At 36.4% G+C, this 85063-nt stretch carries 65 protein-coding genes and 2 riboswitches (1 of these 67 only partly in view); of the genes, 32 read left to right on the top strand and 33 right to left on the bottom strand.

Annotation, left to right across the window (positions count from 1 at the left end):
- Positions 1-353: 353 nt before the first annotated feature.
- Both ACODR7_RS06970 and ACODR7_RS06965 read left to right on the top strand, forming a co-directional pair.
- Positions 354-1127, top strand: a complete 774-nt coding sequence (locus tag ACODR7_RS06970) for a T9SS type A sorting domain-containing protein (RefSeq protein ID WP_488838323.1) — start codon at positions 354-356, stop codon at positions 1125-1127.
- Between the two features lie 258 nt (positions 1128-1385).
- A complete protein-coding gene (locus tag ACODR7_RS06965) occupies positions 1386-2141 on the top strand; it encodes a T9SS type A sorting domain-containing protein (protein WP_488838321.1) in 756 nt (251 codons plus the stop codon).
- Positions 2142-2306: 165 nt separating this feature from the next.
- Here the strand turns inward: ACODR7_RS06965 and ACODR7_RS06960 are convergent, their stop codons facing one another.
- The 18 genes from ACODR7_RS06960 to ACODR7_RS06875 all read right to left on the bottom strand — a co-directional run bounded on the left by ACODR7_RS06960 (position 2307) and on the right by ACODR7_RS06875 (position 25303).
- A complete protein-coding gene (locus ACODR7_RS06960) occupies positions 2307-4565 on the bottom strand; it encodes a DUF5074 domain-containing protein (RefSeq protein WP_488838320.1) in 2259 nt (752 codons plus the stop codon).
- A gap of 36 nt (positions 4566-4601) precedes the next feature.
- Positions 4602-5795, bottom strand: coding sequence for a cell surface protein (locus ACODR7_RS06955; RefSeq protein ID WP_488838318.1), 1194 nt, complete (start codon positions 5793-5795; stop codon positions 4602-4604).
- A gap of 14 nt (positions 5796-5809) precedes the next feature.
- Positions 5810-6943, bottom strand: coding sequence for a YncE family protein (locus tag ACODR7_RS06950; protein ID WP_488838317.1), 1134 nt, complete (start codon positions 6941-6943; stop codon positions 5810-5812).
- Positions 6940-8973 carry a TonB-dependent receptor plug domain-containing protein gene (locus ACODR7_RS06945; protein WP_488838315.1) on the bottom strand — a complete coding sequence of 678 codons (2034 nt, stop codon included), beginning with the start codon at positions 8971-8973 and terminating at the stop codon, positions 6940-6942. Before ACODR7_RS06945 ends, ACODR7_RS06950 begins: the two co-directional genes overlap by 4 nt.
- A 109-nt stretch (positions 8974-9082) precedes the next feature.
- A riboswitch (cobalamin riboswitch) is annotated at positions 9083-9269 on the bottom strand.
- Positions 9270-9362: 93 nt separating this feature from the next.
- The gene (locus tag ACODR7_RS06940) at positions 9363-10310 is read right to left on the bottom strand and encodes a transporter (RefSeq protein ID WP_488838313.1); all 948 of its coding nucleotides are present in this window, start codon (positions 10308-10310) and stop codon (positions 9363-9365) included.
- A 12-nt stretch (positions 10311-10322) separates the two neighbouring features.
- Positions 10323-11396 carry a cytochrome-c peroxidase gene (locus ACODR7_RS06935; protein WP_488838311.1) on the bottom strand — a complete coding sequence of 358 codons (1074 nt, stop codon included), beginning with the start codon at positions 11394-11396 and terminating at the stop codon, positions 10323-10325.
- Positions 11389-12210 (bottom strand): MbnP family protein, encoded by an 822-nt coding sequence (locus ACODR7_RS06930; protein ID WP_488838309.1) that lies wholly within the window; start codon positions 12208-12210, stop codon positions 11389-11391. The genes ACODR7_RS06935 and ACODR7_RS06930 overlap by 8 nt, the downstream gene beginning before the upstream one ends.
- Positions 12211-12428: 218 nt before the next feature.
- Positions 12429-12797, bottom strand: a complete 369-nt coding sequence (locus ACODR7_RS06925) for a hypothetical protein (protein ID WP_488838307.1) — start codon at positions 12795-12797, stop codon at positions 12429-12431.
- Between the two features lie 4 nt (positions 12798-12801).
- Entirely contained in the window at positions 12802-13476 is a 675-nt protein-coding gene (locus tag ACODR7_RS06920; protein ID WP_488838305.1) for a superoxide dismutase, read from the bottom strand.
- A gap of 175 nt (positions 13477-13651) precedes the next feature.
- Positions 13652-14329, bottom strand: a complete 678-nt coding sequence (locus ACODR7_RS06915; protein WP_488838303.1) for an SCO family protein — start codon at positions 14327-14329, stop codon at positions 13652-13654.
- Positions 14316-14591 (bottom strand): YHS domain-containing protein, encoded by a 276-nt coding sequence (locus ACODR7_RS06910; protein ID WP_488838301.1) that lies wholly within the window; start codon positions 14589-14591, stop codon positions 14316-14318. The genes ACODR7_RS06915 and ACODR7_RS06910 overlap by 14 nt, the downstream gene beginning before the upstream one ends.
- Before the next feature lie 208 nt (positions 14592-14799).
- Positions 14800-15162, bottom strand: coding sequence for a hypothetical protein (locus ACODR7_RS06905; protein ID WP_488838299.1), 363 nt, complete (start codon positions 15160-15162; stop codon positions 14800-14802).
- 572 nt (positions 15163-15734) lie between these two features.
- Positions 15735-17702 carry a heavy metal translocating P-type ATPase gene (locus ACODR7_RS06900; RefSeq protein ID WP_488838298.1) on the bottom strand — a complete coding sequence of 656 codons (1968 nt, stop codon included), beginning with the start codon at positions 17700-17702 and terminating at the stop codon, positions 15735-15737.
- 45 nt (positions 17703-17747) lie between these two features.
- Positions 17748-18167, bottom strand: a complete 420-nt coding sequence (locus tag ACODR7_RS06895; protein ID WP_488838296.1) for a Fur family transcriptional regulator — start codon at positions 18165-18167, stop codon at positions 17748-17750.
- Between the two features lie 12 nt (positions 18168-18179).
- The gene (locus ACODR7_RS06890; RefSeq protein ID WP_488838295.1) at positions 18180-19061 is read right to left on the bottom strand and encodes a bestrophin family protein; all 882 of its coding nucleotides are present in this window, start codon (positions 19059-19061) and stop codon (positions 18180-18182) included.
- Between the two features lie 132 nt (positions 19062-19193).
- A complete protein-coding gene (locus ACODR7_RS06885) occupies positions 19194-20423 on the bottom strand; it encodes an efflux RND transporter periplasmic adaptor subunit (RefSeq protein ID WP_488838294.1) in 1230 nt (409 codons plus the stop codon).
- A 46-nt stretch (positions 20424-20469) separates the two neighbouring features.
- Positions 20470-24831 carry a CusA/CzcA family heavy metal efflux RND transporter gene (locus tag ACODR7_RS06880; RefSeq protein ID WP_488838293.1) on the bottom strand — a complete coding sequence of 1454 codons (4362 nt, stop codon included), beginning with the start codon at positions 24829-24831 and terminating at the stop codon, positions 20470-20472.
- Positions 24832-24979: 148 nt separating this feature from the next.
- Entirely contained in the window at positions 24980-25303 is a 324-nt protein-coding gene (locus ACODR7_RS06875; RefSeq protein ID WP_488838292.1) for a DUF6660 family protein, read from the bottom strand.
- Positions 25304-25683: 380 nt separating this feature from the next.
- On the opposite strand from ACODR7_RS06875, the gene ACODR7_RS06870 reads away from it, so the two are divergent.
- From ACODR7_RS06870 to ACODR7_RS06855, 4 genes are read left to right on the top strand one after another with little or no spacing between them, the layout of a single operon-like run.
- A complete protein-coding gene (locus ACODR7_RS06870; protein WP_488838291.1) occupies positions 25684-26553 on the top strand; it encodes a cell wall anchor protein in 870 nt (289 codons plus the stop codon).
- Between the two features lie 6 nt (positions 26554-26559).
- Positions 26560-27036: a T9SS type A sorting domain-containing protein gene (locus tag ACODR7_RS06865; RefSeq protein ID WP_488838289.1), complete on the top strand. Its 477-nt coding sequence runs from the start codon at positions 26560-26562 to the stop codon at positions 27034-27036.
- 6 nt (positions 27037-27042) lie between these two features.
- On the top strand, positions 27043-33966 hold the full coding sequence (locus ACODR7_RS06860) for an RHS repeat-associated core domain-containing protein (RefSeq protein ID WP_488838288.1): 6924 nt from the start codon (positions 27043-27045) through the stop codon (positions 33964-33966).
- Positions 33967-33973: 7 nt separating this feature from the next.
- The gene (locus tag ACODR7_RS06855; RefSeq protein WP_488838287.1) at positions 33974-34342 is read left to right on the top strand and encodes a hypothetical protein; all 369 of its coding nucleotides are present in this window, start codon (positions 33974-33976) and stop codon (positions 34340-34342) included.
- Between the two features lie 237 nt (positions 34343-34579).
- Here ACODR7_RS06855 and ACODR7_RS06850 read toward each other — a convergent pair whose 3' ends face one another.
- Positions 34580-36073 carry a RagB/SusD family nutrient uptake outer membrane protein gene (locus tag ACODR7_RS06850; protein WP_488838285.1) on the bottom strand — a complete coding sequence of 498 codons (1494 nt, stop codon included), beginning with the start codon at positions 36071-36073 and terminating at the stop codon, positions 34580-34582.
- Positions 36074-36091: 18 nt separating this feature from the next.
- Positions 36092-39025, bottom strand: coding sequence for a SusC/RagA family TonB-linked outer membrane protein (locus ACODR7_RS06845; RefSeq protein WP_488838283.1), 2934 nt, complete (start codon positions 39023-39025; stop codon positions 36092-36094).
- Positions 39026-39108: 83 nt separating this feature from the next.
- Positions 39109-39208, bottom strand: a riboswitch (SAM riboswitch).
- 245 nt (positions 39209-39453) lie between these two features.
- Here ACODR7_RS06845 and ACODR7_RS06840 point away from each other — a divergent pair.
- Positions 39454-39861, top strand: a complete 408-nt coding sequence (locus ACODR7_RS06840; RefSeq protein ID WP_488838282.1) for a type II 3-dehydroquinate dehydratase — start codon at positions 39454-39456, stop codon at positions 39859-39861.
- A gap of 102 nt (positions 39862-39963) precedes the next feature.
- Here ACODR7_RS06840 and pckA read toward each other — a convergent pair whose 3' ends face one another.
- The 8 genes from pckA to ACODR7_RS06800 form a co-directional block, all read right to left on the bottom strand.
- A complete protein-coding gene (gene pckA / locus ACODR7_RS06835; RefSeq protein ID WP_488838280.1) occupies positions 39964-41580 on the bottom strand; it encodes a phosphoenolpyruvate carboxykinase (ATP) in 1617 nt (538 codons plus the stop codon).
- A 127-nt stretch (positions 41581-41707) separates the two neighbouring features.
- Positions 41708-42613: a GYDIA family GHMP kinase gene (locus ACODR7_RS06830; protein ID WP_488838279.1), complete on the bottom strand. Its 906-nt coding sequence runs from the start codon at positions 42611-42613 to the stop codon at positions 41708-41710.
- 8 nt (positions 42614-42621) lie between these two features.
- Positions 42622-43497 (bottom strand): ACP S-malonyltransferase, encoded by an 876-nt coding sequence (gene fabD, locus ACODR7_RS06825; RefSeq protein WP_488838277.1) that lies wholly within the window; start codon positions 43495-43497, stop codon positions 42622-42624.
- Between the two features lie 70 nt (positions 43498-43567).
- Positions 43568-45535, bottom strand: a complete 1968-nt coding sequence (locus ACODR7_RS06820) for a LysM peptidoglycan-binding domain-containing protein (protein WP_488838276.1) — start codon at positions 45533-45535, stop codon at positions 43568-43570.
- Between the two features lie 38 nt (positions 45536-45573).
- Positions 45574-47160 carry a bacillithiol biosynthesis cysteine-adding enzyme BshC gene (gene bshC / locus ACODR7_RS06815; RefSeq protein WP_488838274.1) on the bottom strand — a complete coding sequence of 529 codons (1587 nt, stop codon included), beginning with the start codon at positions 47158-47160 and terminating at the stop codon, positions 45574-45576.
- Positions 47161-47172: 12 nt separating this feature from the next.
- Positions 47173-49110: a putative porin gene (locus ACODR7_RS06810; protein ID WP_488838273.1), complete on the bottom strand. Its 1938-nt coding sequence runs from the start codon at positions 49108-49110 to the stop codon at positions 47173-47175.
- A 92-nt stretch (positions 49111-49202) separates the two neighbouring features.
- Positions 49203-50837: a RagB/SusD family nutrient uptake outer membrane protein gene (locus ACODR7_RS06805; protein ID WP_488838272.1), complete on the bottom strand. Its 1635-nt coding sequence runs from the start codon at positions 50835-50837 to the stop codon at positions 49203-49205.
- Positions 50838-50849: 12 nt separating this feature from the next.
- Positions 50850-53714 carry a SusC/RagA family TonB-linked outer membrane protein gene (locus tag ACODR7_RS06800; RefSeq protein WP_488838270.1) on the bottom strand — a complete coding sequence of 955 codons (2865 nt, stop codon included), beginning with the start codon at positions 53712-53714 and terminating at the stop codon, positions 50850-50852.
- Positions 53715-54111: 397 nt separating this feature from the next.
- Here ACODR7_RS06800 and ACODR7_RS06795 point away from each other — a divergent pair, with 397 nt between their 5' ends.
- Positions 54112-54792: a hypothetical protein gene (locus ACODR7_RS06795; protein ID WP_488838268.1), complete on the top strand. Its 681-nt coding sequence runs from the start codon at positions 54112-54114 to the stop codon at positions 54790-54792.
- Between the two features lie 70 nt (positions 54793-54862).
- Here the strand turns inward: ACODR7_RS06795 and infB are convergent, their stop codons facing one another.
- The 3 genes from infB to rimP form a co-directional block, all read right to left on the bottom strand.
- Entirely contained in the window at positions 54863-57832 is a 2970-nt protein-coding gene (infB, locus tag ACODR7_RS06790) for a translation initiation factor IF-2 (protein WP_488838266.1), read from the bottom strand.
- A gap of 76 nt (positions 57833-57908) precedes the next feature.
- Positions 57909-59144 carry a transcription termination factor NusA gene (gene nusA / locus ACODR7_RS06785; protein WP_034691439.1) on the bottom strand — a complete coding sequence of 412 codons (1236 nt, stop codon included), beginning with the start codon at positions 59142-59144 and terminating at the stop codon, positions 57909-57911.
- 16 nt (positions 59145-59160) lie between these two features.
- Complete coding sequence (gene rimP / locus ACODR7_RS06780) at positions 59161-59628, bottom strand: ribosome assembly cofactor RimP (RefSeq protein ID WP_076595947.1); 468 nt, start codon at positions 59626-59628, stop codon at positions 59161-59163.
- Between the two features lie 216 nt (positions 59629-59844).
- Here rimP and ACODR7_RS06775 point away from each other — a divergent pair, with 216 nt between their 5' ends.
- The 24 genes from ACODR7_RS06775 (at position 59845) to ACODR7_RS06660 (ending at position 83780) form a co-directional block, all read left to right on the top strand.
- Positions 59845-61158, top strand: a complete 1314-nt coding sequence (locus ACODR7_RS06775) for a UDP-glucose dehydrogenase family protein (RefSeq protein WP_488838263.1) — start codon at positions 59845-59847, stop codon at positions 61156-61158.
- A gap of 4 nt (positions 61159-61162) precedes the next feature.
- Positions 61163-62242: a dTDP-glucose 4,6-dehydratase gene (gene rfbB / locus ACODR7_RS06770; RefSeq protein ID WP_288444041.1), complete on the top strand. Its 1080-nt coding sequence runs from the start codon at positions 61163-61165 to the stop codon at positions 62240-62242.
- Between the two features lie 131 nt (positions 62243-62373).
- A complete protein-coding gene (rfbA, locus tag ACODR7_RS06765) occupies positions 62374-63237 on the top strand; it encodes a glucose-1-phosphate thymidylyltransferase RfbA (protein ID WP_488838261.1) in 864 nt (287 codons plus the stop codon).
- Positions 63238-63412: 175 nt separating this feature from the next.
- The gene (locus ACODR7_RS06760) at positions 63413-64261 is read left to right on the top strand and encodes an ABC transporter permease (protein ID WP_488838259.1); all 849 of its coding nucleotides are present in this window, start codon (positions 63413-63415) and stop codon (positions 64259-64261) included.
- A gap of 43 nt (positions 64262-64304) precedes the next feature.
- Positions 64305-65564, top strand: coding sequence for an ABC transporter ATP-binding protein (locus ACODR7_RS06755; RefSeq protein WP_488838257.1), 1260 nt, complete (start codon positions 64305-64307; stop codon positions 65562-65564).
- Positions 65561-65962 carry a sugar 3,4-ketoisomerase gene (locus ACODR7_RS06750; protein ID WP_488838255.1) on the top strand — a complete coding sequence of 134 codons (402 nt, stop codon included), beginning with the start codon at positions 65561-65563 and terminating at the stop codon, positions 65960-65962. The genes ACODR7_RS06755 and ACODR7_RS06750 overlap by 4 nt, the downstream gene beginning before the upstream one ends.
- Entirely contained in the window at positions 65952-66374 is a 423-nt protein-coding gene (locus ACODR7_RS06745; RefSeq protein ID WP_488838254.1) for a sugar 3,4-ketoisomerase, read from the top strand. Before ACODR7_RS06750 ends, ACODR7_RS06745 begins: the two co-directional genes overlap by 11 nt.
- Complete coding sequence (locus tag ACODR7_RS06740) at positions 66364-67143, top strand: acyltransferase (RefSeq protein WP_488838252.1); 780 nt, start codon at positions 66364-66366, stop codon at positions 67141-67143. The genes ACODR7_RS06745 and ACODR7_RS06740 overlap by 11 nt, the downstream gene beginning before the upstream one ends.
- Positions 67136-68236, top strand: coding sequence for a DegT/DnrJ/EryC1/StrS family aminotransferase (locus ACODR7_RS06735; protein WP_488838250.1), 1101 nt, complete (start codon positions 67136-67138; stop codon positions 68234-68236). The genes ACODR7_RS06740 and ACODR7_RS06735 overlap by 8 nt, the downstream gene beginning before the upstream one ends.
- A gap of 32 nt (positions 68237-68268) precedes the next feature.
- Positions 68269-69810 carry a glycosyltransferase family protein gene (locus tag ACODR7_RS06730; protein WP_488838248.1) on the top strand — a complete coding sequence of 514 codons (1542 nt, stop codon included), beginning with the start codon at positions 68269-68271 and terminating at the stop codon, positions 69808-69810.
- Positions 69807-70841, top strand: coding sequence for an acyltransferase family protein (locus ACODR7_RS06725; RefSeq protein WP_488838246.1), 1035 nt, complete (start codon positions 69807-69809; stop codon positions 70839-70841). Before ACODR7_RS06730 ends, ACODR7_RS06725 begins: the two co-directional genes overlap by 4 nt.
- The gene (locus tag ACODR7_RS06720) at positions 70838-71758 is read left to right on the top strand and encodes a glycosyltransferase (RefSeq protein ID WP_488838244.1); all 921 of its coding nucleotides are present in this window, start codon (positions 70838-70840) and stop codon (positions 71756-71758) included. Before ACODR7_RS06725 ends, ACODR7_RS06720 begins: the two co-directional genes overlap by 4 nt.
- Positions 71748-72611, top strand: a complete 864-nt coding sequence (locus ACODR7_RS06715) for a glycosyltransferase family 2 protein (protein ID WP_488838242.1) — start codon at positions 71748-71750, stop codon at positions 72609-72611. Before ACODR7_RS06720 ends, ACODR7_RS06715 begins: the two co-directional genes overlap by 11 nt.
- Positions 72612-72625: 14 nt before the next feature.
- Positions 72626-73552: a glycosyltransferase gene (locus ACODR7_RS06710; RefSeq protein ID WP_488838240.1), complete on the top strand. Its 927-nt coding sequence runs from the start codon at positions 72626-72628 to the stop codon at positions 73550-73552.
- Between the two features lie 70 nt (positions 73553-73622).
- Positions 73623-74291, top strand: a complete 669-nt coding sequence (locus tag ACODR7_RS06705) for an NAD-dependent epimerase/dehydratase family protein (protein ID WP_488838238.1) — start codon at positions 73623-73625, stop codon at positions 74289-74291.
- 1 nt (position 74292) lies between these two features.
- Positions 74293-75216: a glycosyltransferase family 2 protein gene (locus tag ACODR7_RS06700; protein WP_488838236.1), complete on the top strand. Its 924-nt coding sequence runs from the start codon at positions 74293-74295 to the stop codon at positions 75214-75216.
- A 36-nt stretch (positions 75217-75252) separates the two neighbouring features.
- Positions 75253-75978, top strand: coding sequence for a class I SAM-dependent methyltransferase (locus tag ACODR7_RS06695; protein WP_488838234.1), 726 nt, complete (start codon positions 75253-75255; stop codon positions 75976-75978).
- A 3-nt stretch (positions 75979-75981) separates the two neighbouring features.
- Complete coding sequence (locus tag ACODR7_RS06690; RefSeq protein WP_488838232.1) at positions 75982-76905, top strand: glycosyltransferase family 2 protein; 924 nt, start codon at positions 75982-75984, stop codon at positions 76903-76905.
- Positions 76906-76933: 28 nt separating this feature from the next.
- Positions 76934-77857: a glycosyltransferase family 2 protein gene (locus ACODR7_RS06685; RefSeq protein WP_488838230.1), complete on the top strand. Its 924-nt coding sequence runs from the start codon at positions 76934-76936 to the stop codon at positions 77855-77857.
- Positions 77858-77901: 44 nt separating this feature from the next.
- Positions 77902-79698 carry an asparagine synthase (glutamine-hydrolyzing) gene (asnB, locus tag ACODR7_RS06680; protein WP_488838228.1) on the top strand — a complete coding sequence of 599 codons (1797 nt, stop codon included), beginning with the start codon at positions 77902-77904 and terminating at the stop codon, positions 79696-79698.
- Positions 79698-80642, top strand: a complete 945-nt coding sequence (locus ACODR7_RS06675; RefSeq protein ID WP_488838226.1) for a glycosyltransferase family 2 protein — start codon at positions 79698-79700, stop codon at positions 80640-80642. The genes asnB and ACODR7_RS06675 overlap by 1 nt, the downstream gene beginning before the upstream one ends.
- Positions 80639-81574 (top strand): glycosyltransferase family 2 protein, encoded by a 936-nt coding sequence (locus ACODR7_RS06670; RefSeq protein ID WP_488838224.1) that lies wholly within the window; start codon positions 80639-80641, stop codon positions 81572-81574. The genes ACODR7_RS06675 and ACODR7_RS06670 overlap by 4 nt, the downstream gene beginning before the upstream one ends.
- 184 nt (positions 81575-81758) lie before the next feature.
- On the top strand, positions 81759-82700 hold the full coding sequence (locus ACODR7_RS06665) for a glycosyltransferase family 2 protein (RefSeq protein ID WP_488838222.1): 942 nt from the start codon (positions 81759-81761) through the stop codon (positions 82698-82700).
- 138 nt (positions 82701-82838) lie between these two features.
- Positions 82839-83780 carry a glycosyltransferase family 2 protein gene (locus tag ACODR7_RS06660; protein WP_488838221.1) on the top strand — a complete coding sequence of 314 codons (942 nt, stop codon included), beginning with the start codon at positions 82839-82841 and terminating at the stop codon, positions 83778-83780.
- A 91-nt stretch (positions 83781-83871) separates the two neighbouring features.
- Here the strand turns inward: ACODR7_RS06660 and ACODR7_RS06655 are convergent, their stop codons facing one another.
- Positions 83872-84786 carry a hypothetical protein gene (locus ACODR7_RS06655; protein ID WP_488838219.1) on the bottom strand — a complete coding sequence of 305 codons (915 nt, stop codon included), beginning with the start codon at positions 84784-84786 and terminating at the stop codon, positions 83872-83874.
- Position 84787: 1 nt separating this feature from the next.
- Positions 84788-85063 carry the final stretch of an MBOAT family O-acyltransferase gene (locus tag ACODR7_RS06650; protein ID WP_488838217.1) on the bottom strand. Its footprint extends 1158 nt past the window's final position, so 276 of the gene's 1434 nt are visible here — the last part of the coding sequence; its start codon lies beyond the right edge, outside the window — the gene reads right to left on this strand; the stop codon is at positions 84788-84790.

Raw genomic sequence — 85063 nt, 5'->3', positions numbered from 1 at the left:
TTAGGACCTCAGATTTTCATTCTGGTAAGAGGGGTTCGATTCCCCTACGGGCTACAAAGGACTTTTTCGAAAGTCCTTTTTTCGTTTCTATATACAGTTTTCGGGAATCTTTTTCACTCTCCAATAGGTTTAAGCTTTCAATAACTTAATGATTCCTACCCTATTAAACTAAAGACAACAATTTCTACCAACAAAACATCTCACCAATAAGACCTTATTATGCTATTTTTATTCCCGACAGTAAAGTCATATTAAATTTCATTAAAAATATCACCAATAATGGAAATATTATTTCATATTTATTCTATTAATTATTAAATTTGAATAAAACTATTCATCCTAAAATATATAACATGAAATTCAATTTACTTTCGGGAAATCAATTCTCTATTAAAGCCGGATTGATGGCTTTATTTTTATTTTCTGCCAGCACAATGTCATTGGCACAAAACAGGATTTATGCGCATGCACAAAGTTCAGGCGTATTCGGAGTAGCCTGCCTGGGGTGTCGTATAGATAATCCACTTAATGCTGTAGGTTTTAACGAAGACGACTATTCAACAATGGTATTGGGAACCGTGCTATTGGGAGGGATTCAGCAAACTCTTATTTTCCCGGACCTGAGATCAGACACAAGACTTGTAGTAGGAATCGGAACAGATAATATCCCGTTATCAGTACAATTATTGAGCGGAGTAACTCTTGAAACCATGAATGGCGGTACTTCTAACGATGATCGAAGAACAATCGATGTGAGTCTTCTTAAACTGGGTGCAACACCCAACAGAGGTACGGTAGAATTCAAGCCTTCAAAACCCTATGATGGAATAAGAATCGGATTAACCGGCGGTGTTCTGAGCCTTGGTGGTGGTTTCAGAATTTATTATGCTTATCAGGATCCATTACTAAATATTATGGCTCATAGTCAAAACGGACGGATTACTCTTGGCGGAAATGTTCCTGTGGAGGGTGCGGAAGTTACCCTGTTCAATACTTCAGGAAAAGAAGTATTCCGTTCAACATTGAACTCAAATACATTCGAAGCAAAACAACCGGAAGGGGTTTACATCATGAATGTACAAACCAGGGAAGGTAAAACATATTCCAGAAAAATTTTAATCAAATAATTCAATAAGCGATAATATAAATACGGCAGACTTCGTTAGTTTGTCATATTTGTTATATTCATTTTTCAGACCAAAAATGGCAGCAAGACCTTTAAACAATAATAAAACCACCGTTACAAATATCAATAAATTATTAACAATTCACATAATCATGAAATAATATAAGCAACATAATTATTTTATTTATAAATTTACAAAAAAGCTAAAACCAAAATTCTTCTACATATGAAATCTTATTTATTACTTAGCCAACGCACGATGAAAACTGCACTTTTGGCATTATTCCTATTTTTAGCCAGCACAATGTCTTTTGCACAGATTGTAAAAACCTACGCAAGCAGCCAGACCAATCAGGTATTTGGAGTATGCCTGGGTTGTGGTGTATTGAATCCTGAGAATGCGGTAGGAAGCAACGAGAATGACTACTCTACTTTACAGGTATCAGTAGGTCTTCTTGCGAGAACGGAACAGACATTAATCTTCCCTACTACCAATATTGCAAACAATACCAACAAGCTTGTTCTTGCCATTGGTTCAAACGGAACTCCATTATCTGCCCAGGTATTGGGTGGTGTATCTATTGAAACATTTAATGGAGATGTATCCAATAACGATTACACAAGTCTTGCTACAAAAATCATCAACATTGGAGCCGGAGATCCCAGCAAAGGTGAAATTGAGATGACGATGAACATTCCTTTTGACCGTATAAAAATTAATGTTAACTCAGGGTTATTGAATATTGGTGGTGAGCTTAGAGTATATTATGCTTACCAATACAAAGATCCTTTCATCAATTTCATGACTCATAGTAATGATGGGCAGTTTACTCTGGACAAAAATGTTTCTGCTGAAGGTTCGGAGGTTACTCTCACTAATACTTCAGGTAAAGAAGTATTCCGTTCCAGGCTGACATCAAATTCTTTTGAAACAAAACAGCCACAGGGAGTATATATTATGAAACTTCAGACAAAAGAAGGAAAAACATATTCTAAAAAAGTGATTATTAAATAAGAAAAAACATAACAGATTGAATCCGGCAAGCTTTCCAAGCTTGCCGGATTTTTATATCCTATTTATCAGCATAACCGATTTACAATCATATTGAATGATAAATAAAAAACCTCTGGTCAAAATTGACCAGAGGTTTTATTAACAAGATTACGATCTAAACCGATATTAGTTTTTGATTAATTTTTGTTGATATACTGCTTTATCTGTGACAGCCTTTAAAATATAAACACCTTTTGGAAGTGTTGTCACATTGATCTGTCCGTTGTTCAGCTGTGCATTCACTACTCTACCTGAAGCGTCATAAATAGAAACATTCTGGATTTTCTCCTGTGTCTTAATGGTAAGAATATCAGTTACCGGATTCGGATAAATGCTGAATTCAAGTTTTTTTACCTCAGCGGTGGCTAAAGTTGATGTAGTACTGTTTACTGTAATGGTTTTATCAACCAGTTTACCATTGGAGTTAAAACCAATCACAATATCAGATGCGCCTGAAACAAGTGGTGTTAAAATCAATTCATCATTGGCATTAATCACAGCAGAAACCGCCGTAGGATTGCTGTTTGATTTTACAGTTTTCACAACAGATACCGCCATATTGTCGGCATCAGAAACTATTGATTTCAGATCAATTGTTGTTGTGTTTCCGGCAGTAACCTGCGAAGGTAAAAGGTTACTTACAACAGGAACTGAGTTATTGGTAAATACCGTTAATGAAGGGAACCAATAGTAATCATTCAATGTTTTTGTATTGATAAGAGTTCCGGTCATATCATAAGTATGAATCCAGTTTTTCTGGTAGTGTGCTCCATATCCGCTTTCTGTAGTATTCAGAACTAATTCTCCGGTAACCGGGTTTACACGAAGTGCAGATCCGTAAGGGATTTGTTTAAACTGACCTGTCTGTCCGGGAATTGCAGCAAAGTTTTCATTAAATGTTTTCGTGGTAACATCAAATCTTACAATCTGTGTTCCTGAACTCCAGCTGCTAATTGAATTGATCCAGTATAAAGCATTTTCTTTATTACTTGCTGTAAATCTGCCTGCATTCCATGCCCCCCAGTCTCCAAAATATTTAGTGGTAGGAATATTATAAACCTGTGTTGCAAAAGTAGTAGGATTAATGTTGATCAGCTTCTGATCCTGAATCCCCCAAACACTTCCGTCTTTGGCCTGAACCACTGAGTAGAAGCCTCCCGCAATAGTACTCACTATCGTATCGGTGTTAGGATTAATGACTAAAATTCCCGCCCCTTGCTTTACTGCAAAAACATATTGTGAAGTTCGGATCATATTTCCTATCTGCCCGTTTCCTCCTGTTCCGGTTATTAAAGAACCTACCTGCAAATTATCAATATTGAAAGTAACAATACCAGTAGAAGTACCAATATATCCTTTATGCTCGTTCACTCCTACAAATGATCTTCCGTCACCTCCCCCAATATTGTTGAATCCGGCAATTTTCTGCATAGTTTGTGCATTGGCCACAACCAGCCTGCCTCCAGGCGTATATTGTGTATCACCACCATCAGCAGCCTGCTTTGATATGAAGTAAAATTTATCTCCATAAATTGTTCCGTACTGTGTAGTGGCACCGAAAGCCTGGTTATTGTTCGCATTACTGTAGACACGGTAATTGATCTGACCGTTATTGTCAATGAAATTTACAGAACCATTGGTATGACCAAACCATTCTTCGTTCACCATAAAATATCCATTGGTATAGTTTGTAGAAGCTACAAATGGAGAAACGGGAGTAATGGTAGAAGAAACAGGTGTTACATTAAATCCTACATTAAAGTTCCATACATCCCAGGAACCATTTTCCAATGCACGGGAGGAAGCACCAACACTGGAATATCCGAAATCAGCATCTGCCGGATTTTTCACCCAGTACGCCCAGTATCCGTTCACAGTCCAGCCAGACTGCCAATGATCGTTCGCGGCATCTACTATCGTGTAGCTGTCAAAATCATAAGCCGTAGTATTGACAAAACCATTCACCGGATATAAAGGATAAGTGGCATTTCCGCTTTTTATCAGAGCATTGGTCCCCTGACCGTTCAGATCAAATCCAATTCCTCCGACTGCTGATCCAAACTGTGTTCCCTGATAAAGCAGGGTATATAATCTGTGATCTGCTTTAGCAATAGCTTTCAGCATGTCTTCCCCGGTAGCATTTCCGTTCCATTTGAATCCCCAAACCATAGCATCCGGGTTTTTACCGTCGTTCCACTGTACTACAAAAGCAGCCTGATTGGTTCCCGATCCTACCCAATACTGGATATCAGAAAAACTGATAGTAGTGGTATTAAGCTTGCTGATCCCTGAAATATCATTTCGGGGTACACCCTGAACTTTTATCTGTGCATTTGATACGCATGCAAACAGAAAAAGCATCATAAAAAGATAAAACTTTTTCATTTTTTATTAATTTAAATAGATTGTATAATTGAATTATTATTTGAAATGTAAATCGTAAGCTCCCGCCACTTCAGTGGAAACTTCTCCCAGCCAGCCGGCTTCCTGATTGACTCCTGTATATATTTTCATAAAATCGACGCCCGGAAGTTTTACGTATTTTCCGTTTCTGTCTACCGCCCATGAAATATCAATATTGGAGGCATCATCATTGTTCGGAGCATTATCAGCATATCCAAACTCATATGATTTTCCTACCCAATACGATCCGTCACCGTTCTGATCGTAAAAATTATTCGCAAGTCTGGTTCCGGAAAAGCTGTAGGAAGGATCTGTAAACCATAAAGGATAATAGCTCTGGGCGTGAAAGGTATTTTTTGTTTTGAACCCCTGGTTTCCCAGATTGTCACTCCACTTGATATATTCCACATCAGTCTGCCAGAATTCAGTTCCGGGTACAGGTGTTTTATTTTCGTTAGGTTTATGATAAGTTATGCTGTAGTCTTTAAGTGTAGCATTTTTGAAATATTCACTGCCTGCAATTTCGTACCATTCATCATTATCCGGTTTTCCGTTTTTGTTTCTGTCATAGGCCACCATAATAATTCCCGGTTCACAAGATCCTGAGCGTTGATCAGCAGCATCATTCCCAAAGAATGCATTTCCCAGTACTTTAAAATCACGTCCGTTTAAATTGGGAATCGTATGATCAAAACCGAACACTACATATCCGCCATATCCTCCCAAGCTGATCATAGTAGAATTACCTCCCACTAAAGATTCATTGGCTTTCTGAAGCATATTTGCAGCAGTATTTCCAGGTAGATATTCCGGAATTTCGTTCATGAACTGCCCTACAGCAGGACGGAACTCCAATACTTTAGAAATATATTTACTGTAAGGTGTTTTTTCTTTGGTAACGATTATTTTAGAATGAAAAACCTGCTCGTTTCCTTTATTGTTAATCTTTAAAGTCAAAGGATAAGCATCTGCGGTAGGACTGATGAATTCAAGTTCTGAATTCTGAGAGATAATAGAATCATTAATACTCCATGTAACCGATCCTGAGGCATTGGTAGGAATACTCAAAACCTTTAAACGTTCAATGGTATAGGAATCATCAAGTCCGTTAAATGTAAATTCATTTTCATCATCATGTTTACAGGCTATCACTCCTACAAGGAAGCAGGATAGAAATCCGATTTTCAAATAAGTAAAGCTATTTCTGTTCATTTCTTAAAGTTGGGTTATTTGTATAAAAAAGCGAAGTGGGCAGGTATATTTCCGCCTTCGGTTTTCCATTTAAAGTGTCCGTTTTTATCAAAGCAATACACAAATCCCATGGATACATAATTTCTGGCATCTGTCATGTAGATATCTTCTGTGATGGGATTTACGGCAATTCCGTAAGGTGTTTTAATGGCATCTTCATATTCTTTATCAAAAATTCTGTTGGCGATGATCTGTTCTGTCTTCACATCAATGATTCCAAATGTTTTTTTGTAACTGTGGGTATTGTAATTGAATTCATTTCCATAGAAATAGAGTTGATCATTCACGATTGTCATTTCACTTACGGAGAGGTGAAAATCTTTTTTCACAGTTCCTGTGGCTGCATCTATCAAATAAAGGCTGGAAGGAACGTTATAATAATCTCCTCTTGAGGTTACGTACAAATCACCGTAATTATCTTTTTTAATATGGTGAAGATTAATCGCTACATTTATTTTTTTGAGCTCTGTAAAAGTATTCAGATCAATTACCGAAACAGTATTGTCATAATCGGGAGCTTTATATCCTCCGGAGTTGGCCACAAACAACTGATTACCCACAATTTCCATTTCTTCCGGCTGATATCCTACAACCACTTCACGTTGGATAGAAAGAGAAGTGGTATCAATTTCCACAACTTTTCCTTTAGGGGCTTTGGGGTTAATGGCTACAGGGCCGGCATAGCTGCTGGCATAAGCTTTCCCATTTTTGAAAGCTAGATATCTGCAGTTTTGCAATGGAATAGAAGTAATACGTTTCGCCGTTTTGGCATCCAGCACTTCAATTTTATTGGAAACATTGACAACGATATAGAGTTTGCTTCCGTACACTTTGATATCATTTCCTACATCTCCCAGTTCTTTTACCACATTCGGATTGATTTCTGCGTAAATATTCCGGTAATAAGTTCCTTTGGTATAATCAAAAAAATCCAGGGTACATTTATTGCTTCCCATATTCCCTTCATTCAGCATGTAGAAGCCTTTTATGGCTGTATTTTCTGAGGGAAGTCCTTCTACCACTTCCTGACGGACTATGATATCATCTGTACGGCAAGATGTAAGAAAAGCTAAGACCAGAAATAAAAAATAAAAGTTTAGTTTTCTCATAAGGTGAAGTTTAGAATAAGTTTAAAGTTTCTTCCGGGCATCGGATAATTGATGACCACATCATAGTATTGATTGAAAATATTATTCGCCTCAAGGCTTACTTTGAATTGATGATTCGCCCAGTTGAATTTTTTCTGAACAGACAGATCGTGAGTATACCAAGGCTGCACATAATTGTACTGAATATTATCCTGATTCACATCATACCTTTCTCCTACGTACATCGCACTGTAATTGAAACTCCAGTCTTTATAATCGGCCATCAGACTGAAAGATCCGCTATGCCATGGCGTGTAAGGTATCTGATTGCGATAGAAAGTATCTTCCGGATCACTTATATCTCTTGCACTTTGGTACGTATAAGAAAGCAAAGGTCGAAGGGTTACTTTTCCCAGCTGAAGTTCAGTCTGTACATTTACATCGGCTCCAATAATTTCAACCAATCCAAGGTTCATCATCAGCCAACGGAACATACTTCCGTTAGGAGCGGCTACAATTTTATCCTGTACTTTATTGTAGTAACCGTCTGCTTTAGCATAAAATGTTTTAAAGAAACGGTTGGTATAATTTTTCTGATAAGTAAATCCTATATCATATTGATTGGTGAATTCCGGTTTCAGGTAGGTATTTCCGATATTGGTATAATACAGATCATTGAAGGTTGGAAGCCGGAAAATCCTTTTATAGAAAGCCCTGAGAGTAAGCTCCGGAATGATCTCCGGCTGATAGCTCATAAATACCGCAGGTGTCCACTCTCTGGCATCTCCCGGTCTTTTATTTTTTCTTACTTCTTCAAAAGTAAAGGTTCCTAAAAGGCTTCCCAGAATTTTAAACCTGTTCCACTGATAGGTTGTTGCCAATGCTACCAATGTAGTGTAACGCGTAGGATAAGAAAAGTTATCCAGATTGGCATCCAGATTATTATACTGAAAATCACCACTCAGGCTGATATCCCAATTGGGCGTAATAGAATAGATATTGGATGAGGAAAGGTAGAGTTCCCGCTGTATATAGGTATTATCGGTATGAATAATAGACTGCGAACGAACCGTATCCATGAAATGGGTGTAATCGTAAGCAAATTTTGCTTTCAGCTGGGTTTCAAATTTCGGGAACAGTTTTTTCCTCAGATTGGCCTGTACGAAATAATTTTCATCAGAAAGTCTCGCTCCCCTTCCTCCGAAACGGCCATTCACAATAGGTGCCGGCATTCCACGGTCTGAAATATAACCGTAACCACGGATATTCCAGCTTCCGTTATTTAAAGTTCCATATAAAGAAGTTTCAAAACGTTTTGCTTTGATGTCTGAATCCTGTCTTTTTGCGATAGTATCATAAGCCTGCTGGCCGTCCGGATATTTCTTCGCATACCGGAATCTGTAAATTCCGTCACTTTGCATAAATTCTCCGCTGAAGCTGGCAGAAATCCTGTCTGAAATCTTCTGTTCCAACCGGAATGAAGGATTAAAGAGATCTATGGAAGCACTTTTGACTCTTATCACAAGATTGGTTTTTCTTGTTCCTTTAAACACAGGAGTTTTAGGCTGTAAATAAATAGATCCTGAAGATCCGAAGTCTTTTGCCGGCTGAAAAATTTCGCTTTTTTGCCCGTTATACAATGATATTTCTTCAAGATCATCCAAGGAATATCTTCCCAGATCCACCAGTCCGTTTTGGGCATTTCCCAATTGAATTCCGTCATAGAAAACACCTACATGCTGGCTTCCCATACTTCGGATATTAATAGTTTTCAAACCACCCAATCCGCCGTAGTCTTTAATCTGCACTCCCGAAAAATACCGCAGTGCATCTGCCACAGAATGACTGTTTAGTCTTTCCAGCTGTTCTCCCTGCAGGGTTTGTGCAGGAATAATTTCTTTAAAATTCTTTTTGTAAAGATTGATTCCTTTAATGGTCTCTTCCTGAAGACTGTCTTTTTTCTTAGTTTGGGAAAACACAAGTTGAGATGTTAACACTAATATTGTGAAAACAGCTTTATAAATTGCAGAAGTAGTTAGTTTTGCCGCCATTAGCTCATTTAGGGTAATGAAGACGCTAATGGGTATAAGAATACAACGACAAAGCACAGCTGTCACTGCACAGAATCATTGATGTCCTAAGCTTTATTCCACGAAAGCGTCAAACGATTATTTTCTGGCAGGTCTTCTGACTTACTCCATTTTTGAAATCCTTCCCATTCTTAAAAACAGTGGATATATTTTTCAAAAACTTTGGTGCGGAGCTTACAGCAGCGGGTCTGTTCCGGATTTTCACCGGATTCCCTTTTAAGAGCTTTTTACGGCTCACCAAATTCCGGCAAAGATAAATAATTATTCCTAATCCCCAATTAAAATCATGATTTATAAACAATTAAAGCTCCCGAAGGAGCTTTAGCATAATTTCATTAGGGGTTTCCCCTTTAAATTCCAATATTAAGGAAAATACTGAATCTTGATTTGGCTTCAATATCTCCTCCTGCCAGATGAGTATACATGGGAAGCATCATTTCACTTCCCAGGCTCAGCTTTTTATAAGAAGCTTCAAATCCCAGTTTTCCGTACAAAGCGCTCCCGGCAGTGTTAGGCAATGCTTCATCAAATTGTTTATTCTGGGCATATACTTCTCCCTGAACTCCTGTTTTTACAGAAAAAATAGACTTTTCATTCCCCGCAACCTGATAAAAACCTGTTGCAGCATAATTCCACTGGTTTCCAAAACGGTAATTTTTCTTATTCTCTGTTTTGATTGTATAGTCTGTATTGACCAATACGGCTACTTTATTTTTCTGAAATTTATAATTCAAAGCCGCCTGATAATCCCAGCTTCCGGTTCCCAGCTGAAAACTTGGATTGACACCGGATGTTCCTTTTTCATCAAATTTCCCTAAAGGAATTTTCACGCCCAAACCTCCGCTCAGATGATGGAAATTATCTTTGGAACTCATCAGCTGGTAAATTCCCATCAGATTAAGATCCCCTATTCCATTGATTTTAATATCTCCCTGCATGGTTTTCTTTTCATGAAAATGGAATGGCAGACTTGCGTAAACACTCAGTTTCTTAGTCAGTGGAATTTTTCCCCAAAGCTGCAGGGTATTAAAATATTGATCCTGTGTAAGATCTTTTACAAATAAGTTTTCTTTGGCTTTGTAATGCTGGGCAAAGTATTTGATTCCTACAAACTGTGGATTCAGCAAAGATTCAAAGCCGGAAGATCCGTTTCCTGCCGCACAGCCACAGGCATCACAATCATCATCAAAATTGAATCTACTAAAGGTTTCCGGGGCAATATATGCACTGTCTCTAATGGTCTTCGCCTGATACTGACTCAACAGGATCAAACTTATGATTATTATAATCTTCTTCATGTCTTCTATAAATTATTCTGCAAATTTTGGATTGGATATAAAGCTCTTATCTGATAGTGTTTTCAGAAAAGCTATAATATATTGTTTATCCTGACCCGTCATGGGAATACCAGTATGCCCATTCTGTTTTAAAAGAGGATCAAGATTTGGATGATTTTCAACATTGTCTGAATAGAAATTAAGTACCGCCTCTAAGGTGTAAAATCTTCCGTCATGCATATAAGGTGCGGTATATTCTACATTTCTTAAGCTGGGAACTCTGAATTTCATGTTGTCATTCCAATCTAAAGTAACCCTGTATCTTCCTCTGTCATCGAACTGGGCGTTGTAATACATTCCTGAATTTCGGTAGCTCTCATCGGTAAACAATTCTCCTGAATGACATGATGCACATTTATTCCGGAAAAGGGACATTCCCTGTGTTTCTTCAGCCGTGAAAGATAGCGTTCCTTTCATCATCTGATCATATTTGGAATCTGCCGATATCAATGTTGCCATAAACTGAGAAATAGCCTTAAGAATACGGTCTCCAGTGATCTTTTCATCACCAAATGCTGCTTTAAACATTTTTTTGTAGTTCGCATCACTATTCAGTTTTCCTACTGCTTCAGGAAGAGAGCTGTCCATTTCAAAATCTGTAGTAATAGGAACCAGAGATCTTTCATCCAGATTATGACTTACCCCGTCCCATGTATAATTTTTGAGAAAAGCCATATTCTGAATAGGCGGTGCATTTCTTATTCCTAATCTATCATCTATCCCATGGCTTACATTATGGCCGTGGTGGGTAAATGCATATTCCTGAATGTGACAGAACCCGCAGGAAATAGTATTGTTTCTGGACAGCTTTCCTTCATAAAACAGTTTTTTTCCAAGAGCTACTCCATTTACTGTAACAGGATTTCCGGTAACATCAAACGTCATTTTGGGAAAGCCTGAAGGATATTGTAAGCTATAAGGTTCATCTTTATCAATAGGAATTCCTTCATATTCGCCAGAACATGAAACCAAAAGGCTTGTCAGGATGGCGAAAATCCAAAGAGAGCAAAAATGCCCTCTATTGGATATTACGAATATCTTAGTCATTATGCACATGATCTACTTTAAACATTTTTGTAATATTATTAGTTACATTCACCAGGTGCTGGCTGGATCCCATTGCCGTATGGTTAGTGCTATCCAGCTTTAAAGTAGTCTGCCCGCTCAAATACTGATTAAGATCAGCCAGAATATGTACGGAAGGCCTGATATCTTTGGTTACTCTGGCTGTAACAGGCAAATCCAGAGTAGTCTCACGGTAAAGATCAGGAGTGTTATTGGCTGTAACATTCCCCATATTTCCACAATGATTCATAAACTTGGTATCTGCAGAAGAAGTCCCATACTTACCTTCAAGCTTGGTAAAAATGTATCCTGCTGCCCAGGACCAAGTCATACCAGCCGTTTTAGCTTTCTGCCAGAAAACTCCCTGTCCATCCTGTCCGAGAAGATAAGCGGTCTGGCTGATTCCTAAACCAATTCTTATCTTCTTATATTTATTTTGAGGAATATCCGTTAAATTAATGTAATTGATTCCCGCAACAGCTTCTGCCTGATCTACAATGAAAGCCCCTTTATCAGGATCATTATAATGGTACTTAAATTCTCCTCCGTTCTCATCAATAAGTGCAATATTACTGATCACATATTTAAGAGTAGAAAACTGATGCTTTTGTCCTTTTGCTGAAGTCTGGGTGGTCTGGTTCAGAACAATATCTCCAAGATTATTGAATCCGTTTTCAAATTTGATCTGAAGATTTCCGGGGGTTGTATTCTGAACCTCATCATCATCACTGTTTCTGCATGATGAAAGGGTAAGTAATGTAATGACTACGAAAAATAGGGATAAGAATTTGTACATTTTCAATTTGATTTTTTAAGTTGAATATTATTTTGAATGTGTTATTTTGAATGTGAACACATTTTTCTTTTACCACAAAAAGGCATAAAAGTTTTTTACACTTAAGTGATATAAGTGATAATCTTTATGTTCATCAGAACACTTAAGCTTTTAAAAATCTTTGATTTTAATTGAGATAAGCTTTTGTGACTTTTGCGGTAAAATAGTGATGGTTTAACTTAAAAAATCGGTGGTTTGAAAATATGGGTCAGAAACAGAAAAGAATAAGCTGTTTCGTAGGTGAAGTTGAAATTGAAAAACGATCGTTTTTCAGTAGTGCTGATCTCTGTGGTTTCGGGCAGAATATAGGTATCAAGGACTTTCTGTCCTAAGTTTTTGAGTTTCTGAAAGGGTGAAGATTCTGAATCATTGGCTTTGGCCAGTTCTTTACTCAGGTAACATTTTCCGTTACAGTGAACCTCCGGTCTGCTTTTATTAATACAGAGAACTTTAACGATATAATCATAATTTACAGCATACTCTACCACGGGCACTAAAGGTCTTAGCACCATATAAAAAGTAAAAAGTATGCTGTAAAATAATTTCATCAGATTATTTCTTGCTTATCGCTTCGTCATATCTTCTGCTGATCTCTTTCCAGTTGGTAACATTCCAAATCGCGCCAAGATAATCTGCTCTTTTATTCTGATATTTTAAATAATAAGCATGTTCCCATACATCAATTCCGAAGATCGGCGTTCCTTTTTCTTCCACTACATCCATCAAAGGATTGTCCTGATTAGGAGTAGAGGAAACAAATAATTTTCCATCTTTCCCTACAGAAAGCCACGCCCATCCTGAACCGAAACGATCTGCTCCTGCCTTCGCCATTTTTTCTTTAAAAGCATCCATACTTCCGAAGGTTTCGGTGATGGCTTTTGCTAATTTTGCAGAAGGCTGAGTGTTTTTCTGAGGCGTAAGAACCGTCCAGAACAATTCGTGGTTGTAATGTCCTCCTGCATTATTTCTTACTGCAGCAGGCAATTTTGATACGTTGGAAAGAATCTGAAACAATGTTTCTTTTTCCTGTGGAGTTCCTGCAATGGCTTTATTCAAATTGGCAGTGTAAGCTGCACCGTGTTTTGAATAGTGAATTTCCATCGTTTGGGCATCAATATTCCCTTCCAGAGCATTATAAGCATACGGCAGAGGAGTCTGCTTAAACTGAGCCAGTACAAACTGAGCCGCGAAAACTGCACTTAAAGCAGCTATTTTCATAATCTTCATAACTTTTTTGTTTATGGTTGAACAATGTTTTCTTTTAAAGATGGAAGCCGGGAGATGGAGGCTGGAAGTAATAAATGTCATAACATCAATTTTTCAACTTCTAATTACCTTTACATCAAAAATCATCAGAACTTCATAGGCCGAAAGTACTTCCTGCTTCCCTCTCCCATCTTCTCTATTTCAATAATTTCTTAATATCCTCAATCAGAATTTCTCTGTCGGGATGGTATTTTCCTGTAAGCAAGGGTGTTTTACCTTCCGGATCTCCATAATTCAATCCTGAATAATACAGAATGGGCATATTTTCTTTATTGTATCTGCATCGGATATTTCCGTCCTGATCTACCAGAGCAATCATTCCGCTGTGGTTCAGGCTTTCTCCTTCATCTTCTTTATCGCCTACATAGATATTAAACTGATCAGCAAGATTACCTATGTATGTACGGTCTCCGGTCAGGAAATGCCAGTTGGGAGATTTTGCACCAATTCTTTGCGCATGTTCTTTCAAAGCTGCAGGTGTATCATTTTCCGGATCAATACTGATGGAGATAATCCCGAAATCAGGATCATTAATCTGGCTCTGAATCGCTTTCATATTGGTATTCATCACCGGGCATATGGTAGGACATTTACTGAAGAAAAATTCTACCAGATATACCTTTCCCAACATATCCTTATTGGTGATCTTTTTACCATTCTGATCTGTAAGTTCAAAGTCCGGAACTTTCATCACCGTATAAAGGTTCTTTTTAAAATACCCCATTCCTATCCCGATTCCCAGGAAAAGCAATGCAAATACCGCAATGGGTATAATCACTTTACTTTTATTATTGGTCTTCTTATTTTTGGGCATATTTCTCGGGACTTTTTTTAAATTCATCTTTGCAGTACACACTGCAAAAACCGTACGTTTTATTTTTATATACCGCAGTATCTTTAAGAGATCCGGCTGTTTTCATGTGGCAGATAGGGTCTTCTTCATTCACTACCTGTACATTTTCTATTTTCTTTCCTGAAGTGTCCATATGGCTTGCATGCTTTACCTTAGGCGTTTCTTTTGCACACGACAGCAATGATACCGACAGCAAAGCAGTCGAAATAATGAGAGATTTCATTGTAATGTTAAATTAAAATTAATACTATTAAATAAAGTTATGACACAATGCATAAGTGGAAAAAGCACAGCATTTCTTAAGAAGAATTGGTGCATTCTTTTTGCTTACAACAATTAATTTTAATTGCAAAATATTTCTTTAACAGTTTATTTATAAAGATTTTTGAAAACCTTCACCTATTAAACTAAAGATATAGTTTACAATACAATTATATCAATGGAGGATGGAATATTCTTGAAAAGTAGCCTGAAGAATGAGAATTAAAGTAGCCTGAATCGGGAATTTTAGTTAACAATTCCGAATTTAGCTGAGAAGAGAAGGAAAGGATATCATAAGAAATAAAAACATCTAACCCTGCAATCTTTATGGTTTGGGAGCTGTTGGATTGTTTTTCTGTTTTTGCCAGTTCTTTTTTCACATAGCATTTTCCCTTACATGTTGATTGTGGTACATTTCTGTTCTCACAAAGGTTTTTTACAATATAGTCATAATTAACAGCATAGTTTATCAATGGCAAAACGGGACGTAATGCAATGGTAAAAATGACCAATATGGAAATAAATAACCTCAACGATTTTTTCTCTGTTACAAATATACTACTTCAAAACTGTTTTATATTCCATTTATGATGAATGTCATTGGAAAATTTTTATCTGTTACCGTTAAAATTTACAAAACTGTGGCTGTTACTATCATCCTATTATCCCGAACTTTGAGTAGGCCCAAATCCGATAAATTTAGTTCTTTATATACAATTTAATCTTGTTGATAAAAGCTTTGCTGATATTTTTGGCAGAGCTTTTTTGTTTTGTTGGAAATCGCAAAGACGCAGTTTTTTTTAAATATTCCCTGTATTAAGACGCAAGGATTTTATCTCTGATAAAATTGCAATGCTGGTTTGATTTATTTCTCTAATTAGAGGAGATTTGTTTTTGCAGAGATTCCTACCGGAATGACAAACTGTGTGTATCATTTTTATACTAATTGTAATTATCAGTTATAGTTTATACGAAAGTAAAGGCAGTCTCTTTATCACTCCGCAGGAGTCTCAATAGCACAATATAGAGTTTAAAACAAAAACCCTGCTAAAAATTCAGCAGAGCTTTTATTGAATATAATTGAGTTGTGTTTATTATTTGCTTCTTAAAATTTCATTCTCTGGATTCTCACCGCATTTAAAATAGCCAGCAATGCAACTCCTACATCTGCAAACACAGCTTCCCACATGGTTGCAAGACCTCCTGCCCCAAGAATAAGAACAACGGCTTTTACAGCAAAGGCAAGTACAATATTCTGCCAAACGATCTTTTTCGTTTGTTTCCCGATATTGATTGCCATTGGGATTTTGCTTGGTTTATCATCCTGAATAACTACATCGGCAGTTTCAATAGTAGCATCACTTCCTAAGCCTCCCATTGCAATTCCTACATCACTTAAAGCCACTACGGGAGCATCATTTACTCCGTCTCCTACGAAAGCTACAGTCTGGTTTTTAGCTTTGATTTCTTTAACCTTGTTTACTTTATCTTCAGGCAGCAGATCTCCGAGCGCATTGTCAATTCCCAGCTGATCTGCTACATATTTCACAACAGTACCTTTATCACCGCTCAGCATGGTTGCTTTCACATTCATTTTATGCAGGTTATCTACTGTTTCTTTGGCATCTTCTTTTATGCTGTCTGCTATCGTGATATATCCTGCAAATTTGTTGTCATAAGCCACTGCAATCACGGTGTACACTATATTGGCGTGGTTGATATCATAACTGATGTTGAATTTATCCATCAGCTTAAAGTTTCCTGCCAAAAGTTCTTTTCCGTTAACCATTGCTTTTAATCCATGGCCGGCAATTTCTTCTACATTTTCTAAAGGAATAGCGTGATTGATCTCTCCTGCATAATTGTGAATAGCCGTTGCCACCGGATGGGTACTTTTACTTTCGAGGGCATTGACCAACTGAAGGATTTCTTCTTTGTTAAATTCAGGGCTTATGCTTACTTCCTGAACTTTGAATACGCCTTCTGTCATCGTTCCGGTTTTATCCATCACCACATTCTGAATTGCTGCAATGCTGTCCAGAAAATTACTTCCCTTGAATAAAATTCCGTTTCGGCTTGCCGCTCCGATTCCTCCGAAATATCCTAGAGGAATTGAGATCACCAGGGCACAAGGGCAGGAAATCACAAGGAATATCAATGCTCTGTACAGCCAATCTCTGAACTGATAATCGCTCACGAAGAAATAGGGCAGTAAACAGATTCCTATGGCAAGAAATACTACGATAGGCGTGTATACTTTCGCAAATTTTCTGATGAACAGTTCTGTAGGAGCTTTTTGAGCCGTAGCATTCTGAACGAGTTCCAGGATTTTACTCAGTTTACTGTCTTCATAGGCTGTATTTACTTTAACCAAAGCAATACTGTTCATATTGATCATCCCGGCAAGAACCGCTTCGCCTTTATTTTTGGTATCGGGTTTACTTTCTCCTGTTAAAGCGGCTGTATTGAATGAAGCCGAGTCTGAAAGCAATTCTCCATCCAGCGCCAGTTTTTCACCGGGTTTCAGCTGTATAATGTCTCCAATTTTAGCCTCTTTGGCTTTCATGGTTTTTGGCTGATTATTGACCATAACGGTTACCTCATCAGGACGCTGATCCAATAAAGCTTTTATATTTCCTTTGGCTCTGGTAACTGCCATAGACTGAAATACCTCTCCTACGGCATAGAAAAGCATTACTGCAACTCCTTCAGGATATTCTCCGATGGCAAAAGCACCAATGGTTGCAATACTCATCAGAAAGAATTCTGAGAATACATCTCCTTTGATGATACTTTTATACGCATCCTTTAATACAGGGAATCCTACAGGAATATATGCTGCCAGGAACCATACTAAACGTACCCAGCCTGTAAACCAATCGGGTTTTATATACTTATCAAAGGCAATTCCCAATAATAAGATGATAAAGGATATAATAGCCGGAAGAAACATCTGAAAGACCGTCTCATCTCCGGAGTCGTGAGAGTGATCATGTCCGTCTCCTTCTGCATGATGATGTTGATGTCCTTTTGTATCTGGTTTTTCCGGGGTTGTACTACAGCATTTTTCCATAACTGAATATTTTTATACAAATGTAAAGATGAGACTGATGCAATGCTATTGCAAACTTTCAAGACAGTTTTCACAAATTCCTTTGGCAAATAATCTTATTTCATCAATCCTGAAATTGGTCTGGATATTTTCAGGGAAAGAAATATCTTCCTTACAAGTTGTCTGTTTGCATATTTTACAATAAAAATGCAGGTGCCAGTCTTTGTGTGTCTTTTCATCACAATCATCTTCGCAGAGTTTGTATTTCGTGGTTGTATTTTCCTGAATACTGTGAACAATTCCTTTTTCTTCAAAAGTTTTCAGTGTTCTGTAGATGGTGATTCTATCAGCATTTTCAAAATAATTTTCTATTTCAGAAAGGGACAAAGCCGCTTCCTGAGAGCTCAAGAAGTCATATACCAGAATCCTCATACTGGTAGGTTTGGTATTTTTATCAATGAGTTTGTGTTCTATATCTTTTTTCATATTTACAAATTATTACATTTCATAGTACAATGTATTTTCTTTTTTGGAAGGTACATTCTGTTCGCCAATCATCTGTCTGATATTGACCTCTATAGTCTGCGCCAGAGAAGTCATTGGGGTATCTACCGGACCATTTTCAAACGGATCCTGCATGATGATGGATGTTTTCTCAATGGCAATGAATGTCACCGGAACCAGGAAAGTAATGGCAATTTCTACTACCAACTGAGAATCATCAAGTCCAAACGGAAGAATGGCCGCAAAAACATAGATCAGAATATGTACTAAAACACTATAAGAGCGGGGAAAAACCGTATTCTTCAGTCTTTCGCATTTCCCCATACTGTCGCATAATCTTGTGATGATATCATTGAGCTGCATCTGCTGGAAATCCGTCAGTCCTTTGGAGGCAGCAATTTCTTTCACCTGTCTGGAGTGTTCGTCCAGAATTGCATTGGGAATATTGGCTCCTTTAATCTGATGTTGATCCAGATATTGCTGAACTTTTTCAGAAAACGGAAGTTTTCTCAGCGATTCTCCAAGGGCATAGGTCCAGATAATCTGTCTTTCAGCAAAATCTTTTATTGCTTTATCATCTCCGGCAGGCATAAACTGAATAATCAGTCTCACTAAAGTTCTGGAATCGTTGACAATGGCTCCCCAAACGGTTCTGGCTTCCCACCATCTTTCATAGGACTGAGAGGTACGGAATGCTAAAAGCAATGATACTGCTGTTCCCAGCAATGCAGGAATATTCAATGGCAGTGATATCTTTCGAAACCATGGAAGCTCGTCCAGAAGTCCAATGGCTATGGCAAATATTCCGATCAACAGAATTTGGGTTTTTATTTCACGGATGAAATACCAGACTGATATTTTTTTGTTTAGTAACATAATCAGGTCATTTATTAAAAATTCGGTGAGATAATCTTTACTTTTTTCTGCCGTTTTTATTCAATAAAAATTCCGTAAACAGCTCTAATGTAAGGATAAAAATCGACATATTACGGATTCCGGCTGCTTTCATTAATGTTCGTGTTCTCCTGAATTCACCAGTTTTGCATTCACGAAAAATGCTCCTTTTACTACTATTTTTGCATGGTCAGGAATATTTCCTACCGGAGTTACGGCAGTATATCCCATATCGGAAGTTCCTTTTACCACTTCTATTTTCTCAAAGTTTAAGGTTTTCGGATGAGGTTTTCCTTTTTCTTCGTGTTCTTCTTCCGCTTTTTTATCGGTCTGAACAAACACAAAATATTTCCCGTCGGCTTCTACAATAGCCTCTGTAGGCACTGCAGGTGTGGTACTTTTATCAAGGCTCACGATTCCGGTAATATTCATTCCGTCAATCAATCCGGATTTGTTTCCGATTACTTCGCAATGCATAGAAATGGTTTTGCTTTCGTTTTCAAAAGAAGATCCTATGCTGTAAATTCTTGCATCATATTCGGTTTCCGGATTGTTGGTCAGTTTAAAATGAACAATCTGTCCTACTCTCATTTTAGGAAGATCTTTTTCAAACACCTGAAGGTCGAGATGAATGGAGCCGTTATCAATCACTGTGGCCACGGGAGAAGAAATATCCACATAACTTCCGATCTGGGCTGTAATACTACTAATTGTCCCGCTGATGGGTGCTGTGATGACCAAACCGGATTTCATATTTCCATTGCTTACTTTTCCCGGGCTTATTCCCATCATCTGAAGCTGTTTTAAAAGGGATGCTCTTTTTGTTCTTAAGGTTTTAAGTTCCGCATCGGCACTCTGAAGATTTTTCTTCGCGCCTGCATCATTATCAAAAAGTTCTCTCTGTCTTCTGTATTCCTGCTCTGCATAAGTAATTCTGCTATTGGTCGTCAGGTAATCTTCCTGAAGCCGGATATATTCCGGGTTGGCAATGGTAGCAATCACCTGCCCTTTCTTCACGATACTTCCTACCTGAATATTGATGGTTTTGATGATTCCTCCATACAGCGAAGTAATGGTTGCTTTATTGCTGTTCGGTACGCTCAGCAAACCATTTGCTTTTATCGTTGATGTCAGCTCTTTCATTTCCACAGTTCCTAAAGCCACTCCTACAGAGTTCATCTGCTCTTCTGTGAGTGAAGCTATTGTTTGTGGAGCTTCTTCATGTGCCTGCTCTTTCTGCTCTGTTTTTTCAGGAGCTTTTTCTTCAGAAGCTTCTTTTTTTCCACAGCTTGTTAATAACATTGAGAACAAGATAATGGGTATGATATTATATTTGAGTTTCATATCTGAGAATGTATTTTGTTTGATGCTGTATTTCAAAACTTTCATATTATTTATTAATGATTGAATTTATGGTTACAACAGATTGGTTCACCTGCTGGATAGATTCCAGGTATTTCAACTGGATGTTGGTAGCAGTCTGCAGGGCAAAAAGATATTCCACATAAGAGATTTCTCCTGTTTTATATCCTAACTGAGCTGCTTTTACAATTTTCTCTGCATTAGGCAGCGCCTGGTCTGTATAGTAATCGTATTGCTGCAGGTCCTGCTGATACTGACTGAAGGCGTTTTCCAACTGAGCAGAAAGCTGTTTCTGCTGCATTTTGGCATTGGTTTCAGCGACCTGTTTTTCATATTCCAATGACTGAATTCTTGCTTTCGTCGCCCCAAATGTTAATGGAATTGCTACGCCTACTGTTGCCGACTGAAAACGTTTCCCTGAGTTATAAAAATTCTCCTGCCCGTTGATGGTATGAAAACCTATCAAAGACTGGTTGGTATATCCTAAACTGAAATCGGGAAGCCCCAGTGATTTTTCAACTTTTTTATTTTTTTCTGCAATTTCCATTTCCTGGTAAAAAGCTTTTACCGTAGGATTATTGGCAACCACAGCGCTATCGAGCACATTTTCTGCTTTTAAAGGAGCATAATCTTTATTAAACGGAACTTCAATATCTTCTGAAGTGTTCATCAGGGTCTTTAAATTCTTATAAGCATTATTCAGAAAGACTTCATTTTGTCTGAGCAGCAGATCAATTTCTCCCTTCTGGGTTTCTGCAGTACTGATTTCTATTTTCTTGATATCACCTGCTTTGAATCTTACGGTTGCAATTCTGATGAATTCCTCATAATATTGATCCAGACTGGTCAGCTGGGCTTTGTTATACTGAAGATATTCAATCTGATAATAATAGGTGCGGACCTGTTTTATCAGTTCATTCGCCGTAATTTCTTTATCAATCTGCTTGCTTTTAATATTCTCATTGATTAATTCTTTTCTTGCTTTAAACAATGTTGGAAAAGGAATACTTTGTGATATAGCAAACGACTGATCAAACTTCGGACTGTTGTACTGTCCGAGCTGTACTTCAAAGCTCAACTTAGGAAGTTCTTTTGCAGTTGCCCTCAATGCTTCAGCGGATTTAATACTTAAGTCTTTTGACTGCAGGGTTAAGTTATTATTCACAGCCTGTTCTACCGCCTGTTCCACAGAAACAGTTCTGGACTGTGCTTTAAAAGTCTGTCCCAGCATCATCAGTCCTACAACAAGAACTGCTGTAAACATTCCCGTTCTATTATTTCTTCGTTTCAAAATCCTGGTGTTAAAAATGATGTACAGCATCGGTAAAACGAATAGGGTGAGGAAGGTTGCTGTTACCAGCCCTCCAATCACTACTGTAGCCAAAGGTTTCTGTACTTCTGCTCCTGCTCCGGTGGAAATAGCCATTGGCAAAAATCCTAGTGAAGCTACGGTAGCCGTCATCAATACAGGTCTTAATCTGGTTTTTGTTCCTTCAAATACTCTTTTCAGAATATCAGTTTCACCGTCTTTTTCTAATTGGTTGAATGTTCCGATCAAAACTATTCCGTTCAATACTGCTACTCCAAAAAGGGCAATAAATCCGATTCCTGCACTGATACTGAACGGCATATCTCTTATTAAAAGCGCGAATACACCGCCAATGGCACTCATCGGAATGGCTGTAAAGATCAATGCAGCCTGTTTAAACGAGCGGAAGGTAAAATACAACAGCATAAAAATAAGAAGTAATGATACCGGAACAGCGATCAGCAAGCGTTTGCTTGCTTCCTGAAGGTTTTCAAACTGTCCTCCGTAGGTAAAGTAGTATCCGGAAGGCAGTTTCACTTTCTCCAGTTTGGCCTGAATATCTTTCACCACACTTTCCACATCCCGGTCTTTCACGTTGAATCCGATCACAATTCTACGTTTTCCCTGCTCACGACTGATCTGTGCAGGTCCTAATTTGTAACTGATATTAGCGACCTGTGACAATGGAATCTGTGCTCCGGCAGCAGAAGTGATCATAAGGTTATTCACATCTGAAATATCGGTTCTGTGAAGACTGTCCAGGCGGACAACCAGATCAAAACGTCTTTCATTTTCAAAAACCTGTCCGGCAGCTTTTCCTGCAAAGGCTGTACTTACTGCATTGTTGACATCTTCGATATTCAAACCATAATTGGCAATTCTTGTTCTGTCATATTGTACATTGATCTGTGGAAGACCACTCACTCTTTCAATCTGAGGTGCTGTAGCTCCATCTACAGTCTGAATGATTTTACCAACTTTATCTGCATACACTGCCAAAGAATCCAAATTTTCTCCAAAGATTTTTACCGCCACATCCTGTCTGATCCCGGTCATCAACTCATTGAAACGCATCTGAATAGGCTGGTTTTTCTCAAAAAATACTCCGGGAATCGTTTCCAGTTTTTCACTGATCTCATCTGCCAGTTCATTGTAGGATTTCTTGGTTTTCCATTCGCTTTGTGGTTTCAATACAACGATCATATCAGTGGCTTCAGGGGGCATCGGGTCTGTAGGAACTTCAGCTGAGCCGGTTTTTCCGACGACCATTTTCACCTCATCAAATTGCCTGATCAATCTTGAGGCCTGCATGGAAGTTTCAATACTCTGACTCAAAGAGCTTCCCTGTGGTAAAATACAGTGGAATGCAAAATCGCCTTCCTGCAGCTGCGGAATAAATTCGCCTCCCATATTTTTAAAAATAAAAGCAGAAATAAGAAACACGACAGCCGTTGCTGATACAATGATATATTTGATTTTAATTGCTTTCTGTAATAATGGCTGATATACCTTTTGAAGACGGTTCATCATTTTATCAGAGAAGGTTTCCTTGTGGGATATTTTCTTAGATAAAAAGAGAGCACTCATCATCGGAATGTAGGTCAGTGACAGAATCAAAGCTCCCAGAATGGCAAATCCTACTGTTTTTGCCATTGGGGTAAACATTTTTCCTTCTACACCCGCGAGAGTAAGAATCGGGATGTAGACAATAAGGATGATGATTTCTCCAAAGGCGGCACTGCTCCGAATTTTTGATGCAGAAAGGAAAACTTCTTCATCCATTTCAGACTGTGTCAAAGCACGAGTAGATTTTCTTACGCCTAAATGATGTAAAGTGGCTTCTACAATAATTACGGCACCATCTACAATCAACCCGAAATCTATGGCTCCAAGGCTCATCAGGTTGGCGCTTACCCCGAAAACATTCATCATTCCCAATGCAAACAGCAAGGAAAGCGGAATGGCTGAAGCAACGATAAGCCCGGCTCTCAGATTTCCTAAAAAAATCACAAGAACGAAAATAACAATTAAAGCTCCCTCGATGAGATTTTTCTGTACGGTATTGATGGCTCTGTCTACAAGATCTGTTCTGTCCAGAAACGGCTCAATGACAACATCATCCGGAAGAGATTTCTGAATAGTAGGAATTTTTGCTTTGATATTGCTCACAACTTCATTACTGTTGGCTCCTTTCAGCATCATCACAACTCCACCCACAGCATCTACTTTTCCATTATACGTTAATGCTCCGTAACGAACGGCACTTCCTAAACGAACATCGGCAACGTCTTTTATAAAGATCGGAACGCTTCCCGTTTCATTTTTAACTGCAATATTTTTGATATCCTCAAGTGAAGTTACCAAACCAATTCCACGGATGAAATAGGCGTTGGGCTTTTTATCAATATAAGCTCCCCCGGTATTCTGATTGTTTTTTTCAAGCGCTGTAAAAATTTCGGTAATGCTTGTTCCCATTGCTTTTAACCGATTGGGATCAATAGCGACTTCATATTGCTTTAATTCACCACCAAAACTGTTGATCTCCGCCACTCCCGGTGTTCCGTTCAGCTGTCTGCGAACGATCCAGTCCTGCATGGTACGGAGTTCTTTAGCATTGTATTTCTTTTCACTTCCTTTTTTAGGGTGAAGAATATACTGGTATACTTCTCCAAGACCTGTACTTACAGGAGCCAGCTCGGGAGTTCCTACTCCTTTCGGAATTTCTTCCACTGCGTTTTTCAGCTGTTCATTAATGAGCTGTCTGGCAAAGTACACATCTACATTTTCTTTGAACACCACAGTAATCACAGAAAGTCCGAATCTCGAAATACTTCTTGTTTCCTGAATATCGGGAACATTGGCAATGCTCTGCTCAATGGGAAAGGTAACCAGCTGTTCCACTTCCTGCCCTGCCAATGTAGGACATACGGTAATGATCTGCACCTGATTGTTGGTAATATCCGGTACAGCATCTATTGGCAATCTGGTGGCACTCCACGTTCCCCAGATGATCAGCACCAGGGTCATCAATCCAATGATCACCTTATTTTTAATACTGAATTTTATGATTTTATCTAACACGATTTGTATTTAATTTTTATTGAAAAGTGAATGCACACAGTATGAAATACTGCAGCAAAAATATCCTGAAAACCTCTGCAATGGTATTGCAAAGTTTCAAGCACGAATAAGTATTAGAAAGCATAACTTTCTAAAAAATCAATAAAAATTAAATTTTAGGAGGCTGCCAGATAGGATCGTAAACCTGGTAAGCAAAGTCGTTTTTGTGGAATAAGATCTTCTTTGAAAAATAAGCAGGAATCTGCTCTGGAATTTCCAACAAAGGATCCATTTTAAATGCTGAAACCGTTATCTGACAACAGCTGCATGCACACAGCGGAGAACAGACGTCTCCTTTTTCTGTAGAATGAACACCATGAATGCTTAATGAGACCTTATTCTCTACCGAATTCTGCGGATGAGACACATCAGCACATGGCATCAATGATAGCGCCATGAAGTAAATTGCCAATATCCATCTTAAGAGGTTCATGGGTACAAAGGTAGAGATTTTTTCTAAAATGGGTAAAAGTTCATGATATTAGCTTTCCAGTAAAAAAAATAATTTTAGCAGTAACTTATATTAATTGTAATAAATTTAATCAAAAAACATTATATAAACAATTACGTATATAAAAAATTAAATATTCATTAAAAAAACATAAAACTGATTATTATCTATTAAAAAATATTAATATTTGATTAAAAAAAACAAAAAAAATGTATTTTTTTGTAAATTCGTAAAAAAAAAAAAAAAAAAAAATCAATCGAGACATTGACCCCAATTATTAGTAATAAAATTCTCATGAAACACGACGTCATTTGTCGCCTTGCAGTTATAGTTTTACAAAAAATAAATTTTAATTAATAATTATGAAAACACAATTATTTTCGATGGCCTTATTAGTTTCATCCTTTACATTTGCCCAAAGTTGGAATACCACAGGAAATTCCGGAACTAATCCTTCGACACATTTTATTGGAACGACAGATTCCCAACCATTGGTTTTGAAATCTAACAATATTGAAGGGATTCGAATAAAGTCTAATGGGAATGTGGGAATAGGAGCAACAAGTCCCGATGCTAAATTGCATGTAGCTCAGAATAACATCAATAACCAAAATTTGTCTCTGGGAAAGTTTACTTCTGTAGGACAAACCGGAGGTAGCGCTATAGTCAGTTTAGCATATAATAGCACTACTGCTAATCTGGAAGTAAATTCTTCATATACAGGCACTGGCTTCAGGTACGGAACTTATAATGACTTTAATATTGAAAATGAGACTTCATCCACGGATTTTGGAGCGATTAATTTTATCACAAACAAGAAAGTACAACTTGCCATTAAACCTAATGGAAATGCTTCATTACAGGGCAAATTTGAAGCTAAAGAAGTAAAGGTTACTCTAACTCCTACTGCTGATTTTGTATTTGATGAAAAATACGATCTTCCAACATTAGAAGAAGTTGAAAAACACATCAAAGAAAAAAAGCATCTTCCTGAAATTGCTTCTGCTAAAGTTATGGAAAAAGAGGGCGTAAATGTGGGTGAGTTTCAGATTAAACTTTTACAAAAAATAGAAGAGCTTACACTGTATTCAATTGACCAGAATAAACAGATAAAACAACAGTCAGAACAGCTTAAACAACTTCAGAATGAAAATAAGGTTTTAAAAGCACAATCTGCTAAAATTGAAAAGCTGGAAAAACAGGTTCAACAATTGCTATCAACAAAAAACTAATAGCAAATGAAAAGAAAACTACTCTCGCTATCATCGCTGATGATTGGCTTTTTCGGTTTTTCCCAAACTGAAGTGTATTTCAAGTATGATGAAGCCGGAAACCAGAGATACAGGGGAATTGATGCCGCCGGCAAAACAGCAGAAGAAACCGCTTCTAAATTGCAGGAACAAGTAATGGTAGCTGCCGTTGCCAAGCAAACACCTGTTATTGATGAAAAAACATTCTGGAAGCAAATACGCCTCTATCCGGTTCCTGTTAATGATTATCTTACCATAGACTGGACAGAAGAAGTAGATGGACTCATAGAATCTGTTTCATTGTATCAACACAGTACAGTTCACTGGAAATTTCAGCAACAGAATATCCCAGACTTAAACCGCCAGGTTAAGATCAATATGACGGCTTATGACTGGGGAGTGTATGTTGTGCGCTTTACCCTAAAAGACGGCAGAGTTTTCAGTAAAAACATTACCAAACGATAGATAACCATGAAACTTTACGATAAGAAAATACAAGTATTTTCATCATTCATACTGTCTTTATGTTCAGTATTAGGTTTTTCACAAACCATACTGTATCAGGCAGAGAGTACTTCGAGAACGGTTCAGGATCCACAAACAGTGGTACTGGCACCAGGATTTCGTGCTTCTTCCAGTTCATCGAATCCATTTGTAGCTAAAATTGGTCCAGGTACTGAGAATCCGGGAGGGGGACCTGTGGATTCGGGAGCAGGAGCTACAAACCCATCGGGAACGACAGTACCGGATGGAAAGAGCTTCCACGACACAAAGGGGGATGTTGATGTTACCTCCAGTGGTCAGCTTCAATTTAGCCAGGCTATTGCGCTACCACCAGGCGTAAAAAGCGTTGCACCACAAATTAACTTAGTGTATACAAGTGGCTCCCCTAATGGAATAGCAGGTTATTCATGGAATATTTCGGGAATAACAGCAATTTCAAGAATAAGCAAGAATATTGATAAGGATGGATCTGTTAAAGGCATTCAGGCTGACTATTCTGATTATTATAGCTTTAATGGGCAGAGATTAGTCCTAAAGTCTGGTGAATATGGAAAAGATGGAGCAGAATATGTTACTGAAAAATATTCTAACATCAAAATAAAATCAATAGGAGCCATTGCAGGACAAATGTGGAAAGGTCCCGAATATTGGGAAATAACTTTTGAAGATGGCTCACAGGCTTGGTATGGTGGTATAGCCTTAGGATCAAGCTCTGCAAGAACTCCACTAGAGTATAATATAGTAAAATGGAAGGATATAAAGGGAAACTATATTACGTATAATTATACACAATCAGATAATGTTGCCGTAATCTCAAGTGTTCAGTGGGGAGGAAACGAACCATTGGGTAAGCCTCATTTTAATACTATTGAATTCAATTATTTCGATACAAGAACCTTAAAAGAAATTAACTACTTAAGTGGTATTGAGTTTATACAAAATAAACTATTAAAAGATATTGTTGTAAAATCCAATGGAAACCAATTTAAAAGATATACTATTGAATATGCAGATAATGGTACAAGCTATCAGTTTGCTAAGAAAATTACCGAATACAATGCCGAAAATATTGCTGCAAACCCGGTTATTTTTAATTACGAACAAAATAATGCTACAGAATATATTCCTTACCAATCTTTTAGTGCAACCAATGGAACTAAAAAATATGCAGACTTTAATTTAGATGGAGAAACCGATTATATTGAATTTATCTCTAATGGCGTTTTGAAATACAGAAGCTCGCTCTATAAAGGCGTATCTGAGGTTACATTAAGTTATGATTCCTCTAAGTTTACTTCGGGGGACTTTAGCAGAGCTACTCCTATTACATTTAAAAAAGACAATTATATCAAAAATAATATTGGCTTGGTCGTTCCTGTTAAAAAAGAAACGTCGCAGCCAGATATGTTTGATATAGAGCTCCAGATTTATTCTGTTGATGTTACAAGCCAACAACTGGTTTTCGAGTATTCAAAAACATTACAGCATGATCAGTATTTTGTGGGAGATGATATGTATAAAATTGATGGCTGGTTTTGTAATTATAATTTCTTTACAGTTTCAGCCAATGCTTACGATCATAATGGAGACGGAGTTTCTGAAGTCTTGTTGAATATAAGCAGAACATTAACCTGTACAGATCCAAGTATTTTCCAACCAACTGACCCAACAGATCCAACGGGAGGTAGTGGAGCTCCTCAACAACCAGCCAATCCGAACGATTATACAGTTACAACACAATTTTATACAACCCTATTGTATGATTTAGATCAAAACTCTGCATCGGATAACAGTTTCTATGTTTTGGATCAGGAGGCAGGAACTAATATCTCAATCAATAAACCTGTCAGACTTTTTGCAGATCTGAATGGAGATGGCGTACAGGATATTATTGAAATCAAAAATTCTACCGGAGAAATTTTAAATGCCTATAATGTTGTAAAATCATCTTCGGGTTCATATACAAAATCAACTGTTGGAAACTTTGCAGGACAATCTCTTTCCATGATGCACGGACATAGTTTCTTTGCCGATTTTAATGGAGATAATAAAGCTGATCTATTGATCCCTGCAAGCAATAACACCAACCAATGGAAGCTATTGATCTCTGATGGTAAGATCTTTACAACTTCTACCATAGCTTTAGCTCCATTTCAGGCTAATGCAACGGTATATTTCAAAGACAGTCATAGCGGATTTTTAGGAAATAGCTGTGACCGTGTAAAACTGAGCTATTTTAATTATGATGTTAATGATATTGATGGAGATGGAAAATCAGAATTTATCGTTACAGAAGTCCAGTATGAGGAGCATGAGTGGGATGCTCACAACGATCAGGAAAACACTTTGTCGCAGGTCTCCGTCTATTCACTCAACAAAATAGACAATTACAGCATCCACCAAGGTACAGATACCAGCAGTAAGTATACTTTCTATAAAACAAGAGTGTGGACAAACAGCTATCCGCAAAAAGCCATTGCCTTTAACCAAATAACAATGAATAACACTCACCAACAGCTTATACTTGTTGGGAAGCCTGCCAATTGTACAGGATGTACAGAAAACTATTCACAATATTATAACCACCCCTCTCTGACTACCTTATCAAGAATCAAATCCATAGAACAGGGAGGAACAACACTTAATGTTGTTTATAAAGAACTGAACCAGGATATTAATCCTAATTTTTATTTACCTACAAAAAAAGAAGAATATCCTTATTACGAATCATCCAAACTACCAAAATCATTTGCGGTGGCTCAAATAAATAAAATGATTTCTCAAGGTAAGGTACTGTATCAGGATTTCCGATACAGAGGATTTTTGAATCACAATACAGGAAAAGGATTTGTTGGCTATCGTCAGACAGCCCGTTCTTCTTGGTATTCCGATGGATTTGAAAATACCAAAGTATGGGCAGGAACAGAGATTGATCCGTTGAATGACGGACTCCCTGTAAAAGAATGGTCGATCAGAACCAATGATGAAAGTAAAATATTTCCAGCAGATATTTCCGAGAATAATACCCAGTTATTAAGTTTTAAATCCATAGTTTATCAAGTAGATAAGCTAATCAATGGTCAGGTGGTAACTACCGTGGCTGATACGGATAAACCTAAAGTCGTAACAGCCATTGTTCCGAAAAATACAAAATCCAAAGATTTCATGGCCGGAATACTTACAACCGGAAGTGTTACTTATGGGGATTATTATTTACCAAACCAAAGTATCTCTAATGTTAATAATGGGTATGGTATCACTACATCAACGTTTGAATATATTAATAATCCTTCAGGAATTGGTGCAGATTATTATATTGGACGTCCAAAAACTAAGACTGATATGATACTGGCGTATGGTGATACCAAATCCTCTAAAGAAGAATATACTTACGAGAACAACCTTTTAAAAACGTTAAAAATATGGAACAGGGATAATACCGGATATTTACTTGAAACATACAATTATGATAGCTTTGGAAATATCACAAATAAATCAATCAGCAACAGTATTGACTCCCAAACTCAGACCACAATAAGTAATTATGACCCTAAAGGAAGGTTTGTCATAAAGAAAACTGACAATTTAGGACTGGAAACAAATATTGAATACAATGATTGGGGTCAGATTAAAAAACAAACCGATCCCTTGGGTAATACCCTTATTAATACCTATGATAACTGGGGTAAGTTATTGACCTCTAAAAGTAATTTAGAAGGGACAACGACCTACCAGTACGAAAAAGACTCACAATCTAATATTATTATTACTCAAAATGATCCTGATGGTGATGTTTCGAAAAAATATACCAATGCATTAGGTCAGGAATACATGACTTCCACTAAAGCTTTTAAGCAAGGCTACTCAATCTTAAAAGCAATTCAATATGATGTATTAGGCAGAAAAATCAAAGAATCGGAACCCTTTTATGAAGGACAGGGGGTAGATCAATGGAATATAGTAGAGTATGACGACTCCGTGTTCCCTGCTAAAGTAACATCTACCGCATTCAATGGCAAGAAAATGGAAACATCTGTTTCCGGTTTAATGACTACAGTTAAAGAAATAAATGGCTACGGAAGAACCACATCAAAAACAACTGATGCGTTAGGAAATGTAATTTCCTCGACAGATAAAGGGGGAACAATCCAATTCTCTTATAATGCAGCCGGAGAACAGATCAAAGCTCAATATGTAGAAAATATTGTTACCACAAAATATGATTCATGGGGTAGAAAATCAGAGTTTAATGATCCTTCTAATGGAATCTACAAATATGAGTATGACGGTTTCGGGCAACCGAAGAAGATTATTAGTCCTAAAGGAACTAAAGAATATACGTATAATAATCTTGGGCAATTAATTTCCCAGAAAGAACTTTCTACGACAGATGGAGGACAAGCTACTAATAAGACAATTTCCTATACTTATGATAATAAAGGGAGGGTAATTTCTAAAGATGGTACATCTAATGGAAAAACTTACAACTCAAATATTTCCTATGACCCACAAGGAAGGATTTTATCTTCATCTGAAAGTAGCAATGGAAAATATTTTATCCAGAAAGGCATTACTTACGATGATAAAGGAAGAGTAATTTCTTACGAAAAGCAATTGTATTCTTCTGGGGTTCTTACCAAAGTACAAATAGAAAATGTGTACAGCACATGGAACGGTGAATTGTATCAGGTAAAAGACAAAGTTACAGGCAAAGCTCTTTGGGAACTCAAAGAAACCAATGCTAAAGGACAAGCACTGAAAACCAAATTAGGAGCAGCCGATATTAATAATACTTATGATTCTTATGGTTTCTTAACGAGTGTTAATCATTCATCACAGATAAAACCTTCTATTTTGCAACTTTCTTACTCTTTTGATGCCATCAAAAATGAGCTGAAGAGCAGAACTACAGGAGGAGATTTCAATATTGTGGAATCCTTTGACTATGATGATAATAATCGTTTGGTGAACTGGACGAATCCTATAACTGGAATAAAACCAACAGCCAACAGAAACGTTTATGATGTAAAAGGAAGAATTACCCAAAACGATCAGGTAGGAACCATTAAGTTTGAAAACTCTACAAAAATCTATCAACCAACAGGAATGACCCTGAATACAGCAGGGACACAGAACTATAACAATGACTTAATCCAGAGCATTGTTTATAATGAAAATAATGATCCTGTATTCATCGATGGAGGAAAAGGAGATGTAGCCTTCCAGTATGGCTTAACTTCAATGAGACAGAGAGTAACCTATGGTGGTAACTTTAGTGTCGATGGAGAAGGTAAATTCACGAAATATTACAACGAAGATGGAAGTTATGAAGTCATAAAAGACAACACAACAGGAAAAGAGAAGCACATCCTTTATATAGGAGGAACACCGTATGAATCAAATATTGTATATTTAAAGGATTTTACAGAGAGCAGCGGTTCTTATAAATTCTTGCATAAAGATTATATAGGAAGTATTTTAGCCATCAGTGATGAAGCCGGAAACAAGCTGGAACAAAGACATTTTGATGCGTGGGGTAATTTCACTCATCTTCAAATTGGAAATGGAGCTATTATTACAGATAAAGATGTCATCCTGAGCCTGTCGAAGGAGCTCATTGTAGACAGAGGATACACAAGTCATGAGCATTTCATGGAAGTAGGAATCATCCATATGAATGGAAGATTGTACGATCCATTACTCAGAAGATTCTTAAATGCAGATGAGAATATCCAGGATCCTACTAATACCCAGAATTATAATAAATATGGGTATGTAATGAATAACCCATTAATGTTCAATGATCCTAACGGAGAGTTTTTCCAGTTTTTAGGACTTGGTGTTTTATTTTGGAAAGCGGTAATCATTGGTGCTTATATTGGATTTACATCCTATATGATTACCGCAGCAATCACCAATCAAGGAGTATCTTTGGCAGGAGGATTGAAGGCTATATTCTTTGGGGCAGCCTCAGGAGCCGTCACTTTTGGAATAGGCAGTGTCTTTAGTACCACAGCCGGAGCAGCCACTCAGTTTGCTAAAAGCTTGGGAGATGCAGCCGTTGTTGTAAAAGCTGTTGCACATGGTGTAGCTCAGGGAGCCTTATCTTTGATGCAGAACCAAGGTTTTCAGCAGGCTTTTGTTTCAGGAGCTTTAGGAAGTTTAGGTGCTTCGGCTTTTGGAGAAATTGCAGGGAGCGCTGCAAACTCTACAGTAGGAACTATTGCTTTTGGAGCAGCAGCAGGAGGTATAGGCTCTGAGCTCACAGGAGGTAATTTCTGGCAAGGTGCTTTGATTGGTGGCGTTGTAGCAGGGCTTAACCATACTTTGCATATGGAGAAAACAGCAACAGATAATGATGATGAATATTTATTAAATAAAGATGGTTCTACTAAAAGAATTGGAAGTAAGGGAGGAGATAAAACAGATTATCTGTATGAACCTGAGTCTACAGGTTCTCCAAAATTAAGATTAATTGCTACTGCCGATGTACAAAATAGTTTTGCTACCGCCTCAGAAGGTGGTGGAAAAAGAGATTTTGGGTTAAATATTAAACTTGATACTCGATTACAGAGCCCAGCTTTATATGATCCCAGCTTTGATATTGCAGTTAGTGAAATAGGTGGAGGAGTAATTTTTAAAGGAGTTAGGGTTTTATCTAAAGGTAAGTTTATGTTTGAAAAATTCGTTTATAGATCAGGAGGACAAAGTACTTTTTCTATAAAATGGATGAACCAGGCTAAAACTTTTATGTTCAGATTTGAGAGACATAATATACCTTCTCCAAAAATCGGTTACAGAACACACATTAATCTTAATAATTTTACAACAAAGACTAATGCTCATATTTATTTAAATCCAAAATATTGGAAGCATACTACATTTAAATAAATTGTATATGAAAAATACAGAAATTAATGAATACAGAAAGTTTATGCTGTATAAAGATGAAAATACCTACATGTTTGAATATTCAGATGGAACAAACGAACTTACTGTATCAATAAATGATCATGATATTTATATTCAATATCATAAATTAAAAACAAGGATACCCTATCAGGAGAACCAGAGTAAAGTTTTTAATGATTTTGTTTCAGGAAATTATTTTATAAAAAACTACTATAATAATAAGATTTTATTATATTCCAAATTCATATGGAAAAATAAAGATCTAAAAAAATTTAATTTCAAAACAAAATATGTTTTTTTGTGCTGTAAAAAAATCAATAAAATAGAAAAGGTTCAAGGTTTAGCTTGGAAATAAGTATTCTTTTGTAACGAGAAGCTTATACTTCTTAAAACACTAACTTTAATATTTCTCAAATTCCTGCATCAATTGATGCAGGAATTTTTATTGTATTTCGAGTATGTAAGAGATTACAATATCCCGAAATGCTCTTGAAAATATGATTTATTGAGATAATATTTTTTGAAAAAAATCTAAAAAAAAACCACCGCAAAAGCAGTGGCTTAAAAAATCAATCTAATTATGGACTATATCCTATAAATTCGGGTTATTCTCAAACTCCCTTTGTGGAATGCTGAATAAGTAATAATTACTGTTCGGTACAAAAGCAGATTTATCCGGGAAATCAAGAACAGAATGTCCCCTACCATCAACTGTTTTCACCGTTCCGTCCGATGTAGTTACCTGAACTTTTATCGGTTTACCATCTGCATCTACAAATGGTTTTCTTACTACTGCACCCTGAGTTCTGATGATATCTGAAAGGGAGAATCCTTCTCCAAACAATTCTTTTCTTCTTTCAATCAGAACTGCATCTACTACTGCATTCTGTGACAATGAACCATTATAAACATTAGCATTTCTTGCAGATTTCAACTGATTCAATACTGCGACTGCCTGAGGAACATTTCCATTTCTGGCTTCGGCCTCAGCTTCGATCAGGTACATTTCAGCAGCTCTCATGTACACAATATCTGCAATAAGGGTTGGCTTAAACTTAAATTTGGCATACCTCAGCAATCCTTCTCTTCCTTTTTGCCCGTCCCATGAAAACAATTGAGATCTGATATCATTAGTATCAAAAAGATCCTTAAAATAAGGGTCTGCCATAAAACTGTAATAATAACTTCCCGATGAAGACACATCCAGATAATGGAAAGCATAACTCGCATCCGACTGCTCCTGTGTCTGTGCATGTCCCCAGATCCATTCTGCATTGTTGATATCATTGAAGCCATCCTTATATTTTTCCGGAGCCATCAATGGGAACCCTTCTCTTGCAATTTTCGCAGATGCTGAAGCTTTGCTCCATTCTCCTGTATTTAGGTAGGTTCTTGCCAGAAGTCCATTCACAACAGAACGGTTGATTTTATCTTTATTATTTCTTGTATAATTTTCCAACAGGTTATCAGCATCCGTAAGATCACTTTTAATCAGAGTATAGATTTCTTCAAGACTCGCTCTCTTCTTCCCTACAGTGCTTGTCGTGGAGGGTTCAGTGTAAATAGGAGCAGTAAGCGCTGATTTGTCTTTCAGATAGCTGAACTGATAAAAACTCGCCAGATTAAGGTAGCAGAAAGCACGTAATGCTTTTGCCTGTCCTTTCACCTGATTCTTTTTCTCCTGACTTCCTTCCGTTCCATCAATTCTTGTAATCACATTATTCATATTATTGATAGTGGAATACAATAAAGACCATATAAACAGCGGGCGGCTAGCTGTACTGTTCACCATTTCTGTAAAGGTATAAGTAGAACTAAAACCATATTTATTGGTCAATACGGCCACATCACTTCCCATGGCATCACTGGCTCTTAGAACAGTAGAATAACCGATATTGGCATAGGTTGTTCCATCGTTATTAAACTTTGCCCAGGTACCATTTACAACAGTTTCTGCACTTTCAGCTGTTTTGAAAACCTCCACGCTGTTGGCCTGATCAGTCGGAGCTGTGTCCAGATCATTTTCACAGCTTGTCAATGACAAAAACCCGATAAGTGCAAATGATATGTATTTTAATTTTTTCATTGTTTCAATTTTTAAAGGTTAAAGAGTTGCCTGAAGGCCAAAAGTGATTGTTCTCATTGCAGGATATCTGTAATACGTCGTTCCGTCCAAAGCCTGCTCAGGATCCATTCCTTTATGTTTATAGAAAGTCAGAAGGTTTTCTGCCTGAATATAAATTCTGAACTTTTTCAATCCTATTTTCTCAAAATAATCCTCAGGAAGTGTATATCCTAAGCTTAGATTTTTAAGTCTTGCATACGTCCCGGAATACAGGAATCTGGAAGAAGTTGAGGTCCAGTTATTCGTTGTTGTACTCAATCCCGGAACGTCTGTATAAGGATTATCAGGCGTCCACCTGTTCAACATTTCAGCACTCCACGCGCGCCCTCCTGCACTTCCGTTATGCATGATGGAAGTATAATCGGTATCTAAAATTTTTCCTCCGATTTTGAATGTCAGCAATCCTGAAAAGTCAAAATTCTTATAGGTGATGCTTGTACTGATTCCACCTGTCAGCTTAGGTAATGCAGAACCTTGCAATAGTTTTGTAGCTTTTGAATATTCCGAAGTTGTTCCTTCCACTGAGTTTCCGCTGGCATTGGTAGTAACAGTTTTCCATAAGGGTTTTCCATTGCCTGGATCCACACCAACCCATTCCGGAATAAAGAAATCATATACAGAACCTCCTACTGTCAGCAATTTAGTTCCTACCACAAGAGAACCTCCGGGTAACTTGGTAACTTTATTGTTTAAAGTACTTAGGTTCACATCTACATTCCATTGAAAATCATCATTCTTAATAGGTGTTGTAAATAATGAAAATTCAAATCCTGTATTCTGGATGGTTCCGATATTCGCAGGATAATCACTGATTCCCAATGATGGTGCAACCGGCATATTAAACAGAAGATCCTGGCTTTGTCTTTTGAAATATTCGATATTTCCTTTAATTCTGTTATTCAGAATCGCGAATTCCAATCCAACATTTAAATTAAGGTTGGTTTCCCATTTCACATTATTGGTAGAAGTCTTTTCAAGGGTTGTTCCCGGCTCTCCGCCAAGGCTTATAAATCTATACAGCTCCTGATACGCATAATAAAGCGGCTGCCCATTAGGTCTAAGTAATTTATCATTCCCCTGACCTCCGTAGCTGGCACGCAATGTCAGCTGATTGAAAACATTCAGGCTTTTAATAAATTCCTCATTGGATATTTTCCACGAACCTCCCACTGACCAGAATCTCCCCCATCTGTTATCTTTCGCAAATCTCGAAGAACTGTCTGCTCTTCCTGAAGCTGACAGGAAATAGGTATTATTATAATCATACTCTACTTTTCCAAGGAAACTTAATAAGCTTAATTTATTACTGTTTCCACTGAAGCTTCCTAACAGAGAAGCAGCATCCGGTTCATAGTAATAAGGCAGTGAAAACTGACTTCTTGTTCCGGAAATGGTCTGATAATCGTATTTATAGAATTCGTGCCCTGCTAAAGCATTAACATGGTGTTTTCCAAACTTTTTATCATACGTCAGAATATTGCTGGTTGTATAAGAAAGTGTTCTGGTATTGGTTTTCGTTACCGAACCTCCTATTTCAGCACCTTGCCCCAATAATGGATTTGAGTAATAATGTCCGTTATAATTCACTAAATCCACAGAGAAGCTGGTCTTGAATTTCAACTCCGGCAAGAAAGTGAATTCCATGAATCCTTTTCCGGAGAAGTTATCTTCTTTGTTTTCGTTTTTGTCTAAAGGCAGTGTTGCAGCGGCATTCTGATTCTGAAGCGCATTCGTAGGCCTGTATTTTCCAAAATCATAAACCGGGTTTCCATCAGCATCCAAAATATATGTACCATCTGCATTTCTTTCATAATAAGGATAGAATGAAGGAATAAATCTTGCTGCGTTGATGATGTTACTCGCCTTGGAATCCGAAGAAGTAGGCGCTTGCTGAATACTGTTTGTATAATTCAGGTTTACTCCAACATTAAGCCATTTTTTCACTTCAGAATTGATCTTCAATCGGGTATTATATCTTTTATATCCTGATTCAATCGCCATCCCTTTATCATCCAGATATCCCAGTGAAAAGAAGTAATTACTTTTATCACTTCCTCCGCTGATATCAAGATCCACCTGATTTCTTGAAGCTACTCTCTGTAAAATATCTCTCCAGTCATCATTCCAAAGCGGCGATGCACCAGGTAATAATTTTCCATCTGTTCCTACCGGTTTTGGATAAGCAGTGCCATATGGATTGATCCCAAGAGTCGAAACAAGATTATCTGTTGCCATTTGTGCAGCCTGTTGAGAAGAAACTTTGCCAGACTGATATCCGTTTCTCAGCGCTTCCCAATAGAGTTGAAAATACTGATCTGTATTAACCTGTTGATAATCTTTCACCGCTCTTCCGGAGAATCCCTGGCTGATATTAAAATTAACTCTGGCTTCTCCTTTTTTACCTGATTTTGTAGTGATGATAATAATCCCATTTGCACCTCTTGAACCATACAAAGCACTTGCTGTAGCATCTTTCAGAACACTGATAGATTCTATATCACTCGGGCTGATAGCGTTCAGGTTTCCGTCAAAAGGAATTCCATCCACTACATATAAAGGATCACTGGAAGCACTGATTGAGCCAATTCCTCTGATGCGGATGGTAGAAACTGCGCCGGGCTGTCCCGATGCACTGGTTGTTTGAATTCCGGCAACCTGTCCTTCCAATGCTTTGGTAATATTCGTAACTGGTCTGTTATTGATTTTATCGCTGGAAATTGTAGCTACAGAACCGGTATAGCTGTTTCTTTTTGCTTTTCCGTACGCTACCACTACTACCTCATCAAGTTCCTTTTCATGGAGGCTATCTTTTTTCGGCCTGGAATTCTGTGCATTGATGCTGGTTATTCCCAGAAAAAAAGCAGCAACCGGAGGTATCCACGCTTTATAATTGAATAAATTTTTGCTAATCATAATCAATTTTATTTATCATATATTAAAATTTTGCCCTTTGCCGAAAAGTCAGCAAAGGGCATCGATAAATACGATAAACCAAATGCTTATTTTTCCTTAAAAGGCTGAATGTAACACCTTGCCACACGAGGCAGGTTGTTAAGATTTCACAGGGTCAGTTCCCTCCATCTTTCTTTATAAGCCGATCGAAATATGGTTGCAAAGCTAAAAACTTTTAGTCTACAAAACAAGTAGACTTATTTGTTTTTTCATGATAATTTTTTAATAATTAACATAAATTTTTAATAAAACCCACTACAATAAGAAGTTGCAGACCTTATCATTTATTCAAACATGACAAATATCATTATCAATAATTCAATAGCATGAAAATTCAGTATACCTTAATTTTTGTGTGATTTATTGAAAAAACTTTTTAATTTTATGCTATGAAAGTTTTGATCATCAATGGCCCTAACCTCAATCTGTTAGGCACAAGAGAACCGGAAATCTATGGAAATGTTTCTATGGAAAGTTATTTGGAAAATTTAAGATCCGAGTTTCAGGCTTATGAATTACAATATTACCAGTCTAATATTGAAGGTGAGCTTATCAACAGGCTTCAGGATGATGATTTTGATGCGGTGGTAATTAACCCGGGAGCTTTCACCCACTATTCTTATGCAATTGCTGATTGTTTGAAGAATATCCGCAAACCGAAAGTAGAAGTTCACATCAGCAATATCTACAAAAGAGAGGAATTCAGGCAGAAATCAGTTACAGCAGCTAATACGGACGCTGTTTTATCTGGTTTTGGGATGAATGGATACAGATTGGCTTTATTGAGCTTGAAGTAATTTTTAGCTTATATTCCCCACAGATCACACAGATTCTCACAGATACATACAAACAAAAAGCCTCATTATTGATGAGGCTTTTTATATGTTGATGGATAACTATTAGATAGTCTGTTCCTGCAATTGGGGTCCTGAAGCAACTAATTTCTTACCTTCTTCAGTATCACAGTACTGCTCAAAATTCTTGATGTATCTTGAAGCAAGATCTTTTGCTTTTTCTTCCCATTCTGAAGCGCTCTCATAGGTATCTCTAGGATCTAAAATACCTGCAGAAACGTTTGGTAATTCAGTAGGAATTTCAAGGTTCATAATTGGAACCTGAGTTTTAGGAGCATTATCGATAGACCCGTCAATGATTGCATCAATGATTGCTCTGGTATCTTTCAGAGAAATTCTCTTTCCGGTACCATTCCAACCTGTATTCACCAAATAAGCTTTAGCTCCGTGCTCCTTCATTTTACCGATTAATGTTTTAGAATACATTGTAGGGTGTAATGTAAGGAATGCTTCACCAAATGCTGGAGAGAAAGATGGCTGAGGTTCTGTAATTCCTCTTTCAGTTCCGGCTAATTTTGAGGTATAACCGCAAAGGAAGTGGTACTGAGCCTGATCTTCATTCAGGATAGAAACCGGAGGAAGTACCCCAAATGCATCTGCTGAAAGATAAACAATCTTCTTAGCATGACCTGCTTTAGAAGGCAATACAATTTTGTTGATATGATATATTGGATAAGAAACTCTTGTGTTCTCAGTGATTGAACCGTCTGTATAATCTGCTACTCCATTGTTCACAACAACGTTTTCAAGAAGTGCATCTCTCTTGATGGCAGCGAAGATATCCGGTTCTTTTTCTTCAGATAAGTCAATCACTTTAGCGTAGCATCCTCCCTCATAGTTGAATACTCCGTTGTTATCCCATCCGTGCTCATCGTCACCGATAAGGTATCTTTTAGGATCTGCTGATAAAGTAGTTTTACCTGTTCCAGAAAGACCAAAGAATAAAGCTACATCCCCTTTTTCTCCAACGTTTGCAGAACAATGCATGGAAGCCATACCTTTTAACGGAAGGTAATAGTTCATCATGGCAAACATTCCTTTTTTCATCTCACCTCCGTACCAGGTACCTCCAATGATCTGTAGTTTTTCAGTAAGGTTGAACATAATGAAGTTTTCAGAGTGTAATCCCTGAGCTTCCCAGTTCGGGTTTGTTGTTTTTGATCCGTTGATTACAGTGAAATCCGGCTCACCGAAGTTTTCAAGCTCATAGTGAGAAGGACGAATAAACATATTAGTAACAAAATGCGCCTGCCATGCTACTTCAACGATGAATCTTACTTTAAGTCTCGTATCTGCATTCGTTCCGCAGAATGTATCTACTACATAAATCTTTTTAGATCCAGCAAGCTGGTTCAGCACTAGTTCTTTACAAGACCCGAAAATTTCTGCTGTTGTAGGTAGGTTTACTTTACCATCCCAGAAAATTGTATCTCTTGTAACATCATCCTGAACAATATATCTGTCTTTAGGTGAACGACCTGTGAAAATTCCTGTTTTTACCGATACTGCGCCAGATTCCGTAAGCTCAGCTTGCTCAAACCCCTGATTTTCAGGAGAAACTTCAGCCTGATATAATTCTTCATAAGAAGGATTATACACTACTTCATAGTTTCCTTTAATCCCTAATTTCTCTAAATCCTGGATGATTTTAGTGTTTTTCATTTTACTTATATTTTCTATTTCTTTATTGACTTCAACAAAAATAATATTAATTATTTGTTAAAGGTGGTTTAAATATACTGATATAAGTCAGAATGACAAATAAAAAAAAAGGATTACAACCATTTGATTATAAGCTAATTATATTTTCCCATTCTAAAACAGTGGAAAAACCTTTCTCCCAAAAATAGTTCTTATAGTCCCCAAATTTAGCACTCATTACAAAATCTCCACCCCATGCACCTAAACTTTTGACAAATAAAGGGCAATCTGAGAATAATTTTTCTTTAACTGTGAGAATTTCAAGAAAATTTGCAATTTTATGCTCATGAATCATCATTAATTCGGAAAATTTTTCCAATTCATTGCATAACAATATTTTTTTTGTGAGATCTGAAAATTCATTCACCAATTCCGGAGACTTCTTTTTGGACTTGTAAAAGTTGATTCCCTCTCTACTATCCTGCTTCTGATTTAAATGAATAAAAATCAGTTCATTTTTAAAGGATGGACTGAAATCTACTTTCTCATATTTTATCTCAGGTTTACTCTGGAACAGAACTGCAGATTTTTCCTTAGCTACAGCGATATCGTATCCACTGCCACCTAAGCTGATAGTATTAAGATAAAAAGGATCAACCTCTGCCCATTCTGCAAGATTGTTCATCAGGGTGGAACTGCTACCAAGCCCATAATCTGCAGGAAACTGAAGATTTGTTTTTAAATGATAAGTAAGGTCTGCTTTGAATTTACTGCTAGAAAGCTGCTGAACATTTTGTAGTGTTTTGGTAATGAATTCAGCACTTGATGGAATATTGGTTTCCAGAATCTGCCAGTTTTTATAATCTATGACAGCTTTTAACCATAATGTATTCTGATGATAAGCTTCCCAAAGAATAAGAGAGTTTCCATCTTCTTTTTCTTCAAAGAAAAACTCTTGTCCCAGCCTGGTAGGTACCGCTAAGACAAGAGCTCCATCTATTGCGAAATATTCTGAAGTAAGCATAAGCTTTCCCGGTGAAAATATCGCGTTCATATTTTTTATTAGATTGCAGAAGTTGCTTCTACAGATCCGTCAATTTTTTTGATTAATCCCTGAAGGGTTTTTCCTGGTCCTACTTCTACGAAGTTTGATGCACCGTCTTTAATCATATTCTGAACAGATTGTGTCCATTTTACAGGACCGGTAAGCTGAGCGATCAGGTTTTGTTTGATCTCATCGGGATTTGTTACCGCTGTAGTCGTGATATTCTGGTATACAGGAATGGTTGCTTTTCTGAATTTTGTTTTTTCGATAGCTGCGGCCAGTCTTTCCTGTGCAGGCTGCATCAATGGTGAATGGAAAGCTCCGTTTACTGGTAATAGCAATGCTCTTTTAGCTCCTGCTTCTTTCAGTTTTGCGCAAGCTTCTTCTACTGCGGGTGTTTCTCCGGAAATTACCAATTGTCCCGGACAGTTATAGTTGGCAGGAACAACAATTCCGTTGATCTGTGCACAGATTTCTTCAACCTTAGCATCTTCTAAACCTAAGATAGCCGCCATAGAACTTGGATTGGCATCGCAAGCTTCCTGCATAGCCTTTGCTCTTTCAGAAACTAATTTCAAACCGTCATCAAAGGATAAAACTCCGTTGGCTACCAAAGCTGAAAACTCTCCTAAAGAGTGTCCTGCAACCATTTCAGCACCAAGACCATTTACGGCTTTTAATGCTGCTACTGAATGTATAAATATTGAAGGCTGGGTAACCTCTGTTTTCTTAAGATCCGCATCCGTACCGTTAAACATAATGGAAAGAATGTCGAAACCTAAAATTTCATTGGCAGATTCCATCAGATCTTTAATATCTTTTCTAGAATCATACAATTCTTTTCCCATTCCTACGAACTGAGATCCCTGCCCTGGAAATACAAGTGCTTTCATGTATTGAATTAAATATTATGCAAATATAACTATAATGTTAATAATATTCTTTTAAACAGCTACAAATCATTTAAGGCACTAACCTGATTACTCTGTAACCGGTATTTACATAAGCACCATTAGCTTTAGATTTTACAAACTCAAATTTGGTAGCAAGCTGAGTCTGAACTTTATTCATCTGTTTAAAGATCTCTCCTTTTTTATTTTCTCTGGTTAGCATGTCATTAACAACATCAAAACCTACGATTGCATATTTTGGTGGAGTTTTACAGTATTTGCTTTTATAAGCAGCCAGAATTTCTTTTTCAAAATTTCCGTCCGTATTAATCTTTCTATCCATCAGATATACCAGACTTGCCTGGCTCAGTTCGTCTACTCTCTTCTCAAAAACCGGAGAATAGAACATACTGAAGGCTTTTATTCCCTGAACTTCTTTAGAAATAGCAATCATTCTGTTGGCAAAAGCATCTCCAGCAGCATTATCATCATTTGCTAAAATGGCAATAACCGGTGCAGATTGTCCTGTCATCATATTCTGATCCGGCTGAATATCTGCCGGGGAATTAACAATAATGATATTAGGATTTTTCACCGTTTTTTCAAGTCCGGCTTTGATATAATTGGCATTTTCTTTTTTAGCATCTGCCACTATATATATTTTCTGATCTGAATAAATTCCTTTTATCTCTTCTACAATCTTATCAGCATAGGTCTGATTGTTGGTCTCAACAATAATAAGATTACTGTAGTTATAAAGTTCCGGAGAGTTGGCAAATGGTGCTACAACCGGAATTTTCTGATTTTTGGTAAAATCAAGAACATCAATTACATTGGATTTAAAGAAAGGCCCTATGATAAGGTCTGTATTATCAGGATTGATCTGTGTTAAAGAGTTTTTGAATGAAGCTTCATTTCCAGAATCTACCACTTTAATATCCAATTTTTGCCCTCCTCTTGCATTTCTTTCAATGGCAAGTTTAGCTCCTGTCAAAAAATCAAGAGCCATTGCTCTATACTGAGTTTCGTTGGTACTGTATCCGAAAGGGAGCATTAAGATAACACTTAAAGCATCACCGTTTTTCTTTACGTATGCAGCATCCTGCTTTTTAATTTTTAAAACCATTCCGGTTTTCAAACCATGTGAAAGATCCGGGTTAAGAGCAATAAGCTCATCAATAGAAACACCGAATTTGTTAACGATAGAGAATACTGTATCACCCTGCTGAACTGTATAGGTTACATAATCATCACCTGCGGCAACATTGGAAGCAGTTGTTGATTTTTCGTTCCCGGAATCCATTTTTGCTTTTGGATTGGCAGTTTCTGCAACAGTATCAGTATGAGTCGTTGTATTTGTTCTTTTTATTTTAATGGTATCACCTGGTTTCAGTCCTTTTTCTTCCAATCCCGGATTTAAAGCATAAAGGTCCTGCTGGCTGATGCCAAACTGTTTTGTAATTCTGTAATAATTATCTTTAGCCTGGATGACATAAGACTCTCCTTCTACAGTAGCAGTAGCGGTTGTAGGGGTAATCGTCGTTATATTTTTTTCTACAGCGGGCTCAGCATGTTTTTCTGCTGCTACAGCCTGCTGCTCACCACCATATTTTTTAATGCTGGCAAGAGGTAAGGTGATTTCGTCCCCGATTTTCATGTGAGAATCCAGTTCAGGATTCAGTTTTCTCAAATCAGTTTCGGAAATTCTGTATTGTTTTGTAATACCATATATTGTTTGCTTTGGCAGTAAAACAATTTTACCCAGAGAAGAAGCACTTGTGTTTGAAGTTACTTTTTCCGCTGGAGCTGTTTTTGTTACAACCGGAGTGGCTGCTTTGTCTGATTTTATGGCTAAAACATCTCCGATCGCCAATTTGCCATCTTTATGTTTTGGGTTTAGCTTCAGCAATTCATCTACAGTCATTCCATACTTTTTGGCAATGTTGTAAGGATTGTCACCTTGCACAACCGTATGTGATTTCTGGGCTGAAACTCCCAAAACCATACATAAACTGGATAGAATAAAAAACCTCTTTATCATATTCGATAATTATAATTTACAAAAATACTTCTTTAAAATTAAATGGCAACAATTATTAATTTGGAATCATTAACCACCATCTCTTCCAAACAATTTTCAAGCCACGAGTAGCCGTAATCTGAAAAGAATACACTAAAGTTATAGACTCTTTCCTGCCATATTTTTGCGGGATGAACATCTAAAAACAGATTTTCAAGCCGTTCCAGCAATTCGTTCTGTTTTATTTTTTCAGCATGAAGCAGACGTTTTTTCATTCTTTTAAAAGATTTCAACTGTCGTACTTCTTCTGCCTTTACCATATTTCCAAAAGATTTTTCAGTGGTTTCCGCCGAAACTTTCAATGCAGAAAAATTACTGATCAATAATTCTTCCTTTTCTTCAAGTAATTGTAAAATCGGATTATCTTTTAACATCTTCTGATGGGTAAGTACCGAGAAGTTATGGAAAAAATCTTCAATTTTAAGATCAAGTTTCTCAATTTTCCCCAATGTTTTTTCTTTCAGGAATAGCATCGAGTTTCTTGGAATAAGGATAGGGAAAGGTGTATTAATTTTTGAGAAATAATCTTTCAGTTCCAGCCAGTACATGATTTCGGCATTTCCACCGATGTAGGCCAGATTTGGCAGTACATTTTCCTGATACACCGGACGCATCAATGCATTCGGACTGAATTTTTCAGGATGATTTTCCAATTCGACTAGAATTTCTTCTTCTGTAAACTGGATAGGTTTATCTACAATACTATACTTTAGCCCGTTAAATTCTATTCTGTCTCTGGTTTCAGAAAGGTAGAAAAGGTTTATTTCACGAGGGTTCACCTGAACCTTTCCGTATTTCTCTGTCAGAAACTTTACTTTATCTTCAGAAGTTTTCTGTAAGCTGAAATGAAGAAGCTCATCTTTAAAAATGGTCTTCATTTGATTTTTAAGTTCCTTAGAATCTCCGTCTACAATCAAAAGCCCAAATTCTGAGAAAAGACGATTGACAAGAATCTTAATAGCTTCCGTTAAAGTATTTCCTACTTTATATGCTTCCTTCATCATTAAGATCAGCTCTGTACCGAAAATAGAATCTTTGAATTCTTTTTCAAATTCCGAAATAAAATAGGTGTCACTGATTTCAATTCTTCCTACCGGACCTCCGGATTTCTCATGGGTTTCGTAATAATTATTCTCGGTTTTAAAATGATTGATCTCGGCAAAATCATGATCCTCAGAAGCCATCCAATACACCGGAACGAAATTAAAATCCGGGAAATTTTCTTTCAGATAAGTACATGTCTTTATGGTCTGAAGAATTTTATATACGAAGAAAACAGGTCCTGAAAACAAGTTTAGCTGATGCCCTGTCGTAATGGTGAACGTGTTGGGCAGTTTAAGATTCTCAAGATTTTCTTTCTGCCTTGAAGATAGGGAAAGAGTTTCTAACTGACCTTCTAACACATCAGCTAAAATATTTCTTTTTTCTGAAGCAAAAGAATCTTTTTTCAGATGAATCTGCTGTCTGAAATGCTCTAAGGAAAATGTATTATTTTCAAAACCTTCAATTTTCTGATGTAAAAAATCTTTCACCAATTGAGGAATGCTTTCTATATCGTTAAATGATATTTTATTAATTGTTTTCAACCTGTACAGTTTTTAGTTGAACAAATACCACACGATTCCGATATTCAATCTGAAATCATACACCGGGTAATGTGGAAATGCATATGCTTTGTTATTGGAAATCACTGTTCCTATCTGCTGTCCTTCTATGAAAAAGAACATTTTCTTCACCTTCATATTAATATAAACGTCAGCGATAGGCTGTCCTCCAATGGAGAATGAATCTGCTCTTGGAAGAATATATTCATTAAGAACAGGGAAGTATTCTCTTGAAGCGAATTTAGAGAAGTAATATACTTTAACACCTGCCTGGATTTCTGCTGCTTTTTTGAAGGCCTGGGTCTGGTAGAAGAAATTGGCTCTACCGATGAAGCCCGGCATTGGAAGCAGATCTTTGTTCGTTAAGGTATTCTGGAAATGCACTCTTGTATTCAGATGGAATTTGTTGAAGCTGAATGTAGCATCTCCTCCGATCTGAGAGATATTCACTGAATTGTCACTTTGCTTCGGACTTCCATTGCTGTCAAAGTAAGTATAGTTATCAATTCTGAAGTAATTGGCGAAAATTTCAGTTTTAAACCATTTTAGATTGATACTTCCTCCCACTTCCATTACAGACTGGTTCTTTGCATCTTCAAGATAATAATTGAAATTATTATAAACGGAGGTATTTAATAAATAATTGAATGATGGATAGGCACTTTGGAAGTTCACTTTTGCATTAACGAAATAATCTTTAATGGGTTCAAACTTCAGATTGTTGGTTGTTTTCAGGTAACTTTTAAACTGGCTTCCATTTGAAAATTCCAGGAATGAGTTCAATTGAATTTTATCCCAAAGTTTTACCTGCAGATTTCCTACAGCTCCGATTCTGTTTTCTTTGAGTTCACCAGGAAAAGGCACATTGTTGAGTGCAACAACATCTCTTATCCCGAATTTAATCATCTGATAACGCACACCAGCATCCAGCTTGAATTTTTCATTATTAAAGATCAGGCTTACTGTATTGCTGAAGTTTTCAGAATATTTCTTGGTTGTGAATGGAAAACCATTGACTAAATCTGTAGGAGCATCATACCAATAAGACTCCAAAGCGGTTTGGTTATAATAGTATTTATTTCCCTGATGAGAAAGAATATGTCTTATGCTGAAAGGAAATTTCTCAGAATTGAATGGAGTAAACTGATGACTCAGATAATATCTTCTGTAAGAAAACTGCGAGCTTGAAGAAGCCAGATTTACCTGTGCGTTTTGTCTGTTACTATAATTACTGTCTCCACTCTGAAACAGATTATCTTCAGTAATTCCTCCACTCTCCTGATTATTTACATTCTGATGAAGATAATGGGCAAAAAGCTCATAGTTTCCACTTTTCGAAATATAGTGCCCTGAGAATAACGTATTGTTGTTTGCTGACAATGAGTTTCTGTAAAGCCCCTGAGAACGAAGTCCCATATATTCAAGAGCGAAGTTGAATCTCTTTCCGATATTCTGGGTATAGGTTGATTTCAGAGCAGCTCCGTTACGCATTGCATTATGATAAATAAATGATGCGGTAGGTGTTTTTACATCATAGTATTTCACATCATTGGCTCCAATGATCATGTAAGATTTATTGGAAGGCAGTAAGGAAAGGTTTTCTTCCGGGTTTACCTCAAATACAAGTGGATTGAATCCTGAACCAATGTTGGCAGGCTGTACTCTTCCGAAGTTATCTTTATTATTTTGCTGTGAAAAGATATAGGTTTTATCAAAAGTCATTACCGTATCAAAAACTTTCTTTTCAGAAAACTCAGTCTGATACTGGTAATCATTAATTGTAGGTTTGAAAATTTTCAGGGAATCTTTTTTCCCGGAATCTATTACAAGGGTGTCTTCTTTTTTGGGTTGAGGCTTAGTGTCTGCTTTATTAACGACCTGAGCCCTGGCTACAAAACTTAAAGAGAAGAGTATGAAAAGGATGTACTTCATTATTCATTATTGTACAGCAAAAATAAGAAATAAAAGGACATAAAAAACCCCTGCTTTGAGCAGGGGTTCTATATCAAATGATTATTGTATGATTAATAACCAGGGTTTTGCTGGATATTCGGATTAGCTGAAATTTCAGATAAAGGAATAGGTAAAGTGTATTTATAACTATTATTTGGCAAGTTTTCTACTGCAACATAATCATCTTCATCACTTCTATCCATTGTCACTCCTGCTAAGGTAGCCAACCTCTTTAAATCTAAATAACGATGTCCTTCTAACGCAAGCTCAATTCTTCTTTCTTTAAGGATATCAGCGTAAGCGATTTGAGCATTACCATAAGTAGGAGTTACAGCAGTCCCATGAATTCTTCTTGCTGTTCTCACTTCTTGTATTAAGGACTGAGCAGTAGATAAATTATTTTCAGCAACTGCACATTCTGCTAAAATAAATTTCATTTCAGATAATCTAAACAGTTTCAAGTCATTTCTACTGTTAGTACTTACTTTGCCAGGATATTTATCAATTACATAATAATTGTTAGCTAGGTATGGATAAGATGTAGGGTCTACATAAGCATATTTTCTTACATCACCGTTTACGAAAAATAGGTTAACTAGATTTTTTCCCCATAACCACATTGGGCTACCAGTAACTATGGAACCATTAGTATTAAATAATTGTCCAACGTTTGATCCAGCACCCAAAGGAAGTCTGTTCAAGGCAAAAATAATTTCACCTCTATCTTTATCCGCCCACAGATTTCTATAAGGATTAAATGATCCCAGTAGACCATTTCCTGTAGCGGCCGTAATTCCTCCATAAAAAGCAATATTCCAAGTAGAAGTTTGGGTGTTGGCTGTTGTTGAATATGGTCCTGATTCAGTATTGGTATATGGGTTTGAACCTGTATTAGGCTGCCCCTGTGTAAGTGTTAATCCGGCATTATTTATTACATCTTGTGCATATTGTTTAGCTAAGGCAATATTACCTCTGTAAAGATTAAATCTCGCAGCTAAAGCATTAATAAAGCCTTTATTTATTCTATATCTATCAGTTCCATAAGTTGTTAAAATACTTCTTGCATAATCCAAGTCCGCATTGATAAAGTCATAAACCTCTTGATTTTTAGCTCTTGGCAATTTTACATCTACAGCAGGTACATCCTTTACAAGCATTACTCCTAAAGCATTTGGATCTTTCATGTTTGTTGAGAAAAACGCCTCCAATTGTACATAGCTATATGCTCTTGCAGCTCTTGCCTGAGCTAAAATCTGATTATACTGTGTTTGTTGAGCAGATGTCGAAGGGGTTATCTTTTTTGCTCCTTCCAATAGCCTGTTTACATTATTAATGATAGTATAGTGCTTAAGCCATAGACCTGGAGTTGACAAGGTACTCATCCCACCGCCATTAACTAATGATGATGATGGATTTAAAAAGTGTCTGTACAATTCCCACTCCTGACCACCACTACCAATCTCACTAATCATCAATTCATCAGTAAAAACTCCTGAAAAATAAATTTCTTCAACAGGGTCCATATTTCCATATACAGATCCTAATAAAACATTATTAAGGTTTTCAACACTTGTAAAAAGAATATTATCATTTTCAGTTAACTGACCCGCCTGTGTGATATCAAGTGCATCCTGGCAGCTATTTAAAGTCAATGTTGTAGTTGCAAAACCCGCTACAATTAAAGCTGTACTTATTATTTTTTTCATAACTATTTAAATTTAAAAATCAACATTTAACCCTACAGAAATTGTTTTTGGGTTTGGGTAAACATTCAATGAGTAAGTTGTTACTGGTTCTGGATCATATCCTCTCCATTTACTCCAAGTATACAAATTTTCTGCCTGCACAAATAATTTAATTGATTTAACAGGTAAATTACCTAATTGATTTTTCGTGAAATTATAGCCAATCGAAATATTCTTTAATCTGACAAAGTCTGATCTGAAAAGGAATCTATCTGATTGACCTTGTAGTCCCATATTCTTTGCTTTTAATGCAGGTACATCTGTATTAGTATTAGTTGGTGTCCAAGCATTTAGCAAATCAGCAGAAACGTTAAGATTATTACCCGCGTAAGCAGGATTCATCTGCCAATCATTTAAGTTATCATAAATCCATCCTCCTTGTTGGAATGAGAACAATGTATCAAAGAAGAAACCTGAATAATTAAAGTTAAATCCAAATCCTCCTGTAAACTTAGCGTAAGGTGATTTACCTGTTAACCTTCTGTCTGCTGCAACTGGTTCTTTAGTCATGTTTCCATTAATATCAAGAAACATCTGCTCCCCATCTGCTGGGTCAACCCCTAAATAAGGATACAATTGATACTGACTTGCAGGACCTCCAACTGCATTAACAACATCTCCAGTTAAATCTTGAGCATCTAAGCTTACAATTTTGTTTGAGTTGTAAGCAGCATTTGCAAAGATTGACAATTTCACTTTATCTGTTCTTAACACATTGTATCTGATCAATCCTTCAACCCCTTTATTATCAAGAATACCATTATTTCCTCTTACACCGTAAGTACCAGTAGCCGCTGAATAGTTAATGCTGCTATATAATCTTGAAGTTCTTTTTTGATAATAATCCACAGAACCTTCAAGTACTCCATTATAGTTGAAATCAAGACCTATATCACTTTGTTTCACTTGCTCCCATCTTAAGCCTGGATTTGCTAGATTGGTAAAATAGTATCCTAGTAAGTTTTGATAAGCAGATGATCCATTATATAGATCCAAGAAGTTATTAGGTAATTGAACAAGTGGGTTGGCATTGTTTGTTACACTAATAATGTTTTGGTTACCAGTAGTACCAATAGAGGCACGTAGTTTCAACATTCTAAAGCCCGAATTAGCCATGAAATCTTCTTTATCAATATTCCATCTAACAGCTGCTGACCAGAATGTCTCCCATCTGTTTGCTGGAGCAAATCTATATGAACCATCTCTTCTTACAACACCGCTTACTCCATATTTATCTTTATAATCATAATCTAATGTTCCGAAATAAGCTAATGTTCCGGCCGTAACTTTTGTAGCAGATACACTAGGTCTGTAAACATTTGGAGTATCAGGATTAAATGGAATATATCCTGTTCCAGCTCCAAATTCCCATTGTGCCGGATTTAATCCATTTTGTGTTTGAGTATTACTATTTACATGGGCTTTAATATAATCCATATATGCAGCTACACTTAAAGTATGATCACCAAAAGTCTTGTTAAAAGTAATATTTGTAACAGTATTGAAAGTTAAATCATTGGTAGTTTGGAATGTTTCAGATCCCCCATACTGTTGACCATTAGGAATTGCAGTTACTAAGGCAAGATATCCATTCGCTGATCTTGCAAAAATTCTTTCATGCTGTTTATAATCAATTCCTGTACGGTTTCCAATGCTCAACCAATCCGTAAGCTTATAGTTTACATTAGCATTAGCGGATATACTCATTTCTGTAAATCTGTTTCGAATTCCTCCATTGATATTATCCTGAAGAACCCATGGTCTATAAGCTGAACTGGCACTACCAATAGCATTATATAAATCTCGTCCGTTTGAATATGGACTAGGAGCCAAATAGGTTGGTGACAAAACTCCTCCGAAAAGAGGATTTTGAATTACATTGCCTGCAATACCTGAATTCGTTTCATCATCTAACTGATTTCTCTTGGAATATCCTAAACCTAAAATCGCTCCAAAAGTTAATTTTCCATCTTTTGATTTTCCATTTAAGTTATTTCTTAAAGTAAATCTTTTAAAATCTGTGGATTTAATAATACCTTGGCTATCTAAATATCCTAAAGATAAAAAGTTATTCACATTTTCTCCTCCAGCAGTAACCGATAGATTATGTTGTTGAGAAATACCTATTTGAGTAAATTGTTTATTCCAATCAGTATCAATTGCCCAGTTATTGATTTGATCTTGTGTTAATTTATTTGTAACTGCATATCCTGCACCGAAATTCTTTTGAATTTGTAATAATTCTCTACCATTAGCAGAATTATAGTCTGCTTTAGGCATGGTTGAAAATGATGTTAATGCATCATAAGAAACTTTTAATCCTGAATTAAACTTCCCAGCTTTTGTAGTAATTACAACTACTCCATTCGCTGCTCTGTTACCATAAATAGCTGTTGCTTGGGCATCTTTTAAGATACTAAAAGTATCGATATCGTAAGAGTTTAAGTTTCTGAATTGTGATCCAGAAGTGATTACCCCATCTACAACGTATAAAGGATCAGTCGATCCATTTAATGAACTCATACCCCTAATTAGAATATTGAATTTTCCAGAACCCGGAGAACCCGAAGCTGAGTTAACAACAATACCAGGTGCAGTTCCTTGGATTGAGTTCAGAACAGAAATGTTTGGTCTGTTTTCTAAAGTTTCAGAACCAACTGTAACTGAAGATGTTGTAGACTTTGCTTTGGTAGATGTTTTACTATATCCTAAAACAACAACCTCCTCAATTTTTGTCTCCTTGTCTTTTTTATCCTTGGAGTCTTTTTCCTGAGCAAATACAGCCTGTCCTGTAAAAAACAAAACACCAGCCGTTAATACACGTAATTTAACATTCATATTAACAAATTTTAATATATTTTAGGAGCAAATATGTTAATAAATATTAACACTAGCAAATTTTTCAGATTCACAAATCATAGATATATTCATGATAAATCAATCTAACACCACAACATACATTATAATTCATAATATTAGATGTAAAAAATTATTAAAATTTAAATCAAAAACTTAAATTATTCACTTTTTAACACTTTAAAATCAAAAGAAAAATAATTATTTATAATGAATCTAAATTAAAACAATGCTAATATTCAAGCTTATAGGCGTTTTTTTTTAATTTATATGATCATTAATTTCTATTTTTTCAATACAAATGCTTCATCCAATTAAACAGATAAAAAATATTGGTTTCTTTTAAAAAGTAATATATTTATAACCTAAAAAAAAAAACATGAGAAAAATAGTCTTAACAGCATTAGCCATATTTAGCTTCAGTTTTAGCTTTGCACAAAATACACTTTCAGTAAATGGTGCTACAGGAGCACAATCCGTATTTGATGGCATCAACTCAACTACAGGTAAAACATTTAAATATGATGAGATTGCAGGGGATTCCCCATATATTGGGAAAGAATTTTCTGATGCAAAGATTGCTGTTAATTATGAGCAGCTTCCTATACGCTATAACAGCTACACTGATGAAATCGAATTTAAGAAAAACGGAAATGTTCAGGTTCTTCCAAAAACCACAGATTTTTCAAGAATTGAAGTTCTGTCTCCTAGACAAGTAATCGTTTTACTGGACACTTCAGATAATTTAAACGGATATTTTTTTGAATTGATCAACGGAAAAAACAGTCTGTACAAAAAAATCAAAACTAAATTTACTGATGTTGTACCGGCCGCAAATTCTTATGCAAGTGAAAAACCTGCTAACTTCAGAACATTGCCTCCAGTGTACTACATCAAAACACAAAACGGCTTTATCAAGAAGCCTAAAAATCAAAAGGATATTATCAATCAGTTTCCAGATAAAAAAGACAGCTTAACCAGCTTCTTTAAATCCAATAAAATAAAGTTTGATGAGGATGAAGATTTAATAAAGCTTGTTACCTTTTTGAATGAAAATTAACGAAATATTTATAAACAATTATATAAAAAAAGCAGGCTTCTCAGATGCCTGCTTTTCTTATCTTAAATTATTATTTAAGTTTTTTCTTAACAGCTACTTCTTCGTATACTTCAAGAATGTCACCTATTTCAATATCATTATATCCTTTAAGGTTCAGTCCACATTCGTAACCTTTTGTTACTTCCTTCACATCATCTTTAAAACGTTTCAAACTTTCAAGTTCTCCGTCGAATTTAACAATACCATCTCTTAACAAACGTACTTTAGACTGTCTTGTTACTTTTCCGGTAAGAACCATACATCCTGCAATTGTTCCTACTTTAGAAATCTTGAATACCTCACGGATTTCAACATTACCAATCACCTGCTCCTGAATCTCCGGAGAAAGCATTCCCTCCATCGCTTCTTTTACTTCATCGATTGCTTTATAGATTACAGAATAGGTTCTGATTTCAATTTCTTCACGGTCTGCAAGTTCTTTAGCATTAGCACCTGCTCTTACGTTAAATCCAATAATAATAGCATCTGATGCTGCTGCTAAGTTGATATCAGATTCTGTGATCTGTCCAACCCCTGAGTGAAGAATTTTAACGCTGATTTCTTCAGTTGATAATCTTTGTAACTGATCAGAAAGAGCTTCTACTGAACCATCCACGTCACCTTTAAGGATAATATTCAATTCTTTGAATTCTCCTAAAGCAATACGTCTACCTAATTCTTCAAGTGTCGTATGCTTCTTAGTTCTGATTGATAATTCTCTTTGTAATTGTTCTCTCTTATTGGCAATAGCTTTACCTTCACTTTCATCAGCATATACCCGGAATTTATCACCTGCAGTAGGCGCCCCATCCAAACCTAAGATTGTTGCAGGGATTGATGGACCAGCTTCATTAAGATTTTTACCTCTTTCATCAAGTAAAGCTTTTACTTTACCATGATTTTTACCTGCTACCACATAATCTCCAACTCTTAGAGTTCCGGTCTGCACCAGCATTGTTGCCACATAACCTCTACCTTTATCTAAAGATGCTTCAATAACAACTCCGTTTGCTGCACGTTCAGGATTTGCTTTTAATTCAAGCATTTCAGCCTGTAGTAAAACTTTCTCCAACAATACATCTACATTATTACCGAATTTGGCTGAGATTTCTTGTGCCTGAACATTTCCACCCCACTCTTCTACTAAAACAGGAGGGTTTAAACCAGAAAGTTGCTGACGGATGTTATCAGGGTTGGCATTTGGTTTATCCACTTTATTGATTGCAATAATCATTGGTACCTGCGCAGCCTGAGCGTGAGCAATTGCTTCTTTCGTTTGTGGCATTACATCATCATCGGCAGCAATTACGATAATTGCAATATCCGTGATCTGAGCACCTCTTGCTCTCATCGCTGTAAAGGCTTCGTGACCTGGCGTATCTAAGAATGTAATTCTCTGACCGTTTTCCAGTTTCACGTTATAAGCACCGATGTGCTGAGTAATTCCTCCTGATTCACCAGCGATGACGTTGGTTTTTCTGATGTAATCCAATAATGAAGTTTTACCGTGGTCAACGTGTCCCATTACAGTAACTACCGGAGCTCTCTGTAATAAGCTTTCTTCAGTATCTACTTCATCTTCAGCATCCGTATCTTCAAGATCAGCATCTGAGAATTCGATTTTATAACCGAATTCATCTGCTACTAATAATAAGGTATCCGCTTCAAGCCTCTGGTTCATGGTAACCATAACCCCTAATGAGAAACAAGCAGAGATTACTTCCGTTGGAGAAACATTCATCAAACTTGCCAATTCACCTACTGTGATGAATTCTGTTACTTTCAGCGTTCTGTCTTGTGCTTCAAGCTCCTGCTGGCGCTCATCCTGCTCTCTACGGAAAGTTCTCTTGTCTTTTCTGTGTTTTGCAGATTTAGACTTACCTCCTTTGTTAGTAAGTTTTTCTAATGTTTCTTTGATCTGGTTTTTAACTTGTTCGTCAGTTAATTCAACTGGCATAACTCTTTGCCCGGGTCTGTTGTTCTGGCCTCCTTTTTTGAAGCCACCACCTTGCCCCTGACGGTTTCCACCCCCTTGGTTATTTCCAAAACGGTTTCCACCCTGGCCACTCTGACCTGGAGGACGATTTCCTTGTCCTCCCTGACCTTGGCGGTTTCCACCTTGTCCACCGTTATTATTCTGACGGTTTCCCTGGCCCTGACCACCTTGGTTGTTATTATTTCCTGAGTTTTGATTATTCCCCTGACCTTGTTGGTTATTCTGGCCACCTGGTTTTTCAATTCTCTTTCTTTTCTTTTTTGCTCCTGCACCTGGCTTTGGCGCAAACTGAGTTAAGTCTATCTTTTCACCAACGATCTTAGGACCGTCAAGTTTCTGATACACTGTCTCAATTTTCTGTGGTTCCTGAGATTCAGGCTCAGCCTCAACTTTTGGAGTTTCCACTTTTTTCTCTTCTACAACAACTGGTTTTGGAGTTTCTTTTACTGGTTCCACAGGTTTAACTTCTTCTTTTTTCTCCTCCATTTTTGGTTTGTCTTTTTTCACAGGTCTGTTTCTAGATTCTATTTGAGACAAATCAATTTTATCCAAAACTTTAAATTCCTGCTTTTCTGGCACTGCTTTAACTTCCGGTTGCTGTTCTTCTTTCACGATTTCTTCTTTCTTTTCTTCAACCGGTGTAGCAACAGGAGCCACAGGAGCCGCAGAAGCTTCTTCAACTTCAGGCTTCTTAGGTTCTAAGTCTATTTTACCTAAAATTCTAGTTTCTGGTTTATTTGCTTTAGCTCTTATCACTTCAGGGGTTTTCTTTTCTTCAATTTCCAGTTTTTCTTCCGGAACTTTAGTGATCACCACCTCATGGGAAGCCTTTCTTTGTTCGCCGTCTTTAGCAAACTCAGCCTCCAATGCAGAATATGCCGCTTCTTCCAATTGAGCGTTAGGATTGCTTTCAACCTCGAACCCCCTTGACTGTAAAAACTCTACTAATCTGGACATCGAAATGTTGAATTCCTTAACCGCTTTATTTAATCTAATTTTTGGCATTTATATTATTTACTGTTTTTAATTTTTAAAATTAAAGTATTTCTTTTTTACTGTTTATTAAGATTTATTTACAATCTTAATCTTCAAATTCTTCTCTCAGAATACGTTTAACCTCTTCGATTGTTTCTTCCTCAAGGTCAACCATATTTAAAAGACTTTCAGTTTCTTTATCCAATACTGATTTTGCAGTTGTAAGTCCTACTTTCTTAAACTCATCCAAAATCCACTGCTCGATATCATCGTTAAATTCTCTCAATTCAACATCGTCATCCTCGCTGGATTCTCTGTATACATCAATTTCATATCCTGACAACCAAGAAGCCAGTCTGATATTCTGTCCTTGCTTTCCAATCACTTTAGAAATCTCTTCAACAGGAGTATAAACCAATGCATAGTTTTGATCCTCGTTGATGTCAATTTTATTGACGGTCACATTTCCTAATGCTCTCTTCACCAAAATCTCAGGGTTTTTAGACCACTGAATAACATCGATGTTTTCATTTCTCAACTCTCTTACAACGCCATGAATTCTGGATCCTTTAACTCCAACACAAGCTCCTACCGGATCAATTCTGTCATCATAAGCATCTACTGCAATCTTCGCCTTTTCACCAGGAATTCTCACTACCTTTTTCAGGATAATTGTTCCGTCCTGGATTTCAGGAATTTCCAGCTCTAATAACTTCTCAAGGAATTTAGGTGCAGTTCTGGAAATAATAATCTGTGGTTTAGAACCTTTAAAATCTACTGTCTCAACAATAGCTCTGATATTCTCACCCTTTTTAAAGAAATCGGATGGGATCTGGTTTTCTTTTGGTAAAATAAATTCATTTCCTTCATCATCCAGCAGAATCACGTGCTTATGACGGATATGGTGGATTTCACCAACAACGATTTCACCAATTTTATCTCTAAACTGTTCGTACAGCATTGCATTATTGTGTTCCTGAAGTTTTGTAGCCAGAATCTGCTTAAGGGTAAGAATATTTCTTCTTCCCAATTGTGCAACAGGAATTTCCATTGTAAAGTCTTCTCCTACTTCGAAGGTAGGATCAATCTTCTTAGCTTCAGAAATTTCAATTTCCAAATCATCATCTTCAGACATTTCGTCCTCTACAATTGTTTTATTTAAAAATATCTGAAAATCTCCTTTATCCGGGTTTACAATCACATCAAAATGATCATCTGAATCAAATCTCTTTCTTAAAAGAGTCTTCAGTGAATCTTCAATAATTGCCATAAGATCAATCTTACTGATCCCTTTTTCGTCTTTAAAATCACCAAAGGATTCAATCAACGCTATATTATCCATCTATTCTTTTTTCTTTTTAAAATTTAATTACTACTAATGCTTTTTTGATCTCAGGATAAGAAATCTCTTTCTCCTCCTCCACATCTACTTTTCCTTTTCCGATATCTTTTGGCTTACGGTAACGTAAAACAAGTGTGATCTTCTCATCGTCTACTTTTGACAATTCTCCTTCAATTTTGGAAGAATCCTCCAGCATCACCTCAATCTCTCTTCCAATGTTTTTATTGAACTGTCTTGGTGTGGATAATGGCTCGCTCAGTCCTGCAGACATCACCTGAAGGCTAAAGTCATGCTCTTCACGATCCATATTAAATTCAATGGCACGGCTTGCATCAAGACAATCCTGCAAAGAAACCCCATTATCACCATCCAAAATCACTGTAATATCATCCCCTGCAGAAATTTTAAGATCGATAAGAAACAGATCTTTTCTTGTCTCAAGGAATTCATTTAATAATTCTTCAATTCTTTTTCTAAACTCCATATCTATTTATCTTGATTTACAGTACGAAAAAAGGCTTTCTTCCGAAGCCTTCCCATTTTTTCCGTAAATCCATTGCAAATATAAGCTTTTTTTCTAAAAATGCAAAATTATCTTAAGTATCAAGTAAATAGCGCAAGATTCATTTACAATTAAATTAAAAGAATATGTCACAGGATTTTTATTACTTTTGTCTTTAGAATTTTAAAAACATACATTTTGAATATAACGATTGTAGGAACAGGTTATGTAGGATTAGTTACAGGAACTACCCTGGCAGAACTTGGCAATTCAGTATACTGTGTTGATATTGATGAAAAAAAAGTAGAAGGTATGAAAAACGGCATTGTTCCGATCTATGAGCCGAACCTTGAAGAAATGTTCCTGAGAAACATTCAGTCTGAAAGATTATTTTTCACTACCAATCTTAAAGAGGCTTTAGACAAAAGCGAAGTTATATACCTGGCATTGCCTACTCCTCCGGGAGAAGATGGATCTGCGGATCTGTCTTATGTACTTCAGGTAGCTAATAATATTGGTGAACTGATGACTGAATACAAAGTGATTGTCAATAAAAGTACGGTTCCCGTAGGAACTGCAGACAGAGTGAGAGAAACAATTGCTTCCAAAACAGACATCGCTTTTGATGTAGTTTCAAATCCTGAATTCTTAAGAGAAGGCTTTGCTGTTGAAGATTCAATGAATCCCTCAAGAGTGGTTGTAGGGGCCGGCTCAGAAAGAGCAAAAGACATTATGTCTAAAATATATCAGCCTTTTACCAATACAGGAATTCCTATCATCTTTATGGATGAGAAGTCTTCAGAACTTACCAAATATGCAGCAAATTCATTTTTAGCGGTAAAAATTACCTTTATGAATGAAATTGCCAACTATTGTGAAAAGGTAGGTGCAGACGTAGATAAGGTAAGACTGGGAATGGGTAGTGACGACAGAATAGGGCACAGATTCTTATTCCCGGGAATCGGATATGGAGGAAGCTGCTTTCCTAAAGATGTAAAAGCGCTTATAAAATCCGGCAAACAGGAAGATTTTAATTTCCAGATCCTGGAAGCTACTGAAAATGTAAATACAAATCAAAAAGTTATTTTAGTCTCTGAAATTGAAAAATATTTCGGCGGAAGTATTGAAGGAAAGAAAATTGCCATGTGGGGACTTGCCTTTAAAGCAAACACGGATGACATCAGAGAAGCTTCCTCTTTAGATAATATTGCTCTTCTGCTGGAGAAAGGAGCAGAAATCATAGCCTATGATGCGGTTGCAGAAAGGAATGTTCAAAAGCTCTTAGGCAATAAAATAGAGTATGCCAAAGGAATGTATGACGCGCTGGAAAATGCAGACGCACTATTTATTGCTACAGAATGGCCGGAATTCAAAAACCCTAATTTTGAACTGATGGCTAAAAAAATGAAAAACAAAGTCATTTTTGACGGCAGAAATATGTACCCGCTGGAAATCCCTGAACAAAACGGATTTCATTATAAAAGTATAGGAAGAAAGACCATCACAAAATAAATCAATGAAAAACATTATCATTACAGGAGGTGCCGGATTTATCGGTTCTCATGTTGTAAGAGAGTTTGTAAAAAACAATCCGGATACTACAATCATCAATCTTGATGCTCTTACCTACGCCGGAAATCTGGAAAACTTAAAAGACATCGAAAATGAGCCTAATTATGTTTTCGAAAAAGCAGATATCACAAAACCGGAAGAACTTAGAAAAGTTTTCGAAAAATATAACCCGGATGCCGTTGTACATTTAGCAGCTGAAAGCCACGTAGACAGAAGTATTACAGATCCAATGGCATTTATCAATACGAATGTAAACGGAACCGCTAATCTTCTGAACCTTTGTAAAGAATTCTGGACATTAAATCCTGATCATACTCACGGCAGATTCCCGGATGAAAAAAGAAACAATCTTTTCTATCACATTTCTACTGACGAAGTATATGGAAGTTTAGGCGAAACAGGCTTCTTTTTAGAAACAACATCGTACGACCCCCAATCTCCATATTCTGCTTCAAAGGCAGCTTCCGATCATTTGGTGAGAGCTTACGGAAACACCTATGGAATGCCTTTCATCGTATCTAACTGTTCCAACAACTACGGTCCGAATCATTTCCCTGAAAAGCTGATTCCTCTTTGTATTTCTAATATTATCAATGAAAAACCACTTCCCATTTATGGCGATGGAAAATACACCAGAGACTGGTTATTTGTCATTGACCATGCCAAAGCGATTCATCAGATTTTTAAGGAAGCAAAAACCGGAGAAACTTATAATATAGGAGGATTCAACGAGTGGCAGAATATTGACCTTGTAAAAGAACTGATCAAACAAATGGATGCCAAACTGGAAAGACCGGAAGGCTATTCTGAAAAACTGATCACTTTTGTGAAAGACAGACCAGGTCATGATAAACGCTACGCCATTGATGCTACAAAATTAAATAAAGATTTAGGCTGGAAACCTTCAGTAACTTTTGAAGAAGGACTGGCAAAAACCATAGACTGGTATCTTGAAAACAAAGAGTGGCTTGAGAATGTAACTTCAGGCAATTATCAGGATTACTACAGCAAGCAATACAGCTAAATTTCCTGCTATTAAGGAAGAATTATAGAATCTGAGATAATTAATTACATTTCAGTTTTTATCGTCAACCAGAAATAGCTAAATAAATCCATTTATAACACAAAAGAAATACGCGCAATACGCACCAAAACATGAAAGGAATAATATTAGCCGGAGGTTCCGGAACAAGACTTTACCCTCTTACCATTGCAGTAAGCAAGCAGCTGATGCCTGTTTACGACAAACCGATGATCTACTATCCGCTTTCCACACTACTTCTAGCAGGAATCAAGGATATTCTCATCATCACTACTCCACATGACCAAGCAGGTTTTATCAAGCTTTTGGGCGACGGCTCGCAAATTGGCTGTAATATAGAATATGTTGTACAGCCAAGTCCTGATGGTTTAGCGCAAGCATTTATACTAGGTGAAAATTTTATAGGCAATGATCCCGCAGCATTGGTATTGGGAGATAATATTTTCTACGGTTCCGAAATGGGAACTTTATTGAAAAATAAAACCAATCCGGAAGGAGGAGTTGTTTTCGCTTATCACGTAGCGGATCCTGAAAGATATGGTGTAGTGGAATTTGACAAAAATCTGAAAGCTGTTTCTATTGAAGAAAAGCCTTTAAATCCTAAGTCAAACTACGCTGTCCCTGGTCTTTATTTTTATGATAACAATGTGGTGGAAATTGCTAAAAACATCAAGCCTTCTGCAAGAGGTGAGCTGGAAATCACAGACATCAATAATGTATACCTAAACAATGGAAAGCTTGAAGTAGCTGTTCTCAACAGAGGAACCGCATGGCTGGATACAGGAACTTTTGATTCTCTTCATGACGCTTCAGAATTTGTGAGTGTTATTGAAAAAAGACAGGGATTTAAAATAGGCTGTATTGAAGAAATTGCGTTCAGAAACAAATTTATTAATGAAGAGAAACTGCTTGAAACAGCTACCAAATATGGCAAAAGCGGATATGGTGAATACCTGAAACAACTTATCGGAAAATAACAGATATAATTTATAAAATTCATAGACTATTGGCTTTGTGGTCAATAGTTTTTGTTCATACCGACAAATATCAATATATTAGTTGTTGATTTTTAGTTTTATTAACTATGAAAATTCATAAGCTTAAGAGAGATGGTAAGAATTAATTATTATAAATTTGCAAAAACTTACACAGATGAATGAACCACAACAGAAGTGGACTGAAACAATTGAAGCCAGTCATTCTTTGTTTGATATCAAACTTAGAGAGGTATGGAGATATAAAGATCTTATTTACATGTTTGTAAAAAGAGATTTTATTTCAAGTTTTAAACAGACTATTTTAGGACCAATCTGGTTTTTTATCAATCCCATTTTAACAACAATCGTCTACATGGTTGTTTTTGGTGCTATTGCCAGACTCCCTACAGATGGAGCTCCTCCAATTCTATTTTATCTGGCCGGTGTTACCCTTTGGAATTATTTTTCAGCATGTCTGCTGGCTACTTCCAGTACATTTTTAGGAAACTCGGCTATCTTCGGAAAAGTATATTTCCCCAGACTGGTTACCCCTATTTCTATAGTAATATCTAATCTGATGCGCTTTTCCGTACAGTTCGTATTGTTCATTTTGGTATGGATTTACTATCTGACCCAAGGTAAAGTACATCCTAATATTTGGGTTCTTGCAACTCCTTTTCTGATTGTATTGATGGCATTTTTTGCTTTGGGAGTAGGAATGATATTTTCAGCACTCACCACCAAATATAAAGATCTGAGCATGCTGCTGGGGTTCGGAATCAGTTTATATATGTATGCTACACCTGTGATCTATCCGGTATCTTCGCTTCCGGCAGGTTTCAAAAATCTGGCCTATTATAATCCCCTGACAGGAATTTTCGAATGTTTTAAATACGCATGGCTGGGTGTGGGCGATTTTTCACCATTGATGCTTGGAATCAGTACCATTCTTATTCTTATTCTTTTGATGATAGGAATACTGATATTCAATAAAGTTGAAAAAACATTCATGGATACCGTATAATTATAGGTAATTATCGTTTATTAACTTAAAATCAAATCTAAACATGCTGGCTTTAAAAGCAGAAAATATATCAAAACAATACCGCCTGGGACAGGTGGGAACAGGGACTCTATCTCATGATCTCAACAGATTCTGGCATAAAGTGAGAGGCAAAGAAGACCCTTATCTTAAAATTGGAGAAGCCAATGACAGAACAACTAAAGGCGATTCTGAATATGTGTGGTCTTTACGGGACATTAATTTTGAAATTGAGCAGGGAGATGCTGTAGGAATTATAGGAAGAAACGGCGCCGGTAAATCAACGCTGTTAAAGCTTTTAAGTAAAGTAACCAAACCTACTACCGGGAGAATTTCCACCCGGGGAAGAATTGCTTCCTTACTTGAGGTAGGAACAGGATTTCATCCGGAAATGACAGGACGTGAAAACGTTTACCTTAACGGGGCTATTCTAGGTATGACCAGAAAAGAAATTACCCGAAAATTTGATGAGATCGTAGATTTTTCAGGAGTAGAAAGATACATTGATACTCCGGTAAAGAGATATTCTTCAGGAATGTATGTGCGTCTGGCGTTTGCCGTAGCAGCACACCTTGAATCTGAAATTCTGATTGTAGATGAAGTGCTTGCCGTAGGAGATGCTGAGTTCCAGAAGAAATGTCTTGGGAAAATGAATGATGTAACAAGAGGAGAAGGACGAACTATTCTTTTTGTAAGCCATAACATGACTGCCGTTAAAGAATTGTGTACAAAAGGAATTCTTTTGAATCAGGGTCAGATTGATTACCAGGGAGATATCCTTAGTACAATCATAGAATACCAAAAAAGCAGCGCAAGGGAAAGCTCTTATATTTATAACGGAAATCTAGATGAAGCTTTAGGTAATGAAAATATCAGAATAAAAGAATTTTCAGTATCTCCAATTAATGGAAATTTACTGGATATTGATTCCGGGGTACATGTAAAGCTTATTTTTCATAATTATTGTCCTGATATTACCCTTGACACTACTTTTGAACTGAAAAACTACGATGAATTGGTGATTTTCCATGTGGGAAAATTTGTCTCGCCAAAAGAAGGATCAAAAGTTGGTGAATATATTGTAGAATTTGATATTCCTACGGGACTTCTAAATGCAGGAAATTATTATTTTAAACTTTACTTTGGAAAAGATCAGAAATCACTTCTGTATGGAATTGATAATTTCATCGGATTTGAAGTAGAAAATGTAAAAATAGGAGATGTCATGTATGTTTATCCTGGAATAATCAGACCTCAATTTGAATACAAAGTACAAGAACCATGATTCCTAGAATAATAGAACTTCCAAAAATATATGATAAAAGAGGAAATCTTTCCTTTTTTGAACATCCCAATCAATTACCTTTTACCATAGAAAGAACTTATTGGATATATGATGTTCCCGGCGGAGAAACAAGGGGAAGCCACGCTTTCAAGGAGCAGCAGGAATTTATTATTGCTCTTTCAGGAAGTTTTGATGTAGTGATACATAATGGAAAAGAAGAACAGAGGTTTTCCTTAAACAGATCCTATTACGGATTGTATGTTCCTAAAATGTTATGGCGAAGATTGGAAAACTTTTCAACAAATTCATTGGCATTGGTTGTTTCTGATAAACAATATAATGAAAGTGATTATATAAGAGATTTCGAAGAATTTAAAATGCTGACTAATGAAAAATAATATTTCCGTATTTGATTGTAATGTTATTGATCTGGGTAAAATCAGTTTTGATGAAGGCAACCTTACAGTAGTTGAAAATAACTCATCTTTTCCCTTCAATGTAAAAAGAGTTTTCTATTTGTATGATATTGTAGGCGGAGAGAGCAGAGGAGCTCATTCTCACAAAGAATGTCATCAGTTTCTGATTGCAGCAAGCGGTAGTTTTGAAGTTTCATTAGATGACGGAAAATTCAAAAGACAGGTTTTCCTAAACCGCCCTGATTTGGGATTACATATTCCACCTGGAATATGGGCTTCTGAAATTAATTTTTCCTCGGGAGCTATTTGTTTGGTGCTAGCATCTCATTCTTATAATGAGAAAGACTATATAAGAAACTATGAAGATTTCAAAAATTATCAAAATGAAATTTAATAACAGAAACGTATTCATCAGTGATAAAGCAAAAATAGGTAAAAACGTAAAAATTGGTGACAACACCGTAATTTATGACAACGTTACTATTGGAGATAATTCAATCATTGCAAATGATTGTGTTATTGGAGAGCCGCTTAACGATTATTATTTTAAAAATGATTATATAAATCCCGAAACGATCATCGGTGAAAATGCATTAATACGAAGCCATACTATTTTATATGCAGGCTCACGTTTTGGCAATAGCTTTTCTACAGGCCACAGAGTTACGGTACGGGAAAACTCAGTTTTCGGGAATAACTGCAGATTGGGAACAGTTACCGATATACAAGGGCATGTTACTTTTGGTAACGACTGCTGGCTTCACAGCAACGTACATATTGGTCAAAAGTCTACAATAGGAAATTTTGTTTTTATTTATCCTTATGTAGTATTGACGAATGATCCTACACCACCTTCTGACATATGCATAGGAGCTACAATCGGGGATTTTTCCCAGATAGCAGTAGGTACTGTTTTACTACCGGGAACAATCATTGGTAAACACTGCTTAGTGGGCGCACAATCACTTGTGGGAGGAAAATATGAAGATTATTCTTTGATAGTAGGTAATCCGGCAAAAAATATAAAAGATATCCGCGAATTAAAATCAAGAGAAACAGGAAAATCTCATTATCCCTGGCCGTATAATTTTTCTAGAAATTTACCTTGGGAAGAAGAGGGATTCGAAAATTGGAAACTAAAAAACGGTTACGAAAATGATTAAGTTCTTAGATCTGCAAAAAATCAACTTACAGCATCAAAATGAAATTGAGGCTCAGCTTTTAGAAGTTTTCCGTTCAGGATGGTATTTACTGGGGGAAAAGACTCAAGCTTTTGAAAACAATCTTGCTTCTTATACGGGAGTTTCACACGCTATAGGTGTTGCTAACGGCTTAGATGCGTTACGTCTGATATTACGTGCCTATATGGAACTGGGAGTAATGAATGCGGGTGATGAAATTATTGTCCCGTCTAACACCTATATTGCTTCCATACTTGCAATTTCAGATAATGGTCTTGTTCCCGTCTTTGTTGAGCCGGAAATAAATACCTATAATATTGACATTTCAAAAATTGAAGAAAAGATTACGGAAAAAACAAAAGGAGTTCTTATTGTTCACCTTCAGGGAAGAGTTGTTTTTTCTAACGAACTGAAGCAGATTGCAGAAAAACACCATTTAAAAATAATTGAAGACAACGCACAGGCAATAGGAGCAGAATGGGGTGGCATAAAATCAGGAAATCTTGGTGATGCGGCAGGGTTCAGCTTTTATCCCGGTAAAAATTTAGGTGCTTTAGGAGATGCTGGCGCAGTAACTACCAATGACGAAACTCTGGCAAAAACCATCAGAGCTTTGGCCAATTATGGTTCCAATCAGAAATACATTAATATTTATAAAGGCTTAAACTCAAGGCTTGATGAAATTCAGGCAGCCGTGCTGGATATTAAGCTTAAATATATTGATGATGAAAATAATATAAGGAGAGAAATTGCAAAACGGTTTATTAACGAAATAAAAAATCCTTCCATCATTCTTCCGGAAAATCCTGAAAATGAAGGAGAGCATGTATGGCATGTCTTTGTTATCCGTTCTGAAAGAAGAGATGAGCTTCAGGCTTATCTTACAGAAAATGGTATTCAGACTCTCATCCACTATCCTATTCCACCGCATCAGCAAGAAGCTTATAAAGAATGGAACCTTTTATCTTTCCCTATCAGCGAAAAAATCCATAAAGAGGTCTTAAGCCTTCCTATAAGCCCTGTGATGAATGAAGAAGAGATAAACATTATTATTAATTGTTTAAATCAGTTTTAAGATCAGTATACTTAAGTTCCAATACTACTTTAATGCAGACATATACGCCTTCTAACAGAGAAAAATTATTATATTCAAATAGACAGTATTTTGAATCGTGTATTCAGATTGCACAAAAGTTATTTGAAGAAAAGCTATATGAAGACTGCATAAATTATATTGAAAAGACGGCTTCTTTTGGCTGGTTCAATTTTTCGGGATATTATAAAAGCGAGTCGCTTGAAATACTTTTAGCTAATATTCAACAAAAAATTTTATCTGCGTCTTTCCAACGTCCCAAGCCGCAAAATAAATCTAATAAAATTTTGCATATCTGCTCGGAGATATATACTTCCGGAGGCCATTCAAAGCTTCTTTACAATTGGATAAAGAATGATCCTGCTAAAAAGCATACCATCCTAAGCACCCGGCTTTCTCTAGAAGAGCTACTGGATGTTAGTAATTTTTATCTGCAAAACAAGAATGATGTAGAGCACATCAGCGTACTATCGCCATCAAAAATAGAATCGGTAAAACTCTTAAATCAGCAGGCTTTAAATGAATATGATGTTATATTGCTTCATATCCATCCCAATGAAGCCGTCGCCCATATTGTTTTATCCCAAAAAGACATTACAACTCCTGTTTGTTTTATCAATCATGCTGACCATGTTTTTTGGCTGGGAACATCAATTGCTGATATGGTTCTTCAAATCAGGGAATCCAGTATATCTTTTGATGTGGAAAGAAGAGGAATTCCGCTGGAAAGACAGTTTTTCCTGCCTATTCCTGTAGAAAACTCATGTGACGTACATGAAAAAAAGGATACAGAAACAAAAAACATTAAACTTTTAAGTACAGGAACTTCCTATAAATACAATCCAAATGAACAGTATAATTTCCTTAGGGAGGCCTATCGGATTGTAGAGGAAAATCCGGAGGTAATTTTTAATATCGTTGGAATAAGCCCGGATTCAGTCTATGCAAAGGAGTACCAGCATGACAGAATTGTTTTGCATGGTATTGTTTCTACATCTGAGCTGAGTGATATTGAAAGCATCACCGATATTTATGTAGAAGGCTTTCCATTGCCATCATTTACAGCTCTTTTGCAGCCCGCTTTATGTAAAATTCCTTTTGTACTTCACTATAATCCGTTACCTTTATTTAAACTTTTTAGCGAAAATAAAGATCACGGAACTCTCTATCCAAAAAATGTAGAAGAATGGCACAACAATATCAAGCGCATGATCCGTGATAAAAAATACAGGGAAGAAACAGCGCAAAAACAATATGAATATGTCTTAAGTAACTTCAGCATTGAGGTCTGGAAATCCAGTATAGAAAAACTTTATAACATAATCAGCCAAAAGAATCATTCATTCTGGAAGCCTTCCCCTGATAAGTTTTATGATAGCGAAAATGAAAAAATTCTTGTAACTATCGATAAGAAAAGATTCATGCATTACAGCTTCACAGAAAAACTATCTTTACGCGGAAAGTATATGGTATATCAGATGTCAAAAATCAGAAATGCCAATATAATATACATCAGGAAAAGAGAATTAATAAAGTATTTTACCCAGAGACAATGAATTCCACCACAAATATTAACCGCAGTAATAATTTTGATTTTCTTCGTCTGCTTTTCGCCAGTTTGGTAATAGTATCACATTCTTATCCCCTTACAGGTAAGCCCGAGATAATTGGTATATTAACAAAGGAACAGCTTAGTCTGGGTTCATTATCTGTAGACTGTTTTTTTATCTTGAGCGGTTATCTTATCATGACAAGTCTTGAGCGGAGTAAAAGTCCACAGGAGTATATGTGGAAACGTATGTTAAGACTTTATCCTGCTTATATCCTGCTTTTATTACTTACAATGCTTTTCTTGCCTATTCTATACCAGGGAGACAATATTTTTCAGGAAAAAACATATTGGAGCTATTTCCCTAATGCACTTTCTTTATATAAAATTCAATATGAAGTAAAAGGTGTTTTTGAAAATAATCCATATCCAAAAGCAATTAACGGAAGTCTCTGGTCTTTATCCTATGAGTTTACCATGTATATTGCTTTATTATTTTTATTCCCGGTTCGTAAACATAAGTACCTCATCATTATAGTTGGTGCTATTTTTCTCATATCATATTATTTAACCATTACTGAAAGTCATTTTTTAGAAAATACAATGCAAAAACTATTTTTGCAGCCTAATGAGTTTTATAGGCTTTGCGCATATTTCATGGCAGGAAGTTTATTAAAGCTCATTAATTTTGAAAAAATCAATTTATTTTGGGTACGATGTTTGCTTTTTTTAACATTGATAGCATCTTTATATTTTGTATTTTACAAGTATGTAAGCCCTGTTATTTTACCGTTATTAATCTTATTTATCGGGGTTAACAAAAACCGATATATCAGCAGTATAGGCTCAAAAATAGGAGACATTTCCTATGGAGTTTACATTTATGCATTTTTAATACAGCAGACACTAATGTATTATTGGGGACTGGGAACTATCAAGCTTATGATAGCAAGCATTATTATCACCTATATTTTTGCATATGCTTCGTGGCATCTTATCGAAAAGAAAATGTTAACGTATAAAAATTGGGTAAAATGACATCCCAGAATTATAAAAATAAGCTTGCTATAGTTATTCCTTATTATAAGATCGATTTTTTTGAGGAAACTATAAAATCTGTTGCATCACAAAGCAACAAGAACTTCACTTTATATATAGGAAATGATGCAAGCCCTACCGATCCTTTACCTATCATTCAGAAATATTTTGCCCCAGATGAATATACATATTTTAATTATAAGCAAAATGTTGGAGGCAAAAACTTAGCCCTTCAATGGGAACGAGTATTGGAAAATGTTCAGGAAGAATGGTTTCAGATATTAGGTGATGACGATATGATTTCTGAAAATTTGGTAGAAGTATTTTATCAAAAACTACCTTTGGCAGAAACAAAGAAAATTTCAGTCATAAAATTTGCACACCAGTGGATTGATGAAGAAAATAATGTAATAGAAAATTTCGATTATAATTTTTCAGAATTAAAACCTTCAGAATTCTTTATCAAAAAATATAATCATGAAATACAAAGCAGCCTTTCTGAAAATATTTTTAAACTGGATATCTACAAAGAAATTAAATTTGAAAAAATAACACTAGCCTGGGGAAGTGATGATTTAGCAATACTTTTGTTTGCTGACAAAAATAATATTCTTTATAATAAAAATACCAAAGTTAAAGTACGAATTTCGGGATCCAGCATTTCCGGATCAGATCATTTAGATGATCAAAAGCAAAAGGCCGGTTTTGAATTAAAAGAAACTCTGGTTACTAAATATTCTTCATTATTCAGTTATGAATTTATCTCCGGAGTAGTGGAAGAATATTTAAATTCCAGTCACTACAGAAGATATAATGCTCATTATTCCGTTATTTTCTTTTATCTTAAACATTTTAGAATTAAAGCTTTTTTAAAAGCCCTCAAAAAAATATATTACATCAAAAAAAATGTCATCTAAAGTTTCCATCATAGTGCCGTGCTATAATCAAGAAAATTATCTTGATGAATGTTTACAGTCTTTACTGAATCAGTCTTTCACAGATTGGGAATGCATTATAGTGAATGACGGATCCACAGATCATACCGCAGATATAGCAGAAAAATGGGTAAAAAAGGACCGTCGGTTTATTTATTTTGATAAAGAGAACGGAGGAATTTCTTCTGCAAGAAATGCAGGTCTTGAAAAAGCCAGTGGAGACTACATCCAGTTTTTAGACTCAGACGATATTATTGATCCTGAAAAGTTTTCCAAAAGCCTTTCAGTAAGTCCAGAATATGAATTGATAGTAAGCCAGTTCACAATTTACAGGAATGGCCGGCATTTACCCGGCTACAATAAGATCGAGAAAGACTATCTGACATTTGACAGTATCGTTTTTGGATGGAATTTAAAATTTACCATACCTATACATTGTGCTCTTATTTCCAAAAGACTTCTTGAAGGATTTCGTTTCGACCTTACCTTACAGCATAATGAAGATTGGCTGATGTGGATATATATTATGAAAAATCACCCCAAAGCGTTACTTATTGATGAGCCCCTTGCACATTACCGAAAAGAAAATAATAAACAAAGCTTATCTTCTGATTACAATAATATTCTTCTCAAAAGAGTTCAGATCCTTCCTATATTAAAAAAATTATATGGTGAAGAGCTTCATGATAAACTGGCTTATCATATGATCAATGTATATACAACTCAGCTGATAGAATTAAAATCTGAATTCAATAAAATAACAGGCGGCAAAGTAATCTCCGGTTACCTGAAATTTAAAAAGTATTATTATAAACTTTTTCAGAAAAAAAACTGAATATCATAAACACAATGACCTCATCTGTAGCCCTCTGCACCTATAATGGCGAAAATCACATCGCTGAACAGCTGGAAAGTATTCTAAGCCAGGAAAAACCTGTATATGAAATCATTATCTGTGATGATGGTTCCACAGACGGAACTTTAAAGATAATTTCCAACTACGCAGCACAGTTTCCGGATATCATAAAAATATACGAAAACCCTAAAAACCTGGGCTATATCGCCAATTTTGAAAAAGCAATGAATCTATGTTCTGGAGATATTGTATTTCTGTGCGACCAGGACGACAGATGGTATAAAAATAAAACAGCATTTATTACAGATCTTTTTGAAAAGAATACTGATATCAACATTGTTTCTCATAATATTAAGCTTTTCGGCGAAGCCATAAACAGTGCTTCGGAGACTACCTACTGGGATATAGAATCAGTTGATTATAAAGAATTTAAACACCCGGAAGATATTGTAAAAAGAATATTATACCAAGGAAATATATTCCCGGGGATGAGCATGGCTATCCGAAATACATTTCTTAAAAAACATCTCCCTTTAAAAAAAATCAGTCCTGTCATTATACATGACTATGAACTTCTACTCCTTGCATCCGATAAAGATACAGTATGGGTAGAAAAAAATATTCTCGGAGAATATAGAATCCATCCTCAACAGAATATAGGATATAAAACATTTTCTCAATTCAGTACTTCCGGAAAAGAAGCTATATCCAGGGAATCACTTTTTACCACATTCAAAAGGTTTCCTTTTGTTAAAAAAACAATAGCCGGCCTTCAGCTGAATCCTGAGCTGGAAAACGGATATAGAAACTATTGCATGCAACGGTATGAAGATTACCTGAAAAGTCTTCCTGTTTTCGAACGCTGGATGGCCTCAGTTAAAATGAAATACTATTTTCATATATTTGATTATCTTAAGTAAACAACTCCACATCACAGATATGAAATATTGTTCCCCATACACTACACAACTAATGAAAAATAACTAGCGCATGATTATTGGCAACGGTATTATAGCAAATGCTGTAAAATCTTATGACAGAGAGGATATCGTCTTTTTTGCATCCGGAGTCTCCAATTCACTGGAAACCCGGCCATCGGAATTTGAGAGGGAGTTTTCCCTTTTAAAAAGAATTCATAATGAAAACAGGGAAAAGAAAATTATCTACTTTTCTACCTTAAGCATTCATGACCAATCCAAACAAAAAAGCCCTTATGTTATTCATAAAAAGGAAATTGAAGCTTATATACAAAATCACTCGGAAAATTACCTTATCTTAAGAATAGGAAATATTGTGGGAAAGGGTGGAAATCCCAATACCCTTTTTAATTTTCTGAAAGCCCAGATTGCTTCCAACCAGGGATTTGCCCTCCACACCAAAGCCAGAAGACTGCTTCTGGACATTGATGATATTTCCCTCTTCCTGAAGGCTAATTGTCTGGATGCTCCCAATAAAATTATCAACCTGGCCTTTCCATACCATTATAATTTAAAGGAAATCGTTCATGCTATTGAAAAAAGCGCCAATCAAAAAGCATCTTATTCGGAAGAGGATGAAGGCGATTTTTACAAAGTGGATTTCAGCGAAGAGATCAATGATTTTTTTGCAGGCATCAATCCTGAAAAGTATTTAGAAGCTTTGACCCAAAAGTATATTTGATATGGCTCATATACACATTATTATTGTTACCTACAATGCCATGAAATGGGCCGACAGGTGTTTTACCAGTTTAAGAAACTCTTCGGTACCGGTGAGATGTTTGGTGGTAGATAACGGTTCTACAGACGGTACACAAGAATATATAAAAAAACATTTTCCGGAAGTGGATTTTACACAATCCCCTGAAAATTTAGGCTTTGGGAAAGCCAATAACATCGGGATCGAAAAAGCATATAAAGCCGGAGCCGAATTCTTCTACCTGATGAATCAGGATGCATGGATATATGAAGACAGTATGGCTACAATGCTTGAGGTCTACAATAGTCATTCAAACCCCGATGAAATAGGGATTATAAGCCCTATGCACCTGGATGGCACTGAAAAAAAACTGGATATTTTTTTCGAAAGATATTTAGCCAGGAATACTCATATTAATAGATTCTTTTCAGATGTTTTCAATGCCTCACTACACGATTATTATGAAATTGACTTTGTAAATGCTGCCCACTGGCTTCTTCCCAGAAAAACAATTGAGGAAATAGGTGGATTCAATCCTTATTTCTTCCATTATTCTGAAGATTATGAATATGTTCAGAGGATAACCTATTACAACAAAAAAATTTTGATAGCCTCAAAAAGTCATGTGGTACATGATGGCAAACAATCGTTCAATAAAACAGATCATATCAATGCTCAACGTGTACAGCGTGAGCAACGCTATTTGAATCCTGCGCTCCAATTCGATAAGCAAGTATTGAACAGAGATTTTATCCCAAGGATAATAAAACAGATCTTCAAATTAAAATTATCAAATGCTTCAGAAATCTATAAGGAATATAATTATATGAGAGGCCGGTTTGATGAAATCAGAAATTTCAGGGAGATTCTCGGTAATAAAGGAGCAGCATTTCTCAATTTAAGATAAAAAGTATAATCAGATAATTAAATTTAAAACCCACAAATGAACAGAATCCGTCTTATCAACAGCATCATACAAAAGGCTAATTTTAAAAAATATCTTGAAATTGGTACCCGAAGCGGCACTTCTCTATATGCCGTAGGCTGCAAAAACAAAATTGCAATAGACCCCAACTTTGTAATCCCCAAAATGGAAAAACTCAAAAGAAAAGTTTTTGATATTAAAAATAACAGAAAAACGCATTATTTTGAAATGACCAGTGACGATTTCTTTGAGCAGAAAAAGGATTTTCTTAAAAAATTTGGCAGCATAGACATATCTTTAGTTGATGGAATGCATACCTATCATCAGGCACTCAAAGATGTTCTGAATATTCTTCCTTTCATGGATGAAAAATCAATTATTGTAATGCATGACTGTTTCCCTGTAAGTGAACCTGCTTCAACAGCTTACAACTCAAAAGAATTTTTTACAAAAGAAAAGCATCCGGAATGGACCGGTGAGTGGAATGGTGATACCTGGAAGGCCATCCTTTATCTGTTAAAAAAATACCCGGAGGATCTTGAAGTTTTTGTTATTGATACAGATTATGGTCTCGGAATCGTTCAGAAAAAACATAACCTGCCTATGAATTTTGAAATGGATACGGAGTTTTTCAGGCAGTTTATTCCCTATACATTCCAGGATCTCAAAAAAAATCCTCAGGAATTCATAAATTTAAAATCAAAGGATATCATTCCTTCCCTTATTAACAGATTTCATTACTAGTCAATGGAGCCTAAAGTATCCGTCATCATGCTCACTTACAATCATGCCCCTTTTCTGAGGCAGGCCATTGAAGGTGTGCTCAGCCAAAAAACAAATTTCAAGTTTGAACTGATCATTTGTAATGACAGTTCGCCGGACAATTCTGATCCTATTATTTCGGAATATGCTGCCAGATTTCCCGGTCTTATCCGATATTTTAACCATAAAAACAATATCGGGTTTGTAGAAAATCAGAGATTTGCATTTGAAAAGGCAAAAGGGGAATATCTAGCCTATTGCGAAGGTGATGATTACTGGACAGATGAAAATAAACTTCAGTTTCAATATGATTTTCTTGAAACCCATCCCGAATATGCCATGGTTACTGCCAGAAACCTGCTTCTTCATCAGGATGAAAATAAAATGACTGATGACGGGAAAAATAATATGTTTAAAGAACAGGAATATATTGATTTTACACAGGATAGTTTCTTTATACAACGCCCCACCCAGACATTTACCTATCTTATCCGAAGGAAATGTATTGACCTTAAATGGATAGATGTATATCCTAATTACAGGGATTTATACTATTTTTATCATGTTTTGGAATTTGGGAAAGGAAGAAGTTTCAATACCGTAATTGGAGTTTACCGTCTTCACAGCGGCGGAGTTTTCAGCTCTCTTGAAATTGAAAAAAAGCACCGCACTTCCATTGAAATCTTTAAAAATATCAAACGGGTGAACAAAGACAGGAGAGCAGACAGACAGATCTTAAAAGATCTTGACCAACTTATCCTTAAGTATTATTACAGGGAAGAATTTAAAATTCCGGTAATGAATTCCAGACTTTATTCTGCTATCTTTGAAAGGCTTTTAATATCTGGAAATATCAGTACTTTTATTCTGCAGCTATTTAAAATTATGAAATATACATTGTTAAGATAATTAACCATCCCTAAAATATCAATAGAGAATGCCTCAGGTTTATATTATTATTGTTACCTACAATGCCATGAAATGGGCCGACAGGTGTTTCACCAGTTTAAGAAACTCTTCGGTACCGGTGAAATGTTTTGTGATAGATAACGGTTCTACAGACGGTACACAGGAATATATAAAAAAACATTTTCCGGAAGTGGATTTTACACAATCCCCTGAAAATTTAGGCTTTGGGAAAGCCAATAACATCGGGATCGAAAAAGCATATAAAGCCGGAGCCGAATTCTTCTACCTGATGAATCAGGATGCATGGATATACGAAGACAGTATGGCTACAATGCTTGAGGTTTACAACAATCATCCAAACCCTGATGAAATAGGAATTATAAGTCCTATGCATATTGACGGTTCTGAAAAACATCTCGACATCTTCATAGACCAGTATATTGCCAAGGATTATGAAAAAACAAGAATGATCTCAGACCTTTATCTTCAGACGGTGAAGCCTTACTACGAGGTTAGTTTTGTAAATGCAGCCCACTGGCTGCTTCCCAAGAAGACCATTGAAACCATTGGAGGATTTAATCCTTATTTCTTCCATTATGGAGAAGATAATGAATATGTCAACCGTATCCATTTTCACCATAAGAAAGTACTGCTTGTTCCCGGCAGTAAGGTAGTACATGACGGAGTTCAGTCCCTTCACAAAATAGATTATACAAAATATGAAAATGTCAGGATTGAGATCAATATTCTGAATCCTGTTTTACCAAACGCTCTTCAGGAAGAAAAAAAAGCCCTGAAACAGAGTATGCTTAAAAATATGCTGACCGGTAATATCAGTCAGTATAAACAACTGTTACAGAAGTATAAAAAAATCTCCGCCGATGGAGAAAAATTAAAAAATTTACGTAATCAACTGATTAATAATGGTCCTACTTTTCTTAATCTGTCGTAAATTAGCTATACAAATTGAAAATTAATGATGAAAAATAAAACTTTATGTGTGGAATAGCGGGGATTATAAGCAATAACGCCAGAAATTATCAGGAAGAAATCCTGAAGATGACAGACTCGCTGGTACATCGCGGACCGGACTCGTCACATTATGAATTCTATGATCATGCTGCGTTAGGACACAGGAGATTATCCATTATCGATCTTTCTGACAATGGAAAACAGCCCATGTTCTCAAATACTAAGAATGAATGCATCGTTTTAAACGGAGAAATCTATGGATATCAGGATATCAAAAGACAATATCCGGAATATCATTACCATGGAGAATCAGATACGGAGGTTATTCTGGCAATGTACCAGAGAAAACAGGAAAACCTCATCCATGATCTGCCGGGAATGTTTGCCTTTGCCATTTGGGATGATCAGAAACAGCAGCTGTTCTGTGCCAGAGACCGTTTTGGTGAGAAACCGTTTTACTATGCCATCGGAAAAAATAATGAATTCATCTTCGCCTCAGAGATCAAAGCTATTCTTGCATCCGGTCTTATTCAACCTAAGGTAAGTTCCGATGCTCTCTCCCATTATCTTCAATATGGATATGTAAGCAGCCATCAAAGTATTTACAGTAACATATATACCCTTCCTCCGGCTCACCAGCTGATCTGGAAAGATGGAAAAATTACTGTATCCCGATACTACAGTCTTCCTGCAAAAAACAGAACAATCAGCCTATCTGATGCTAAAGAAGAGTTTTTATATTTGCTAAAAAATGCCGTTAAAAAACAGCTTATTGCAGATGTGGAAGTAGGAAGTTTCCTGAGCGGCGGACTGGATTCTTCATCTGTTGTTGCCCTTGTTGATGAATTTTTACCTCATCAGACTACCATCAGTTTCGGATATGACCATAAAGACAATGAACTGAAGTATGCCAGGGAAATTGCCGACAAATACAAAACCAACCACATAGAGGTTCATGAAAAAAAGCAGGACCTTGTAACCTCGCTGTTAAAAATCACTCCATTCTTTGATGAACCTTTTGCTGACGCGTCATTCATCCCTCACTACGAAATCTGTAAAGCAGCCAGGAAAAACCTTACCGTAGTGTTATCCGGTGATGTGGGAGATGAACTGTTTGGCGGCTACCATTTTTATACGGTTGAGAATAAAATGAAACAGCATTTCAGCTATAAAAATATGGTGGCTCAATTCGGCTTAAAGCTCTATCAGAAATTAAGAACAACCTCTTTCATTACCCGGAAAAACATTCAGTATTCTTCTATTATGGATTTTCATCTGAATTCGGTGAGAAATCATTTTAATGCTACAGAAAGAGAACGCTTAGGCATCCGTTCCGTTTATCTGCAAACTTATAGTTTTACACCGGATACCGATTCCCTCAATGACATTATGAGAGTGGATCTTGAAAACTATGTTCCTGCCAATATGATGGTAAAATCAGACAGAATGGCCATGGCCAATTCTCTGGAAGTACGAACTCCTTTTCTTGATCTTGACTTTGCAGAATTCTGTATTCAGCTGCCCGATCAGCTGAAGCTGGACAATACCAACGATAAAATCATTCTCCGGGAAGCAATGGGATCTTACTGGACAGAGACCATAAGGAAACGTCATAAACAGGGATTCGGGCTCGGAGTAAAAAACTGGTTTGCAGAAGAAAACCTTATGAATCTTTCCAATGATCTGCTGAAGAATCCTGATCATAAAGTTTTTAATTTTATTGATTTTAAAGCAGCCCAAACATTTCTGAACAAAGATGAAAAGCACTGGAATCTTTTACAGCTTGCACTTTGGGCGGATCATAACAATTCTCTACTGTAATGCTCACTATTTCTGTCATAACACCCGTTTATAACGCTGCTGAATTTCTGGAAAAGTCAGTAAGATCTGCAGTACAGTTTGAAGAAGTAAAAGAAGTCATTTTAATTGAGGATCAATCTACCGACCACTCACTGGAAGTCTGCAGAAGACTGGCTGATGAAATTCCAAAGGTGAAATTTTTTCAGCATCCTGATAAAGGCAATCATGGTGCCGGAGCCTCAAGAAACCTCGGCATTGAAAAAGCAACTGCTAATTTTATTGCCTTTCTTGATGCAGATGATTATTATCTTCCCAACAGATTTGATGCAGAAAAAGAACTTTTTAAAGATTCAAAGGTAGAAGGTGTATTTAATGCCATCGGTACCGAATATTTAACCGAAAAGGGAAAACAGGAATTTGAGGCTAAGTTTAAAGAACTCACCCTTACTACGGTCAATTATCCGGCAGAAGGAAATGAAGTTTTCCGGGGACTCCTTGGGCTTACTTCTGAAAAATTCGGGTCATTTTTTCACCTCAATTCATTTACCATAAAAAAGTCATCGTTAATAAATCACAGACTCTATTTCAACGAAAATCTACGCGTTCATCAGGATTCAGATTTTATCATCAGAGCAGCCTACCACTGTTATTTGAAAACAGGCATTATAGATCAGGCAGTTGCCATAAGAGGAGTACACGATAATAACAGGATTACCAAGATTATAAGATATACTTTGGAATATAACCAAAGACAACTTCTGCTATGGAAATCTTTATATGACTGGGCCGTTACAGCCCAAATCTCTTCTCAGGAAAAGAAAAGAATTTATCTGCTGTATAAATCCTTTGATCTTTCATTAAAAAAGGGAGCTGAAAAATATGTTTATATCATGTTAGAGGTTATTAAAAATCCTGAAATACTCAAAACACAATACTGTTTTACCTACTATAAAATCCTGAAATGAAAATATCAGTCGTTATTCCTGTTTATAATGCGGAAAAATATATAACCAAGGCTGTGGAATCTGCTTTGCAGTTTTCTGAAGTTTATGAGGTAATCCTGATAGAAGACCAATCACCGGATAATGCGCTTGAAATATGCAGAGAATTAGCAGAAAAGCAGAAAAGAGTACAACTTTTCCAGCATCCGGATAAAGGAAACCATGGTGCCGGAGCCAGCAGGAATCTGGGTATTGAAAATGCAACAGGTGATTTTATTGCCTTTCTTGACGCTGACGATTATTTTCTTCCCAATAGATTTGATGCAGAAAAAGAGCTTTTTAAAAATCCAGAAACAGAAGGGATATTTAATGCTATTGGTACTGAATATCTTACCGAAAAAGGAAAAATGGAATTTCAGGCCAGAAATCATAACAATGATTTGCTGACCGTTAACTATCCTGCAGAGGGTAAAGAAGTTTTTCAGGGTTTACTTGGACTTACGCCTCAGTTTTTTGGCTCATTTTTTACCCTGGATGCATTAACGGTAAGAAAATCTTCCCTGGACACTCATCATCTGCGCTTTAATCCGGCTCTACGCCTGCATCAGGATTCTGATTTCATCTTTAAACTGGCCTATCACTGCTATTTAAAATCAGGAGAAATTTATGAACCTGTAGCTATGCGGGGAATCCATGATGATAACAGAATTACAAAGATTAAAAGATATTCTCAGGAATATAATCAGCGACAGTATCTTTTTTGGAACTCTTTATACGAATGGTCAAAGAATCTTCCCTTAGAAACAAATGCAGCCAGCCATATTTATCTGCAGAAAAAAGCATTTGAACTGTCTCTGAAAAAAGGTTTTCCAAAAACCTTAGGAATATTGGCAGCCGTCTTTAAAACTCCCAATATATTAAAAACAAAATACCGGTTTACCTATACCCACTCATGAAACTTAATAACCTTCAAATATTAAGAGGTTTCTGCACTGCTGATCTGCTGCTTTCCAGTATCATTTTGTAGAAAAAAAAGATAACCGATTACTTAAAATAAAAAATTAAAAGCTTAAATTTAGGTACTTAAAAGGACACTGTATAAGCACAATATAATTCTCCAATTGACTGAAAAAGATGAAAATGAAAATATCAGTAATTATTCCTGTTTATAATGCGGAAAGGTATGTTTCACAGGCAGTAGAATCTGCTCTTCAGTTTGATGAGGTGCATGAAGTTATTCTGGTAGAGGATCAATCTCCGGATAATGCATTGCAGATATGCCAAGAGCTTGCTAGAAAATATGACAGGGTAAAATGTTTTCAACATCCGGATAAAAAAAACCATGGAGCAAGTCCCAGCAGAAATCTTGGTATCGAGAAATCTACCGGCGACTTTATTGCCTTTCTTGATGCTGATGATTATTTCCTGCCTAACCGATTTGATGCTGAAAGTGAGCTATTTAAAAATCCTGAAGTAGATGGTGTATATGGTGCATTGGGTGTAGATTATTACTCAGATGCAGCAAAGGAACAATATTATAAGTTATTTCAGGACAGGCTCAGCACTGTTTACAAAAAACATACTCCTAAAGAGGTCTTTTTGGGTCAAATTCATATGCTGGGAAGTTTTGGACTGTTTAGTATTGATACTTTAACTATACGAAGAGTAGCTTTACATAAAATTAAGCCATTATTCAAGCCTCATCTGAGACTTCATGAAGATACAGAATTTCTGATTCGGCTTTCTTACTACATTGATCTTTATCCTGGCATTATAGACCAGGCTGTTGCGATGAGAGGTATACATGAAGATAACCGCATCACAAAAGTAGATGCTCATATCATAGACCCTTCGGTTTCACGTGCTCTACTCTGGAAAGAAGTTGAACAGTGGGCTCAGACCGAAAAGCATATTTCTGATGAAATCAGGATTCATCTTAAAAGAATGCACAGAAGTTTTGAAATTGCAAAGGCTCCTTTATTTAAGAAGTGGAGCCTGATTATAAAATATCTGTTTACCGATTATAGAAGCATAAGATCCGGATTATACAATATCAACTTCAGATATTCATTAATGAGATAACTCACTTGGAAAAATGAAAACCAGTAATTCAATAAGAACTTTACAGCTTTAGCTTACCACAACACAAAAATAACTACGGAATTTCAATTAAAATCCAAAATATTGTATTTGACTATTTCGCAATAAACAGTTAATAAAATGAAAATATCAGTAATCATTCCCGTTTACAATGCAGAAAAATATGTCTCCCAGGCAGTAGAATCTGCTCTTCAGTTTAATGAAGTGTATGAAGTTATCCTGGTGGAAGATCAATCTCCCGACAATGCCTTGCAGGTTTGTCATCAGCTTGCTGAAAAATACAGCAAAGTTCATGTTTACCAACACCCTGACAAAGGCAACCATGGGGCAGGACCTACCAGAAATCTTGGGATAGAAAAATCTACCGGTGATTTCATTGCCTTTCTGGATGCTGATGATTATTATCTTCCTAACAGATTTGATGCTGAAAGAGAACTTTTTAAAAATCCCGAAGTAGAAGGAGTTTATGGAGCTCTCGGTATTCATTACTATTCTGAAAAGGCAAAGGAACAATATTATCCTTTATTTAAAGATAAACTTACTACAGTATATCAAAAATGTAATCCAAAAGATGTTTTTCCCGGTCAGATTTATATGCTGGGATCCTTTGGTTTATTTAGTATTGATACACTGACGATTCGCAAAAGTGCTTTGATAGATAAAGTGAAAACATTATTTAAATCAAGCCTGAGACTCCATCAGGATACAGAATTTTTATTTCGTCTTTCCTTTTACCTGGATCTTTTTCCTGGAATTTTAGATAAGGCAGTTGCAGTAAGGGGCATACATGAAAATAACAGAATTACAAAGATTGATTCAAAAAAAGCAAAACCGGCTACTTCAAGAGTCCTTTTATGGAAAGAAGTAGATGACTGGGCAACCTCCGAAGCAACGATGCCTGACCATATGAAAAAGCATATTAAAAGAATGTACCGAAGTTTCCAGATTGCGAACGCCTCATCCCTGAAAAAATGGAAAATGATTATTACCTACCTGATATCAGATTATGCCAGTATACGTAAAGGGATTTATAATATCAACTTCAGAAAAGGGTTATTTTAGTCTGAATTATAGGTAAAAAGATTAATAAAACTCCCAGGATCTCATTCAGAATGAAACAGGAGAAAGGCATTTAAATTTATATTGAACCTGCTTATTTACCAGCCTTAATTGAGTCCGCAATACAGGAAGTTAATTTTTTGCCGGATTCCTTATACAGATGGTTTCCGTCTGTGTATAAGTAATCATTATATTTCTGCGAGAAATCTAGAAATTTTATGTTCTGTTTACGGGAAATATCATGCAACAAGCTGCTGAAATGAGGATACTTTTTATTTTCAATCATCATAATCTTTTCTGAAGCAGGAATCCGTACCAAATAAACAGTTCCTCTTGTTCTAAGATAATTGATTATTTCGTCTAATGCTTTCAATCGTTCCCGGGACAGATCAGTCTGCTTCGCCAGAGCTTCATAAAAAACTACTTTTCTTTTAGTTCTTAAAGCAACAGAATCTTTACGCATATTGACATTAATTTCCATCCAGCCGTCCTCATGAAGAAATGAATTGGATTTTCCCACAGCAGAGGCTCTTTCCGTATAGATTTTAAACCAGCTTCTGGTATAATGTTTTAAAAGGTACTCATAATTTGGAGACCTGTCGTATACATGCATATCATTGAGCGGAGAGTGTACCTCAGGAAAATCCTGAGCCTTTTTAATACTTTTGTTCAGAGAAAGCGCCCAGGGATCCACCGTTACAATAAAAACACCGTCTTTCGTTTCAGGATCTAATTTCCTTTTTAAGGCTTTTAAGTAGATTGGGCCGTAAGGAGATTCCACTACATTCAGAGAAAAATTATCAAATTTCCTTGATAATTTGGTTTTCAGAATATCAGGAACAACTCCCTGAGATCCTCTCGAATCTCCTAAAATAATATTCTGCGGCTTCTCAACAGCAAAGTGCATATAGTTATCATCCGTATTCCCATCTGCATAGCCTCCCAATGCAGCCAATACCCCTATTACAGCCAGAAAATAAGGTGCTATTTTTATTAGAAACTTTTTCATGCTAAAATTGAAAATAAATGAACTCGTTATTGCCAAAATTGGCATAACGGAGAATGATATAAATAATGATTCCGTAAAGAATACGGCGTGTCCATGGATTGAATCTTCTTATTTGAAGCCCGTGGAATTGCTCCCTGTTAATCCATTCTATCATCAGCATACAAGCCACCAATGCAAAAACTTTTACCGGGAACTGAGCGGGAAAGGAGAACAGTTCCAGGCTGCAGATACGCTTGATATAGGCACACGCCTGAGATACAGATTCTGACCTGAAAAA

The sequence above is a fragment of the Chryseobacterium sp. FG46 genome (assembly GCF_057809135.1).
This window is presented reverse-complemented; position numbering and strand designations above follow the sequence as displayed.

Excerpts from the sequence above, each read along its gene's own strand:
- fabD (WP_488838277.1), bottom strand. The coding sequence starts at position 43,497 with ATGAAAGCACTTGTATTTCCAGGGCAGGGATCTCAGTTCGTAGGAATG.
- ACODR7_RS06970 (WP_488838323.1), top strand. The coding sequence starts at position 354 with ATGAAATTCAATTTACTTTCGGGAAATCAATTCTCTATTAAAGCCGGA.
- ACODR7_RS06890 (WP_488838295.1), bottom strand. The coding sequence starts at position 19,061 with ATGTTACTAAACAAAAAAATATCAGTCTGGTATTTCATCCGTGAAATA.
- ACODR7_RS06715 (WP_488838242.1), top strand. The coding sequence starts at position 71,748 with ATGTCATCTAAAGTTTCCATCATAGTGCCGTGCTATAATCAAGAAAAT.
- ACODR7_RS06695 (WP_488838234.1), top strand. The coding sequence starts at position 75,253 with ATGAACAGAATCCGTCTTATCAACAGCATCATACAAAAGGCTAATTTT.
- ACODR7_RS06665 (WP_488838222.1), top strand. The coding sequence starts at position 81,759 with ATGAAAATATCAGTAATTATTCCTGTTTATAATGCGGAAAGGTATGTT.
- ACODR7_RS06870 (WP_488838291.1), top strand. The coding sequence starts at position 25,684 with ATGAAAACACAATTATTTTCGATGGCCTTATTAGTTTCATCCTTTACA.
- ACODR7_RS06690 (WP_488838232.1), top strand. The coding sequence starts at position 75,982 with ATGGAGCCTAAAGTATCCGTCATCATGCTCACTTACAATCATGCCCCT.
- ACODR7_RS06700 (WP_488838236.1), top strand. The coding sequence starts at position 74,293 with ATGGCTCATATACACATTATTATTGTTACCTACAATGCCATGAAATGG.
- ACODR7_RS06965 (WP_488838321.1), top strand. The coding sequence starts at position 1,386 with ATGAAAACTGCACTTTTGGCATTATTCCTATTTTTAGCCAGCACAATG.
- ACODR7_RS06710 (WP_488838240.1), top strand. The coding sequence starts at position 72,626 with ATGACCTCATCTGTAGCCCTCTGCACCTATAATGGCGAAAATCACATC.
- ACODR7_RS06750 (WP_488838255.1), top strand. The coding sequence starts at position 65,561 with ATGATTCCTAGAATAATAGAACTTCCAAAAATATATGATAAAAGAGGA.
- ACODR7_RS06720 (WP_488838244.1), top strand. The coding sequence starts at position 70,838 with ATGACATCCCAGAATTATAAAAATAAGCTTGCTATAGTTATTCCTTAT.
- ACODR7_RS06685 (WP_488838230.1), top strand. The coding sequence starts at position 76,934 with ATGCCTCAGGTTTATATTATTATTGTTACCTACAATGCCATGAAATGG.
- ACODR7_RS06800 (WP_488838270.1), bottom strand. The coding sequence starts at position 53,714 with ATGAATGTTAAATTACGTGTATTAACGGCTGGTGTTTTGTTTTTTACA.
- rfbA (WP_488838261.1), top strand. The coding sequence starts at position 62,374 with ATGAAAGGAATAATATTAGCCGGAGGTTCCGGAACAAGACTTTACCCT.
- ACODR7_RS06735 (WP_488838250.1), top strand. The coding sequence starts at position 67,136 with ATGATTAAGTTCTTAGATCTGCAAAAAATCAACTTACAGCATCAAAAT.
- ACODR7_RS06655 (WP_488838219.1), bottom strand. The coding sequence starts at position 84,786 with ATGAAAAAGTTTCTAATAAAAATAGCACCTTATTTTCTGGCTGTAATA.
- ACODR7_RS06855 (WP_488838287.1), top strand. The coding sequence starts at position 33,974 with ATGAAAAATACAGAAATTAATGAATACAGAAAGTTTATGCTGTATAAA.
- ACODR7_RS06805 (WP_488838272.1), bottom strand. The coding sequence starts at position 50,837 with ATGAAAAAAATAATAAGTACAGCTTTAATTGTAGCGGGTTTTGCAACT.
- ACODR7_RS06895 (WP_488838296.1), bottom strand. The coding sequence starts at position 18,167 with ATGAAAAAAGATATAGAACACAAACTCATTGATAAAAATACCAAACCT.
- ACODR7_RS06915 (WP_488838303.1), bottom strand. The coding sequence starts at position 14,329 with ATGCCCAAAAATAAGAAGACCAATAATAAAAGTAAAGTGATTATACCC.
- ACODR7_RS06810 (WP_488838273.1), bottom strand. The coding sequence starts at position 49,110 with ATGAAGTACATCCTTTTCATACTCTTCTCTTTAAGTTTTGTAGCCAGG.
- ACODR7_RS06875 (WP_488838292.1), bottom strand. The coding sequence starts at position 25,303 with ATGAACCTCTTAAGATGGATATTGGCAATTTACTTCATGGCGCTATCA.
- ACODR7_RS06885 (WP_488838294.1), bottom strand. The coding sequence starts at position 20,423 with ATGAAACTCAAATATAATATCATACCCATTATCTTGTTCTCAATGTTA.
- ACODR7_RS06660 (WP_488838221.1), top strand. The coding sequence starts at position 82,839 with ATGAAAATATCAGTAATCATTCCCGTTTACAATGCAGAAAAATATGTC.
- ACODR7_RS06955 (WP_488838318.1), bottom strand. The coding sequence starts at position 5,795 with ATGAACAGAAATAGCTTTACTTATTTGAAAATCGGATTTCTATCCTGC.
- ACODR7_RS06960 (WP_488838320.1), bottom strand. The coding sequence starts at position 4,565 with ATGAAAAAGTTTTATCTTTTTATGATGCTTTTTCTGTTTGCATGCGTA.
- ACODR7_RS06675 (WP_488838226.1), top strand. The coding sequence starts at position 79,698 with ATGCTCACTATTTCTGTCATAACACCCGTTTATAACGCTGCTGAATTT.
- ACODR7_RS06940 (WP_488838313.1), bottom strand. The coding sequence starts at position 10,310 with ATGAAGAAGATTATAATAATCATAAGTTTGATCCTGTTGAGTCAGTAT.
- infB (WP_488838266.1), bottom strand. The coding sequence starts at position 57,832 with ATGCCAAAAATTAGATTAAATAAAGCGGTTAAGGAATTCAACATTTCG.
- ACODR7_RS06850 (WP_488838285.1), bottom strand. The coding sequence starts at position 36,073 with ATGAAAAAATTAAAATACATATCATTTGCACTTATCGGGTTTTTGTCA.
- ACODR7_RS06840 (WP_488838282.1), top strand. The coding sequence starts at position 39,454 with ATGAAAGTTTTGATCATCAATGGCCCTAACCTCAATCTGTTAGGCACA.
- ACODR7_RS06730 (WP_488838248.1), top strand. The coding sequence starts at position 68,269 with ATGCAGACATATACGCCTTCTAACAGAGAAAAATTATTATATTCAAAT.
- pckA (WP_488838280.1), bottom strand. The coding sequence starts at position 41,580 with ATGAAAAACACTAAAATCATCCAGGATTTAGAGAAATTAGGGATTAAA.
- ACODR7_RS06935 (WP_488838311.1), bottom strand. The coding sequence starts at position 11,396 with ATGACTAAGATATTCGTAATATCCAATAGAGGGCATTTTTGCTCTCTT.
- ACODR7_RS06845 (WP_488838283.1), bottom strand. The coding sequence starts at position 39,025 with ATGATTAGCAAAAATTTATTCAATTATAAAGCGTGGATACCTCCGGTT.
- asnB (WP_488838228.1), top strand. The coding sequence starts at position 77,902 with ATGTGTGGAATAGCGGGGATTATAAGCAATAACGCCAGAAATTATCAG.
- ACODR7_RS06705 (WP_488838238.1), top strand. The coding sequence starts at position 73,623 with ATGATTATTGGCAACGGTATTATAGCAAATGCTGTAAAATCTTATGAC.
- ACODR7_RS06745 (WP_488838254.1), top strand. The coding sequence starts at position 65,952 with ATGAAAAATAATATTTCCGTATTTGATTGTAATGTTATTGATCTGGGT.
- ACODR7_RS06950 (WP_488838317.1), bottom strand. The coding sequence starts at position 6,943 with ATGAGAAAACTAAACTTTTATTTTTTATTTCTGGTCTTAGCTTTTCTT.
- rimP (WP_076595947.1), bottom strand. The coding sequence starts at position 59,628 with ATGGAGTTTAGAAAAAGAATTGAAGAATTATTAAATGAATTCCTTGAG.
- ACODR7_RS06760 (WP_488838259.1), top strand. The coding sequence starts at position 63,413 with ATGAATGAACCACAACAGAAGTGGACTGAAACAATTGAAGCCAGTCAT.
- ACODR7_RS06910 (WP_488838301.1), bottom strand. The coding sequence starts at position 14,591 with ATGAAATCTCTCATTATTTCGACTGCTTTGCTGTCGGTATCATTGCTG.
- ACODR7_RS06830 (WP_488838279.1), bottom strand. The coding sequence starts at position 42,613 with ATGAACGCGATATTTTCACCGGGAAAGCTTATGCTTACTTCAGAATAT.
- ACODR7_RS06820 (WP_488838276.1), bottom strand. The coding sequence starts at position 45,535 with ATGATAAAGAGGTTTTTTATTCTATCCAGTTTATGTATGGTTTTGGGA.
- ACODR7_RS06755 (WP_488838257.1), top strand. The coding sequence starts at position 64,305 with ATGCTGGCTTTAAAAGCAGAAAATATATCAAAACAATACCGCCTGGGA.
- ACODR7_RS06670 (WP_488838224.1), top strand. The coding sequence starts at position 80,639 with ATGAAAATATCAGTCGTTATTCCTGTTTATAATGCGGAAAAATATATA.
- ACODR7_RS06900 (WP_488838298.1), bottom strand. The coding sequence starts at position 17,702 with ATGGAAAAATGCTGTAGTACAACCCCGGAAAAACCAGATACAAAAGGA.
- ACODR7_RS06925 (WP_488838307.1), bottom strand. The coding sequence starts at position 12,797 with ATGAAATTATTTTACAGCATACTTTTTACTTTTTATATGGTGCTAAGA.
- ACODR7_RS06860 (WP_488838288.1), top strand. The coding sequence starts at position 27,043 with ATGAAACTTTACGATAAGAAAATACAAGTATTTTCATCATTCATACTG.
- ACODR7_RS06865 (WP_488838289.1), top strand. The coding sequence starts at position 26,560 with ATGAAAAGAAAACTACTCTCGCTATCATCGCTGATGATTGGCTTTTTC.
- nusA (WP_034691439.1), bottom strand. The coding sequence starts at position 59,144 with ATGGATAATATAGCGTTGATTGAATCCTTTGGTGATTTTAAAGACGAA.
- rfbB (WP_288444041.1), top strand. The coding sequence starts at position 61,163 with ATGAAAAACATTATCATTACAGGAGGTGCCGGATTTATCGGTTCTCAT.
- ACODR7_RS06725 (WP_488838246.1), top strand. The coding sequence starts at position 69,807 with ATGAATTCCACCACAAATATTAACCGCAGTAATAATTTTGATTTTCTT.
- ACODR7_RS06930 (WP_488838309.1), bottom strand. The coding sequence starts at position 12,210 with ATGTACAAATTCTTATCCCTATTTTTCGTAGTCATTACATTACTTACC.
- ACODR7_RS06795 (WP_488838268.1), top strand. The coding sequence starts at position 54,112 with ATGAGAAAAATAGTCTTAACAGCATTAGCCATATTTAGCTTCAGTTTT.
- ACODR7_RS06945 (WP_488838315.1), bottom strand. The coding sequence starts at position 8,973 with ATGGCGGCAAAACTAACTACTTCTGCAATTTATAAAGCTGTTTTCACA.
- ACODR7_RS06920 (WP_488838305.1), bottom strand. The coding sequence starts at position 13,476 with ATGAAGATTATGAAAATAGCTGCTTTAAGTGCAGTTTTCGCGGCTCAG.
- ACODR7_RS06740 (WP_488838252.1), top strand. The coding sequence starts at position 66,364 with ATGAAATTTAATAACAGAAACGTATTCATCAGTGATAAAGCAAAAATA.